The sequence below is a fragment of the Colwellia sp. 75C3 genome (genome assembly GCF_002836255.1).
Lineage (GTDB): Bacteria > Pseudomonadota > Gammaproteobacteria > Enterobacterales > Alteromonadaceae > Colwellia.
In genome coordinates this window covers 1-115343 of record NZ_PJAU01000032.1, presented here as the reverse complement: position 1 = coordinate 115343, position 115343 = coordinate 1, and the positions used below count along the sequence as shown (strand labels likewise).

Here is a 115343-nt window from a genome sequence, read left to right as displayed (position 1 = left end):
TCGCACTACCTATGGTGCTCAATTCATTTATCGCTGGCAGTCTACCCGAGGTTTTTTCGAACCATTCTATCAATTTAATATCTCCATTCAGGATGATACCTACGGTGTTGTCCAACGTGACAGTACAGTTATAGAGTCGCAATTTTTTGCCACTAAACGCCTGACGGATGCTTTTACATTAGTCGCCGGGATTAAATATTGGTCACAGGACTCGGACGGTACGGTCTTTGATTTATATAGAAATGAAGGCTTTGTTAATTTAGATTACCGGCACAATGCCAGATACTTATGGTATATGACTTATGGTTATCGCAAGGGCGAAATCTGGTCAACTTCACAAGCTGTATTCTGTAATGGCGCCATCGCAGATGACATTTTTCCGTTGATAAACTGGTCTTTAGAAATGGAAACAGACCACGCATTTAACAATGCTTTATGTGGTGATTGGATAGCGTACAAGTTAAAAGCTGATACACACACATTAACCCTTGGCCTAAATGTAGCTGTTGGCGAAAGTAGTGCTTTCGACTTTTCAGTTTTCCATATCGACTCTACTGCAGAGGCTAATATTAGTTATCAAAGTACGATTTTTCGTGCAAGTTATTTGGTGAGATTCTAATGGGAAATAAAACGTTAAAACTGTTTATATTAGCACTCTCTATTGCTTTAACCGCTTGTTTTGATAATAGCCGTGATGATACTGAAGTCATTGAACCTCCACCCATAAATGAGTCTGTAACGGTTAATCATTTTTTACGCTTCATCAATACTCAAGCCTCTTTAGCTGCAGGTGAATATGTCATTGTTGTCGCAACTAAAGGTAATGAAGTAACAGATGACTACCAGCTGACTATTGACTATGACGATGGCACATCAATCAACTTTTCAGGCAGTTGGATCAGCTCAGGTGGCATGGACCATAGTAGTGTCGATAACCCAACTCACCCAATCTCCCTCGCGGTTTCAGGAGGCCTCAAAGTCACCTTAACCTCAACGGCGGATAACTATCTTTATTTAACCCGTAACGGCCATATTATTGCTGAAGATGATGACAGTGCCGGGGGCAGCAATGCTCAAATGGCATTAGATAACTCAAAAATTAGTTCGGCCAGTTATGCCAATGCTTATTATCAAGCGGTCGATCCCAATGCGGAACGTACTACGTTAAGCAGCTGGAAAACATTGAATGGCTTTGATAATGGTGCAGACCAGCATCTTACCTTCAGAGATCGGGTTGACCTTGGCTATGGCCGGGATATGTATGCCAAAACTCGAACCGATGGCGGTATTGCAATCTATATCGAAAACTATGTCGTACAACTGGGGCCTGGCGATGCGTCGACTTATGGCCCTTTAAGTCTTAATGCCGCGTTAACGGCTAATCAAAATTATTTTATAGGCAACTCGGCGCTAGAATATTCACCGATAGATCCCAACGATGCCACGTCGGATAAAATCGTTAAAATGTTCTTTTTTAACATCGCCGATGAAAATGGGCAACGAAGTAGGGCACTGGAAGTAGATCCTGATGGCCGTGGTTTTAAAGCTATGCCCACTCCTTGCTTTGTGTGTCATGGCGGAAAACCATTGCCATTGAACCCTGACGGTTCATTTCCTGAGCAATCTTTACGTTCAGCGAAGATGAATATACTCGACACAGAACATTTCACTTTCTCCAAAACCTCAGGGCACACAGAACAAGCGTTACAGCCTGCGATAAAAGCAATTAACCAGTTGGTACATTCTGCTTATGCGGATATGCAAGGCTGGGATGATGCTATTCAAGGTAAATGGAACGCTGATTTTGCCATTGAATTGGATACGGGCGCTTATGCTGGCGATTTTTCTGCGGTTGAATATGACAAGGATTTTATTCCTATTGGTTGGCAGAAAAATGGCAACCGCCCTGATGGGATTGAACGACTCTACAAAGAAGTCATTAAACCCCATTGTGCCGCCTGTCATTCCCTACTTGGTACAAACTCAGGAGCCAACAGAACGACTCAAATCAATAATGAGTCAGTATCTCTCGCCAATGCTATTAATTTGAGTAATTATGAACAATTCATCAGCTACTCTGACCTTATTATTGAACTGGTATATCGCCGTGGTCAAATGCCACTGTCGTTGCTAAATTACACTACATTCTGGCGGTTTCCTGAAGCTGCGCCGACATTGCTCGCTTCTTTTTTACCTGGGTTTAATGCCTTCGATGGCAATGGCAATATAAGCCCACCCCAGGTACCTGTAGCTATACTAGGCGAAAACAGAACTTCAACGTCTCCAGTCTCACTCAATGCATCAGCAAGTATTCTTTCTGAAACATTCTCCTGGAAACTACTCTCATCACCTAGTGATGCAACAGGCGTATTATCAAATGCCACCGGAATAAGTACGGTATTAACGGCCGATAAGGATGGTGACTACACCATAGAATTGACTGCGAGTAATGAGGCTGGTTTTTCAGATGTTGAGCAAACAGTTATTACCATTAACAGCTTGATGTCGCCGACTCCACAGGAGTTGACCTTTAGTAATGATATCCAACCCATTATCAGTGCTTGCTCTGGCTGCCATAGAGAGTCAGAGAATTTCGCAGGTATCGCTGTCTATTTTAATTCATCGAATCTTAATATCTATCAAAGTGTGCTTGAACGTGTCGATCTCAATGATCCAGCATCGAGCTTACTACTCTTTAAAGCAACAACACTGAACCATGGCGGTGGTATTAGAATCAAAAGGGATACAGTGGAAGGCGAACAAAATTATCAAACATTACTTAACTGGATAACCCATGGAGCACCCTGTGGTGATGATCCTATAGTTTGTTCATGAGGTAAAATTCTCTCTGTATTAGTCAACGGATCTGTTGACTATTAACGGCTTCTATCAATTCAGTGTGGCTTGATTGAATGCGAACAATATTTTGTGCAAATAAATTATCGTTAAACAACGCGCTGAAATTATCTCATCCTTTATTCTACTATCCTTTATTTCCCCATCAGTTATTAAAAACACACATCACTTATTCAATAATCACACTTTGCCAGCCCACTATTACACATCAATAATCCTCATCAATTTGTAAACTTACATCATCGAAAATTAAGAGGCTTTACTCAACAGGGTAAGTTTTTATAAGAGGCAATGATGAATAGAGTTAACGAAAATAAAGAAGTTATCGGCTTATGTGTTTGGGGCGCAATTTTGTTGTTTATTATCTTTGAAAAAAATATGCCGCTTATTTTCTAAATAGACATTTTTCCTTAACAAAGAGGAAATTTAGAATTATCACACCATGCTATTTTTAGCATTAAAAAGGAAATAATCATTATGTTAACGTTTAAAAACATCCTCTATGTATATAGCGATGCTGCAGATAACACTATGGCACTTACAAAGGCGGTATTATTTGCGAAAGAAAATCAGGCCAATTTAACCGTGCTATTCACACTTACGGAAGACTCATTCCCCAGTAACATTGGTTTCTCTAAGGCTGAAATAATTAATAGGCTTGATTTTTTAGACGTTGAAAGAGACAAAATGTTAAGGCAGTTTTCAAACTTCACCTCAATTCAACAAGAATGTATTCATAATGATTCCTTCATTGAAGTCATTAAAAAAGTTAATAAATATGGATTCGACTTAGTCATCAAACCTTCAAAAGATGAAGGCTTAACAGGCAACGTTTTTGGCAGTAATGACATGGAATATTTTCGTCAATGCCCATGTCCTGTTTGGTTAGTTAACCCTGAATCAGAAGATAATCAACCGAGCCGTTGTGTCATTGCAGCGGTTGATGTTGATGATAGCTATCCTGCCGCAGAACGCGCCACTAGAGATCAACTCAACTTAGCGGTTGTTTCAGCAGCAGTAACACTCGCCATGGCTAAAGGTTTTATTTTAAAAGTGGTATCGATTTGGTCTATACCATCAGAAAGTAGATTAAGGCATTCGTCTTTTGTTAAACAGAGTGAAGAAGAAGTTAATACCTATGTTAAGGAAGTCGAAGACTCCCACAAAGAAAACTTAAATAACTTTATGTTAAATGCATTACAGAACATTGGTAAGGATGCATTTGAATTTCTTTCTCCTGAGAGTATTTCGATAAAGGGTCACCCTAGAGAAGCATTGCCTGCGTATGCGAAAAAAATCAATGCCAATTTAGTCGTAATGGGAACCGTTGCACGCGTTGGTATCGCTGGGCTTATTATCGGCAATACCGCTGAAAATATTTTATATCGATTAAACCAATCCGTTTTAGCAATAAAACCCGAGGGATTTAAAACGTTAGTCGCTTAGATAAATCCCATTATAAATAAATTAAATTAGGTAGATAAAATTATGAATATTATTCAAAAAATCACAAAACGCTTCTTAAATAAAGAATTTAAAATTGTTAACTATCGCAAAAAACACCAGTCTATTGTTTTACGTAATGAAAAAGTTATAAACCCTAATAAATCAACCGATGATTCAATTCAATTGGATGGTGAAAATGGTATTACCCACAAAGTGGTTTTAGCCATCAATGAAAAACTGTCTGTTTACGGAGTAGGGGAGATCTCTAGTTATGACTTTAATCGAAAAGGTGAACTCATTATGGACTTATCTTTGTACGACAATAAAATGCGAATAAATGAGTAAAACCCTATCCTTTATCACACAGGGTAATGCTGCCCCTACAAGCTCAAGTCACAGAAAAAAGATAAAGTTTTCTATGGCGCTGTGGGGGCAATCTATCGCCGCCCGAACAAATTATCCTATCTGTTTATATCAACTAACTTACGGTGTCACCATAATAACTTATACGTGTTTATTCAATCAAAGAGTCAACTAATATAGAGTCATTATTGCTTGTAGTTATTATGGGGGAGATAGTTAATCAATTACATTTAGGCAAAAAAATGAACGATACAAAAGCATAGTTCATTTAATTTGACGGTTAATCAACCCCTTTTTATTTTATAAAGGAGCTACACGATTATACTTCTTACGTAAGGAAAGCATTATCATTCCCAGACTAAACAAATAAATTGAGGCTGGTACAGGTACTGCTACAGTGAGGTTACCTTCACTCTCACCAAAAGTTCTGGAAGATGCTACGTTACCATTTCTAATCGCTGCTCGACTCGTAATACTTTTATCAATCAAAGCATCAGAAAATAATAGATTTGAAGTAAAAGGATTTTCACCGATATTCACACGTAATATGAAATCAGTCATATTTTTTCCGTTAATATCAGGGCCAAGTCCATTGAAATTAAAAGATAAATAACCGTTGGAAGACACACTGCCTAAATAATAAGAATCTATTGTAAATATACGTTCTTGACCATCATTCCATGTGACTTCACCAGAAGCAGAGTTCGAGCCTACTGATTCATTAACCTTTTGACCTGTTGCTACTTCAAAATTTAATGCGATAGATAGAACCGTTGATGAACTACCAAAATAAGGTACAAGAAGAGAGTCGTTGCCTACAGTTGAAGTGCCGTCAAAGTTGATAAGTGTTGCATGTGCGTTCAGGCTAAGGGAAGCCATTGAAAGAAGGGCTAATATTGTAATTAAAAACTTTGTCATTAATATTTATTCCATTAAGTATATTTGTAATTATCACGATGTAAGCAAAAATCATTCCCACAAACTTACTTTGTTTTAAATCAACAACTTGCGTTTACATGGTGACATCAGAAATTAATAGTGTAAAGAAATCAAACACTAACAGATATTATGTTGTATAAAAACACATCTATTAAAAGGTTAATTCGGGAGGAATACTGCCGAGTTTGTTCCTTACGACATAATATTAACCCCGTGAACTTGGCACTTTCGATATTAACTCAAATGCAAATGTACTATTTAAGATACATGGCTAATGACGCTTGTCTGGCATAAGTGAACCTTAGAAAATCATCATCTAATTATTGTGGTTTATGCCTTCTTCATGCGGAAAGGGTAAGTGAAAATAGGATAGGGTAGAATTTTAATTAAAAAATTTTTAATTACCTTGATCTTGTCACTATGATGAAATAGGTTATTTGTTTATAGCAAAAATAAGGATGATTTACAGTGCGTTTATTCCCCCACTTTTTATTTCTACTTGTATCGTTTTCTTCAATTGCAAATGATGATTTTGACAAAGGAAAAGAAGCGTATAAAAATAATAATTACCCCCAGGCTCTTACTCTGTTTAATAAAGCTGCTGGCCAAGGGAGTGCGAAGGCTCAAAGCTATCTTGGTTATATGTATACCAAAGGAAAAGGAGTCAAACAAGATTACAATAAAGCCGTGGACTGGTATCGAAAAGCAGCTGAACAAGGTAATGCTAAGGATCAATACAACCTAGCTATCATCTATGAAAAAGGGAGAGGAGTTGCTCAGAATTATAACCTAGCTATTGAGTGGCACACTAAGGCAGCCGAACAAGGTAATCCTAGATCTCAATTTCATCTTGCGCTTATATATTATAATGGCAAAGGAGTTCCACAAGATTATAAACAAGCGTTAAAATGGTACTCAAAAGCCGCTGAAGACGGTAATGCAGGGGTTCAGTATAGCCTTGGAGTAATGTATGAAAATGGGCAAGGAGTTGCTCAGGATTACAAACAAGCATTTGATTGGTACACAAAAGCCGCAGAGCAAGGTGATGCAAAGGCTCAGTATAACCTTGGACTTTTGTATGCAGATGGTAAAGGTATTACAGCAGATAAAGAAAAGGCCACTCACTGGTCTAAAAAAGCAGCAGAACAAGGCTATTCAAGCAAATCATGACCGTGAAGTTCAATCAACATTTCATGTTTGCAATAGGTACAATGTTAAATTAGCCTTAACGTGGATATTATTTTCAGCTATGGGAGCAAAAGTGCTCCTTTATCATTCAATTTCATCCGGTTGATATCAATGCCCTGCCTAGGGCATAGGTCTTAAAACAGGGCGTTATAGGCAATTGCCCCATGTATATTTTGTCTTAAAACAATAAACTCATCCCATAATTAATATCACGTCAATTATGGAGTCATCATGAGTGATCAATATGCTTACCCAACCTACGCAAAACTCATTCATTTAGGCATGGCCTTTTTTGGTGTTTTTGCATTCCTTACCTCAGAGTTTGCTGAAGACGGAATCACCTCAAATGGCTATTTATTGCATAGTTATTTAGGCTTGTCGTTAGCGGGCATAATGCTGATAAGAGTGGCAATGGGTTTTACCCATTCACCTGCATTGTCTTTTAAGGCATGGTCCCCGTTTTCAAAACAGCAAAGGCAATATGCCATTGAAGATTTTCGTAGCTTACTCACATTAAAAATCCCGAAGCGAGGCCGTCACGAGGGGCTTGCAGGCTTCACGCAAGCGTTTGGTTTGTTAATATTTATTTGGATGTCAGTTACCGGAACAGCGCTATTTATGCTAGGGTCAGAGAGTGGAAGTAACATTTTTGAGTATGTAGAAGAACTACATGAAATAGGTGAGTCATTAATCCCCCTCTTTTTAGCATTACATGTGGGCGCGGTAATTTTACATGCACTTTGTGGTAAACCTATTTGGCGAAAAATGTTCAATAATAAATCGCATTAAACTTTCCTACTTGAGAGGTATTCAGTGTCTTTAAGATTATACTTGCCAGCTATCGTGCTGGCATTTGCCATGGCGTTTTTTATTTTTGACATTGTCAGTGATGTGTTGAGTAATGAAGACGGCTTTCTCCATCTCAGTCTTGAGTTCATGGTTTTCATGGCCATTTCGGTGGTTTTATTTCGTGAACTGCAACATGTTAAATCCCTCAAAAAAGTCATCATCATAGAGAAATCGAAAACAGCAAGACTCGCCGGTGAATTACTGCAAGTGATGAAAGAACAATTCGCTAAATGGCAACTAACACCCTCTGAGTGTGAAGTTTCGTTACTGTTAATTAAAGGGCTTTCGATGAAAGAAATCGCGGAAGCACGACAAGTAAAAGAAAAAACAGTGAGAGGCCAAGCCACCGCGATATATGCCAAAGCTAACTGTGCAGGCAGACACGAACTTGCAGCATACTTTATAGAAGATTTAATGAGGGAGGTTTAACCATGGGTATTTTTGAACGTTACTTATCTGTTTGGATTGGTTTAAGCATACTGCTTGGCGTGACTTTAGGGTTATGGCAACCGGACATATTTCAACTGATTGCCGAGCTTGAAATTGCGCACGTTAACATTGTTGTCGCCGTTTTTATTTGGGTGATGATATACCCGATGATGGTTCAAATTGACTTCTCATCAATAAAAGATGTCGGTAAAAATCCCAAAGGACTTGTGCTAACCATCATCATTAATTGGTTTATTAAACCTTTTACTATGGCTGCGTTAGGTTGGCTGTTCTTTAACTATTTATTCGCAGACTTAGTTGACCCCGAATCGGCGCAAGAATACATCGCGGGTATGATTTTACTGGGCGTCGCACCTTGTACAGCAATGGTGTTTGTGTGGTCTCAGTTAACCAAAGGCGATCCTAATTACACCTTGGTTCAAGTCTCTGTTAATGATGTCATCATGATATTCGCTTTTGCGCCTATTTCGGCATTTTTACTGGGCGTTAGTGATATTCAAGTGCCTTGGGAAACGTTACTTATTTCGGTTTTACTGTATGTGTTATTACCTTTAATTGCGGGGGTAGTCACCAGAAGAATATTAAATAAGAACAGCAATAATATTGAGTCAAATACCGACAGTGCTAACAAGTCATTAGACAACTTATTAGCGACATTAAAACCTTGGTCGGTTATCGGTTTATTAGCGACGGTTGTTTTATTATTTGGTTTTCAAGCCAACACCATCATATCTGAGCCACAAACCATCGGCTTAATTGCTATTCCGCTGATGATCCAAACATACGGTATTTTCATTATTGCTTACCTAGCGGCAAAGTGGATGAAACTGCCGCATAACATCGCGGCTCCCGCTTGTTTGATAGGCACATCTAACTTCTTTGAATTAGCCGTTGCTGTGGCTATTTCGCTGTTTGGTTTACACTCAGGTGCGGCATTGGCGACCGTTGTTGGGGTACTGGTTGAAGTACCCGTTATGTTATCGTTAGTTTACTTTATTAATCATACCCAAAACTGGTTTGTTAAAAGTGAGTAGTTACCAACGGCTAATCATTAATGGCTTAATCCTCGGTATCTTTTGGCAAGTATTTATAGCCGTTAATCATGGCAGAAACTAACGCTGTTTTTTCTCTTCTTTCTGCAATGATAACTCCGAAAATATGCAAAGGAATAAGGAAGAGTAACCCGTAAAATGAATAAACATGCGCGGTTATAAACGGGGTTCGTATCGCACGCATTTCTTTATAGGCCGCTTCATCAACATTCACCTTTGAATAAGGCTGAATCACCTCAGTATTTTGTTTATCTATCGCAATACTTTCGGCGAAGTAGCCACCAAAAGGTGGGTAATAAATATCGGTACCCGCAATAACCAGACCTGAAATCATTTGAGTAAACAATAAGGTAAATAAAGCCAAAATCATTAACTTTCCTGCGGGGTTATGTCCCTTATACGCCGCTTTTTTATTATTTTTAAAGTCGACTAGCGCTTGGGTAAAACCTTTATTAAAAGGTAATACCTTACTCCATCGCTCATGTGCTTTACCGATAAAGCCAATAACCAGCCTGATGACTAAGTTGGTGGCAAAGACATAACCTACGACGACATGCATTGTTTTTAATAAAATCTTGCCATCCGTGCTAACACCAAACAACTTGCCATTTAAAATGACTAAACCGATACAAATGAGCAATGTAATCGCGATTACATTTATCCAATGAAATAACCGGATTTTACCACTCCACACAAAAACCCGTTCTCTGTTAATACTCATAGTAATCTCCCTTTTTGTCGTAAATAGTAAAATAAAAATCCACGGTGTTAATAGCTAAAAATTCGCTTGAAAGCTGATGCGCGATACAAGCTAAACCCTATTTCAATGACACGTAGAAATCACCGCTGCTTGTTAATTCACTCAATAAAAAGTAGCGTCAGGTAATTGTCTCTATGCTAATTATTACCTGAGTTTCATGACAAATCATCGGGCATACGCCAGTTACGGCTAATTTATGCGTGATTTTTAGTGATGGTACATATGCCCACTGTCTATGTATTATATTGATAAGGTTAGTTTTTATCGTTTGGTTTTTTTTATGTAATGTTGCTGGTTCTGGACTCTATTTAGGCTTCTCTATTATAAAGTTTGAACCTTGGTGACACTTAAGTGGGATAGCGTTAGCTTTTCTTATTGGCACACACTCCCACGTAACTGTTACAGGCAGCCATTAATTTTTAATAAGCTATGTCTTTGTAATCTAGATCTTTTAGGAGTACTTTAGTTGTATCAAACAAGATTGGTGCAATTTCGTACTCCAGTGAGCAACGCTAGCAAAAGCATTAACTAACACCGACGTGAAGCAAGCTACACCGAATACTATAATTTTTTAAAAATAATAGATGAATCATATATGTGCGATATCACGCTAACCATTGAAAATGAAGAAAAAGATTTGTTAATGACCCTGACTCCAATGGAGGGGAAGCCTAAAGCTGATCTAAAAAAAATGCAAAAGGCGTTTAAATCATCTCAGTACTCTACTTTTTTACTCATTGATGGCGCAATGGAATCACTTCTAGCAGAAGTGACAAACGCCGCTAAAGATGAAGAGCAAGAAGATAATGTTTGTATTTCTTCCATCATTGCCAATGCTGTTGATGCTTCGGTTACGCTCACTATAGCGCCAGAAAATATGTCTGCCACTATAGAGCTTAAAGCGGGCTATGGCGGTAAACATATTGAAAATTCAGATATTGTCGATGCGTTAAAAGAGCACAAAATAACTAAAGGCATTATTAAAGAAAACCTAATTAATATTGTCAATTCAGGACAGGTGCTTCAAGCAGGAAAAACGTTATCGACAGAAATAGCCAAAGGGGTGCTTAGCACCGCTGGTATAGATGGTTATATAAAATATTTGGTTGATGATCCGTCCGAGCGAATTTTAGCACCTAAAGAACTCGATAATGGCAATGTTGATATGCGTGAACTGGGCGATTTAGTTTTCGTCAAAGCAGAGACAAAATTAGCCATGTTAATTAAACCAACCGCCGGTATTAATGGTTTTAATATTGTTGGAAAAGTTATTGAAGCAGTACCCGGTAAAGTCTGTGTTATAGAAGAAGCCGAAGGATCATCTTTTTTAGATGAAAAAAATAATATTATTATCGCTGCCATTGATGGTATGCCAAAGCATTTAGATAATAGTGTTAGTGTGAGTAATCTACTAGAAATTGAAGATATAGATGTAGGCACAGGCAATATCCGTTTTGATGGTTCTATTTTTGTTAAAGGAAATGTTCGCGAAGGTATGGAATTGTATGCGAGTGAAGATATTGTTATAGGCGGAGTCGTTGAATCGGCGATGATTTCCTCTGGCGGAAATATATCTATTGCTCAGGGTGTTATTGGTCGTCAAATATCGATAGAAGATGAACTAGAGAACAGTGTTGTGCTTCATGCTAATGGTGATGTTATTGCCCAGTTTGTTCAATATGCCGATATTTTCGCTAAAAATGATATTAAGGTGGCACAATATATTTCGCATAGCCAAATTATAGTTGAAGGTAATTTGTGGGTAGGTAATATTGACAATGAAAAAGCGGATGGAAAAATATTTAGTACATTCGTGCACACCGGAGGCGTAGTTAATGTGGGTACACTTGGTTCTGCTGGCGGCGCTTTGACCCACATAAATTTTAATTATTGGGTCGACACAGTAGAAGAGTTACGGATTATTGCGGATGAACTAGCGAATAAACTAATCAGGCGACTGCCTAAAATATATAAATTACTAGCAAGCTGTAATACTCAAAACACTATCGACCCTTCGAAAATAGATCGTATTAATAAAGCATTAAAACAACACTTAGTGCTCTTAGGTAGTCTAAATAAAAACTGGTTAGAAAAAAGGGATAAAATAAGTGAACATTTAGTTGATTTGGAACTATCAGTAAACCAATCAATACTGTCAGGTGTAAATATTGAAATATCGACTAAAACCTGTGCTTTTAAACGTAATCATGAGGCAACTAAAATAAAATGGCTTGAGAATGAAATCAACGTAGAACCCGTCATTAATTAGTTTGAGAGAATTTTAGCCTGTCAAAGCGAGTTGACTGTCAATTAATGGCATTAGCTTTAAGGATGGGGGGTGCTGAACTTATCAGGCCACCCATAATAACTTATGCATATTTCAATCACTAAACTAAGCTTATTTACCTTTGTTAAGTTGGTGAATGAAATGCCTAAGCGCTATCATCGCGCCTCAGAAGCTGACAAAGTTATGGCTAATATTACTAAGCCACAACATCCTGACTTTTAGCACCATGATGCCTATAGGGGAAAAGCCAAGACCTCTTTATGAACTTTATATGGTGTTTTCTGTTTTGTTATAAACTGCTTTTGATGATTTTTCAATCCAGTTAGTTCTTAATAAACGACGACAAGGATTTTCAATCAGAGAAAACAACACGTTTCCTGAAAGAATAGAGATTGTGATATAGCCAGTATAGAAAAGTAATAGATATTCAATACTTGATTGTTCAATAAAATTAGTTCGTTTTAACACTTGGTTAAAAACGATCAGAACTGTGAAATGTGTTAAATAAATTGAGTATGAAATGCGGCCTAAGTAGATCATTATATTGCCAGATAAAACTCTAGCAACAAAGCCATTAGCTCGGCTGAGGTTCAAAATAAGTAGGCTAAAAAGAATGATGATAAGGCCGTCGAAGAAGGCAGGAAGCCCAATAATGCAAACGAAAATAATTATTCCTATAATGCTGACAGCAGCAGTGTCAGTACACAATATTTGGGGAACCTGAGTGAATATGTTAAATAAACAACAGCCTATAATAAATTCAGAGGCTACTCGAAGTAAAATCCATTGCGCTTGTGGCATATATTGGGAAGCATCGTTCATGGTGATTGCCGCTAAGTGCATGATGAAAAAAATAAGTACAATGAGAGTAATAAAAAATTTAGCTGATTTTATTTTATTAAAGGCCCAGGCGATTGGTGGGAACATTAAGTAAGCGAACCACTCCGAAGCAACAGACCAAGATGGAAAATTCCAGCCATTACTGTCAGGAATGCCCCAACCATTTGTAAGAGTGATACTGAACAATAAGCGCTTAAGGTCATAACTGGCATAAGTTCCTTGCGATAAACTGTAGATAGAAAAAACACTAGCCCCGACAACAATTGGAAGCAGTATGAGTGTTGCAGCAAGATGGGCAGGATAAATTCTGGCTAACCGAAGCTTCAAAAACTTAGTTATTAGAGAATAATTGAGTCTGTAAAAATCTTTCTGATGTACGTATGCTATTACAAAGCCACTCAATATAAAAAACAGATCAACACCGAGCCAGCCTTTATTGATCAAGTTGCTTGTCCATTCAGGTAGTAAAGTGGAAACGTTAGTATAATTAGCACCGTGAAGAACAACCACCCAAAGAGCTGCAATTCCACGGACTCCTGTCAAAGCATTAATTTGTTTTGAGCACATATCTTTCTCCTTTAAAGCTGTATTAAAGGCAATAGCAATTAACATACCTTATAAAATATTTTTTGATGAAAATTGTTAACTATCTGATTTTAATGTGTAATAACATGAGTGATAGTCAACATAATTAGAATCCTATATAACCACTCGCAAATTGCATCTTATTATGCCAACCAATTATCTATTTGGAGTTTTATAAATTGTGCAGAAAGTCATGTTGAAATGAAGAATATTTTATATTGAAACTTATCAGGCCACCCATAATAACTTGTGCATATTTCAATCACTAAACTAAGGTTAATTTACCTTTGTTAAGTTGGTGATTGAAATGCCTAAGCCTCGTTCACAACAAATAAGTTTATTAGATACCCCGTATTATCACATTTGCAGTCGTACGGTACGAAAGGCTTTTTTATGTGGAATAGATAAGGAAACGGGTGTCAGTTTTGAACATAGACGGACATGGATTGAAAAGAGACTATTTCAATTAGCACAAGTATTTGCTATCAATATTTGTGCCCATGCTGTGATGCATAATCATTTACATATCGTGCTACATGTTGATACTGACCAAGTAAAGAGTTGGTCTACTGATGAAGTACTTAGGCGTTGGCATCAGTTATTCAAAGGCACCTATCTCACGCGGCAATATCAACATAAACAACCGCTTGATAAATTTCAACTTGCGATGGTTGAAAGTACTGCCGAGATTTATAAAAAACGTTTAATCGATATCAGTTGGTTTATGCGCTCATTGAATGAGCCGATAGCCCGACAAGCTAATCGAGAAGACCAATGTACGGGACATTTTTGGGAAGGGCGCTTTAAATCACAAGCACTGCTTGATGAGGGCGCTTTACTGTCGTGCATGGCTTATGTTGACTTAAACCCAGTACGCGCAGGCATTGCGCCCACACCAGAGCAGTCAGACTTCACCAGTATTCAATTACGGATACAAGCAGCGATAAAAGGCGAACAACCTACAGGGTTATTACCTTTTACTGGTAACGAACACCAACATAAACTCACAGGTATTCGTTTTAGCTTACTAGATTACTTAACACTGGTTGATGAAACAGGCCGCATCTTGCGTGATGATAAACGTGGTGCTATCACCAGTAAAACAGCAAATATTCTAGCTAGGCTTCACATCAATGATGAAAGCTGGTTAAAACTCACTACAGATTTTGAAAGTATCTTCACAGGTGCTGTTGGCACGGCCGAACATTTATGTGAATTTAGCGAGCATGTTGGTTTGCAACGAGCACACGGGATAACTAATGCTCAGCTCTGCTTGAATAGCGCATAAGTACTTTTATTAATAAGACGTAAACTAATGCTATTTTAAAGTGGTCGATTTATCTCGGCTAAAATTCGATGTATTGAGAAAATAGTTGTGATAATACCTAAATAGAAGCGACTTACTTTATTAATCAATATTTTAATAAGCTAAAAAGGTAGCAACTGGCTTGTCATTATTACTTGTAGTTATCATGGGTGGCATAGTTAATAGCGAGCATGTTGGTTTGCAACGAGCACACGGGATAACTAATGCTCAGCTCTGCTTGAATAGCGCATAAGTACTTTTATTAATAAGACGTAAACTAATGCTATTTTAAAGTGGTCGATTTATCTCGGCTAAAATTCGATGTATTGAGAAAATAGTTGTGATAATACCTAAATAGAAGCGACTTACTTTATTAATCAATATTTTAATAAGCTAAAAAGGCAGCAACTGGCTTGTCATTATTACTTGTAGCTATCATGGGTGGCATAGTTAATAGTTAATAGTTAATATTAGTTATCATGGGTGGCATAGTTAATAACGTTGTTGGAACATATTTTCTAATGAGACAAGTTATAGTTACCTCATTGAACGAGGGCAGATTAACTAAGGCAAACTTTTCAATTTCATACCTTAATATCTGCCTTCTTAGCTTTTGAGCTTAATTAGTCATATTTTTGATAAGGATGTCTATAGTTAAAGAGTGAAACGTTTCAATGATCTTAATTAACTTTAACCATAAATTACACTAGGAAAGTCGTTTGATATTCAAAGGCTCACAAGATAAGAATCAACAAGATAATAATAGCGAACCTTTAGAACTTGTTATTAATGCAACAGGTGTGGGCATATGGGATTGGCAGGTTCAAACAGGAGAATTAACATTCAATGAGCGCTGGGCTGAGATTATTGGTTATAGCGTTAATGAATTACAACCCATTCAATTTGATACTTGGTCAACTAATCTGCACCCTGATGACTTAATAAAAGCCAAAAACTTACTAGCGCAGCATTTTAAAGAAGAGTTAGAACTTTATCAGGTTGAAGCTCGCATGATGCATAAATCTGGGCACTATGTTTGGGTACAGGCCTCAGGAAAAGTAGTCGAGCGAGATGATGTAGGTAATCCAATACGCATGATTGGAACGCACTTAGATATTACTGAACGAAAAAATAATGAAGAGCGGATGATTGTTGCCAGTCAATTGTTAAACGAATCACAACAAGTGGGTAAGTTAGGCGGGTGGAAGTTAGATCTTAAAACAGGTGATTTGTTTTGGACAGATGAAACCTACCGTATACATGATACTTCGCCAGAAGAATTTAATCCTACAGTAGATGCAGGTGTTGGTTATTTTTTACCTGAATCTAAAGATATAATTTCCACTGCACTGGATAAGGCCGTTAATAATGGCATAGGTTATGATCTTGAGTTAGAAACTTATACCACCAAGGGGAAAAAAATAGACATAAGAACCACTTGCACCGTTACCCTCGAAGCAGGAATTCCTATTCGCCTAGCCGGTATTTTTCAAGATATTAGTGAGCAGAAAGCGAACCAAAGGAAACTAGAAAAAAGTAACCTTGATTTGGCAGATGCAAACACAGCGTTAAAACTTTCAGCACACTACGATCAATTGACCGGATTGCCGAATAGAAATTTATTAGCAGACAGAATTGAACAGGCAGTAACAAAAAGTACACGTAATGAAAAGTTTGTGGCAATTGCGTTTATTGATTTAGATGGATTTAAAGAAGTTAATGACAGTCATGGACACGATGTTGGTGACGAATTATTGAAAAAAGTGGCTAACCAATTAAAACATGCGCTTAGAGAGGGAGATACTTTATCGCGTTTTGGCGGTGATGAATTTGTCGCCGTAATTGACGATCTGTCTGATCCTTCCGAATGTAATGAAGTTTTGTCACGTATGCTTGAATCAGTTTCTGTTACGCTTAGAGTTAACAAAAAGTTGTTGAAAATTACTGCCAGTATAGGTGTTACATTTTATCCGCTTGATAATGCTAGCCCAGACCAGTTATTAAGGCATGCAGATCAAGCTATGTATATAGCAAAGCAAAAAGGCAAAAATCGAAGTTATACTTTTGATATAGAAAAAGATGAGGCGGTTAAACACCGTAATGTGGAGCTAAAAAGAATAGCTCAAGCGTTAAAAGACGATGAGTTTTTACTTTATTATCAACCTAAAGTGGACCTTAGAACGAATGAATTAGTTGGTGTTGAGGCGTTAATTCGTTGGAATCATCCAGAGAGAGGAATACTTGCACCTGCACTGTTTTTACCCGCGGTTGAGCATGACTTATTAGATATTGAAATAGGAAGGTGGGTTATAAAAACAGCCTTGCAACAATCACATCATTGGCAGTTATTAGGGGCTAATATTCCAATCAGTGTAAATATCAGTCCGCTGCATCTACAGCATGCTGCATTCGTTAGTGATTTGAAGGAGATGATTGATCAGTATCCTGATTTTAAAGCTGAAAGTCTTGATTTTGAAATTTTAGAAAGTAGTGCACTCAAAGACATTGAATTAGTATCAAGTGTGATGAATGCTTGTAGTCAATTAGGAGTAAGCTTTTCAATTGATGATTTTGGTACAGGTTATTCATCATTAACGTATTTAAAGCGTTTACCCGCTAAATATTTAAAAATAGATCAATCGTTCATTAAAGACATGTTGATGGATACCGATGACAAAGCGATTATTCAAGGTATCATTGAATTAGCTAAGGTCTTTAATCTTAAAGTAATTGCCGAAGGGGTAGAAACACCCCAACATGGAGCGCTATTACTATCTTTGGGTAGTTACATCGCACAAGGGTATGGCATCGCTAAGCCCATGCCTGCAAGCGATATATTAATCTGGTTAGTTAAGTGGAAACAAAGCCCTTGTTTAGTTGATGGACGTATTTAATTATTTGTTTCGATTGAATTACCTACATCTTCTTTGTGCTTAATAACTGCCTTTAAAGTTAATAACCTTTAGTCGCTTTGATGTAATGTCTCTATGACCGCTGTGATGGCGAAGCGGTCTATTTATTGTGACAAATACGTATCTAAATTAGGTCAGCAATGTGGTATTAGTGAGCTTTAGATAGTTATTTTAATCGCCATCAAATCTTCAGCTGATAAGCTATTCTTATTGCCTTGAGTTCAAGTGGTGAATGCAACGCTATCTTTAAAGTAAAGGGCGTAGCCATGAAAAGAAGACCTCGTATATTTATACTGCTCAACAAAAAGTTCAAGGCTTTATTAATACGGCTGAATTTTTAGCTGTTATTACTAAAGCGGAAGCCATTAATTTAATGGATGATGCCCATTTTAGCGTTTTTGGTGTAACCAATGATCAACGCAAGGCACGTAAAGCTGCGTGTACTTCCCTGAAAGCCGCAGTAAACAATTACAGTGAGAATAGTTTTTTTGAGATACCCGCTATTGAAAGGGTGGTGAAAAGGTAATTATTGTTATCGGTTTTCATTGTTAATCTTGTATCCTTAACTTGGTATCAGTTGTAAAATAGCCTTTGTTATCGAACGCCACCTTCTAAGTGTCATCTCATCATGATTGAAATAAAAACAGCCGCTTATCACCGTGCTAGCTTTGCCTTAGCATTAGGCTCTTTCCTCGTATTTTGTAATCTGTACATGTTCCAACCTATTCTGCCATTAATGGCTGAAAAATTTAACGCCAGTGCGATTGAAGTGAATTGGTTGCTTGCGTCATCCACGTTAACGTTAGCACTGACATTGGTTCCGTGGGCGGTCTGTTCAGAAATTATTGGCCGTCGTAAAGTGATGATGATAAGTCTATTCTTATTGCCGTTTACGGGCATGGCAATGTTACTAACAGACTCCTTGATGATGTTAACGATAACGCGCGGGGTAATGGGTATTTCTCTTGCGGGATTTGCCGCCGTTGCTGTTGCATATATGGCTGAAGAGTTCACCCCAAAAGCGTTTATGATTGCCGTAGGTGGTTATATTAGTGCGAATTCATTAGGGGGGATTTCTGGGCGTTTATACGGCGGTTTTGTTACCGAATATTGGGGCTTGAATATAGCCGTTATTGGTATGGCTATTCTCAGTTTATTTGGCGCTATTTTAGTTAGTCGACTGTTACCCAAGCAACAACATTTTACCCCACAAAAAGGTCAATTTCGTAATCATAATAAAAGGGTGGTTGGTCACTTAAAACAGCGTGAGTTATGGTTAGCTATGCTTATTGGCGGTTTAAATTTTGCGTTGATCGTTAATCTGTATACCGTGATGGGATTTCGTCTTATCGCGCCACCTTATTCACTATCTATCAGCTTAACGTCGATGATTTTTTTGTGTTATCTCAGCGGTACCATTACGGCAAAACTCAGTGGTAAGTGGAGCCAATTGTATAGTCCAATTAAAGGCATGGTCTTAGGCACAACGGTAAGTGCAATGGGTATGTGGGTCGCTGCTTATGATTCATTATACGCGATGCTTATTGGTCTATTACTAATTGGCTCTGGCGCTTTTTTCACTCATTCACTTGCGTATGCATGGGTAAGTCAAAAGGCTAAAACAGCCAAAGCAACCGCTACGGCGTTATACCTTGTACACTATTATGTTGGCGGTAGTTTAGGTGGTTTTTACTTAATTGCCTGTTGGCAATATGGCGCATGGAACGGCGTGCTTGCTGGCGGCATGATATTGTATGGTTTAATTTATTTATTGTGCTGGCGCTTACAGGGCTATAATTCTTCGCCATTAAAGTAAAAGACAATGGATCTTCGACAAGATACTTCGAAGATGACGGACTTTAAGTGAATGGATCTGCGACAAGACACTTCGAAGATGACGGGCTTTAAGTGAATGGATCTGCGACAAGACACTTCGAAGATGACGGGCTTTAAGTGAATGGATCTTCGATAAGACACTTCGAAGATGACGGACTTTAGGGAATGGATCTTCGACAAGACACTTCGAAGATGACGGACTTAAAGGGAATGGATCTTCGACAAGACACTTCGAAGATGACGGGCTTAAAGGGAATGGATCTTCGATAAGACACTTCGAAGATGACGGACTTTAAGGGAATGAATCTGCGACAAGACATTTCGAAGATGACGGACTTTAAGGGAATGGATCTTCGACAAGATACTTCGAAGATGACGGACTTAATCCCAACCTGAATTTATCTTTACTATCGCGTGTTAATAATTATCCCTATATTTTGCATACGTATTCAAACGTAATCAATTGGTCGTATTTTGTAACTTTCCCGTGACAATTTATCGATATGAATAATCCTCTAAAACTTCGTGATTAATAGGCTGCAGGCTTATTTTTGAGCATTAACTTGTCACTTTATCTACATTTTATTAATAATCGTGTGCTTTTTGCCTATTTTTGAATACGTATGCAAAGCATATCTAAAGAAAAATTCGCCCTTTATATTGTGAAAATAAATATAAAACGAAGTCAGTTAGAAAACTGACAATAATAATATTTCATGGATGAATATGAGGGGAAAATTTATGCGTACATTTAAACCGAGTAAGCTTTCAATAGCCTTGCTTTCCTGTGGTTTTATGGTGTCTTCTGGGGGACTTTATGCTCAAGAAGCGTTGGAGTCTACACCAGAGTCTGCCGCGATAAAAAAGGAAGCAGAGAAAGAAAGTACAGCAATTGAAGTGATTGAAGTGACTGGTTTTAGACGTTCACTGATTAAGTCTATTAATCAGAAACGTTTTGCCGATACGGTATCAGAGCAAATAACCGCTGATGATCTCGGTGCACTACCTGACGTTTCAATGGCTGACGCTTTAACGCGCTTACCAGGTATATCTGCCGTAAGAACAGGTGGGCAAGCCGCTGAAATTAATATTCGTGGTATGTCTGGCGGTTTTGTATCCACTACATTAAATGGTCGCGAGCAAGTATCAACCAGCGGGCAGCGTAGTGTTGAATTTGACCAATACCCCTCAGAACTGATTTCACAAGCCTCAGTATTTAAATCACCAAAAGTATCACTTATTGAAGGTGGCGTAGCAGGTACGGTTGAATTAAAAACAGCCAGTCCGTTGAAAAATTCAGAACAGCATTCGTTCAATGTAAATGCCCGTGGCATGTATAACGATTTAGCCAGTGATGTGCCTGATGCTACTTCAACAGGCCATCGTTTTAGTGTTTCATACCAAGGTAAGTTTGCTGATGATACCTTTGGTGTTGCACTTGGATATGCGCGCTTATTTCAACCTACTGCGACTACACAGTTTGTTGGCCTTAACTACAGTAAATTAAGAGATGTAGACGGATTAACTGACGATACCAATGGACCAACCAAAGAAGAGGGTATTCACCTCGCTAAAGAATATGTTGGTGAAGGTTTTGAGCTACAACACAAAGGTGGTGAAGAAACCCGTGATGGTTTTGTTGCTACCCTTGAATGGCAACCCGTTGAAAATTTCACCCTCAAGTTTGATAGCTTTTATTCTAAGTTTGATTCAGAAGAATTCGCCCGTGGTTATCGAGTAAAATTTGATGGCAGCCAAGCGGCGATTGGTAATGCGACTATTATCGACAACTCGGTAGTAGGCGGTACGTTTAATCGAACTTCTAACAGTTCAACACGTGTTGAAGTTGTTAATGATGACAATAGTGATTCTGATGAAGTACAAAGTTTTGGCTTAAATGCTGATTGGCAAATCACTGACAACTTTAATATGGCGGTAGATTTATCGTATTCATCTGCGACAAGTGATTTTAGAAACGGTTTAATTTGGTCGTTAGTTGCTGATGACGCGAATGCGGCAATGCCAGAGTTTGATAATAATGTATCAATTAACTACTTATTAAATGGCTTAGATTTACCCGATGTTAGCTTAAATCAAGCAGATGCGTTAACTGATTTAAACCGTGTCATGGTAACAAAATACGGTATTTATCCTTATGTGAATTCGGATGAAGTTATTGCTGCTCGAGTTGATTTTGAGTACACCCTTGATACTGATTACATTTCATCGGTAGAGGTTGGTGCGCGTTATTCTGAAAGAGAATACAGCAACGACCGTTCAGTTTTTGAATTTGGTAGCGACAGTGGTTTTAATTCAAAAGAAATGCCGTTAAAAATCACTGACGATATGGCAACAGTCGTTGACTGGAAGGGTGATTTCTCTGCTTATCCAAGCTATTTATCGCTTGATCAAGACAAAGTGCTTAATGCGTGGTTTCCTGAAGGCGTACCTCAACCTGTTCAAACGTGGGGCAGTACTGCCAGTGGCGTTATCAATGGTGATCCACTAGGTAAGGATACTGCTTGGACCATGAAAGAAAGTGGGCAGGTATTTGAAGATATTTTCGCGGCTTATGTCATGGCAAATATTGACATGGAAATTGGCAATGTTCCGGTAACAGGTAACTTTGGTGTTCGCATTGTGAGAACCAAGCAAGCGTCAACTTCGTTACAAGATGTTGGTGAAACTGCGGTAAAAGATGCTTACGGACAAGATACTGTTGATGAAGATGGCAATGTTATTGTTCGAGCAAATTCCGAATTAGGCGCACAGTTTATTACTGATGACGCTGGGCTAGTTAATCAAAAGTATGCACCGGGTATTATCACTAATACTTACACTGATTACTTGCCTCAAATGAATTTAAACTTTCATATAACCCCAGATGACCAAATACGTTTTGCTGCGGCTAAAGTGATGAGTCGTCCTAATATTGACCGACTAGCTTCCAACAGTAGTGTGAATATTAATACGGTGACAACTGACAGTGGTACGTATGCTGAAATCAGTGGTAACGCTAAAAACAGTCCTAATTTAAAGCCGTTTTATGCTAATCAATATGACCTTTCTTATGAGCGATACTTTACCGAATCTGATGGTAACTTTGTTTTTGCGCTTTTCTATAAAGACATAGAATCGGCAGGTATTGTTACGCAAACCATCAGTGAATATGACTTTGAGGGTAATGGTTTAATCGTACCTGACGAATATATTGACCCATTAAGCGGTGTGCCATTAGAAATTCGTAACGGTAATTTTGAAACGGCGTTCAACGATGATAAAGGCGGTTATATAAAAGGGCTTGAAGTAAGTTACACCCAAGTTTTTTCATTCTTACCTGATTTCTGGTCTGGCTTAGGTCTTACGACAAGTTACTCACATACCAAAAGTGAAATTCAACAAATTTCACAATTAGGACAGCAAGATTTACCTATTTCATTGCCGGGCTTATCTGAAAATGTTTTACAAACCACGCTTTTTTGGGGCTATCAAGGTTTTGAAACACGTATCAGTGCGCGTTATAGAGATGAGTTTGTGTCAGAGCAAGTTGCTGTAGAAGCACAAACTGTTAATTACGATGACGAATTGGTGATTGATTACCAGGCTTCTTATCAAGTTACTGAGAATTTAGGCATGGTTTTTCAGGTGAACAACTTAACCGACGAACCGACTAAAAGTTACTTTGGCGTTCAAAGCCAAACAGGCACCATTCAGTACTTTGGTCGTCAATTCTTTTTAGGTATGACCTACGCGTTATAGCGCCAGTTAGAGTGAGTTATTAACCAGAAGTTATTAGCCAGAATTTACGAGTCAGGAGTTATTAAAAATGAATAAAATTAACTATTCACATAAAAAGAATCTAATAATTTCCGTTTTCATTGCGGAGTTCATTGCGGAGTTCTTTTCGGTATTCATTTCGGTGAAGGGTCCGGTAATAAATCGGGTACTAATTTCTGCATTAACTCGCCAATTATATATTTGGAGTAAAAGTTATGTTTAGTCAAAAATCGGTGTTAAGAATTGTCGTCTTAGCATCTGTATCAATAGTACTTGTCGCGTGTGGAGGCTCAGAGTCTACCGAGCCAGGTGAAGTACTCCTTAGTTGTGATGTGCCAATGGTTTCTGATGCTTTGGGCACAAGTTGTGTTGCGCCAGAGCCTATTGAATGTCCTGTGCCAACAGTGCCAGATGCATTAAATGAAAGCTGTGTTGTTGGTATCGACCCAGCGGCACCTCAACCAGTAATTTTTGCTGGCGAAAATCAGGCGTTGTTGTTTTATAACCGTGCAGACGGTGAATACAACGACTACAAAATGCATAATTGGAACAGTGCTGAATGTGACGCTTATGCTGACGATTCATTAGCGCCTTCTTGGGATAATGGCTTAGCACATACCGGTGTTGATCCAGTGTACGGCGCGTATTGGTTAGTAAACCTTAAAGAGGATCACAATGAATGTGGTCATATGATTATTCATAAAGGTACTGATGACGCAGGCAAAGAATTTGGTGGCGGTGACTTTAAAATGCCACTGTTACAAGATGATGAAACATACCAACGTATGAACTTTACCTTTTCAGGTGTCGCGTCTATTTTTGAATACCCGGTTGTTTCATTGGGTAAGCAACCGTTAGCGATAACTGGTTTTGCCGCGCACTGGATTGATAGCAATACCTTTGCCTGGAATGTAAATTTTGAGCAGGTAACCTCGGTAAAATTACACCATTCAGCAACTGCTGATATTGGTGCTAGTGAAGATAATGAAGACGTTATCACTGGAACCGTTGTTGAATTAACAGAAGTTGATTTAACCGACGAACAAAAATCGGCTGCGCCTTTAGTTGCTGACTGGCCTGCATTTACAGCCAGTTGGACTGTTGAAGAAGCAAAAGCCATCACTAAAAACCAATCGGTTCTAGTTGGCTATAACGCAGAAGGCGTAGCGGTTGCTGCGACTTATGTTCAAGCTGATTTAGTACTCGACGATCTTTATACCAACGGCGAAATGGATGCTGATGAAGCAACGTTAGGTGTTGTATACGACAACGGAGCCATTAACGTTTCGGTGTGGTCGCCAACTGCGCAAAACCTTACGCTGAATGTTTACAATACAGCCAAAGAAATGGTTTCAAGTCATGATATGACTGAAGACTCAATGACAGGTATTTGGAGTTATGCTGGTGATGCAAGTCTTGACCGTCAATTTTATCGTTTAGCGTTAACGATTTATCATCCACAAAATAAAGCTATTGAAGAAATTGAAAGCACAGACCCTTATTCGTTAAGTTTATCAACCAATGGTGAGTATTCTCAGTTTGTTAATTTATCTGATGAAGACTTACAGCCTGAAGGCTGGGATGGTCATGTAGTATCAACCATTGAAAACTATGAAGATGCGGTTATTTATGAAGGACATATTCGTGATTTTAGTGCGCTAGATGAAAGTACTTCCGTTGAAAACAGAGGTAAGTTCTTAGCGTTTACTGAAACTGAGTCTGCACCTATGCAGCATTTACAAAAGTTAGTGGCTAACGGTTTAACGCATTTTCATATGCTGCCAGCCAATGACATTGCCACGATTGAGGAAGATGCAGATAAACTTATTGATTTGGATAGTACGGTCTTAGCATTATGTAAATTAAACTTTAAGGCTCCGCCTTGTTATCAAGGAATTGATGATCAAACATTGCGCTCTGTTTTTGAAAGTTATATTCCTTTTTCAAACGAAGCAGCTTTACTCACTGAAGCGATGAATGATCACGATAGCTTTAACTGGGGCTACGATCCTAAACACTTTAATGTGCCTGACGGTAGTTATGCGTCAAACCCAGACGGTGTAAGCCGAATCAAAGAAATGCGCGCAATGATAAAATCGCTGCATGACATTGGTTTGCGAGTGGTGTTAGATGTTGTTTATAACCATACTAATTCTTCTGGTTTATGGGATAACTCGGTACTTGATAAGTTTGTACCAGGCTACTATCACAGCCGTGATGTTACTACTGGCGCCGTTCTAAATGGCACCTGTTGTAGTGATACTGCACTTGAACATCGCATGATGGACAAGTTGATGGTTGACTCGTTAAAGCAGTGGACACAGCAATACCAGTTCGACGGATTCCGTTTCGATATTATGAGCCAAGGCTCTAAAGCGCAGATGTTAGCTGCGCGTGATGCTATTCAAGCGATTGACGCTGACAATCATTTTTATGGTGAAGGCTGGTACAAAGACGCTCGTGGTTTTGAACGTGCAGACCAAGAAAATATGGCAGGTACTGAAATTGCTACTTATAACGATCGACTTCGTGACGGTATTCGTAATGCTACGTTATTTAACAACAAAAGTGATTCAGATTATCCGTTTGAGCAACAAGACATTGTTAAATTTGGTATGGCTGGTACGTTAACTGATTATGTATTGAAAACGTTTAAGGGGACTGACGTACTCGGTAGCGCATCGGGTATGTATGCTAAAGACCCTGCAGATATTATTAACTATGTTTCAAAACATGATAACGAAACTTTATGGGACAACTTACAATTTAACTTAAGCCCTGAAATGGATAACAGCGAACGTGTTCGCGCACAAAATATTTCTCAAGCAATCGTATTGTTATCGCAAGGTATTCCATTTTTACAAATGGGTGGTGATTTCCTTCGTTCTAAGTCGTTAGACAGAAATACTTATGATGCAGGTGATTGGTATAACCTAGTTGATTTCACTTTTGAGTTAAATAACTGGAATAAAGGTTTACCGCTAGATAAAGGTGGTCGAACTGAGGCTGAATTAGTTAATTTAGCCTCTAGTTCATCAAGCTCTGTTGCACTGACTGATATATTATTTGCATCAAATGTGTTCAATGAATTTTTATCAATTCGTTCAAACAGCCCATTATTTAGGTTAACCACGGCGACAGATATTATTAACCGTGTTGGTTTTCATAATGTTGGCAAAAATCAAACCCAAGGTTTGATTGTGATGAGCATTGATGATGGCACAAACCTGACAGATATTGACCCAAATTACGACGCCGTAGTGGTTGTGGTAAATGGTAGTGATAGTGAGCACACACATACTATCACGTCAGCAAGTGGCTTTACTTTACATCCTTTATTAGCTGCTTCAGTTGATGGCACTGTTGCTAGCGCAAGCTTTGAGCAAGGTACCGGTGAAGGTAGCTTTACGGTTCCAGCGTTAACTACCGCTGTTTTTGTTAAAGTTCAGGGCGAATCACAAGATGTTGGTCTTTCTGCTTATGCGACTGCCGGCGCGCCAGATGTAGTACCTTATGGCGATACTGTGGCTTATGTTCGTGGTGATATGAATGGTTGGAATCCGGATGATGCCTTTAGCTATATTGGCGACGGAATTTACCAAGCTAAAATTACCCTTGCTGCAGGATCTTATGGTTTTAAGGTGGCAGATTTTGATTGGTCATCAAGTATTAACTTAGGTGCTTCAGGCGCTAGTAATGAAGTATTAGAAGATCAAAACTTTAGCTTATTAGCTGGTGGCGACAACTTAAGTATTACTATTGCCCTTGACGGTGTTTACATCTTTACCCTTGATGCCTCTAATACCAGCGCACCTACTTTATTGGTAGAAAATGAAGAACCGTTTGTTGGCATACCGGTATTTATTCGTGGTGACATGAATAGTTGGGGTGAAGATAATCCATTAATTTACGTGGGTGACGGTAAGTATCAAGCCACCATTACTATTAGTGCTTCAACACCTAGCTTTAAAGTAGCCTCAGCTGATTGGACTACGGTAGATATGGGCGCCCCAGCTGATGATATGGAAATTACTGAAGGTGAAAATCAGTTATTGTTATCTGGTAGTGGTGATAACTTCAATATGACTTTTGCTGCAGATGGAGATTACACTTTTGTGTTTGATGCCTCTAATTTAGCTGAACCTACATTAAGTATTTATGCTGCTGAAATGTTTGGCGCTACACCAGTTTATATTCGTGGAAGCATGAATAGTTGGGGTGCTGTTGATACGCTTAGTTATGATGGTTTAAGTAGTTATTCCGTGGAAGTAAACTTAACCGCTGGTGATTATGAGTTTAAAATTGCTGATGGTGATTGGTCAACATTCAATCTAGGTGCGCCGGCGGATGTTGACGTGATTACCCTAGACTCTCCGTTAATTTTACTACAAGGAGGCGGTAATTTGAGTTTTACTATTGTTGATGACGGCGTGTATGTGGTTACCGTTGCAGGGCCTGATCCGACAGCACCAACAATAAACATCAGTAAAAAATTGTAATGGCTACTACCGTAATTAGTAGAAGTTAATCTAATTTACATAAAGCCTACCGTTAAGCGGCGTTAGACGACGTTTAACGAAATTAAAAAGCTCTCTACTTGGTAGAGAGCTTTTTTTATGGGTAAAAATTATTTATTGGCTTACTGACAGCAATGTAATTATTGATTTAGTGCAATGTTTTTATAATCAAACATAGCTGTGTTGTTGCCATGAATAGTTGCGGGCGGTAAAATAAGCGCACGCCCTCAGTGGCGGTAAATACCTGCTTTGTAAACCTAAGCAAGTGTCATTGTTTGTTGTTATTAAGATAGAAAAAGTGGAGTTAATGGGTAGTAATGGTAAGCAATCTAAGTGAACTCAACTGTAGTAAGTTGAATAGTGACCAGTTAAATAGTGGCAAGTTGAATGATGATTACCAGGAGCAAGGTTACTTTGTTATTAGAGACTATTTTACTGAAGCTGAAATTGCATCCCTTAGAGAAGTTGTCTTAAAGTTTCACCAGTTATGGAAAAAAGACAACGCTGAATTCTATAAAGAAGTGGCGTTCAACTCGTCTTTAATTACCGGCAGCGAATACTTAGAATCTGATGACAGGGTAAAGCTTTTTAACTTTATCAGCTCAAAAAAAGTGATGACTATTGTCGACGCCGTGATAAAAAATAACCCTGCGTTTATGAATACCCAATTATTTTTCAACCCTATAAACCCCGAGCTTAAAGATTTTTGGCACCGAGATTGTCAGTATGATCATGACATTGATGTGCAAAAAATAGTGATTCATGAGACACAAGTAGTGCACCTGCGCGTACCTTTATTTGACGAACTCGGTATGGAGTTAGTACCCGGTACACATAAGCGCTGGGACAGTGAAGAAGAATTTAATGTTCGCCAAGAAGAAAAGGGCAGACTCAGTAATGAAAGCCTCTCTACTGGTAAAAAAATTAAGTTAGCGGCGGGCGACTTGTTAGTTTTTTCTGCTGACATGATCCACCGTGGTTTATACGGCATGGACAGGTTAGCGTTAGACATTTTAGTGTTTGATTCAGCTGGCGATTTTGTCGATTATATCGATCCTGATTGTTTGCCAGATAATGCAATGTTAGCTCAAATTGACGAACCTAGATTATTTGCTAAAACCCTTGAGTTAATTTCACAGTCTGAAGGGTAAAATCTAAAAGTAAAAAATTACGTAGCTATTCACAGGACTCAGGTACGTAATTAAATATCTGTAAGTTAGTGTATTACTGGCACCATGCCAAGCATTTGCATAAATTGTGCGCTAATAATAAACACACCTAATACCGCCGCTGTAGATAATGCTACTTTTCCGCCCCTCACTTGATACATCTGAACGCCAGACTGGTGCACAGTATCGAGTGTTTTTCTTCGTTGCTTCCATACCATTAAAACGGGTAAGAATATCGCCAAAATTACCAGTGCGATAGCTGCATATCCCAACGCCATGATAAAACCTTGAGGGTAAAATAACGCGAAACCCAAAGGTGGTGTAAAAGTAACGAATGCGGTAATCAACCTGTCTTTGTTAGAGTCGCCTTTGTTGAGCACGTCACTGAAAAAGTCGAATAAACCTAAACTAACACCCAAAAAAGAAGTCGCCAGTGCTAAGTTAGCAAAAATGGTTAAGGTGTTAGCGATGGCAGAGCTTTGCAGTAAAGACGATAAACTGGCGATAAAACCATCGAGTCCTTGGCTGTCATAAAGGTTTTGCTGACTGATAACCCCTTGGCTAACAATTTGCCAAAATAAATAGATAACTAACGGCATAGACGCGCCAATAATCATCACTTTACGTAGTGATTGGATGTTAACACCCATATATTTCACAATAGAAGGAATAGAGCCATGGAAGCCAAAAGACGTTACTATCACCGGGATAGCTGAGATTATTAGCCCTTGTTGTATTGGCATGTTAAGTAAATATTCGCCTTGAATATGAGGCGTTAATATATAAAACACACTCGTTAATGCAATTATTTTTATAATAAACAAAACCCGGTTAATTTTATCAACGGTACCTGCGCCTAAGGTAATAATAGAGCCAAATAATAGTGCAAAAGCAACGGCGCCAGTTTGTGGCGGAATTTCTACCGTACTCCAGTTAGAAAGCATTAACTGTAATTGACCACCACCACCGGCGATATAGGCGGCGCAAAGAGAATAAAAAAGAAAAATCATAGAAAAATTAGCGATGACCTGACCTTTTTTACCGAGTATATTTTTTGCCAATGTGTTTAATGTGGCGTTAGGTGGTGCGTGCTGATGCAACTCTAACGTGAGCAAGGCGGTATAAGTCATTAAGCACCAAGCAAAGAATAATATGACCATGGCGGTTAAAAAACCTAAGCCAGAAGAGGCGATAGGTAATGCTAACATTCCTGCGCCAATAGTTGTGCCAGCAATGATTAGCATGCTACCGATTGTTTTATTTATTATCACGGTGATGTATCTCTGTACAAAAATTTATGCAGTTAACATAAAAGGAACGATAGGTAATTGGAATGATTTTTCGATAAAAAATTGAAAATACTTGTAGAGGTAAATTTACAGTTATTTATTTGAGTAGTTTTATCGGTAAATATTTATCGATAAAACTACTCAATACATTGTTGTTCTGTCAGTAATTAAGTCAGCGATTCAGTGACCAACTTATACGTGTTTACCGCGTGTCCACGTTGTGTTTTTTTCCAATAGTCGCTCGCCGGCGTCAACTGCACCTGTCTCCATCGTGGTGCCCATGGAATCATTCCAGCGGTTTAGGTAACCAAATAAAGAAATTACACCTAATATTTCAACTATCTCACCTTCATCCCAATATTCATGCAAATTTGCACTAATAATATCATCAACGGCATTAGGAATACTTGACGCGGCAAGCGCAAATTCAAAGGCAGCTTTTTCAGCTTCAGTGTATAAAGTACTTTCTCTAAACGTCCAAATGTTGTCTAAGCGCTCATCGGTGCCGCCATAACGTTCAGCCGCCAAAATGGTATGAGCTTCACAATACCTACAGCCAGTATGTGCACTAGTAATATAACCTATAAGGCGCTTTTGCTCTGCCGTTACGCTACCATCATTAGCCATCACTGCCATGTTTAAATTAATAAAGGCTTTGGCAATTGCTGGTCGGCGTTGCATGGTTAATACACTGTTGGGGCAAAAACCTAATGTTTCATTAAAAAACTTGGCGAGTTCTGCCACTTCTTCATTTTCATCTGTTGCTAACGGCTTTACTAAAGGCATAGGGTGATCCTGCTGGTTGATTATTATTCTATTTTCAATATATACAATAGATAATGCATATGCAACATCTATTGTTGTTTGAATTATGCACCAGTTTAATGCTCATAAGTTAATCAATAACAGAGCAACAACGTGATACTAATGAATCGTATAAACTCATTAGACAGGTATATACCCATCACACCTCAAGATGCAGCTTGAAGCGTAATGGGTATAAAATATTTATTGGGTAAGTGGTTTAAGCCTATAGCGAGGCTACAATATTTATGATTAAATAATCTTAAGTAAACAATAACTTTAGGAAATATTATTAGTCCCTCAGCACGTAATAAAGCTTTTAAGCTGTCTAATAAAATAACGCCACAGTTAGATTTAAATAATCACTTACCTTTTCGTATTGCGGTTGTCAGTAATTTATTAGCGTTGAACCGCGATTGGAAAATTCGAGAGCTTTGCGATTTAGAGCCACGAGAAATGCGAGTCTTATTAAATATTGGCTCATACATGCCAATTAAAGCAGCGGATATTGCTTATCAATCTCGCATTGACTCTTACAACGTCAGTCGAGCGGTAAAAGCACTGCAAAAGAAAAATTTAATTGATATACAGCCTGACGAACACAGCCGAAATATAAAATACTTAGTGCTAAACGAACAAGGCATTAAGTTATATCATCAAGTCACTCAAGCGATGAATGAAAGAGCAGACGAGCTTGAAAGTGTGCTTGATGATGAAGAGTGCACGCTTTTTTACCGTATGCTTGAAAAAATTGAAGAAAAAGCAGAAAAAATACTAGCAGAGCAAGCCATGAGTAAGGTAACTGATGGAGCAGAGCCCCCGGCAGATCAAAAAGAGCTGATCCGTTGGTATAAAAAAAGTACGGGTAAATAAAACAACGGTAATAAAATAACAGAGTAAGACCGTATTTAATAAGCGCCGTACTTTTTGACCGAAAATTCCAGAGAGAAATTTTACCGCACCACCACTGACATTTTTAGTTTACCAGGGCAGCGGTAAAGTCGAATTTGTCGCTTAAATTCGACATATAAGATTTGTTTTAATGGCGTTAACAATAAGTAACGTTATAATGCGCCAAAATTAATAATCTAAAAGGTAAATCAATGACAATTCGTACGGCTAATTCCGCATTATGGGCTTTAGTGATGGTCAATCTTATTTGGGGCGTCGGCTTTGTTGTGGTTGATGGCGCCATTGATATTATGCCTGTTAACACCTTCAACGCTTTTCGTTTTGGTATTGCGGCACTAGCATTATTACCTTTGTATTTTTTGCAAAAAAAGCCAGAAAAATCTGAAGTTGATTACACCGTAGCAGAACTACTTAAAGTCGGTTTTGGTTTAGGTTTGTTATTATTTTTAGGCTTTGCTCTTCAAACCCAAGGCATGATTTATACCAGCGTATCTAATACCGGCTTTATTACCGGTTTATGTGTTCCTTTAGTCCCTATTTTCGGCTTTATACTCTTTAAAACTAAAGTAGGTATAGAAGTTTGGGCGAGTGTTGTCGCAGCCACCATCGGGTTATATTTTTTAACCATGGGCGATAAAATGGAATTCAACCAAGGTGATGTACTCGTCGCTATCAGCGCAGTTTGTTATGCCGCTCACATTACGTTAATGGCAAGATATGGTGGACGATTTGCCGTTATTTCGTTAAGTATCATTCAATTATCAGCCGTTGCTTTATACAGTACTGTGGCTGCAAGTTATGAAGCATTGGCGAATATTAATGAAAGCTATCCGCCGTTTATTGAACAACTCTCAAATGCCGATGTTTGGGCCGCAATACTTTACTCAAGTATTTTAGCGAGCGCGTTTGCCTATTGGGCACAAACTTCCAGTCAACGTTTACTTGAACCACACAAAGTCGCCCTTGTTTTTGCATTAGAGCCTATCTTTGCTCATATCGCAGCATTCTTCATATTAGGCGAACATCTTGGTGTTAATGGCTGGTTTGGTGCAGGGTTAATCATTGCCGGTATGCTTTACTCTGAACTCGGCGGTAGAAGAAAAATTAAAATACAGCCATTAGATCAAATGGCTGCACCGTTAGATAAATAACGCTTTTAGCAGTTCTAGCATTTCTAGCAATTTTAGCAGCAATTATGCGACTATTACCAATGGGTGATAGTCGCTTTATTACTGCAATGGATATAACTACGGCAAACAGGCTCTAATGCAATCAGGCATTATTGTAAAAGAGTTACTTCCAAATCCCGTCTTCAGTTTTACCCTTCAATTCAGGAAAGTCAGCCGCAACAAAGTTTGGTTCAATACCTGCTTTACACTGCGATTTGTAATGCTTAATTACCTTGATAGCAATATTTGATAGCAGTAACAATGCGATTAAATTTACTAATGCCATCAGCCCCATAGAAGCATCAGCAAGTGCCCAAACGATATCTATTTTTGCGATAGCGCCAAACATTACCATAGCAACGACGCAACAACGAAACAGCGGTACAAAGGTGGTTTTGTTGTTCGAGAGAAACATAATGTTTGTTTCCGCATAACTGTAATTAGCAATAATTGAGGTAAAGCAGAATAGAATGATTGAACCAGCGATAAACGCGCCGCCCCAAGCACCAACGTGAAAATCTAGGGCAGCAATGGTAATAGCAATACCATCTCCAGCATTACCCGTATCACCGGCGAGCACAATTATTGCGGCAGTGGCAGTACAAATAACTAAGGTATCGACAAAAACACCAAACATTTGAATGAATCCCTGTGAAGCAGGATGATTAGGATTAGGGGTCGCACTTGCCGCTATATTGGCTGCGCTACCCATGCCCGCTTCGTTCGAGAATAAACCACGAGCGATACCAGCTTTCATTGCTTGTGCAATCGCAAAAGCGACACCACCACTAGCGGCTTCTTGCCAACCAAAAGCACTATTGATAATCAGGCTAAAGACACCGGGTAATCTTTCGATATTCATCAATACCACGACAGTGGCAACAGCCAAGTAAGCTAACGCCATAATAGGTACTAAAACCTCAGACACTTTAGCTACTTTTTTCAGTCCTCCCATTATCACCAAACCACTGGCTATCGAGATAACAATGCCAACTACAGTGGCATCAAAGTCAAATACTGCGCTCATGGCACCGGTAATGGTATTGGCTTGCACTGCATTAAATACCAGACCAAAGGCAATAATTAGTAGTACAGCGAATAAATAGCCCATCCACTTTTGGCCTAAGCCTTTATCCATGTAATAAGAGGGCCCACCACGAAATTGGCCTTCTTCATCTTTTACTTTAAATACTTGCGCAAGGGTAGATTCAACCATGGAAGTTGCCATGCCTAAAAAGGCAATAAGCCACATCCAAAAAATGGCGCCTGGGCCACCTGTGGTTAATGCCACGGCAACACCAGCCATATTACCTGCGCCTACACGGGCAGCCATACTGGTACAAAATACTTGAAATGAAGACAGGCCATCTTTAGCGCCATGACGACTAATTTTCATCAAGCCAATGGCGTGACCAAAGTGGGATATTTGAATAAAGCCCAAACGTAAAGTGAAAAAGATACCGGCGCCGACTAATCCATAGATAAGTACGGTCTCCCATAAAAGGGAATTAATTAAATTGATTGATGTTTCTAACATAAACTACTCGTATTGCAGGTGAATAATTGGCGTGAATTGTTAACAACTAAGGGCTTTTCCTGGTTATAGCTAATGAAGATTTTTTGCTAATGTCGCAGGTAATACCGCTGAGTAAGGGCCAAAATTTTGCGCAACTGTACGCTATTATGCCAATTTAGAGTAGTAACACTTTGTCGTTATTATTTTTAACGTGATTTACATCAGCTTTTATCTGAATTATGTAGATAAAAAGGTCTGAGTGTATTAATTTTAAACGTGTAGGGTGAGTTAATAGATAAAACAATATTCCTACGAAGTACACGCAGGATCTCATGGTAAACGTCATCTTCGACGGTGCTGGTTGAACATCTATTGCCAACGTCATCTTCGACGTTGCTGGTTGAACACCTATTGCCAACGTCATCTTCGACGTTGCTGGTTGAACATCTATTGCCAACGTCATCTTTGACGTTGCTGGTTGAACATCTATTGCCAACGTCATCTTCGAAGTTACTAATCGAAGATCCATTGTCTTTATGCTTTCTCGGCCGATGATCATAATTACTAAGGTGAAATAACTACGTTTGATATTGATTGTTGTTTACAATGATAAAAAAATCATCTGGTCAGGTTTTAATGTCATATCTTATTTCGATTACCTTATTGTGGGCTTTTTCATTTAGTTTAATTGGCGTGTATTTAGCGGGGCAGGTTGATGCTTGGTTCTCGGTATTAATGCGTATTGGTTTGGCGATGTTAGTCTTTTTACCCTTTTTACGATTAAATGAAATTAGCTGGCAAACCGCTATTAAATTAATGGGCATAGGTGCTATTCAATTAGGCTTAATGTACGTTTTTTATTATCAGTCATTTTTGTATTTGTCTGTGCCTGAAGTTTTATTATTTACCGTAATGACCCCTATTTATATCACCTTGTTAAATGATGCTTTTGAGCGAAAATTTCACCTCAATTTTATGTTAACCGCATTACTGGCAACCACAGGTGCTATTGCTATTCGTTTTAACGCCATAGATGCTAACTTTATTGTTGGTTTGGTTTTAGTGCAATCGGCTAATTTATGTTTTGCTAGCGGGCAGGTCTGCTATAAACGGTTAATGGCTAGCCATAAGCTAGAACCGCCTATCAATCAAAAAGCAGTATTTGCTTGGTTTTTTATCGGTGCTTTTTGTGTGGCTGCTATTTGTTATTTAATTTTTGGTGATGCCAATAAACTACCAACAACTGATCTGCAATGGGGCGTATTAGTCTATTTAGGTATTATCGCTTCAGGTGTTGGTTTTTTTGCTTGGAATAAAGGCGCTACGTTGGTTAATGTTGGTGCACTGGCCATTATGAATAACTTGCTGATCCCATCTGGTATAATCGTTAATTTAGTGGTTTGGAATCGTGATGCAGACATCCCTAGATTAGTCTTTGGTGGCTCACTCATTGTACTGTCGTTATTACTGAACCAATGGTTAGAGGAACGCAGAAAAGCGTATAAACCCAGTTTATAAATAGGTGAAGCCAGTTAAGTTACAAGGTTTTAACTTAACTTAACTTAAGTTGGCTTAGCTACGACTTAGCCCGTTGATGCGGGCGCTTCATTTCTTAACGTGAGTCAAATACTAATCTGTCATTAGTGTAGCGAGAATGTCTCGTTGCCAATTTTCATTTATGGTGGTGCAAATGATCTCTATGCGGCTTTCGGCACAGTCCTTTAAAAGTGTTTCGGTAAAACCATCGGCGGTGATGTTGAAACTGTAATGACCTTTTTCAGAAATAATGACTGCTTTAACTCTAATTGCGTCAATATGATGAAGTAATGTAAGTAACTTTTCTTTATTAAATACTTGCTTCGCTACGAAACGCCAGCCGACACTATAAAAGCCTTCGCCTTGATTTACCGCTTTTACAAAACCACAATCGGGTATTGTTACCGTGTTCACATTATTATTTTTTGTCGAATGATTTGCATGATGATGCGTGTTAGTTAAGTGTTTTGTAGACCCCTTAAGCCACTGCATTTGAATTTGTCCGTGTTCCATAAAGTAAAGTTGGCTTGTTTTACTGGTTGACCTTGATAAATAAGCCGCTAACTTTTCTTGGTCTTGCTGATGATACAAATCAAGTTTATTACCAACAACGACATCGGCAATAGCCAGTTGTTGGTTGAAGGTTTCGTGTTCTGTGTAGCGTTTGTCGGCTAAATTTCTTGCATCGACTAGGGTGATGATTTTTTGTAAATGCAATATATCTTTGTAGTACTGATTACTTAATACTTGTATTACCTCCGCTGGATGACCTAAGCCTGTTGGTTCTATAAGTAAACGATGCGGTTTCGAGCGCAGTAATAATTGATTCAAGGCAATTTGCATTGGCACACCCGAAGCACAGCACATGCATCCCCCAGGAACTTCTTGAATATAGACACCGTTTTCTTCGGTGTATTGACCTTCAAACAAACTGCCATCAACCCCTATTTCGCCAAACTCGTTAACTAATACTGCCCAACGCTCATTTATAGGTTTGTTCTTGAGTAAATGAAGAATAGCTGAGGTTTTTCCAACGCCAAGAAAGCCAGTAATAACATTGGTAGGTACGGCTAAAATTTTCTCATGCGCTTTCTTCATCTTATCGCTGTTCCATTAATTATTGTCATTAGTCAGTATTGGGTAAATTGTTACTCTGTTAGCGTACTCTAAACAAGCTATTAGTGTTGCTTGCTTAGCGCGTAGTATCAGTGATTATAAACTGATTGTCGTTAAAGTTAACTGTCATTTTTGCTGCTGGGGCAGGGGCATTGTTCTATTTTTCGACAGCGAGAGTAGTTTTGATAATGACTTATTGCAACAAGCATAGCGCCTAATACGGTGAATATTTTTTCACCTCGTTCGCCAAGGTGACTTTCACCGAACATAACCGCACCAATTAAGACCCCTAAACCAAGCAGCCCCGTCACAACCACAGAAAACGTTTTGTGTTTTTTACAACCTAACGTTAATGCGTAAATGCTAATAGGGATAACCGTGATTACCATCCAAAAATGAAATGACTCTTGGGCAAGTGGCATAACCGCTAAACTTGGTAGTAACATCACTAATAATGGAATTGCTAAGCAGTGTAAAACACATAAAAAAGACAAGCTGATAGCCATTTTGTCTGTGGAAATAGTTAATGTTTTCATTTTTTACCTTGTTAAGTAAACGGGATTTTTTAACGTAAGCAGGCATTGCACATGCAATTAAGCTCTATATGAGAAGATAATATCTGATAACCAAATTGCTTTGCTTTGTTATCTAAATCCGATGATTTGCTAGGCTCTAGCTTAACCTCATCTACCCGCTGGCATAGCTGGCAAAAAAATAATTGTGAGGTTTCATGCGGCTGTTCATTAAGTATGCCAGCACAAGCGACATACTTATTTGCTATGTTCAGTTTATGTACTAAATGACATTTTTCTAAAAAAGCTAAAATTCTATAAATAGACATAGGTGCAAGGGATTCTTTAAATTGTGTTTCTAGCAACTCAACTAATTCGTAGGCTGAAACCGCTTTTTTGACTTGCAACAATGCCGTTAAAATTAACTTTCTCTTTGTGGTGAGTATCAAACCTTGCAGGCGACATGTTTTTTCAGCTTGGTTAATACATGCTTGGATATCTACCATCGTTATTCCTCACTTAACCTAGGTAATTGTAGGAATAACGCGTCTCGAACATTGTTATGAATTGAATGACCTTGCCCGATAACATTGTTAGCGAAGCTGAACAGCGGGCTTATCGCTTTCATGCGTTTTGTCGACATTAACATGCCACTAACTCGCAAAATCTAAAGTAAGCAACAAGCGAGGTATATTTTGTGCTGTCGCAGGTGAACGATGAACTAAACCAGCTTGTTCATTATTATGCCAATGCTCACCTTTAAGTAAGGCGATGTCACCACAAGAAAGCTGCTCAACATGACTGTCAGGGTTGATTATTCCTGAACATTCATCGGCTAGGCCATTGCTGTTACGACCTAATTTACCTCTGTTAACGGCACTGTGAGGAAGCCATTGTGTCGCTGGGCCATGCAACGTTGTTACAAGTCGGCATGGCACGTTGTCGACATGAAACTTAGGGCACATAGGTTGGTTGAGTAGCTTTAGTCGCAAGCCAGCACATTCTAGTTCAAAGAGTGTACAAAACATGTCGACTAACAAACTTATATGTTCACAAAGTGAATGGTTGTGTTCAATGTCGTTGAGGCACTCTGCAATATGCTGATAAGCGTTGTTAGGCGTTAATATCATGACAGTACTAAATTTAGGCTTTTTCTTAATGAGGCTTTCAATGCAAGGTGTCATATTTTCATTCAAAGAATGCTGCCAAACGGCTAAATTAACATCGTCTCGGTATATATCAGTCAACGTGCTCGGGAATTTTGATTGGCTAGAAATACGGGACTTAACTTCGTTCGTGGCGATAGTACTTGAAATAGGTAAATTCAAAATATTAGGTATCCATACCATTATACTTCGCTTAGCTAACGTAGCAGTGAAGTAGTAATGTTTATAATAAAATAATACGGCTACTTTAGTGTTATATTATCACATTATCAAGCGGTAATTTTTCAGATGGCACTATTTATAGGTTATGGATAGTAATCAAATGAAAAATTGAGTTTACATAAAAGGTAACTGTTTATTTATATAACCTTGTATTTGCCTACCAAGTTACGATAGCGCTGTAAAAGGTATCGTGATTTGTTAATAATATAAAAATACCGAGGAAGTTATTTTTTTCAGAATAAGTTGCTATGTTTAAGGACACTTTTTGGAAGTATCACTTCGTCAAGTCGGTATGGATGAAGATAGTGAGGATATTGACTCCCCATTGTTTTGGCGTTATTACCTAAGAAAGTCTGGGAGTTAATCTACTCCCAGATTTTATAACGGGTACTCTGCAACGTACTAATTCTTCTTACTTTTACCTTGTACGGCTTTGAATCTAGGGTTCGAACTACAAATGACATAAATGCGACCGCGGCGTTTTACTATTTGACAATCAGGGTGGCGACTTTTAGCGCTCTTTAGTGAGCTTAATACTTTCATTATTTACTTCCTATGCTGCCAAAGCGATTCTGAAATTTAGAAATACGGCCATCTTTTTTCGCAACACGTTGTTCACCTGTATAAAATGGATGTGAAACGCTTGAGATATCAATAGTGACATAAGGATATTTTTTTCCTTCATATTCGATGATACGTTCGGTTTTAATTGTTGAACCCACCAAAAAATAGGTATCGGCTGCAGTATCATGGAAAACGACTTTTTGATAGTTAGGGTGAATGTTTGGTTTCAATGTTATTACCTTTTCTTGTGTTATGTTATAACATAAAGGTATCACTTTAATTAATGCGCTTCAATGTAAATGATATTTATTATCATTTACTGACTGACTGACTGACTGACTGACTGACTGACTGACTGACTGGCTGGTTTGATTTGGCTTTAGCGCAATCGACTAATTTACGTTTTGTAATCGTGATGCAGACATCCCTAGATTAGTCTTTGGGGCTTACTCATTGTTGTGTCATTATTCCTGAACAAATGCCAAAATTTAATGAATAATATGTGCTTTACATTGCATTAATTAAAGCCATAAAATTAGTCACTTAGTGTTCATTGAGGAATCAGTTAATGAATTTGAAATATAAAAGGAATTAACTTATGGCCTCCGCAGCAGAAAGAAATAAGTATGTTAAAGATCTCCTTGAAAAATCAGCAGCAAACACAACCTCTACAGTCAAACCATAGGACTCAGGAACATTATGTATTTCAAACCATTATTAATAGCTAGTGCTATATTTTTTCTAGTAACCGCGCAAGGGTGTGTAACAAATGCAGCCCCAGAACCCAAAGTAAGTATTCCTGTAAGTTGGAATACAGGCTTTACCTTACCCGAGCTTTTAGCATCTACTATCGAATTCAGTACTATTGAAGATCTTGAGCAATTAATTTCTGCGCCTTGGTATGCCGACATTACCATGACCCATACCAAAGCAGGAGACTCCGTTTTTAATACGTGTCAGAATTATTTTGAGCAAGGAATTGAAACAACACGTACCGCTAAAGAAAATGAAATGGGTCCCTACCTAGAGTTTAAGGTCATGTGTGAAGCAGCTAACCTATTATTATCAGCTAAAAACGCGACATCGAGTTTTTTACCTGAGCGAGTACTAAGTAATGATTTGCCTAAGCTGTTGCCAAAATCGGTAGCACTGCAAACATCACTAGAAGAGTCTAAACGAAATGCCAATAACGCCGCATTAAGCCATTGGGCAGATATAACGCCACTTACCAAATATGAATCACAATCGGCCACTAAATCTACCTATTATCATGACGGCGGATACCAAGAGTTAGAAATCATAGGTCGTGGCGACACAAACAATGATCTTATCGAAGATGTCATTGTTGTAGTACATGATTATTTAGATGGTGGTAATTACATGAATATCAGGCTGTTAGTATTATCGGTTGATAAACAAAATAATTGGCAACTAATAAAATCGTTGTAGTGTAAGTTTCTGCCGTTGTTGTAGGGTTATAGGCGAGTGTGCTAACTAATGTTATTTAAGTGATTCGGGTATCAAATCAACATTACCCGAATCACTTTTAAGTTTGGTTAAGTGAGTACTAAACCACCATCAATATGAATTGATTGTCCGGTAATATAACGGCTTTTATCACTTAATAATAAGTAAGTTAAACCTGTAACTTAAGCGGGTAGGCCTAACCGTTTTGCAAGAATACGGTCGGTGGTTTTTTCCATAGCTTCAGTTGAAAGCCGCTGATGATTTAGCACGTTATTTTTTATACAGCGCCTTATAAAGCGGACAAAGGATAAAATCTACCTCATCGCCACTGCGGTACTTTGCTAATATGCGTTCGGATTGACGGGCGATTTTTCGCCTTAGTTCACGTCTTGCGCCCTTAATTCGCGGAACAGATGTTGAATCATACGCACTGGTTTGATGCCGCATCCAGGCCATTACTGCCAAAGCGGCCTTATCATCCAAAGTCACCGATGAACTACGCGCTACTGTACCGCTACCCACGGGAACTGCGTGTTCTTTTACCAACACCGCTAATTGCTCAACCAAGGCTTGATACTTTTTGTCGAAGTTGAGAAATTTAATAATCTCTTGCTGAAAATCTGTGCTGAAGACGACTTCTTTTTCTTCGCGGCGAACTTTCGCCTGAGCCAATTTCTTTTGATGCTTAGGATCGGCTCGCTGCGCTTCGACCAGTGACTTTGCAGCCTCAATGTGTTCTTTTGCCGCCCAAACACCGTGTGAAAAAGACTTGCGCCCCTTCTTTTCTTGAACGGTCCAACTCGGTCCTAGAGATTTCAACTTACGCGTAATCGAGGCATCCCCAGCGGGTAATTTTTGCCAACCAGCAGGCACTGAATAAACCTTGCCTGTTTTATCTTTTAGGTGGGTATCTGATTTAGTGATTAAAAATGTTCGTGTTTCTGTAGGCATGTATTATTTCCATTGATTCTTTACTTTGTTTATAAACTGTTGCTTTGAGCAATATCTGACCTATTTTGCCGAACTCAGATGGTGAGTTATACAAATTATAATAAGTTTTTCTCCATACAGCGACAGTAAAATTTACAACTTTACTTTATTAAGCATGATCTTAGCTGTAAGGACTTTTTGTTATGAGATTAGCTCAGCTAATTACCTTTTAATAAACCAGGAGGCTACCATTATTATTAGTTTAGAGTAGCGATAATATTAGTAGAAACTATCCAACCGCTAATTTAGCCGTCTCATGCCACAAATATGCGTGCATGGGATGTTTAAGTTTCCATGTAATATTCATCATTTCCCTATAAAAAGTGTCCGTGCTGTTAGTCTCGGACGATATAAGTCCTTATAAAGGCTATTATTTTTAACAGTAATAGATATTGTACGATCGATGGATATTGTATGTTATAAATGGACATGTCCTAAAACTGATGATAAATATTAGATGAATAATTTACAAAAAATTGGCGGCTTTGCTGCACTTGCACAGGCGGTTATTTATGTACTGGCCTTTGTTTATTTTGGCGGTTTTTTTGACTTTCCTCGTGGTGGTGATACCGCACAAAAGTTGAGTTTTTTAGTGGATAATCAACTGATATTATCGGTTGTAAACTTGATTATGTATGTAGTGTTTGGTGTTTTTTTAGCGGTATTAGTGCTGGCGCTTTATCATCGTTTTAAAAACAGTGCGCTGGTATTATCGCAACTTGCCGCAGTGTTTGGCGTAATTTGGATTGGTTTGGTTATTGCCAGTGGCATGATTGCCAATATTGGCTTGGCGACGGTTATCAAACTATCGGTTAACGAACCAGAGCAAGCGATGACCCTGTGGTTAACCGTTAATATTATTGTTGAAGGTTTAGGGGGCGGTAACGAAGTGGTTGGCGGATTATGGCTGTTGTTATTAAGTTGCGCGGCGTTAAAATCTCAGCAGTTTTCTAAGATGCTTAGCTACTTTGGTTTGTTTATTGGACTTGCCGGTATTATGACTATTTATCCTGCGGAGGTACTCACCGAAATATTTGGTTTGGGTCAAATTGTCTGGTTTGTATGGCTTGGGGCAAGCATGCTGGTTAAAGCTGAGCATCGCTAATATTGTTAACATCGCTAAATCAGTCACTTTTGATGACAATAATAGTGATATTGCTATCTAATAATTCCAGATAAGGAATTATTAGATAGGTGCTTTTATTTTCAATAAACTAAAACCCCCCTCCAACTTAGCATCAATAAAAACGTAAACTTCTGACTTTACTCTCAATCCTACCTGTATTTCAAATCACACATCTTCTTACATTACTGATATTTAGTTGTTTTTTGTTACAAGTTTATTTGTATGATAAATAATACGTGTATTTGTATGATAAATGTTGTAATTAGTATTATTATGATTATAGTAAGGCAATCAGCTGATTAAAAAACATCCATGAAACATACAATAAAAAATGATGATGTTACCCGTAGGTAACATCTGAACAGGAGAGTTTAAAATGCAGAATAAAAAGCCAAAACTTAGTTATCTATCAATGCTTGTTATGCTTAATTTAGGCATAACAACGTTCGCTCATGCAGCTGAAGCAACAGAAGACGAAACTGAAGTGATTACCGTGACTGGTATTCATGCCAGTATGGTTAAGTCTATGGATATTAAAAAATCATCAGATGGTATTGTTGATGCAATCGTTGCTGAAGATATAGGTAAATTTCCTGATCAAAATGTTGCTGAATCATTGCAACGTATATCAGGTGTAGCCATTGACAGAGATGGCGGCGAAGGCCAGTTAGTCAGCGTTCGTGGTTTAGGCCCAGAATTCAACTCAGTTTTAGTTAATGGTCGTACTATGTCGACTGTTAGTGGTGGCAGAGCATTTAGCTTTGACACACTTGCCGCTGAATTAATTAGTGGCGCTGAAGTACATAAAACTCAGTCAGCAAAATTACAAGACGGCAGTATTGGCGCAACAATAAATATTACTACTCATCGACCATTAGCTATTGGCGAATTTAAAGCGGTTGGTAGTATAAAAAACACCTACGATGAACTATCAGATTCTAATAATCCTACCTTCTCAGGCTTAATTAGTAATACTTTTGATGATGGTAAGTTTGGTGTTTTAGCCTCGCTTGCTTATAGCGATAAAGACAGTAAAAGTGACATAGCCCAAACAGCGGGTTATCAGCGCGAAGATTTAAATTCATTAGAAAGTGGCGAAACCCTTAATGATGTTTTTATGCCGCAAAACTATGATCAAATCGTTAGAACTGAAAATCGTGAACGTACCAGCGGTAGCTTAGTTTTACAGTACCAACCAAGCGATGAACTTTTATTCACTGCCGATGCGTTGTATTCAAAATATGATGTGAGTTATAGAGAAGATATTCTTGCTCATTGGTTTGAGCCGGGCAATATCGTTGACGCTACGCTTGATGACAATCGCACAATAGTTAAATTAGCCACTGGGAATAATAGTGCGACTGATTACTTAAACCGTTTATCTTACCGTCCAACAACGACTACTGCTTTTGGTATGAATATGGATTGGCAATTAAATGATGCAATCAATATTGTTGGTGATGTTTCCTATTCTAATGCGGAATCAAACGGCGGCAATGGCACTACCGATACCGTGGCAGGATTTTTTAATAGTTACACTTTTGATAATACTCAAGGTGGCGCTGTTCCTGTTTTAGGCTTCTCAGAAAACTTGAGTAAAGATATTTTAGGTGCTAACTGGGCAAGTATCTTTGGTGATGACATTGAAGATGAAATTTTTGAAGCCCGTCTAGATATTGAATGGGTTTTAGATGCGGGTGCTTTATCAAAAGTTAATTTTGGTACTTCACACTCAAACCGTACTTTGTCAACGATGCCGACCAATACTGATAGAACAGTACGTAACGGTTGGGGCGGCTATAACATACAGCTTCCTTCAAGCTTATTCAGTGATTTTGATGCTGATGGGTTTTTGTCAGCAGTTGGCGGTAATCCTGTTAGTAATTGGTTAAGTTTTGATTCATACGAATACATGGCCTTTTTAGAAAGTGAAGAAGGTTACACTCAGTTAGATCCTACTGATGCAGCAAGAATGAAGCAAGCCATGGATAGTAATGGTGGTCATACCGCGCAGAATGTATTGTCAGATTCATATGAAGTGACAGAAGAGCTAACAGCTGTGTACATGGATGCTTATTTTGATGGTGAAATAAGTGATATGCCTTGGCAAGTTGTTGCTGGCGTTCGTTATGTGCAAACAGATACTACTTCAGCAGGTTACGGCAATGCGCTTATCGATATTACCGGCCCGGATGGTCTTGGTAACTATGTTCCTATTACATCTGATGAATTAACGGCTATCAGTATTGATGGTAACTATAGCAATGTACTACCAAGCATTAACGCGAATATCGAGATTGTTGAAGATGTTATTGTGCGTACTGCCTTCTCAAAAAGTATTACTCGCCCAACGTTAACTGAGCTATCTCCTGCTCTGTCATATAGCGAAGGTAAAATTGATAATTTATCTGCTTCGGGCGGTAACCCTCACCTTGAACCTTATGAGTCTACCAACATTGATTTAAGTCTTGAATGGTATTTTGATGAATCAAGTTATCTCGCTGTAGCCTATTACACCAAAGACGTTGATAACTTTATTGATGAAGGTCAATCTCAAGAATCAGTGACTGTTCCTAACGGAGAGTTTGATTTACAAGTAAGCCGTCCAGTGAATGTTAACTCAACAAAAATTGACGGTATCGAGCTTGCCTTTCAACACAGATTTACTTATTTACCTGCGCCATTTGATGGCTTAGGCATGATGGCAAATATGACGTTTGTTGATAGTAAATCAAGTACTGATTCTGCTGAAAAACCATTACCTTTACCGGGATTGGGAGACTCTCAAAATGCGGTTTTATTTTACGAGAAAGACGCTATTCAATTTCGTGTTGCCTATAACAACCGTGATGAGTTTATGCAAACAACCTCTAACTGGGCTGGTGGTGATCCAATCTATGTTGAAGATTATTACCAAGTTGATGTGAGCGGTAGTTATGACATCAACAAATCGTTTACGTTGTTTTTTGAAGGTATAAACGTGACTAATGAAGTCACTAAAAAGCGTGGTTTATATAGTAACCATGCGTTATATACCATTGAAACAGGTCCTCGTTACTCTATTGGTATTCGCGGTTCATTCTAATCTTTTAAAAGGCAAAGGGATTTGCTGAATCTCATGGACGTTAATTTTGCTATGGCGGATTAACGTTTCTTTTTAACTTATACCAATCGGGTCAATACATTAATACATCAACACATTAATCCGTTTGATATTAATAACTGAAAATATATATTATGAATAAGGCACACATTTGGCTTAGAGCAGAAACAAAGCCCCATGAACAACGTACCGCATTGTCACCTAAAGGTGCAAAAGCATTGATTGAAGCTGGATTTAAGGTAACGGTAGAATGTTCATCTCAAAATATTTTCTCTCAAGAACTATACCGACAAGTCGATGTTGAATTAGTTGCTGAAGGTAGTTGGGTTGATGCGCCTAAAGAGGCCATTATATTAGGCTTAAAAGAACTACCTGAAGATAATTTTCCGCTTATTCATCAACACATTTATTTTGCTCACGCTTATAAAGAACAAGCGGGATGGCAAGCCTTATTATCGCGCTTTACCCGCGGCGGCGGCGAGTTGTTTGATTTAGAATATTTAGTAGACGCACAACAACGAAGAATTGCAGCTTTTGGTTATTGGGCTGGTTTTGCTGGCGCGGCATTGTCGGTACTAGCATGGGTAAATCAACAGTTAAGTATTGATCCACCACTCGCTGATATTTCATCTTATAAAGACAAACAGCAATTACTTGTAGACCTTGAGCAAGCGCTAAATAAGGTTGAAGGTCAGCCTACCTTATTAGTGATTGGTGCTAAAGGACGTAGTGGTAAAGGGGCGGCAGATTTAGCTAAAGCGCTGTCACTTGATGTGCTTGAATGGGACATGGCAGAAACTAAAAAGGGCGGTCCTTTTGTTGAAATTAACCAAGCCGACATATTTATTAATTGTGTTTTAATCAATCAAGATTTACCGCCATTTATCACCAGTGAATTACTGAGTAAGCCAGATAGAAAACTCTCTGTCATTGTTGATGTTAGTTGCGACCCTTATGGTAGCTACAACCCATTACCTATTTATCAGCAATGCACCACATTCAAAACGCCATGTTTACGTATTGATCACACTAAGGTGCTTGACCTTATTGCTATTGATCATCTGCCTTCTCTTTTACCTAAAGAGAGTAGTGAAGATTATGGCGAACAATTATTAACGCATTTATTAACGCTTGATGATAAATCTCAAGGCGTTTGGCCTACAGCACTCGCTCTATTTAATAGCAAAACTAATACCATTTGAATTAATTAATGTTACAGAATTCAATGAGAATAAATGTTCAAGAACAAGGCGCTTGATTGACCAATAGCGGGCTATTGGGATTGAAAGCAACGAAGTTATTGGATATTTAGGCCATTTGAAAATGATCACTTAATTAGTTCAATTGGTATATTAATCTATAAAGGAAGAACATGACAAATACTATACATTGGCTAGGCGCCGGACTATCGGCAGTACCTGGTATTATCGAATTAGCAAAAAAAGAAACCCCCCTTATTGTTTGGAACCGTAGCTTACCTAAAGCAGAGCAAGCACTTAAAAATGATGCTGTTGACGTTGATGTTCGTCAGTTAGATTGGGATGCGTTAGCCGATACGGTTAAAAAAGGCGATGTACTTGTTTCAATGCTGCCAGCAACGTTGCATTTAACTGTAGCTAAGTTTTGTTTAGCGCATGAAGCTCACTTTGTTTCTAGTAGTTATATAGCACCAGATATGGCTGAACTAGATTCACAAGCAAAAGACTTAAACCTATGTTTCGTTAATGAAGTGGGTTTAGATCCAGGTATTGATCATTTATTAGCGCACTTATTGGTTGATAGTTACCAAAACAGTGAGCAATTTTCTCCTGATAACCAACATTATTTTCGCTCATATTGTGGCGGTTTTCCTAAAGTTGCCAATGATTTTAGATACAAGTTCAGTTGGTCACCATTAGGCGTGTTGAAAGCATTACGTTCGAAAGCTAAATGGCAAGAAAATGGCGTTGCTAAAACGTCTAATGCGCCATGGGAAGCATTAAGCGAGTATCAAGCGCAGTTAGCTGATCATAGCGAAACGTTTCAAGCTTACCCGAACAGAGATTCACTACCATTCATCAAGCAGTATAACTTTCAAGATGATTGGGATGTGCAGGAATTCGTTCGTGGTACGTTACGTTTAAATGGTTGGTCAACAGCGTGGCAGCCATTGTTTGATGAAATTGCAACGTTAGAAGGCGCTAGTGGCGATGCACGTTTACTTGAAATTAGTAAAGATCTTGAGCAGAAATATCTTTATGGCGAAAACGAACCTGACCGTGTTGTTATGTGCGTAGAGTTAGAAGCACGTAAAGAAGGTAAGGTTGTTTGGCATCAAAGTTATCACCTAGACAGCAAAGGAAACGCACAAGGACAAGCAATGGCGCGTTTAGTGTCGTTGACAGTGAGTTTAGCTATTGAGTCAGTACTTAATAATGAAATCGCACCAGGTGTTAGTGCTGCTCCGGATAAGCCGGAACAAATTGATAAATGGTTATCGGCACTAACGGGTCATGGTGAGTCAATTGGTCATCATAATCATGTAACTAAATAGAGTAAAACATCCGGCGATTAAATTTATTTAATCGCCGTTTTTGTTTGTAGTACTTGAGTTAACTACAAAGACATGTAGTTAAAATGATGGATCAGGACAATATGCGTCCTGCATTGTCTAATAAGTAGCATCCATGCGACGTTTCGATCAGAGACTTCGAAGGTGACGTTACAGCAGCGACTATGCAGAGGACTCTCAGATATTACTCTCGTGGTGTATTAATCGGGGGCCAGTTTGTAAAAAGTTAATGGATCTTCGATCAGAGACTTCGAAGATGACGTTATAGCAGCGACTATGCATCGTACTCTCAGACGTCATCCCCGTGGTGTATTAATCGGGGATCCAGTTTGTAATAAGTTAATGGATCAGGACAATATGCGTCTTGTATTGTCTAGTAAGTAGTATCCATGCGACGTTACGATCAGAGACTTCGAAGATAAGGTTACAGAACACTCTTGAGTTAACCACATAGGCATGAAAATAAAAGGCGAGATGAATATGATAAAAGAAAAACAAAAACCAACATTATTTGATGCTTTATTTCCCATTGTTATTTTACTTTTTTTACTCTTTCTCGCGGTTTATTTTTTTGGCGATGATTCGTCATCAGGACCTAACCAAATAGCATTGATGTTATGCGCGGGTATTGCTTGCATCATTGGTTTAAAAAATGGCTATCAACGGCATGAGATTGAAGAGGGCATTGTTAAAGGTATTAGCTTAACTTTGGGTGCTATTTTAATTTTATTAGCGGTAGGCTCGCTAATAGGCACTTGGTTGCTGGCAGGCACAGTACCTACGATGATCTATTTTGGTCTGCAAATTCTAAATCCCCAGTACTTTTATATTTGTTGCTGCATTATTTGTGCATTAGTCGCCTTATGCATTGGCAGTAGTTGGACGGTAGCTGCCACTATTGGTGTAGCGTTAATGGGCGTTTCTTCTGGCATTGGCGCTTCAGGTCCCATGACCGCTGGAGCAATTATCAGCGGCGCTTATTTTGGTGACAAACTCTCACCGTTATCTGATACCACCAATCTTGCGCCAGCTATTGCTGGTACTGAATTATTTGTTCACATTAAACATATGATGTGGAGTACGGTACCCAGTTTTGTCATTACTTTGATACTATTTTTCTTTCTCGGCTTAAATAACACCGGGCAAGTATCGAATACTGAAATTGAACAACTGCTAGTAAGTTTAGAAAGTGAATTTTTTATCGCTTGGTATTTACTACTTCCTTTGGCTATCACGCTACTGTTAGCGGTTAACAAAATGCCGGCGTTTCCTGCTATCGGTATTGGTGCTATTGCTGGCGCAGTATGGGCAGTATTATTTCAACAAGACCTTATTATGTCTTATGCCAATGACGGTCTATCGGCAGTCGAAGCCAATATTATGGTGGTGTGGCAAGTTATGTTCGCAGGTGTATCACTCGATACTGGAAATAAAGTCGTTGATAACTTATTAAGTGGCGGTGGCATGGGCTCAATGCTTAATACCATTTGGTTAATCATATCAGCGATGACTTTTGGCTCAATAATGGAAAAAGTCGGTTTATTAAAGCGTGTTGTTGAAAGCTTAATGGGCGTGACCAATAGTGTTGGCTCATTGATTTCAACTACGATAGTGACGGCTTTTGGTACTAACTGTATTGCCGCTGATCAATATATCGCAATTGTTATGCCCGGACGTATGTTTAAAGAAGAATATAAACGACATTCGTTAGCGCCAGAAAACTTATCACGGGCGCTAGAAGACGGTGGCACAGTAACGTCACCATTGATTCCTTGGAATACCTGTGGTGCTTATATGCAATCGGTATTACTGATAAACCCCTTGGACTACGCGGTATTTTGTTTCTTTAATTGGCTATCGCCGATTATCGGAATTATCTGTGCATTTGCGGGCTTTAAAGTGAAGTCTTTGATAATTAAATCACCTGATAGCACAGCAGTGAATAGTTCTTCAGCGTTAAGCTCTGCAGAGTTAAGTCCATCAGTAAACAAAGCAACTTAATTAACTATTAAAAAATATGCATTAAAAAAGAAGAGAATATTATGTCTAAATCATTAAAACATGTTGTTATTGTTGGTGGTGGCAGTGCCGGGTGGATCACCGCAGGTCGCATTGCTGCAATGCATAATAGTAAGTCAGCGCAAGGAGTAAAAGTTACCCTAATAGAGTCACCCGATGTCAATATCATTGGCGTAGGTGAGGGTACTTGGCCGACCATGCGAGGTACCTTACAAAAAATGGGCGTGTCTGAAACTGACTTCATGCGTGAATGTGATGTTAGCTTTAAACAAGGCGCTAAGTTTGCCAAATGGGTGACGGGTGATGAAGATGATTTTTATTATCACCCTTTAGTACTTCCTCAGGGCTATTTTGATATTGATTTATTTAAATATTGGCAACAAAATAATCAACAGCCAAGCAACTCTCAAAATAGCGAACAAAGCAGCCAACCAAAATCATTTTCAGCAGCAGTGTGTTTTCAAGAGCAGTTGTGCGAAAACGGCTTAGCGCCAAAATTAATAACCTCACCTGAATACGCCGCAATCGCTAACTATGCTTATCATTTGGATGCAGGAAAGTTTGCAGCATTTTTAAAATCGCATTGTATAAACAAACTTGGTGTTGAGTATGTTAGCGATCATGTTGGCACCATCAACAGTACAGATTCTGGCGATATTGCGAGTGTTAACACTAATAATCATGGCGATATCTCAGGTGACTTATTTGTTGATTGCACGGGATTTTCCTCCTTACTTATTGGCAAACATTTTCAAGTACCGCTTATTAGCAAAAAAGATGTGCTATTTATTGATACGGCACTGGCAGTACAAATACCTTATGAAAAGGGCGATGATGCTATTGCTTCTCACACCATATCAACGGCTCAAGACGCCGGTTGGATCTGGGATATAGGTTTGCCGTCACGCCGAGGTGTCGGTCATGTTTATTCAAGTAAACATACTTCTCAAGGTGATGCTGAAAATGCACTGCGTAAATATTTAAAATCTTCTATTGGCGAAAAGAGCGAAGATCTAACGTTTAGAAAAATAGATATTAATCCCGGTATTAGAGAAAAGTTTTGGGTTAATAATTGTGTTGCTGTTGGAATGTCTGCCGGATTTTTAGAGCCACTAGAGGCCTCTGCATTGGTAATGATTGAACTTGCCGCTACGACTATCAGTGAGCAGTTACCCGCCAATAGAGAATGTATGGACATTGTTGCCAAGCATTACAACGAACGATTCAGTTATAACTGGGATCGCATAATTGATTTTCTGAAGCTGCATTACATTGCCAGTAAACGTGAAGATACGGCTTTTTGGCGTGATAACAAAGACCCAGAAACCATTCCTGAAAGCTTGCAAGAATTGATGACCTTATGGAAGCATCGTTCGCCATCGGAGTATGACTTTAGCCAGAAACGTGAAGTTTTCTCGGCAGCAAGTTACCAATATGTGCTGTACGGTATGGATTATGAATTCACGCAATCAAATAGTGAAAAAGATGAAAAAGAGCAAAATCTGGCGCAACGTATGTTTGCGGAAAATGAAAAAATCACCGTAAAATACTCCGCTGCATTGCCGAGTAATCGAGAGTTAATCGAAAAAATAGCGCAGTTTGGTTTTAGCAAAGTATAACTTCTATCATGAAGTTACAGTTTGATTTCAGGGAAGCAGAATAATAAAAATAGTGGGGTCGATAATGGGTAAATTAGAGAAAGTTAGCAGTGAAAAACATAAACACAGCAAGGTATTAGTTGATGGTGTATTGGCAAATAATGCCAATGTTCATATGAGCCATATCGTTTTGCAAGAGTTTGCTGAGGTTGCCCAGTATTATCCGATATTTCTCTGTAAAGACAGTGACACCGGACAATTTCAACCCATGGCGTTATTTGGCTTAACGGTTGATGAAAACATTTATCAAAGCAGTGGTTTATGGCGTAAATGTTATTTACCGTTAAAAATACAAAGCCAACCGTTTTATTTGATAAATGATGTCGACCCAAGTGGGAATAATCAGCAGGACAAACCGAGTTTAGCACTGGACGTTGATGATAATAGGGTACAACAGCAGCAAGGTAATAGCTTATTTAGCCAGGATAAAGCAACGGCCTATTTGCAGCAACAAACCAAAATATTGGCAGACTTAACGCAGGGCTTTGTGTTAAATCGTGCCTTTATAACGTTGTTATCTGAGTATGACTTGATTGAATCGGTAACGTTAGATATCAAGTACAACAATAGCCAAGAGTGTAAGCTTGAAGGTCTCTACAGCATTAATCAAACTATGTTGGAAAAAGTGCCAACAGATATTCAAAAGCAATTTGAACAACAAGGTTATGTTCCGTTAATGTCTGCAATGCTCTCATCCATTAATCATGTCAGTACCTTGATTGATATTAAAAATGCGTTACTTTGTTCTACAGAAATAGCGTAAAGGGCAGGGATATTTCAGAGGGAATAACGAAGACTCCAGCAGTGAAGTCTTCGTTTCAGTTAAACCGTTTTTACTGTGACAGCTCTGTTAAACCTAAACGAAGTACTTCAATAAATTTATCCGCATCAGCTTGGGTAAATGCCAATGGTGGTTTAATTTTTAATATGTTGTAAAAGGCGCCTTCGGTGCTAAGCAATATATGGTGTTGTTTGAAAAACTCCACTAACCAGGATGTTTTATCGGTAGCGGGTTGTTTGGTTATTCTGTCTTCAACTAATTCAACACCAATAAACAAACCTAAACCACGTACATCACCAATAAGGTTAAATTGCTGTTGGAGTTCGATTAGCTTTTCTTGGCAGTATTTTCCGGTGACTAACGCATGGTTTTGTAACTGTTCTTCTTCGATAACATCAAGTACCGCCGCGCCGATAGCACAAGATACGGGGTTACCGCCAAAGGTATTAAAGTATTCCATGCCCGTAACAAAAGCATCAGCAATTGCCTGGGTAGTAATAACCGCAGCCATTGGGTGGCCATTACCAATAGGTTTGCCTAAGGTCACAATGTCAGGCACTACGTCTTGGGTTTCAAACGCCCACATATGCGATCCAACGCGACCAAAACCTACTTGTACTTCATCAGCAATACAGACGCCGCCAGCAGTACGAACTTGTTGATAAACGTTAGTTAAATAACCATCAGGCATAATGATTTGCCCAGCAACACCTTGCAGTGATTCACAAATAAAGGCACTAGGTTTTTTACCTGCTCGCTCTATCTGTGCCAGAGACTCTTTAACACTATTGGCATAAGCATTAGCAGATTCGGGTGTATTTCCTAAGAACTCGCCTCGGTAAGGATCAGGCAAGGTTACCTTATGCACGTAAGGTTGTGCGCCATCACCACCGGGGCCATCAAATTTATATGGGCTAGCTTCAATACAGGCATTAGTATTGCCGTGATAAGCACCATCAACAACCAATAATTCTGTGCCTTTGGTGTAACAGCACGCTAAGCGGAAGGCTAATTCATTGGCTTCACTGCCTGAATTTACCAACATACAGACTGATAATTCGTCTGGCATCGTTGCTAAGAGTTTATCGGCGTAATTAATGATGTTGTCATGTAAATAACGGGTGTTGGTATTGAGCTTGGCCATTTGCGCTTGCGCGGCAGATACAACTTTAGGGTGACAATGGCCCACATGACAAACATTGTTCACCATATCTAAATACGGCACACCTTGTTCGTTAAATAAGTAAGCTCCTTGGCCACGCACCATTTTTAATGGCTCTTCGTAGCTCAAACTTAATGTTTTACCTAAATGTTTTTTACGATAGTTAATAATATCTGCAGGTAACTGTCCGCTATCTACCGGCAGTTTACAGGCCTGGCGTAACTGGCATAAAACCGAGTAAGGATTTAACACGCTGAGTTGTTCGAGTAGCTGCCAAGCAGGTTTTATAGAGACTAATAAATAATCGTTTTCAGGATCTTCTATTATCGCTAATGCTGAATTACAAACGCTAGTACACAAACGTAAAGTAACTAAAGAGTAAAGTACTTCTAACTCAACATCTTGCAATGGTCTAACCTGATGGTAACCCGCAACAATGGCTTTAAATGCGCTAAGTACATTTTGTTGGCCACTTTTTTCACCCATCAAGGCATAAGCACACGCAATAGCTAATTCGTTAACGATATGGCTATGTACGATATCGCCAAAATCAATAAGTCCGGTTATTTTTTTCGGGTCATTGATATCATCAACCAACAAATTATAGTCATTGGCGTCGTTGTGAATAATGCCTTGTGGTAACTGAGACAGTAGCGGCATTGTTTGTGTTTGATAAATAGATAAGAATTTTTCAACCAAACCGGTTTGTTGAGTGTTGAGTAAATGTTTTTTACTCATACAAACGCGATAACCTTGGGCTAAATCCCAGTCATGATAACGATAGGCTCCTGGATGCTGAAAATCAGCAAGGGCCAGATCAATATTGCCTATAAATTTACCTAAGTCAGACCAAAGGGCAGGGTTATGGCTAAGGCTATTTGCATCGGCATAAAACTGTCCAGAGATGAAGGTTAATACACGTAAGCAAAAAGGTTTTTGTTGTCCATCGGTAATCGTGGTGATGGTCTCATCATGTTGATTGACTATGACATGAGGCACCGCACATTGCTTTTCAGTTAAATGTGTCATGGCAGCATTTTGCATTGCTAACTCAATTTCTGGTTCGTCAGAGTTAGCAATTTTGACAATATATTGCTCATTATCTTCAGTGGTCAGTAATAAATTTTGATCGCAATAACCTGGCAGGCTTTTTAATTGCCCCGACAGTTGATACTGCTGAGTTAATAATTGAATAATCTCAATGTCAGAAAACTTAGGTACTTTAGCTGTAGTCATTATTGCCTCTCAAAATTAATACCATGTGGTGCCACAGGTTATTATTATTATTATTATTTTTAGTATTAGTCGTCTTTATTTTACGCTGCGTGCCAGTTCCGCAACATTTACTGTTGCTTTGCTAGCAGGCTCGGCACTAAAAGGGACCAAGGTAAAACCGTACTGATAACTTTTTGCTGGGATAGTGTATTGGGCATGCACTAGGCGTCCCCAAGATGTATCGCCACCAACACCCATTTGTTTGTGATCAATATTTACCGTCACTAAATTTCTCATCGGCACTTCTGCACCACGTTTAGTGGTTACTGGTACTAAGCCTGACGCTGATTCTTCGCCATCTTTTCCGGCGATAAAATCAATGTCACTTTGCTTGTATGGCCAAGCGCTAGCGTTAAGTAATTGATCACCAACTGCTAATAATCCAGAGCCCTCGTTATTTTTTAATGCAAGCCAGCGCACATCCGTTTTGTTGGCATTTTCTTGTGGACGAACATAATGATGAATTTGATCTTTCACTAAGCTTTTATACAAGGATACTTGTGCAGATGTTTTTCTATCCGCATAGTTTTCATGTGGACCGCGACCAAACCAAGACAATTGTTGGAACTCACCCGGCATGGTTAATTGCATACCTAAACGTGGCAAGTTAGGCAATGTTTGCCCCGAAACTATGGTTAAATTATTTTGAACATGTATTTGTCCATCATGCTTAACAATATATTCGACTTGATAATCACCTTTGAAATCCGCTGCTGTATGGTGCGTTATCACTTTAATGCCGTTGGAAATTTTTGTCGATTCAAATGACGTTAAGGTAAGGTTGTCACTGGCAGTCTGCCAAATGGCAGCCCACTTTTGCATGCCATTACCTAAGTCATTATCTGTTGGTGCTCGCCAAAAGTTAGCCTTTAAAGGCGCTTTAAGTAAGGAGGTATTGTTATGGCTATATTGCGTTAACCAACCAGTATTTTTGTTGAAGGTTACTTGGGTATTATCACTTTTAAGCACCAAAGCGCTGTTGTTGTCTTGCTCAATAGTCATTTTAGACATGTTCGCCGTGCGTGGCGATACTTTGGCTTGGGCAAGTTTTACCGGTAGTTTGAACTGCTCAAAGGCTAATTCGTGTCCAGTTGATAACAACCCTTGAGGTGTTCGTAATACCGCAGATAAGGTAATGAAATACTCTTTATTATCACTGCTTGGTAATGTTGGCAGTGATACATCAATGGCTGCTTTTTTTCCTGGTTTTACTGACGGCATTGATTGATGGCCTTGAGCGAATAACTCACCATCAGCTTCAACTTTCCAGTGTAAATCGTACTGGGCTAAATCGATAAAATCATAGCGGTTTTCAATACTGTAATTGCCTTTATTAATATCTAGCGCAGCAAAGCGAATGGCTTGATACACTTTTTTCACTTCAAAAGCATGAGGGTTTGGTTTGCGATCAGGGCTCATTAAACCGTTATTTAAAAAGTTACCATCGCTCGCTAAATCAGGATGGAAGTCTTTGCCATAAGCCCAATACTTAACGCCGTTTTCATTGGTGTATTCTAGTGATTGGTCAACCCAATCCCAAATAAAGCCGCCTTGAAGCACATCGTATTTTTCAATGACTTGCCAATAATCTTTTAAATTACCAACGGAGTTACCCATGGCGTGGGCGTATTCAATCATTATGCCTGGGCGACTTGGATCAGACTCAGCATATTTGATTAAACGTTCAATTGACGGATACATAGGGGCAAAAACATCAGTGTAGTGTGCTTCTCCTGCTGGCTCATATTGTACTAGTCGGCTGGTATCATTATCTTTTAACCATTTGTAGGTAGCTTCAAATATCTTGCCTTTACCTGCTTCATTACCTAATGACCAGATAATAATAGACGGATGATTTTTATCACGCTCAAACATGCGTTGGGTGCGATCTAAGTGAGCGCCTAACCAGCTCATTTCATTGCCTAACTGCGTTTTTTCATCAATGGCTAATGGGTGAGATTCAATATTTGCTTCATCGATAACATATAAACCGTATTTATCAGTTAACTCATACCAGTAAGGATTGTTAGGGTAATGGCTAGAACGAACCGCATTGATATTAAATTGTTTCATCAATTGGATATCTTTTTCCATCGAGGCTTTAGTCACTACATGACCGTGCTGTGGATCGGTTTCGTGACGATCGACACCGCGAATAGTAATAGCTTTACCGTTAATAGTCAGTTGAGAATTAACCACCTCTAAATGCCTGAAACCAATATCATCACGGACAGATTCAATGGTATTACCTTTAGAATCTTTTAAATTAACTAGCAAGGTATAAAGGTTAGGGGTTTCAGCTGACCATAACGCTGGTTGCTTGATGTTACCGGCAAGGGATACTTCAATAGACCCTTTGGCTGATAACTTCACTTTACTTTTTTTACTCAGCAGTACCTTCATATTACTACGAGGGTCTAGTAGTTGTACTTCAACGTGCTGGTTAGCCTTTTTGTTATCATAGTTTTTTAAAGTAACATCAACAGTTAAGGTACCTTGGGTAAAGTTTTTATTTAATGTTGGCTTAGCATGCACATCAAAAACATGCTGCTTAGGTGTAGCGTAAAGATAAACATCACGCTCTATACCTGAGATACGCAACATATCTTGGCTTTCTAAATAACTGGCATCAGTCCATCGGCGAATTTGAAAGGCGAGTAAGTTTTTATCAGCTTGGAGGTACTTACTAATATCGAATTCTGCTGGCGTTTTAGAGCCTTGACTAAAACCGACTTTTTCGCCATTTAGCCAAACATCTAATGATGACTTAGCGGCTCCGACATGAAGGAAAACTTGTTTTCCTTGCCATGATTTTGGCAAGCTGAAAGGTTTACGGTAAGAGCCTATCGGATTGTAGTCTTTAGGCGCATCAGGCCATGTGGTGGTAAAGGGGAAACGCTCATCTAAATAAATAGGGTAACCAAAACCTTCTGTTTCCCAGTTACCTGGAACGGGGATTTGTGACCATTTTTCATCATTGAAATTGGCTGTTTGAAAGCCATCAGGCTTATTTTTTGGAGAACGTTGCCAGTCAAATTTCCACAATCCATTAAGTAACATAAAGTTATCATTTTGCTCTTTAACATTAATAAGTGCTGCATCACGCGATAGAAAGGGGAAAATTGTTGCGTGTGGCGCTTCTTTGTTAATGGCAAATACTTGATTGTTTTCCCAAGGTTCACGCTTTTGTGTTTTGGCATCGACATAAGGAGATAACAGAAAAGCTGTGGTAGCCATCAGTGGTAGTAATAACTTTATCATAGTGCGTATATTTAAATCATGGATACAATACTATTTATAATACAATTAAGGTGGGCGGAAGCAAGTTATTTTTTGTTAAAATTGTAAGTTTAGATTTTAGGGTATATACACTAAAATAATTGCACGATTATCCAGTTACTAAAATGCTTGGCTGTAAGCTCAGGGTACTAAAAGGACACTTACGATACTTATCTCAAATACTATGAATAATCAGATAGTTGATTGCTATGATTTGTCATACAAATGTAAATGATTTATAATCGACGATTAGCGTTAAAAATAGGGTAAAACAGTCACATGGAACCATCACACCGTAATTTGGCCCATCAGGTAGTACATGAGTTGGGTAAAAAAATCATGGAAGGAACTTATAAAGTTGGTGATAGCCTGCCTTCTGAGGCTGACTTGTGCACTCAGTTTAATATAAGCCGAACTGCAACGAGAGAAGCGGTTAAAATGTTAACGGCTAAAGGTTTAATTAGCTCTAGACCAAGACAAGGCATTAAAGTCGTTGATTCAAAGTATTGGAATTTATTTGATGTTGATGTGCTTAACTGGATTCTTTTAGGCAAACCTGACTTATATCTATTAAGACACTTTTTGCAACTTCGTTTAGCTATCGAGCCAGAAGCGGCATCGTTAGCAGCACAATTTGCTCAAGAGAGTGATATAGAAAACATTGAGCATGCATTAGTTAGAATGAAAAATGCGACTAATGGTCAAGACGATACCCATGAAGCGGATATTGATTTTCATAAGAGTGTGCTTTGCGCGAGTAATAATCCTTTCTTTATTCAGTTAAATAATTTTATTGAGACGGCACTTAAAATAAACATTCGTTTTACTAATCGACTGGTTGCGGTAACGGTTGAAGAGTATCAAGCCCATGTTGATATTTTTGAACTCATTAAAAATAAAAAACCACAAGAAGCTTTTGATGCCGCCTTGGTAACTCAAAAAGCAACCTTGGCTATAGTGAACAAACAAATCGAGGTTTTAGAGGCTGAAACAGCGTAAATTTATCATTAAAGTTAATTAGTAACAGATAATGAGTAATATTATTACTCATTATCTAGTCCATATTAGGAATTACCTATAAGTCATTACTAATTAGATGGTTTCTGCTTCAAGACGTTTTTTATTCGCTTCTACTTTAGCTAACCAAATAAGTGGTGCAATGATAAGCACGGTGCCTAGCAACATAGCTAAGTCAGGTACTTCATCAAACCATACAATGCCCACAGCAACAGCACATAACAAACCGCTATATTCAGCGCTGGCAATTTTACTGACTTGACCAGAGCGATAAGCAATTATACAAATTCCCGCATAAATTAAAATAAAGCTGCTTGAACCTGCTGCTGTTAGCATAGGGGCAAAGTCCCACGCTTTTCCTTCCCATATAGCCAATGAAAATGCCACCGGTATGCCAACTATATTTGTCATCAATAATGTTTGAAATACATTCTGCTTTTTAGGCAACTTTCTAATTAATAAATTATTAACGGCCATTGTTATCGCCACGATGAATGCCGCTATTGCCGCCCAATCAATATAAGTGGGTCTTATTACCACTAAGACACCAATAAATCCTAAAACAGCGACAATCACTGCTTGATTTGAAAGTTGCTCTTTGAATATCATCATCGCCAATGGCAGCATTAATAAAGGTGCAGCATAAAAAATGGCGTTTGCAGTGGCTAATGGCATGGCACTGATAGCAAATACCATAAAAATAGCGCCAAATAACCAGATGTGACCACGCAGAATATGCCACTTTAAACCCGCTAATAATGGTGCTTTATTGGTAAAAAAATATAACGGTAATAAAATAGCGACCGCACTAATTTGACGAAATAAGACAAATTGATAAACGGCCACATCTTCCGATAAGGTTTTGATCAACGCATCAGAAAAGACAGCAATTAAGTTACCTATAACAAGTAAAATCATTGCGCTTCCGACAGATATTTTTGGCATAGTCCTGCTCCTTTTCAAATATTACGATTAGTGATTAGTGATTAACGAACGAGATCATATTGCAAAACCATGTATTATGTATTATGTATAATGATTAAAATACGTTTACTATTAGCTGAGTTAATAATGAAATTACCACCATTGCGTGCTTTACAATGTTTTGAAGCAGTTGCTCGACTTAACAGCTTTTCAAAAGCGGCGGATCAACTTAATGTCACGCAAAGTGCCGTAAGCCATCAAGTTAAGTTATTAGAAGAGTATTTAGGTGAGTCGATGTTTAGTCGTCATGGTCGCTCGTTTGCTTTGACTGAAGTGGGGGAACGCTATTTTGAAGAGATCAGTAACTCATTAAGTAATGTCGCTAATGCGAGCCAACTTATTAGGGAAGGGCAGTCGGGTAAAATACGTCTGGCTTTGTATAGCTCAGTTGCGGTTAAGTGGCTTATTCCCCGTTTAGAAGATTTACGTCAACAGTATCCAGAGATTGAATTATCACTGAATATGATGGCAGATGAGCCTAAATGCAGCGATCAAGTAGCAGATTGCTTTATTACCGTTAATCCACCCAAAAATAATTTTGTAGTGGAATTTTTATATGAGGAACGTTTGTATCCTGTTTGCGGTAATAAAATATGGCAACAAATAAAAGATAAACCTTTGCCAGAGGCATTGTGGCAGCATCCTTTATTGTCGGTTCAAAACTTATTTCCGGGCGATGAACTTGGTGAAGATTGGCGTCAATGGTGCAAACTTGGCGGCTATGAATTACCCAAAGAGACCAAGGTGAATCATTTTAGTCATATGTTGCTAGCAGCAGAGGCCGCGCGTTATGACCAAGGCATTACCTTAATGAACCATTATTTAATGTCTGATCAAGACCGACAACAAAACTTTGTCCGTATTCCCTTACATGAATTGAGTACTGGCGATAATTTCTATTTTGTTTATAAAAAATCACGCGCCAAACAAACGGATATTGTTAAGTTGTGTCGTTGGTTAAAGCAACAATGTTTAGACTAGTAAACAGCTAAAAACTTTATATGTCTATGCAGTTAATTCAGAATATTGCAGTAAACGTCATCTTCGAAGTCTCTGATCGAAGATCCATCACTTTTTACAAACTGGAGTCAGGACAATAAGTGTCATCCATGGCACGTCCGAATAATACACCACGGGGATGACGTCCCTGAGCCATGTGTATAGTCATTAAGTCATTAAGTCATTAAGTCATAGCCCATTGGCGTAACAAATTTGCATGTGTTTTGGTAATACGATCAAAGGCATCGGTTTTACCATAATGCTCGATGATATCTTTACGGGCACAATCTAAATCAAATAAAATTTCACGTTGCGAAGCCTGCGGAATGTGGCTTTCAATCCAAGTGAGGGCAACCTTTCTTGAGCCAGAGGTCACTGGGTTTACTCGGTGTAATGTGGTGCTCGGATAAATAATGGCATCACCTGCGTTTAGCTTAAACGCCATTTCCATGCCTGATAAATTCATCACAAGTTCACCCCCTTCATACTCTTGTGGTGATGTTAAAAATACAGTGCATGAAATATCGGTACGAAGCACAGTTTCATTTGCCATGAGTGCATCATCAATATGATTGCCGTAACCACCGCCTAAGGCGGATTCGCTAATAATAAACGGCATCATAGACTTGGCGTATGATGCGCCAGAAAACTGTGGATGCTGTGTTAATGCGCCTTGCATGCCTTGTTGTATTTGTTCATTTAATTCAGATCCTCCTTGCCATTGCTGATTGTTTTTTACTTCTTTTGCATGCCAGCCAGCAGTGTCTATTCCACTAATAAAATCGCCGTGCTCAATCAATTGAAGGATAGAAGAGACTTGCTGCGCTGAAAGAACTTGGGGTAATTTTGTGATCATGATTTTGTGAACACTCCCTTAAACAGACCTATGTTATCAGGGAGAGTGTTTACCTATTTTTATTTAAAATGATAATGAGCAGTGCTAACGAGAACTACTCGTTAGCACTGACAGTTAGAAGTGTTCGTTAAAATTGCTCGTTAAAAGTGATAGTTTAATGATACGTTTACAGTTCTTGGTGTATTCGGTTGTACCGTAACCCAGTTAGCACCGGCTTCTACTCTGTTTTTATCAAAAACATTGTTGATAACTAATCCAGCATCCCAATTGTCGGTTTTGTAATAAGCACCCATATCGGCTTCAATATAAGCTTCCATTTCATAATCATTGTCATTTCGTACAGACTCATAACGTAATCCTAAAGAAAAGCTGATGTTTTCATCAAATATATAGTTGTTCCACAGAGATAATGCATGCTTTGGTGTGTTGTTTGCTTGAATACCTTTATCTTCACCTATGGTGTCATGTGCTTCAGTAAAAGCGTAACTTACACTGCTATTAAATTTTGGCGTAAAGTACATTGCCGCGTCTATTTCAACACCTTTCGACTCAAAGCTTTTACCGGAAAGTTGCGTTAATATCCAGCCATCTTCGCCTCTTTCCCATTTGGTACTGTTGGTTCGGTCTAACGCAAATAATGTTAATGCAGCGGTTAAATTATTGTTGAGTAAATCACCTTTAATACCTAGTTCGTAGTTATTGCCTTCAATCGGTTTGTAGTCTGTTTTTCCATGACCGTATTCAACAATATAACGACCTTTAATGGGTTCATAGGCGCGGCTATAAGTAGCAAATACATTAATATCGTCATTAATTTTTTGAACTAGGCCTAAATCCCAAAGCGATTCGTCAAAGCTTGTAGCAATTGTTTCACCATTACTTAAATCTTCTTGGTCTTGTTTAACATAAGCAAGACCAACAGCGACGGTAGTATTACCCAAACTAATACGGTCTTTTAGGTAAATATTGGTATCCGTTTGCGTACGAGGTTTGTAAGGGCTATCGACCAAACCATCAGGAATAGGGCCCGTCACTTGATTGTCTGGGTTTGATGCTGAAATCGGATTTTTGCCAACAGCATCTTCGCTACTTTGAAAAGCACGAGCAAAGTTAATATCCATCTCGCGATAGTTATAACCAGCAAGTAGGTGATGTTCAATGCTACCGGTTGTCACTCTGCCTTCAGCGGTGATATCAAATAAGTTATAGCTATCATCACCCGCCGAGTAAACCCATTTACGGTTGACCACATCTTTACCTATTTCATTTTCTAATGCCGAAGAATCAGAAATATATAAATCTAGTGCGTTAGAAGTCGTTTCGTTATGACGAACGTTTGCTGCAAGCTTCCAATCATCAGTTAACTGATGTTTAATAAGTAAGCTAGCGCTGGTTGATTCATTTTCGCCTATATCAATTGGGCTACCGTAATACTTGCCACGATTAATAGGTTTACCATAAGTGGTAACTTCACCCGTCTCAAAGTTAGACTCAAATACACCATCAGCATAACCACTACCGCCAGTGCGTTTACGGTCGCTTTTTTCAAAACGCGGTAATATTGTCGTGTTTTCACCAATGTCGAAGCTTAAAGCTGCATCGAATAACAGCTCTTCAATTTCACGGCCGTCTTGAAAGTGATCCCCTGAAGGTGTGTATTGCGCTAGCACTCGATATAAAATGCTTTCATCTGTTATTGGCCCCGTACTGTCTAAGTTAAAGCTGGTATTGTTTCGTTTAAAATTACCTGTATCACTTGAAACGTAACTACGGTTATTAAGTCCAATGGTTGTTTTAGCCGTTGTTTGCGGTTTTTTACTGGTAATATTAATTAAACCACCAGCAACACCTGCACCGTAAAGAATCGCTTCTGGGCCACGAAGGAATGTTGTATTTTCGGCATTGAATGTACTGGGTAATTTAGAGCCAGTGCCACCTTCACCACCTTGTAAAGAACGTAAACCATCAACCATTACATTGTCTATGCTGGTTGAGAAACCACGTGCAATGTAAGTACGATCCGCAGGACCATTCGCTCTAAAACCGGCCACATAATTAAACGCTTCTCTGACATCTTGTATTGCACGCATTTTCAATGCATCGGCATCAAGTTCCATCATAGAACGACCGGTATCTTTGATCGATACATCCATTTTTGTTGCTGTAGTGGCAGGTTTATCAATGTCACTCATTGGTCTACCTGACACTTCAATATGTTCTATGGTGTCTGAATCATAAGCATTATCAGAATTTACGCCTTGCGCTGAAACTGGATTAACGAGGGAAGAGATAAGTACTGTGCTTAAAGACACTTTAGTGATGTTTAATATTTTATTTTTAGTCATGTTTTCATTCGTCATGTTAAAAGATGTAATCAAATTAAGGTGAGGATACTAATGGTAATGATTATCATTTGCAAGTAGTTGTTGTTTGATTTGTTTGTAAATAAGAATTTAGCGAGGAGGAGTTATGTTTTTATTACTGTGGGTAATACTAAGGTGAACGTTGTAACCGAAGTTTATTTATAGTGAGTGGTTACTAATGGAGATAGCTTTAGTTTATTGATTAATATAAGTATTTAATCATATTAAATAAAAAGGCCGATACATAACGTATCGGCCTTTTTGTGATTTTAATTTGCTGTTTTTTGTACTGTTCGTTGTAAGTTATTTAATTATTTCTAAATAACTAAATAACTAAATAACTAAATAACTAAAATTTACTTTTTTTGATTGAACAGGTTAAAAGCACTGGAGAAATCTTTAGCACCATTACCGTTTGCAGCATGCATGGCATATAAACTACGCGCTAATGCACCCATAGGTGTTGATGAGTGACTTTTCACTGCGGTATCCATGGCTAAGCCTAAATCTTTAGCCATCAAATCAACCATAAAACCACCTTGATAATCATTAGATGAAGGTACATTTCCCATCACACCAGGGCAGGGGTTGTATACGTCAAGAGTCCAATTACTACCTGAACTCTTACTCATAATATTTGATAATACTGACGCATCTAAGCCATTACTGATACCTAATTGTAATGCTTCAGAAGTGGCTAACATTAATACTGATAACAACATGTTATTACAGGCTTTAGCGACTTGTCCTGCACCATGGTCACCCGCATGAAAGACATTTTTTCCCATATTATCTAAAACGGGTTTAGCTTGATTAAAGTCCGCTTCACTACCGCCAACCATAAAGCTTAAAGTACCCGCTACTGCACCACCAACACCACCCGATACCGGAGCATCAATAAAGTTAATGCCTTGAGCTAGTAATGCCGCACCAACGCTAATTGACGTTGGTGAATCGATGGTCGATGAGTCAATAACTAACGCGCCTTTGGCGATATGATTGATCAAACCATTTTCAGATAAATACACGGCTTCTACATGCTTACCAGCAGGCAGCATTGAAATGATAAATTCAGCATCTTTAACACAATCACTGGCTTGTGCTTGCGTTGTTGCGCCTTGTTCTACCACATGGGCAACAGCTTCTTTTGATAAATCAAAAACACAAACCTGATGTCCGGCTTTAACTAGATTGATGGCCATTGGGCCACCCATGTTACCTAAACCTATAAAAGCAATATTCGCCATGATGTTGATCCTTTTTTGTACTTAACTATTTCATATAAAAAATAGCCTCGACAATAATTTATTATAGAGGCTATAAAAGAAAACTTATTTCATACTAATCGTTGTATGAACATTCTGGCCATCTTGATGATCAGGTTCAAACCAACGCGTTGTTACAGAGCGGGTATGTGTCCAAAAGCTCACGGTTTGTTTACCATTTGGTCCTAAGTCGCCCAGTTTAGAAGCTCTTGAACCGGTAAAGCTAAAGAAAGCAACTGGAACCGGAATAGGAACATTGATACCTACTTGGCCAACATCGACTTCGTTTTCAAATAATCTAGCATTCCAACCTGAAGAGGTGAACAAAGAGGTACCATTGCCATTAGGATTAGCATTGATGATGGCGATAGCTTCTTCGAGTGTTTCAGCTTCTAACACACATAACGCTGGGCCAAAGATTTCTTGAGTATAAATATCCATGTCGGTAGTCACATTAGTAAATAATGTTGGTCCAACAAAGTTACCGTTCGGATAACCTTCAACCTGACAATCTCTACCATCAACTAGCATAGTCGCGCCTTGTGCAACGCCACTATCAAGTAAGCTGATAATACGTTTTTTCGCTTGCGGTGATACGACTGGACCTAAGTCAGCATCACGCTGAGAGCCAGGACCCACTTTCATTAACTTTGCACGTTCAACTATTTCTGGTAACCAGTTACGCGCTTCGCCGACTAAAATAGTCACCGGGTTAGCCATACAACGTTGACCCGCTGCACCAAAAGCTGAACCGAGTAAATCATTAATGGCTCTGTCTTTATTGGCATCAGGCATGATAACCATGTGGTTTTTAGCGCCCATCATCGATTGTGCGCGTTTTCCGTGTTTGCTCGCATGATTGTAGATATGCGTACCAACATGAGTAGAGCCAATAAACGATACTGCTTTTACGTGTTCATGTTCAATTAAGGCATTAACTTCATCAGGGCCGCCGTGAACAACATTGATAACGCCAGCAGGTAAACCTGCTTCCATCGCTAATTCAACAAAGCGTACTGTTGATGAAGGAGCTTGCTCTGAAGGTTTAAGTACAAAGGTATTACCGCATGCAATGGCAGGTGGAAACATAAAGGCAGCAAGCATTAAGGGGAAGTTAAACGCGGTAATGCCTAAACCTACGCCAAGTGGTTTATGCAAAGTATAAGTGTCTACGCCAGTAGCAACATTATTACCCATATCGCCTAGTTGTAAACGTGTTACTGAACAAGCATTTTCAATAGCTTCTAACGCTCTACCTACTTCGCCTTCAGCATCAGGTAAGGTTTTACCATGCTCCAATGTGACTAGTTCGGCTAATTCTTGCGTGTTTTCACGCACTAAGTGAGCAAAGTTCACCATAATGCGCATGCGATTAGTTAATGAGGTTTTAGACCATGTTTTGAATGCTGTTTGTGCACTTTGCACGGCTAATTCAACTTCTTCTGGGGTTGCAATAGGTACACGAGCAACAACTTCTTGCGTTGCTGGGTTTAAAACATCCAACCACTCTTTAGTTTGTGAACGGATTTTTTTACCATTAATGATTAGTGGAACTTCAGTAATACTCATAGCAACCTCGATTAATTAAAAGTTTGGGAAATGTTGAAAAATTAAAATTATTTAAATCTATATAAGCAAGATAGGCTTTTCTTTATATTCTCACAATAAACATAAATGCAATGCGCTTTGCTTTTTTGCAATAGCGAGGTGTAAGCAGTACACTTATACCCGTTCCACTTGAAGATGCATGATTCAGCTGGAATTAGAAACGGCTTTAGGCAAGGCATTGATTGAAGAGAATAGTTATTCTATTGTCGAAATCAATAACGCAGCATAAAGCGTTTCTAAACCAGCCCTTTGGGGAAGGCTGAGCAAATCATACTCGTCGTTACATTTGTTTTTAAGGGAATGACCCGTAATAAAAAAATGTGCCTTGATTATGAATCGCTCAGATTTCCTGAAACGAGCATCTACAAGTGGAATGGGTATATACCCAAGTCACTAAGTTTTTAAGCACACCAGCATGGATATTTTAACCAGTACAAGTGGACAATCATTTAATGGAATGGGTATTACTAGATGAATTGGGATGATATAAAAATATTTCTTGAAGTTGCTCGGGCTGAGCGATTATCAACAGCGGCTAAGCGCTTAACTATGGATGCATCAACTGTGTCTAGGCGTTTGCATAAGCTAGAAGAGAGCATAGGTACGAAGCTTTTTGACCGAACGCAAGAGGGACACGTATTAACCGCGGATGGAGAAATGTTACTTACCTCAGCCTGTAAAATGGAACAAGATGCACAACATGCGTTGTCTAACATTCATAACAACAATGAAGATAATTGTGGTCTAGTGCGCATTGGTGTTACCGAGGCATTGGGTAACTTTTTTGTTTCACCGAACTTATTGTCATTACAACAGCAGTATCCCAATATTGACGTGCATTTATTACTGTTTTCACGTTATGTCAAAATTAGTAGAAATGAAGCGGATATAGCGATTGCGGTAGAGCGTCCTAAAAGTACTTCTATGATAGTGTCAAAGCTGTGTGATTATAAATTACAGCTTTACGTGCATCAGGACTACCTAGACAAGAGCTTTGATAAGAACCTAGATCGTAACGTAGAACTGCATACTCAGGGCATAACCCTTGATAATTTAGCAGAGCAGAAATGGGTTACTTACGTGGATAATTTATTATTTACCGACCAGTTATCTTATACAAAAGAGCTGAATCGTTACTTAGATGGCGAGTTAAAAGCAAATTTTAGTAGCACCAGTATTATCAGCCAATACTTTGCTATTAAAAGTGGTTTAGGCATTGGTATTTTACCCTGCTTTTTGGCCGATCAAGATAAGAGTCTCATTAAACTTCATAGCCAAGAAATTAGTATTAGCCGAAGTTTTTGGTTGGTTACTCATCCCGAGAGTAAACGTCTTTCACATGTAAATACCGTGTGGCAATACTTAAAACAGCTGGTACAAGAACATGAAGAACTGTTAAACCCAAGTGATTAACCATTGAGGTGATAAAAATTATCAGCCAAAGGGGATTGGACAGAAAGACTAAAGTCTCGCTAGCAGCTTTATAAAGACTTTGTTATTGTGTTAGTAATATTAAAAGTTTTCACTTAATAAGAAATTAGTCATTATTTAATAAAATAATAGATTAATCGATGAGTAATACTATGTTTAATAACATGAAAATAATACTGGCAGATGATCATCCTCTATTTCGCCAAGCGCTAACTATTACCTTAAAAGCTCATTTTGACGGGGCAATAATTATTGACGCGCAAAATATTCCAGAACTTGAGCAGCATTTACAAAGCAAAGAAAAAGCTGATTTATTACTGCTTGATCTTGATATACCGGGAGCGAATGGTTTTAACAGCCTAATTACCATTAGACGTTCATATCCTGATTTAGGGATTGTTATTATTTCTGGTTTTGAAGATAAAGAAACCATTCATAAAGCGATGAGTTATGGTGCTGCGGGTTTTATTCCTAAATCGACGCCAGTGCCTAAAATGGTGGTAGCGATAAAAGAAGTGTTAAATGGCACATTATGGACACCTGAAGGTGAATTTAATCCAAGTGAGCAGGCGGCTCAGACGGATGATAAAATCGCATCATTAACCCCAAAGCAGCATGAAATATTATTAATGTTTGCAGGCGGTTTACTAAATAAGCAGATAGCTTATGAACTAGGTACCTCTGAGTCGACCATTAAGAGTCATGCGAGCATTATTTTTTTGAAGTTAGGTGTACGTAATCGAACTCAAGCCGTTATCGCCTTAAATGAATTACAGTTGCATCAAAATACATTTGGTCAATCAACGAAGTAATAGCACAAATAAACAGTGCTACGTAACTCGAGTAATCATTGAGTATGATTACTCTTGCCACAAAACGGTCGCATCCTAAACGAACCGATATCATGAATGATTAGAGGCTAAATCGGACGTGATATCTTGCTTATCTACCGGCAGCTTCTACGACATAGCCCTCCAAGCAGTTGGTCATAAATCAACTGATTTTTATAACTATTTTTCTTTCAACTGTTTATCTTTAATGCCCATAATCAATAACCATAAGCAAATCCCGATTTCACCCAAGGAGCCAGGTCTGCCAACAAAACTTGGGATATCAATACTTGGATAAAGTATGGCTCCAAAGAACTTAATCAAATAACCAAAGCAGCCAAGCATTAGCAAAATACCAAATAACTTAGGAACATAGCCTGACTTAAATGCTAAATAGCCAAAAGGAAATAACCAAAGCCCCCAAAAGATTTGAATGATCATAATTCCATTATTATATGATTTTAATAATAACATTACTTTTGCATTTAGTTGGTCAATAGTGAATACATCAAGATATTGCGCGTCACTTAATATTGTTAACACATTGAATTTATCAATCATATTGAAAAGAGAGAGAGGAACACTGACCGCAGCAAAGACTACCATGAGTACAGCGTATTTCTTATTAACTGTCTTGAACAGATCAAACAAAATGAAAGGTAATATTAAGAAAAAAATATAACAAAGTACGCCTGCCGCAATACCTGAGCGGAATAGAAATTCATTAGACTTAATATTATTAACCGTAGTTGCCGCATCTGCCCAAACAATAAGTTGAGATGGCACATAGAGCAGGTTAAATATCCCTGTTACCACAACAAGTAAATATACAAATCCAGCTAATCTAGCTGTATTATTTTTAGTCATTCTTTTTACCCTCTTTATTATGTTTGATGGATTTAGCCTCCTATTTTTTAGGGGCTTAATATTGCGTTAAGTAAATAAATATTATTGACTTAAGTTTAGCAAACGCCATGCCACAACTTAATTCATTGATTTTATTGTGGTAATTGTTTGTTGGAGTGGAGGATGTAATCTAATCCCATAATTGGGAATGATAAATTTCAATAATGGGATGGTTTGAATTTATGCATGATAGATAACAACCACGGGGGGAAATTTACTTTGACTAAAACGTTGAGCTGAGTGAACGTGGGGCATCCAAGAGCCTCGCCTGCTTATTCCTATTTTTTTAGATTGAAAAGTACAACAAATATTGCGTTATACACCTCAATCTTATTTAAGGTTATGTGAGTAGTTTTTCGCTAATTCTTTAGTCAGTAATGAGCTCATTAATGCACGTAACGCCAGTGGTTTAATAATTTTTCGTAAGTAGCCAATATTGTGCTGCTTAGCTAAAGTCATCAGGGTTTCATCGGTGGTTGCGGTAATAAGTACGGCGGGTAACGCATAATGACTCATCGCTCTTAGTTGTTTAATGAGTGTTATGCCATTTACAACATCAAGTGGGCATGAGTTGCTATTGTTGTTATTACTTAACATATCAGTAACTATGGTCATGTTGTCGTCTTGACATCCATTTAATTGGAAGTCCACCAATAAAATATCTATTTCATCTTCATGTTTTGCGTAAATTTCTCTGGCCTGCTGCGCGTTAACAGCAGTAAAAACCTGACATTGCCATGCGCCTAATAATTTAGACATCCCCTCAAGTATGCTTGGCTCATTATCTATACATAAAACACCAACACCTTGTAAGCTCATGTTAGCAGGTGGCAATGTCTTTCTCTTGGCTAGGGGCTCTTGAGTCACAGGAACATTAATACTAAAAAGACAGCCATGACCCTGTTGTGATTTTAGATTAAGTGGGTGATTAAGAATTTTTGCCAAACTTTGTGCAATATTGAGGCCTAGACCAAGCCCTTTATGACCAATAGCATTGCTATTACTTAATTGCGTAAACTGCTCGAACACTTGTTGATGCTTGTCTTGTGGAATACCGGGGCCATTATCAAATACTTGTATTGATAGCTCATTACCTTGTCTTCTACAGCCCAATAATACTTTACTTTGGCTTTTGTTTTTATTGTTGTCGTTTTCACTGTTATGGGCATAACGAAAGGCATTACTCAGAAAGTTTTGGATGATCCGAGCCAGTAGTGTGATGTCACTAGCGATATAAAGCTTGCTCATTTTACAGTGAAAATCTACTTGGTATTCATCAGTTAAAACATCAAACTCACTGGCTAATAGCGTGAAAAGTTTTTTGATTTCAATGGCCTCAATAGTTGGCGTGATATTACCACTTTCAATACGGGCAATTTCATTGAGATCAAGTAATAAACTGTTGGCTATTTCTAATGAATTATCGATTTGTTTTATTTGTTGACGTTCGTCATGGGTAACTCTAGAGCTTAAAGATATAGCGGATGAGAACAATCGTGCTGCCGATAATGGTTGCAATAAATCATGACTACAAGCTTTTAAGTATTGGCTTTTTTTTATGTGCGCCTGCTCTGCTTTAGCCCGTTCTTTAACAAGCTCTAAGTTGGTAAGTGCTAACTCTTTATTAGCCTGTTCAAGCTCAGCGGTACGAAATTTAACCCTTGATTCTAGATCGGTATTTTCTTCTTTAAGCACTTTTTCTGTTTGACGATATTTGGTGATATCAGAAAATATCATCACAAAACCTCCACCTGGAATGGGATTACCTTCAATGTGAATGGTTTTTCCATTGTTCAGCTTGTACTCTGAATTATGACGACTGCCAGCTTTGATAAATTGAATCCGTTTTTCTACTTGCTGAGCAATATCGCGAATAAAATAGCTTTGTTGGCTCAAGTTGAAATGAATTAACTGGCTGGCAGGGCAGCCAATATAAATAAAATCATCAGGGTAATTAAAAATATCTAAGTAGCGTTTATTCCACGCAACCAATTTTAGATCGCTATCTATAACCGAAATGCCTTCTCTGACATTTTCAATTGCACCTTGTAATACTGTGCGGCTAAACTCTAATTGCTGAGTGGAATTATCTTCCACCAATTTAGCGACTTGATCAAAGGCCATGCCTCGGCCACTGATGGCAAAAGAGGTGACCAACTTTGCTGAGGCCGAGCCTAATACACGAGCTAGGGTATTTTCGGCATGAAATAATATTGCCTCATTATATTCTTTGTTGTTCTTACTCTGATGCGCAGTATGAAATTGCTGAAAACAGTCACTGGCTTTATCTTTACCAATGAATCTAGCGACTAAAAATTCTAATTCAACAACGTCTACTTTGGGTTGAGAGGGTAAGCGCCACTTAATTTTTTTCCTGTCTTTGTAAAAAAATTCACTTTGCATTTGTTCACGAATACTTTGTCTAGTGACTAAAGAAACAAGCCAAAGCGCGATAACATTAACAAGTAAACCAATAAGCGTGATGACGGTGGTTTTAGGTAAATCCGTGTTTTCAAAGGGATGAGCATATAGGCCTAACTGAGGTAATAAATTAAAGACTGCCCAAATGATAAAGCCACTACTTATACCGGCAAGTACACCGGCGAGTGTTGCTTTACGCCAATAAAAGGCTGCAAATAAAGCTGGCCCAATTTGCGCGAGAGCACCAAAAGCGACTTCGCCTAATGAAGATAATGTATCGGGTGGCGATAATAACAATAAACCATAACTCAAGAAGATGACCAGCATCACTAAGGTTTTACGAATGAATAATAACTGCAATTGAAAGTGATTAAAGTCTTGGTTCTTCTGGCGAGAAAAGTTAAACATTAATGGAAAGATAATTTCATTACTGAGCATGGTGCTTAACGCGATAGTCGAAACAATCACCATAGAACTTGCAGCTGACACCGCGCCTAAAAAGGCAAATAAAGACAGCCACACATGACCGTTATACGCAGGTAAAAAAAGTACATAAGCGTCAGCAGATAACGAATTACCATAATTTAAATTACCGGCTAAGCCGAGAAAACAAGCAAAAAAACCAAAGATAAGTAAATAAACCGGTAACACCCATCGTGCCATAGCACTTGATTTTTTATCTTTTATTTCAACAAACATCACTTGAAATTGTCGTGGCAAACACAAAAAAGCAGACATGACGATAATCAGCATACCGAATAAACCAAATAGGCTACTAAATTCAAACTGTTTACTAATATCTAACTGATCTTTAGATAATTCCCAAATATCCATTGGCGAGTCATAAATGATAAAACAAACAAATAGACCCACTAACAGAAACGCAATTAACTTCACCATAGATTCAAAGGCAATCGCTATCATTACCCCAGGATGACGCTCGGTTATGTCGATAGTACGAATGCCAAAAATAATGGTAAAAACAGCGAGGATAATGCTAACAATTAGGCCGAGTTGCCATATGGGTAAATCTTGAGTTTGTTGTAAAATTTGATAGGAATTAACAATCGCCTTTAGCTGCAACGCTATATAGGGCATGGTTCCTATTAAGGCTACTATGGTAATAATAACAGCGAGAATTTGAGACTTACCAAAACGTGCGGATAATAAATCTGCAATGGAAGTGATTTTCAATTGTAAGCTGGTTTTGATAATGCGTTGGATAAACGGCCAAGCAAAAACAAACAATAAAATAGGCGCTAAATAGACAGAAATAAAAGTAAATGAATGGTTGGCTGCTTGTGCTGTGGTGCCTAAAAACCCCCACGAGGTACAGTACACACCTAAAGATAATGCATAGATAATCGTTTGCTGTTTTGCCTTTAGCTTATTGCGATATTTCCCCCCCAGATGAGCAATAAGAAATAACAGACCTATATAGCCAATACTGACGCTAACTAACAACCAATTTGAAAACATACCATTCTCTTAAACACTTTCCTACTGCTGAATTTAACATATTTTTTTAGATAAAAATCGTTATATCCCTACGACTTAAGTACTAGTCCTTGCGTGGTTTTTACCTACGACTAAGGGACTAGTCGCTTGGTGCTAGGCGCTAAGTGCTAAGCCTTATTACCGATTGTTACATTTTTGTACTGCCTTACTATGATTGAGCAAACCTTAGTTAGATGGTTATAAAAATAGTTATAAAACATGAAATATACAGAATAAATAAAAAACTAATAAAACAAGGGAAATAGCAATGTTTACCAATAAATTCAAAAAATTATTACTGTCTTCATCTTTACTTGTCGCCGCAAGTGCAGCTAATGCGGGCTACGACATTAAATTAACCGATGAAGATAAAATCTCTTTTGGTGGTTATATCAAAGTAGACGCGCGTTATGTAGATGGCGATGTCGCTTATAAGCCCTTTTGGATAGGGTCAGGTACTGCGTTAGATGAAAGTAAATCTAATTTTGGCCTATTTGCCAATGAGACACGCTTCAATATGAAGTATACCCATGACGACGTTATGGGCTTTATTGAGATGGATTTTTGGGGCGGTGGTGGTAATGAAATTATCTCTAACTCAGCTAATCCACGTATTCGTCATGCTTTTATTAAATATAAAGATGTTGTCGCAGGTCAAACCTGGTCAACCTTTATGAATACCAGCGCCATTCCTGAATCTGCAGATTTCGCTGGCGCTACCACGGGCTTAGTTTTTATCCGTCAAGGTCAAGTTAGATACACCATGGGTAATTTTCAAGTATCTATTGAAAATCCAGAAACTTGGGGCGGGGAAACAGGCAATGACACTGTGCCAGATGTTGTTGGCCGTTATAACTTAAAAGGCGATTGGGGTAGTGTTTCTTTCTCTGCTTTAGGCCGTCAACTACACACTGAATTAGGTAATACAGAAACTGCCATTGGTGGTTCAATTGCGGGTCGTATTAAAACGGTTGGTAAAGATGATTTCCGTTTTCAGCTTCATCAAGGTGAGTTAGGACGCTATGTGGGTGTTGCTTTTACTAAGGATGTAGTTGGTGAAGAAGTTGAAGAAACTACCGCTTATCTTGCGGCATATCGTCATTACTGGACTGAGACCTTGAGAACAACGGTACTTTATGGTCGCGCTGAAGCGGATGTTTCAGGTGCAGATACCAGTCAATGGAGTGTTAACTTATTTCAAAACTTAACGAAACAACTTTCAGTGGGCGCAGAAATAGGACAGTTCATTATGGATGATAAAGACGCTGATTCGATGTATGCACAATTATCACTGAAGTACGTACTTTAGGCATGACTTTTCATACGTAACATTCCCCATTTTTGTTACGTTTTTGGAGGGGGGATTTCCCCCTCCTTTTTTATTACAGACATTATTTTATCAATTGAGGAGTGTGAGTATGATTGAGTCAATACTCAAAGTAGAGCATGTTTCATTAGCGTTTGGTGGCGTAAAAGCACTAACTGACGTTAGCTTTGAAGTTCCCCGTGGCTCTGTATTTTCCATTATCGGCCCTAATGGCGCTGGTAAAACCTCTATGCTTAATTGTATTTCAGGTCGCTATCGCCCTAATTCAGGCAATATCATTTTCAATGACCAAGATGTCACGTCATTGCGCCCAAACGATAGAGCTGATCTTGGCATGGGTCGAACCTTTCAAAACTTAGCCCTGTTTGGTCACATGTCGGTTTTAGACAATATTATGGTTGGCCGCCATCACTTATTGAAAAACAACTGGTTAACGGGGCCTTTATATTGGGCATCTAATGCGCAAAAAGAAGAACTTGCTCACCGTCGTTATGTTGAAGAAATTATCGATTTTTTAGAAATTTCCCATATCAGAAAATCTGTCGCAGGCACTTTATCTTATGGTCTACGTAAGCGTGTTGAGCTGGCGCGCGCGATGGCATTAAAACCTAAGTTAATTCTTCTAGATGAGCCGATGGCAGGTATGAATTTAGAAGAAAAAGAAGATATGGCGCGTTATATCCTCGACTTAAATGAAGAGTTTGGCATCACAGTAGTGATGATTGAGCACGACATGGGCGTAGTAATGGATATATCTCATCAAGTGATGGTACTTGATTTTGGTAAAAAGCTAATGTCAGGTTTACCTGATGAAGTGATGGCAGATCCACATGTGAAACGTGCTTATTTAGGCATAGAAGATGATGACGAAATTGAATCCGCTAATGCCTATGAAGAAAAGGAGGCGAGCTAATGTCTACGCAATTACCAACAAATAAACAAGATTTCGAAATGGGAGAGTTAGATACTTTTCCTAAAATATTAAGACACAACGCTAAAAATTGGCCAAATGAAACAGCCATGCGTGAAAAAGAGTTTGGCATTTGGAACGAATTTAGTTGGCAAGATTATAACAATCGCGTCAAGTGGTTATCACTAGCGTTAATAAAGTTAGGGGTTAACCCTAAAGAGGCGATTGCTTTATTAGGTGATAACAGACCGGAATGGGTTTGGGGTGAAGTTTCTGCTCATGCTATGGGTTGTTACTCTATCGGAATTTTTCAAGATTCCTTACATGAAGAAGTTGTTTATTTATTGAATAAAAGTAATGCCACTGTCGTTATTGCCGAAGATGAAGAGCAGTGTGACAAGTTACTTGAGTTAGGCGATGAAATTACCGATGTGAAAATTATTGTTTATTGCGACCCGCGTGGTATGCGCAAATATGACGATAAGCGATTGATCTCTATTGAAGAGATATACAAGCAGGGACAAGAGATAGATAAAATGTCCCCTGACTTATACGACTCCTATGTTGATGCAACGGATGCTAATGAAACCGCTATTTACTGTACAACTTCAGGCACAACGTCTAAGCCTAAAATTGCCTTTTTAGGCGGTGGTAACTTTGTTAAGCACTGTAGTTCATATTTACGTGCTGACCCTCGCCAGCCAGGCGATAACTATGTGTCTGTATTACCTCTGCCATGGATCATGGAACAAGTTTATGCCGTTGGCCAAGCGTTAATTTCGCGTCAAATAGTTAATTTTGTTGAAGGACAAGAAACACTGATGGCCGATTTACGTGAAATTGGCCCTAGCTTTGTGTTACTTGCACCCCGTGTTTGGGAAGGTATTTTAGCCGATGTTAAATCCCGGATGATGGATTCAACACCACTTAAACAAAAGTTGTTTGATTTTGCCTTTGCTCGGTCTGAAAAAGCACAACTTGCCGGTAAACGTTCATGGTTTGCCGACTTTTTACTGATGAATGCCTTAAAAGATAGATTAGGTTTTACCTATTTAAAATCCGCTGCAACAGGTGGCGCGGCTATGGGGCCTGATACCTTTAGGTTTTTCCAAACCATTGGTGTACCGCTACGTCAGCTTTATGGTCAAACTGAGTTATGTGGTGCTTACACAGTACACAAAGAAAATGATGTTGATTACGACAGTGTTGGTGTTGCCTTTGATACCGCCGAAGTAAAAGTTATTAATACCGATAAAGCCGGTGTTGGTGAAGTTATCGCTAGAACGGTTGGTATGTTTACTGGTTATCTAGATAACCAAAAAGCCTATGACGAAGATGTGATTGATGGTTGGATGCATACCGGTGATGCCGGTTATTTCAAACCGTCAGGTCACTTAGTTATTATTGATCGCATTAAAGATTTAGCTAAAACCAGTAATGGCGTGCAGTACTCGCCACAATATATTGAAAACAAACTGAAGTTCTCATCATTTATTGGTGAAGCCGTTATTTTAGGTAAAGACAAACCTTACTTAAGCGCCATTATTTGTATTCGCTTTTCCATTGTTTCTAAGTGGGCAGAGCAACAAGGTTACGGTTTTACTAACTACACCAGCCTTTCAGCGTTACCTGAAGTTTATCAAAAGCTTACTGAAGAAGTTGAAAAGGTTAACGCGACCTTACCTGATGCACAAAAAATCAATAAGTTTATTTTGCTTTATAAAGAGCTCGATGCGGATGACGGTGAATTAACGCGTACACGTAAAGTACGACGCACGGTTATTGCTGATAAATATGGCGACATTATTGAGTCGATTTATGACAACAAAGATAGGGTTGATATCGATACGGTGATCACTTTTCAAGATGGTGGTAGCTCACGCATTCAAACGCAACTTAAGGTCGCTACAGTCATAAAAAGAGAAGGTGAAAGTGATAGTCAACATGATGGTAGTGCTGTTTCATCCATAAGTAGTCAAAACCAGAGGAAAGCATCATGAATTTTGAACTCTTAACTCAATTAATTATCAACGGCCTTATTGTTGGCTTGTTATACGGTGTTATTGGTATGTGTTTTGTGTTGGTTTATAAATCAACGCAAATTGTTAACTTCGCCCAAGGCGAGTTTTTATTGATTGGCGCCTGGGTCTGTTGGGCATCATTGATTTACTTAGAGTTACCTTTCTTTGTTGGCTTCCTATTATCGCTCGTCTTCATGGCTGGTTTTGGTGTGTTGCTACAAATGATAGTGCTACGCCCTATGATTGGTGAGCCGATTATTTCGGTGATCATGGTCACTATCGGACTGTCTATTTTCTTCCAAGCGTTAATGAAGTGGATATTTGGTGTTTCACCACAAAGTTACCCGCAAGTATTTGATACACAGTCAATTAACATCATGGGATTAAATGTAGAAATGGCGTACTTGATGAGTACGGTGATTGCGTTAATTATCATGGTCGCGTTCTATTTATTCTTCAAACACTCTAAACATGGCTTAGCGATGAGAGCGACCGCTTTTGATCAACAAGCGTCGCAAAGTTTAGGCGTATCAGTAAAACATGTATTTGCCATGAGTTGGGGCATTGCGGCAACTGTTTCCGCTACGGCAGGCATCGTGATAGGTATGGTTAATGGCGTGTCAGATTCACTGTCTATTATGGGTATCAAAGTATTCCCAGCCGTGATCTTAGGGGGATTAGACTCCATTGTTGGCGCTATTGTTGGCGGTATTATTATCGGTGTCTTGGAAAATGTAGCTGAGTTTTTTGATAGTCAATATTTACACATAGGCAATATGTACGACATCGCACCATTTTATGTGTTGTTAATTATTCTTTGGTTCAAACCTTATGGCTTATTTGGCACCCAAGACATTGAAAGAATATAGATCAATTAAATTAACAGACAATAAAAAGTTAACAATACAATATTTAGGAGTGATTCATGTCGAGTTTAACGATGCGCCCGTGCGGAGATTTCCGCACTAGCTACAAACAAGATAATACAATTTTTGAAACGAAAACCATCCGTTGGGTGACTATTTTTACCATCATCGCATTGTGCTTTGCACCGTTAGTGGTTGATGGATACTTTATTACCTTATTAATTCAAATATCCTATTTGGGCATTGCCGCTTTAGGTTTGAATATTTTAGTGGGCTACACCGGGCAAATATCGTTAGGCCATGGTGCATTCTTTGGTTTTGGTGCCTTTGCCTCGGCTTGGCTAAACACCAGTTTTCATATTCCAGTGTTTTTATGTATTCCTTTAGCGGGTTTCTTAACCATGGGCGTTGGCATGATGTTTGGTGCGCCAGCAGCTCGAATTAAAGGTTTGTATTTAGCAATAGCGACCCTTGCCTCGCAGTTCATTATCGAAGATTTCTTTGCCCGTGCAGATTGGTTTTCTGGTGGTTCATCGGGTTCAATGGCCGAGCCAGTCAGTTTATTTGGTTTTACTTTTGATACTGACCAAAGCTTTTATTATATCGCGTTGTTTTCATTAGTCTTCATGTTTATTTGGGGCTGTAACTTAATGCGAAGTCGTGATGGACGCGCTTTTGTTGCCGTTCGTGATCATTACTTATCGGCTGAAATTATGGGAGTAAAGTTAAATAAATATCGTCTACTTTCTTTTGGGATCTCTTCTTTTTATGCCGGTATTGGCGGTGCGTTATATGCCCATTACTTGGGTTATGTATCAGCAGAAGGTTTCACCATCATGATGTCGATTCAATTCTTAGCCATGATCATTATTGGCGGCTTAGGTTCAATAAAAGGCACCTTGATGGGGGTCATCTTTATGGTGTTTTTACCTGAAGTATTAGAAAGCGGCGTTGGGTTAATGAAAATGACTGATTGGGGCAATATTCCAATGGTTGTTGATGGCTTAGCGTATATCAAAGAAATGGCTATTGGCTTAGTGATTATTGGCTTCTTGATTTTTGAACCTGAAGGTTTGGCGCATCGATGGGCACAAATAAAAAATTATTGGAAATTCTATCCATTTGCTTATTAGGTTTTAAGACATTAAAAAGTGAATGGTGAATAAAGCGCAGTTACCTAGGGGAAACTCAAGTAACTGCGAAGAGCACGAACAAATATAAAAATAATACTGCTACCTATTGATATAAACGTTACTTATAAAAATAGGATCTAAATAAAAAGTTGAGGAATGTTCAGATGAATAATATTAAACATAAAAAATTATTACTAAGTTCAATTACTACGTGTATCGCTTTAAGTTTTACTAGCCAAGTGCAAGCAGAAGATTCTGTTTTTGTTGGTCATTTAGCCGACATGTCAGGCCCTACCGCTTTTGTTGGTAAAAATTATGCTAATGGTGTTCGTGATTCACTGGCTTATATCAATGCCCATGGTGGTATTAACGGCACTAAGTTAGAGTCTGAAACTATTGATTATGCCTATAAAGTACCACAAGCCATTGCCGCTTATAAAAAGTGGAAATCACGTAAGAGTATGGTTGCTATGCAAGGGTGGGGCACGGCAGATACTGAAGCATTAATCTCGTTTGTTGCTCGTGATAAAACACCGGTTTTCTCTGCCTCTTATTCTGGCCATTTAACCGATCCAACGGGTAAAAATCCTCACACTAAAAAACCTGCGCCTTATAACTTCTTTTATGGTGCATCGTATTCAGATGCTTGTCGTGGTTTAGTGCAATGGGCCGCTGATGACTGGAAAACCAAAGGCGAGAAAGGACAACCAAAGTTCACGCATATTGGTGCGAACCATCCTTTCCCGAACGCGCCTAAAGCCGCTTGTGCGGAATATGCAGAAGAGCTTGGCTTTAACGTTTTACCACCTGTCGTTATTTCAATGAAACCCGGTGATTTTAAAGCGCAATGTTTGAGCATTAAGAGCTCGGGTTCAAACTACGGTTATATCGGTAACTTAGGTGGCTCAGTACTGTCGTTAGTGAAATCGTGTAATACCGTCGGTGTTGATATTCAGTTTATGTCAAATATCTGGGGCGGCGATAAAAACGTATTTAAAGCGGCAGGTGAGGGCATCAAGAATTACATCTTCCCAACCATGACACCGTTCTGGAATGACGATGTACCTGGTATGAAACTGGTGCATGAAATTTCAAAAATGTCGGATAAATCAGGAAAAGAAGAGCGCGTTCATCACTACATGCGTGGCGTATGTTCAACCTACTTCATGAAAGAAGCAATGGAATGGGCTAAAGATAACGGTGGCATCACCGGTGAAAATGTTAAAAAAGGCATGTACGTTAATAAAAACTGGGTACCTGAAGGTTTAGACGGTGTCTGTTTAGCGGCTAATTGGACCAATGAAGATCACCGTGGCATCAACCAAGTAAATATCTATAAAGGTAACTACAACGGTGGTGATATTCAAATTGAAAAGGTATCTGAAGTTACCTTAAAACGTCGTGATGACTGGTTAGGTTTTTAATCCTCGTCATATTTGGCACTGTAGTTTTATTGTCTTCGTTGCTCGCCACAATCACTTAGTGTACTAAGTTCAGGTGGCTCGCAACTTGACGGCTTCACTACAGCACCAAATATTTAGAGGATCATGCCTAATTTATTTGAGTAAACATAAGTTAGGCAAGTATGTTTTTATTAACGAATAACTATTCAGCTTACAATCAGATGGGTAGTTATCTTTTCTACGGAGTATTTATTTATGTCACAGGCGGCGGTAAAAATTCAAACGGCTTCACCAATGTTATCGGTTAACAACATTGAAGTGGTTTATGACGAAGTTATTCAAGTACTTCGCGGCGTAACATTAGACGTGCCAGAAGGAGAGGTTGTCACCTTGCTTGGGCCTAATGGCGCAGGGAAATCAACCACACTAAAAGCTATTTCAGGCTTACTGCGCAGTGAATATGGTGAAGTGACTAAAGGTGACATTACCTTTATGGGCGAACGCATTGATAAGAAAAATGGTGAAGATGTTGTCCGTAGCGGTCTGATCCAAGTTATGGAAGGTCGTCGTATTATTGAAGACATGACCTCAATCGAAAACCTAAAACTAGGGGCTTATACGCGTAATGATGCTTATATCAATCAAGACCTCGAAATGGTATTTAATTATTTTCCACGTTTAAAAGAACGTACTGGTTTAGCAGGTTATTTATCTGGTGGTGAGCAGCAAATGTTGGCCATAGGCAGAGCATTAATGGCTCGTCCGAAAATGATTTGTTTAGATGAGCCGTCAATGGGCTTATCACCTTTATTAGTTAAAGAAGTCTTCGGTATTATTAAAAAAATTAATCAAGACCAAGGTATTACCATGTTGTTAGTTGAGCAAAATGCTAACTATGCCATTAAAGCGGCAGACTACGGTTATATTATGGAATCGGGCAAGATTGTACTTGATGGTACGCAAGAGCAATTGCTTAGCAACGAAGATGTAAAAGAGTTTTATTTAGGTGGCGGTAACGAAGAGCGTAAAAGCTTTAAAAACTTAAAATCGTATAAGCGACGTAAGCGTTGGCTATAAGTCCCCTACGTTCCAGACTATTGCCATTTCACTCGATTTTGTTGTCGAAAGTGCTCACTTACATCCGTAAGCTCCGCGCTATCTCCTAAAAATCGAACGAACTGACTGCTTTCTGAAAAGTACGTGAATGAGTAAAAGCAAAACGATATAAAAAAGCAAATGAAAAGTTAACGTTTTCATATTTATAAATTATCATATTTCTAAATAATCGAGTCATCATGAAACAATATTTTTACGAAAAAGAGAGTCAAAATTCGACGTTACGTGAGCAGTCGCTATTAGCGCGTTTACCTGCTTTTATTAGCTACGCGAAGCAAGAATGTCAGCATTATAGTAAGACGTTCGAGCATATTGATGCTGATAAAATTACGAGTCGTGAAATGTTAGCGCAACTTCCGATTACCCGTAAATCTGACTTTAAAAATATACAAAGCAGCAACGCTCCGTTAGGTGGTTTAAATGCAAAATCAGCTAACATAGGCAGAATTTTTCAATCACCAGGACCTATTAATGATCCCGAAAATACCAGTGATGATTGGTGGCGTATGGGGCAAGCATTTTATGCGGCTGGTTTTAGAACGGGTGATGTCGTGCAAAACTGTTTGTCTTATCATTTAACTCCTGGCGGATTTATTCTAGATTCAGGGGCTAGAGCTTGTGGTTGTGTGGTTATTCCTGCAGGGCCAGGACAAACTGAGCAGCAGCTTGATGTTATTGAGAATTTAAATCCTCAGGGCTATTGTGGTACACCTTCATTTTTGAAAATATTACTTGATAAAGCGAGTGAGAATCACCGTAACATTTCAAGTATAACTAAAGCGCTAGTAACAGGAGAAGCATTACCTGAAGCGTTGAGGGCTGAATTTAACGCAGCTGGTATCGATACCCTTCAAGCCTATGCGAGTGCAGATGTTGGTCTTATAGGTTTTGAATCTACTGCAGGTAAAGGTCTTATTATTGCGGAAGATTTACTGGTAGAGATTGTTCGTCCAGGCACATTAGAGCCTGTTAACGATGGAGAAATAGGTGAGGTTGTTGTAACAAGTTTTAATGAAGATTACCCCCTTATTCGCTTTGCTACGGGAGATTTGTCAGCGGTGAAACCAGGGATAAGTGCCTGTGGTCGAACTAATATGTGTATAAAGGGTTGGATGGGACGTGCTGATCAAACCACCAAAGTTAAAGGTATGTTTGTGCATGCAGAGCAAATAGAACAAGTACGAAAAGACTATCCTCACATCACTAAAATGCGTTTATCAGTGACTCAAGTTAATTATAATGACCAAATGAATTTGCAATGTGAGTTAGATACCGTCGCGTATTCTGATGCAGATACTAGAGGTTTAATTGATAGTGTTAACATAAGCTTGAAAAAAATAACCAAGCTCAATGGTACCATTGAATTAGTTGCAGTCGGCTCTTTAGCTGATGATGGTAAAGTGATTGATGACTTACGAGCAATTGGCTAAGCTAGCGTAATCAATCAATCAGTTAATCAATTGCTTTATAAATTTGAAGTTATCATAAAGTCAGTAGTATAAATAAGGTTTTTTATGAAAAAGCATGCTTTTCAAGACTGTTACCCTGAAGAACTAAGCCATTGTTATGGTTGTGGTAAAAACAATAATGACGGTCACCAATTAAAAAGTTACTGGCAGCATATTGATGAAAATGATTTGTTAGCCAGCACAACTGTTGCACATTTTACCCCTGCTGATATTTTCACTGCTATTCCGGGTTTTGTTTATGGTGGTATGACCGCTTCATTGATTGATTGCCATGGCACGGGCAGTGCTTCAGCTATGGCTTATCTTGCACAAAAACGCGAAATGGGTAGTTTGCCAGCATTACGGTTTGTCACTGGTGCTTTGAATATCAGTTACTTAGCGCCGACACCACAGGGCGTTGAATTGGAGTTAATTGGCCGTTTCAGTCAAGTGAAAGATCGTAAGATTATTGTTGATATTACCTTATCTGCGAATAATGTTATTTGCTCAAAAGGGCAAGTTATCGCCGTATTGATGCCAGAGAGCATGTCGCCTACAAAATAGAAGGTCACTGGTTAGCGCTTTTAAGGAGATATTGTATGTTAAAAAAAGAAAATACTGGCCTGATTGTCGTTGATATACAAGGGCAACTAGCACGTTTAGTGCATGATAGTGACACCTTAATAGCAAATTGTGAAAAGCTTATTAAAGGGGCACAATCACTGGGTTTACCGATAATATGGCTTGAACAAAATCCAGAGAAGATAGGTCCCACGGTTGATGAAATTAATACCTTGCTTAGTTCACCGTTAAGCCATCATGAGCCTATTATAAAATATACGTTTAATGCCTGTGAAGATGCACTGTTTATGGACAGGGTGCGTGAAGAAAATGTAGACACCTGGCTTATTTGCGGTATTGAGGCACATATTTGTGTTTATCAAACGGCGTTAAGTCTAAAAGAACAGGGCCTTAAGGTCGAATTGGTTTCTGACTGTGTCTCGTCACGTAAGCTGGAAAATAAAGAGTTAGCTATACAAAAACTGCTTAACAATGGCATTGAGTTAACAGGATTAGAAATGTGTTTATTTGAACTAGTTAAAGACTGTCGAGCAACAGAATTTAAAGAAATACTTGGCTTAATTAAGTAGTGATCTGAATGGTGAAATGGACTTGATTAAGTTTCGTCTTAATATAAACAAAAAGGCCGATGCATTGCGTATCGGCTTTTTGTTTATTGTCGTAAATGGAGTAGAACTAGCTCATCGGTGAAAGCAGCGAGCCTAAAATATCATCGGTTAAACTCAGTTTGTTATCACTCACTTCTTCAGATAATAGCGCTTTTGCTAGCTCGGCTTTATTCTGCTGTATTTTTTGAATTTTCTCTTCAATTGAATTTTCAATAATCAACTTGTAAACAAAAACAGGTTTGTCTTGGCCAATACGATACGCTCTATCCGTCGCTTGGTTTTCTACCGCTGGGTTCCACCAAGGATCAAAGTGAATTACAGTGTCGGCGGCAGTTAAGTTCAAACCTACGCCACCTGCTCGTAAGCTAATTAAAAATACCGGGACTTCACCGCTTTGAAACTTATCAACAACTTCTTGTCTTTTAGTGGTTGAGCCCGTTAATTTAACATAGCCAATACCGGCTTCAATCAGCTCTGCTTCTATCAACGAAAGCATACTGGTGAACTGTGAAAAGATTAATATTTTACGACCTTCATCAATTTGCTCTGGCAAAGTTTCCATTAAATAATCTAGCTTAGCCGATTGATTTACTCTTTTAGCGCCTTCAAGTTTTAATAACTTAGGGTGATTACATACCTGTCTTAGTTTTAATAACGCATCCAAAACTTCTATCTGGCTACGCTTTAAACCTTTATCAGCGATAATATCTTTTAAACGACTATCCATGGCTAAACGTACTGATTCATAAAGCTCAGCTTGTTTACCTTCAATACGCAATTTTTGAATTATTTCCGTTTTAGGCGGTAGCTCAGTGGCAATTTTATCTTTGGTTCGGCGTAAAATAAACGGCTTAATACGCTGGTTTAATAACTGTTTACGCTCTAGTTCACCATGTTTTTCTATTGGCGTTCTAAATAGTTTGGTAAATTGTCTTTGACCACCTAAAAATCCAGGCAGTAAAAAGTTAAATTGCGCCCAGAATTCGCCTAAATGGTTTTCCATTGGCGTACCCGTTAAGCACAATTTATGCTGCGCTTTAAGTGACAAAAACGCTTGGTATAATTTAGTTTTAGTATTCTTTATATAATGGGCTTCATCAAGGATAAGGTAATAATATTTTTGCTCAGTATAATGCTCTAAATCTTTAGTAATTAAGGCATAACTGGTAATGATGATATCAACTTTAGTTTCAAGTTCTTCAGGGTTCTCAAGACAAGCGAAGTGATCTTTACGTTTGCTACCGTGCAATACTTGATAAGAAAGTTGCGGGGTAAATTTATCAATTTCATTAGCCCAGTTAAAAATAACACTGGTAGGCGCAACAATTAATACCGGTTTAGTTAGTCGGCCTTGCTGTTTTTCAATGAGTAAATGCGCCAAGGTTTGAATGGTTTTACCTAAGCCCATATCATCAGCCAAAATGCCGTTTAATTGGTACTCTCGTAAAAACTGTAACCAATTTAGCCCTTGATGCTGATAAGTTCTTAACGTCGCGTTTAAACCCTCTGGTACAGGTACAGTGGTAACTTCCTGAAAGTCTTTCAGTTTATCAGCCAGCTCTCTTAATTTAGTTGTACCTTTTGCTATCATTCCTTGATCATCTAACATGGATATCGTTTGATGACTTTGAAAACGAGAAAGCTCCATAGTGCCATCTTTACTTAAGGCATTAGGCATAAAGAGTTCAATAAACTGTTTCAATATTGGCTGTACACTTTGGTAACGCAAGGCAACAAAATCGCCATTGTCTAGATCAACATATATAGGTGAGTCAGGCGAAATAAGTTGTTCTTTTTCTCGGTCAATCAATGCCGATCTAGGTAGTTGTTCAATAGCACTAAGTAAAATAGGAAATGCCGGCATTTTTCTTCCATCAATGGTTAAGTTTAACCCTAATGAGAAAAAATCGTGGTCATCGGTTTCAATGACCTCGGCATCAAATACGCTATCGGTGGCGAGCGCTTTATAATAAAAATCATCGGCATAGCTGATATTCCAGCCTAGATCTTTAAGTAATTGTACTTCTTGATGTAAAAAACGTTGCCAAAAGAAACTACCTTGCATCAACATTGAAAACTCAGGCGCATCTTTATTCAAATCGTCCTGCGTAGTATAAGTGTAACGCTTAGGTTTAGGCTGAGCGATAAACTTTAACGTGGTAAGTTTATCAATAACCGTTTGTTCAAAGGCTAAATCGCGATAAAGTTTTACTTCGATTGAGTTATCACTCACCGGTAAGTTTGCTGGCGTAACCGTAACACTCTCATTGTGAGGATTAACTAAATTACCTTGATAAGAGAAATTAACCTGCACATAACCTGTCTGTCTATTAGATGCTACCGGCGTTGAAAAGTGTAGGTGCACGTCGGGTTTTGATAACTCTTGTGAAAATCTTGTTTTAGGTTTAGGTAAACGCTGCACCGCATCACCTAACGACATAGACAGTTTATTCATTACCCAAGGTAAAGAATCTTCTTCGAAAATAGGAGAGTTGAGTAAACCTGCTTCAAAATCAGATTTAGTATTGGTATTAATTTTACCAAAACAATTTTTTTCTTCATCATAGAAACATAGAGGTTGGGCTTTTATAATAAGAATACTTGCTGAGGGCTCTGTTAAAATAAGCTGCAAAGTATGTAAGTTATTACCCAATGCTAACCACTGCCATTGGGCTTCTAATGGCTCACTTAAGGTAATAGGGATGTTCAAGTCGTAGTTTTTATGCCAAAAACAGCGATTAGTTTTTATAATTCGCTCAAATAAATCAAAATACTTAACGGTATCGCCAAATTGGTTAGTACGCATCAGCTCGGTGAGCACAGCAACATCATCATTATTGGCATAAGCACTATTAATTAAGGTATTCGCAGAAAATTCACTGCCAAGTGAATTACTCCAACCACCACTATTGGTTGGTTTCGCTGATTTAATCTCTAAATTAAAATAATCGTCATCGTTATAATTGTTGGGCTTTAAAAAGTACAGTAACGATTTTTGTTGAGTATTAGGCGGGTATCGACTGGGTTGAGCTTGAAAATTACTAAGCCATTTATTAACCGTTTTTTCAGCGGTAGCAATACTGCTTCGGTCAAAGTGTTCATGAATATAACACTGTGCCAATGCCGCGCCATGCTTACAGTCACGACCGACATAACAATCACAATAACTGGCAATATCACTAAATTTACCATCAAAGACTATACGCGTTAAGTAAGTCGACTGGTTAGAGCGCTCACTAAAAACGACACCACGAATTGTTTCACCATCAAGGGCACAGCTTTTAATACCACTAGCCTGAAAAAGTCTCGCTCCTTTTTTCCATTCATTTTTGGTGAAATGCTGTTCAAGTAATTCGGGTGTAAAAATGTTTTTTGCCATAAGTTTTTAATTATTAATAATACATATAAGTTAAGACGTTGATCGGTTGATAGATAGCTAAGCTGATAAGTTAGGTCGTTATCTCTTCTCAATAGAATGAAATAGACCATCAGGCTTTACTGCCATCATTCTTTATAGCTGGATAGTACCATAAATGCTGCTTTTTCATAAGTGCGACAGTGTATTTAAATCGAACATGATCAATGACTTTCACTTTAGTGCGCACACTGCATTATTTATCTTTGATGATATGACTGGTCACAGTAGTCACAGCTCTGTTCTATCTCAAATAAATAATTTTATTCAGGTAAATTAACAATAGATGATCTAGTTAATTTTTGGAATTAAAAGTAAAATTAGAAAAATATATCAAAAGTATAGTTTTTATTTTCGCGTTTAAAATAAATAAAACAGTTAATTAATATCCCACAAGATGGGCTAAGCAAGGAACAGTGTGTGATTTCAAAGAAAGTAAGAGAGCTATTTGTCTCATTAATGGAAGCATCAGATGATTCTCCTGTTAGCTATGATGTTGAAACGGATCAATACAGTGGTTTTTTCAATAACGCCGTCGTTGATAAGTACATTGATTTAGGTGCGTTAGAACTTGTTGAGGGAGGGGAGGGTTCAATAACCATTCTGCTTAACAACAGAGATGACTTTTTAAGCTCTTTTGCTGCGGGCGCGAGAGAGGCCAATAATGGCAGCGATCAGTCGTATGCCGACTACAATGCTAATCCGTTTGCATTTTCAGTTGGCTATGAACACTTTCATCAAATAGCGAAGAAAAAGCGGCCGGTAAGTGGCTACATATGCCATGGTTTTGAAAATACAGATACTGGTTTAATGCACCATCAGTAATGCCATGTATTGCGGTTATGGTTTATGATTTTGTGCGTAGACGTTAGTAACGTTGAAATTAATCAATTTTTTGGAAAAAAATATGTGGCGTATTACTTTATTTATTGGCTTGCTCTGTTCAGTAGCACTTAATGTATATTTATTTCTGCAATTAAATGTCCGCACAATTGAAAATAAATTTCAGCAAGAAGTTAGGCTGCAGAGTGAAGCTAAAACAACAAAAAATAAATTTAATACCCTAGATAAAGATAATTATAGTGTCGGGAAAAAAAGCGCTTTTAAAATAGCTAATACGATTAAAAATGCCATTAATGATAAAGACTATTTTAATGCCCGCTTTTTAATTAATAGCTTAGCTAATGACCATGAAACTGAAGTACCCGAAGTAAGACTTTTTTGGTTACAGGCAACAAAGGCATTAATTCAGCAAAAATTATTTACCCATGCTGAAGACTCGATCAGCGCATATTTAGCATTTGAGCCGGATGATGGCGGCTTTCTGTATCTACAAGTTGACTTGTATTGGCAGCAGCAGTTGGCTTTACTTGCGATTAAACACGCCTATGAAGTGCAATACCATGTATTTAATGAAGTTAACAATCGTAATGCTATTAACTTTGCAAGAACGCTGGTTCAACAACACGCTGATGGGTTAATAAAAAATAATCACTGGGTAGAACTGAGAGACTTAGTTGCAGAGGTTATTATATTTGATCCTCAAAATCTTAACTTACAGTGGTTTTTTGTTCGTGCACAATTTGAGCTAGGTGAATTTGAGTATGCACGCGATGCTATTGAACCTTTGTTAACTGAGCCTAATTATAAAATAAAGGCGTTAGCATTATTAGCCGAAATTGAAACTGCGTTAAGAAAGCCACAAAGCATTCCATTAAGTCGTCAAGGTGAACATTTTATTGTTCAGGCGCTCATGAATGATACGTTTAAGGTATCGTTAATGTTAGATACCGGAGCGAGTATTTCCTTGTTATCTGAACCCGCATTTGAAGCATTGAACCAGTATTCAGAAGTCTTTTATATTGAAGACGTAAACCTAAATACGGCAGGAGGCACAGTAACCGCCAGCATTTACCAAGTAGCCGAGTTTTCTATCCAAGGTTATATCGTTAACGACTTTGTTTTTGCGGTAAGTCCTTTTGTTAGTGAGGGCAATGATGGTTTATTAGGTATGAATTTTTTAAAGCATTTTGATTTTCACATTGATCAAAATAATGGTCTATTAGTTTTAAAAAATAAGTAGGCTTCTAACTAACTAACTAACTAACTCTATCTTACTATTGTTAATTCAGTAAAAACTGAGGGTTTAAGGGCTGGTGATATTTGCCAGCGTTATTGCTGCTATATAAATACTCCTTTCTTTATCACTTCTTTATCACTTCTTTAGCGGACTTAACTTTCACTGCAATGTCTGCTTTGATCAGAGGAACCAGCGCTGCAATATTATTCTGTGGAATAATCAGCAATTTGTCTTTCTTATTATCGTAGATGAACAAGTTTCGGGACGTTGAGGTGATTATTTGTACTTCTGCTAAGAGATTGGTTTGATTTTTTTGAATGGGATCATTTAACGAAAGGGAGTAACTTTGTGTACTTTTCTCCTTGATTTTTTCGCTATACGCGTTAGCCGTCAAGTATGGATAAGCACATAAAGGTATTAAAAGCATCGCGGCCAGAGCATAAGTTGGCTTTACCAAATAGAGAGGATAACCAATACCGTAATAAATTTTCTTTAAAAGCGTAGGCTTTTTAGGATCCGGTATTCGACTAAGTTCAAAACGAGAGGCAATAACAGTAAAAAGGATAACCACAGTATACCCAAGAACAATTGCTGGGTTTGATATCAAAGCAAATAAAAAATCGTTAAGCTCAATATGTTGAAAGACATCGACTGAAAAATTATTGAGTAAAGTCGCTAAATAAATAACACCAGAAAAATTACCTATCAGGTAAAGTATTGTAATAAATACGCCTAGGTTGTTTTTTATATAATGTTTAATGGCGAGTATATCGCTGAGCAATTCAACGTAGTACTTGTTAGCAGCTTCTAATATCATTTTTATTCCCTTTTAAAAACGCTGAGACCATAGCTCAAGCCAACACGATAGTAAAGATAGTGTGTTGGAAAGGGAGGGGTTTGTGATTATTGAGTATGTGGTAAATCGATTCATTTATTATAAATAGCTATTCGACTTATGCTATCGCCGCTTGTGCTACAGCGAGATCATTTTCAATAGTTGATCCTGAGACACCAACAGCAGCAATTACTTCACCGTTAGCATTGTTAATTGGCAAGCCACCAGCAAAGGTAATTAAGCCGTTATTGGATTGCTCTATTTGATAAAGGGCACCACCTGGTTGTGATTTTTCCCCAAGTAAATGGCAAGGTTTAGCAAATAAAGCAGCCGTTTTAGCTTTTTTCAACGCAATATCTATTGCGCCTAATAATGCGCCATCCATACGTTGAAAGTTAATTAAATAGCCAGCACTATCAACAATAGCGATGTTAACCCTAATGTTAAGCTGCTCAGCCTTGTGTATTGCCTTAATAATAATTTGTTTGGTTTGTTCTAATGTCAAAGTATTCATGTCTGCGTCAGTGATTTAAAAATAGTATGGTATATTGTATCCCGTTGGGTGGGATGTTTATAGACGAGCCATATTAATAGGCATCTTTTAGCCGCAATGAGTAATGTCTTTACCAAGATGTTGAATAAGTAATGCCGATAATAAGGAATACACATGATAGTTCACCAATCAGTAAGGTTAATCGTTAGGCAATTCGAATTGACTGATACTAGCTTTATTATCGACCTACTCAACGATGAGGCATTTATAAAAAATATTGTCGATAAGCAAGTAAGAACGGAAGATGATGCAAGGGACTATCTGATAAATGGACCTATGATGAGCTATGAGAATTTTGGCTTTGGTTTATATATACTTGAGTTGAAAGATTGTAATACCCCCATTGGCATGTGCGGCTTACTGAAACGGGATAATTTAGAGTATGCCGATTTAGGTTTTTCTTTATTACCACAGTTTTATCGACAAGGTTATGCTAAAGAAGCTTCGTTGGCAGTGTTAAATGAAGCGAGAGATAACTACAGGCTTGCTAAGGTTTCTGCGGTGACAGCGTTAGGTAATATCGGATCTAATTACTTATTAAAAAGCTTAGGCTTTAGCTTTAAAAAACGGATTGAATTTTATCAGAAAGAAGCTAATTATTACGAGATATCATTAGCTTAGATAGACTCATTATTGGCGAGAAGTAGCATTACAGCAGCTTTGATCGATTTCACTAACTGACAAGGTCATAAATACGCTAAAATAGTGGTAATTATTTATGCTTTGAGCTTTTACCTTAATGACCACAGTTACAACCCCAGCCAACTCTACCGTTTCCTTTGCCGAGTTAGGTCTTATTACACCTTTGCTAGCTCGATTATCTGAGCTGGAATATCTACAGCCAACGCCTATTCAAGCGCAAGCTATCCCAAGTGTATTAGCGGGACGTGACTTAATTGCAGGGGCAAATACCGGCTCGGGTAAAACCGCTACTTTTGCATTACCACTATTGCAGAAGTTACGCGCTGACATATCTTCGGGCAGTAAAAACACTAAAGGTAACTTTGTTAGTGGTCTGATTTTAGTGCCTACTCGAGAACTTGCTAAACAAGTTGCAGACAGCATTAAATCTTATGCAGTGCACTTTAACGGCGAAATTAAAACAGTTGCCGTTTTTGGTGGTGTATCAATCAATACTCAAATGCTTGCATTACGTGGCGGCACTGATATTTTGGTGGCAACACCGGGTCGATTACTCGATTTAATTTCAAGTAATGCGATTAAGCTCGATAAGGTTAAAACCTTAGTGCTTGATGAAGCTGACCGTATGTTGAGCCTAGGTTTTACTGAAGAGATAACGGCGTTATTGGCGTTAATGCCAACGAAAAAACAAATCTTATTATTTTCAGCGACCTTTCCTGAACAAGTAAAAACGTTAACGCAAGAATTGCTCAACAATCCTATTGAAATACAATTACAAAGTAGTGATGCCAGTACCTTAGTACAGCGCGTTTTTACCGTTAATAAAGGTGAAAAAACAGCGTTGTTAGAGCATTTAATAAAGTTACATCAATGGCGACAAGTGCTTATTTTTGTTAATGCTAAACACCATTGTGAACACTTAGCTGAAAAGCTTTCTAAACGTGGTATTACTGCCGAAGTGTTCCATGGCGATAAAGGTCAAAGTGAACGTAGTCGAGTGCTTGATGGTTTTAAAGCAGGGGATATTGACGTGTTAATTGCTACTGATATTGCTGCCCGTGGTTTAGATATCGAAAAACTGCCAGTGGTAATCAATTTTAACTTACCAAGAAGCCCATCAGACTACATGCATCGTATTGGTCGAAGTGGCCGTGCTGGCGAAGTAGGTTTAGCATTATCACTTATCGATCATGAAGATTATCATCATTTCAAAGTGATTGAAAAGAAGAATAAAATTCGTCTTGATCGTGAACAAGTCGAAGGTTTTGAAGTGCAAGATATTGCCGAAGATTCAATTTTAGCTGCAGAGCTAGCAGAAAATAAACCGATGGCAAAACCTGAAGGTACAGGTAAGAAAAAACGCAAAAAGAAAGCGGCAGTCAATGCCGATATCTGGTCAGGGTATTCTAAGCCAGAATAAGTCTATCTAAATTAACGAAGCATTCAATAGGTATTAGTCATTGTTTGCTTCGGAACAAGGTGAGGAAAGGCGATAACTATCCATATTTCCTTTGCATTTCCTTGATGAAATCATTGAGTTCTTCACCGTCTACTACAGGAAAAAATCGTGGCGTGAGGCTAATCAATATTATCCTGTCGATGCGAAAATTTCTAAAGTCATTTCTAAGTTCACACCAGGTTAATAGTGTCCAACAGCCTCGCCATAAATGGATTGCGAGCGGACGTACTTCTCGACTGGTTTGTGCTTGTTTGGCATCTTCATAATCCATTTGAAGGTATTGTCTATCGGTGGCTGCTTTACGTAAAAGATCAAGATGTTGAAATTCATTTGATTTGGCATGAAACTTAGGTGCAAACATTAATGAGTTAAATGTTTGCAGTCTTTCAGGTAATACCGCAGATATTTTGATCATTGCTTGTTTGGCTGCACTGGCGAGTTCGCTGCCTCCCCAAGCTTCTACCATTCTCATACCTACTTGAATCGCTTCAAGTTCTGACTCGTTAAACATGAGCGGTGGCACGTCTACTTCACGACGTAATAAATACCCGACACCAGCTTCACCTTCTACAGGAATACCATTGGCAATGAGATCTTGAATATCTCGATAAATAGTTCTTGTAGATACCTCGAGTACTTCTGCTAATAAACTCGCGGTAGTTAAACGGCGATTCTTTAACAACTGAATGATTTGAAATAGTCTGTCTGCACGGCGCATTATTATCTCATTGCTTCAATTGGTATAAAACATAAACCCAGCACTGTGCTGAGTTTATGTATTATTTTTATATACTATTAATAGTGTGTTTTTAGTTACATTTGAGTGGCAAAATAAGCCATTATCTCATCGGTAGTCATTTCTTTTGTTTCATTTGAAAAACAGTAATAACTCGGTCGCATGTCACTAAAATATTGCATGTCCATTGTTAAGCCTTGCAAATCTGGAAACAAACCGACAGGCATATTGTATTCACCTGTCGCGTCTAATTTATAAAATAGATGCGTTCCACATTCGGTGCAAAAACCACGAGATGCCCAAGAGGATGACTTGAATAGGTTAATTTTATCATCACCTTCAATTTTTACTTTTGTACCACATTTAACTGCGAAAAATGGCGCGCCACCCCATGTTCTACATGTTTGGCAATGACACACTGTAAATTTAGGATTAATGTTCTCTACCGTGATTTTTACAGCACCACAAAGGCAATTTGTTGTTGAGTTAGCCATGTTGATAAGCCCTTAATATAGATAAATATATCATTACAGACTTTGAGACCACAACCCAACTTTATTTCCTTCGCAATCTACAAAAAGAGCAATGTAGCCACATTCGCCATCTTTAATAGGCATTGGCGGTAATAAAATTTCAACACCCCCGGCTTTAATCTCATTCACTTTGTCATTTAATGTCAAGCTAAGATGTAAATACACTGTGCTACCATCTCGGCTTGGCACCATCATCTCGTGTTTTAACAGAGCAAAACTTGGGTCGCCTATGTTGGCCGTTTCAGCAATAGACATTTCCATGTCATTCATTACTTCGTGCTTAAACGTTAAATCAAAATGTGTTTGATAAAATGAAACTGCTCGATTCATATCAGTCACAGATATTTCGGCCCACACCAATGGTGAATGTTCTAACATAATTTATTCCTTTAATTAATAAACTCGCAATCGGTTTGATTGCGATAAAAGAACAATATCACTGTGCTACTGACAGCATGGTGTCAGTAGTGATTAGATTTTATTGAAAAAGTGTATTGAAAGAACTCGTTTGTGGAAGTCTGAGCAAATGTAAATGTAAATGCGTTGGCATGAGTAAGCTAAGCAGTACTGCTATCTGCTCATTTGATCTATTCATGCACTGTGTTCGTACTTTTTATTTGTGACATAAAGGTTGCGAACTATGAGGTCTTTTCAGTTTGGCACTGCCAACAAGAATCAAAAGAAGCATCATTTTGTTCTTGGCACTGCTGACAAAACCAATCGTGTTCTCCTTGCTGCTTTAACGCCTGCGCTAGTGTTGCTTCTGCTTTATCTTCATCATGATCATTAATAATCCATAATTCTACCCAGGTATCTATAGGCGCTAATAAACCGGCAGCGCCAGAGGCAAACTCATTTTTTAAGGTAACTTCTATATTATGATTTTCAAGAATATTTTTAGCGTTATTCACTAAAAATGTATTTTCATTACTGTAAATTAATTTCATAGGCGGTGCTCTTTGTTAATGAAAGTAAAGGTTATATTAATAATAGAACCTTTAGCTGGAAAAATAATTTCTTTTCTTTCTTAAGTGCTTTACTCAAGAAGACATTAATCACGTCATTTTCGATCAGGAATTAATTAATAACGACATCTACACTCAGGTGTTCACTAATAGCGGAATCTTACTCAGGAGTTGGTTTATCGTGATCTTCGAAGTATCTAGTCGAAGATCCATTATATTTTACAATTGAGCTGTTACATTTAGGTAAAAAATATCATGTCGACAAACATTATTTGATTCCTATGTGATGTTGTTTGCAGAAATCTCTGGCGATATGAATCCCGTTCACCTGAATGAAATAGCAGCAAAAATAGTGCCTTTGATTAACGCGTTGTTCACAGTGTTTGTCTTAAAGCTATATATCTGCGGTAAGAAAGTCAATTGATAGCGTCTGTGTCTATCAGTGATACTGCTTAAACAATAGAATTTATAATATGTCTGAAATGATAAACGCTACCTTAAGTAGCGTTTGTGAGAGAACAAGTATTTTTTGGCGTTTATTCCATTAACCACATTCTGGCTTTACGCCCTGGCAAGTAAAATTTATGCCATTGGCTATTAATGTTTTGTACATCAACACCTTCAACTACATCACGGTAATTTTTATTCCACCATAAATTGTGCTCTGCAGTATTTACCCAAACATCTTGGCCGTTATCACATTTGTTAATACCCACCACACCAATATGATCACGTTTGAATAAAATAACACAGTCGTTAAAGCTCATCACTTGCATACCATGGCCTTGTGCGGTGTTGTGAAACTTCACCATGCCCGCAACGTCTGAGCGTTTGTATAAATCTAACCAACGATTGTTGTCGTTACTTTCGTTATGATCTGAGTAGATCATCGGCGTACCGCCGTCACGACCCATAATGTAGGCATTAGCTAACACTTCATCGGTAGCATTAAGTATTTGATACCTAAAACCAGCATTGGTTGGAATATCATGGGTTATTGAAAATGTTACGGCTTTCTCAGGTGTTAATGCTTGCCCATAAGCTGCTGGGTCAACAAGTTGATTCATTGAACCGCCAAAACCAAGTGCACCGCGCAGTGAGGCAAATAATGGGAAGTCATAAGCACCGTGTCCGGTGTCATTTAAATAAGGTGCTAGGAAACTGTCGTAGCTATTGTCGCCAGAGCCGCCAGAGGTAATTATTTCACCAAAAACATGTACGCCATTTTTGATGTCGTTATTAAATACCGCATTAATGTGATAGTTGCTCATATGTTTTGCGGCATCAACACGAAAACCAGTAACACCAATAGCTTTTAACGCTTGTAAGTAAGCTTGCTGTTGGGATACTACCTTGTTATTAGGGTCTAAATCAGGCAAGCCAGCATCACCATTACCACCACAAAGTCGCCAATATTGTACATGACCTGGGTTGCCCCAATCAGTAATACATCCAGCGGGATGAAAATCACTTGCGACCAAGTTATTCTCTTGTAGATCACCGAATAACTTAATTGAATTGTAATAAGTACTATCAGCAGCATAGTTAGCAAGGACTGTAGAGCCTGGGTAGTTCAAATCTGAGCGTTGGTATGATTCGTTCGCCATATGGTTGAATACGATATCGGCGTAGGTTTCTACTCCTTTGGCTTTTAAGGCGTTAACCATATCTTTAAAATCATTGGTATCGCCTAAAGGGCTATGAATAACTCTTAAGTCTTGTGGTTGATATCGAGCCCACCACTGATTACCTGAAGATTTGTATGACGGCGAAACAAGTACTTTTTTGTAACCTAAATCAGCAATTTCTTGTGCTTTGGTTGCGACGTCATCATAGGTCCAGTTAAAGGCGTGCAGTATGGTATCCGCATGTGACAATTGACTGAATAATAATGAACTAGCTATGATTGAAGCTTGGGTGATTTTTTTCAATATAGGAGTAGATTTCATGCTTTCCTCGCTTATGTTATTTTTATTATTGTAAACGTGTTGTTGCTGAGACTTACTTCGAATTAGCAATTGAATTGAGCGTAAATTAAGCAGGGGTAGTAATCAATCCCTTTGCATACGTATTCATAAGGGAGCCTGATGCATTTATCCTTAATAGGGGGGATGTCATTGGTTAACAAATATTTAACTAGTGTGTGGCAGGAGGAGTTAAGGTCTATGGAAGGGGATGACTCTTCAGTGGTAAAAGTGACGATTAAAGAAAATGTCTCAAACGTCGTAATTTTTTAGCACTAATAAATATTGGTGCTAATGTTCCCTTGGTGTGCTTTGCTGACGTTAGCTTCAAAATATTTGCGATATATTTTCTAATGAATTGACTGTGTCATATTACTGGGAAGTCTTAGTAATAAATTAAAATCAACATTTCTAAACCCTAACTAATTGATATTATTTGAAATAGCCTTTAATTCTATGTTGGATATTACTGAGACTTCTCAGTAATATCCAAGACCTAACAAAATAAAATATTTTTAGTTTATAAGGTACTGAAAATATGGGATATTAATACGAATTAAATTAAAGTTATGGGATGGACATTACTGAGAAGTCTCCATAATAAGCTGTTATGTTGCAAAAAGGATTTAGATGAAACCTAAAGGATTGTCGGTATTATTCACTTTTATTACCTTAGCTTTAACAGCTCTTTTCTCTAGTTGGTTAATCCTTGAAATTATCATTTTGGTTCTTGTCTTGTCATTTTCAGGGTGCGGTGTAATTTGGCCTAAAAGTAAAAGTACAGAAAACTATTTATAGTTTGGCTTATTTTGGGGGGTAACTATTGGTATATTAAGTTACCCTATCTGGCAACAAACAGGTTTAATTCAAGTTTTGCCAAAGTTATTAGGTCAGGTGTAGTAGCAACATAACAAGAATTTCAAGCAGGACAAAATACAATTGGCTTTTTATTCACTACTTTCACTTATTTTAGCCAACGGTGTCTGTAATCAACTATGCATTTAAAATTCGGACTAAATAAATATTTACCTATCTGGATGTTTTTTTCTTCAGCCATACTACTTCTAGTTGTAGATGGTTTTTTTTATAAATCCCAGGTTGAAGTAGATATAGTAGAAGCTAAGACTATCTATCATTCTAAAGGTACCTCTTGTGAGTTAACTATTTCACTTCAAGGTAAACTCTATACTAGAACAACTCTAAATAATGTTTGTCACTCTATTCACATTCAAACTAAAGCGATCCTCGATAAGACTGAACTTTTAGATCGGTGGGTAAGTTTGAAATCTGATCTGTTTAAAGATATTACAGAGCCTTTTGATACTGTCCATATTCTAGATTGGATATGTTTTTTACTTATTATTATTTTACCTTTAGCATCTCGTTTTGAGCTTAAAAAAGACTTAATGTATGCCTATTACTTTGGAATTACAACGCTACTTTATTATTCCTTTACAATGTGGTTTACAGTATTAAAAACATAAGCCAATTAATCAGGACAAATAACAGTTGGTTTTTGCTCCAGTGTCGCTTATTTTAACCAACTGATATTTGCCCATTATTGGGGCGTTATGAGTTTCGAGGGTTTCATGGCAATTAGTGAGTTTGAGGTATTTAAAGTAGAGAAAGCTGCAAAACAATTCTGTCTTAATAAAAATAATCCTTTTCCACCTGAACAACTCTATATTGATTATAGAATGGAAGACCAAACATTATACTTTTTGGAAGTTCGTCCAAAGTGGGATGACCCGACCTTAAAAACAGAGTTTCCAGTTGCTAAATTTATCTATATTAAAAAAGATAAAGTATGGAAATTATATTGGCCTCGTCAAAATTCGAAGTGGCAACAATATGCACCTGATGGTATTAATCAACATTTAGAACCACTGTTCAAAATTGTTAGCGAAGATTTAAAAGGTTGTTTTTGGGGCTAAAACTCATAACAAGCCACTCAATAGGGAAAATTTATAGTTGGCTGTTTTCATTTTAGCCAACTATAAATTCCCATTAGTGGGGCGTTATGTGTTTTTAATAAGTATGGTGAAATGTGTCGAATATATTAGATATGATCAACAGTAAAAAATGGCAGTTTATTTTTAAAAGAAATGCTCTAACTGAGATCGCAAAACAAATAGACTTTACATATGAAGAAGCTATTAAACCAAGAGAAGTAGAGATCGAAAAAAAAATAGCTGAACTAACAAATGATGAACAAAAGTTATTAGCTGATTTTAGTGATTTAGAGCCGGTTGAAGGTGATCATATGTATCCTACAAATGATCAATTGGGTATTTATCATGACCAAGCGGATATACAGCACACTATATCTATCCTTGATGGGCAAATGATTTCAATGAAGGAAATGCAAATAGTATATTTATATAAAAACATCGAGATTCTTTTAAAAGAAATTATTCGAACTGCATTTCCTGGTGAAGATAAAAGAGATTTGTTTGCTTGGGATAATATGAAATATTTTTTTAAACTTAAAAAAATTGAGTTCACATCAATAAAAGAATTTGAATATGTAAATCAGTTAAGAATAGTGAATAATAATATAAAACATTCTTCTGAAATTGGCACCGAGATTCAAAAAAAAGGAATAAATGAGTTTAAAGGGTTATGTGAATTTAATTTTAATTCTTTAACTGAGTTTTATAATCGAGTTAAAACCCATATTGAGCCATTTTTAGATAATGTGGTAGTAAATGTTAATTTGCATTTATTTGAATTCTGTGATGAACGCATAGACAATATTGTTAAAGATTATGCGCAACATATGGATGAGGAAACATTACTTCGATTATCCAAAGCTCTGGAAGCAGAAACACATAACAAGGTATTTAAACGGAACTAAAACAGTGGGTTACGATTTAAGGAAAGTCTGTGGAAGTATCACTTCGTCCAGTAACAAAAGAAAATTATGAAAAAGTTTGTGAACTCGATATCACAAAAGAACAGGAAGGTTATGTAGCTTGTAATATGTGGTCAATAGTTGAATCTAAGTACAATGAAGGGTATGAAATCAGAGCTATTTATATGAAAGAAGAGCCCGTAGGTTTTTTTATGTGGGTACAAGAATCTAAAGTTAAAATTTCAATTTGGCGCTTTATGGTTGATAAAGAACATCAACAAAAATCAATAGGACGTGTTGCACTTAACCTAGCCTTGTTTGAAATAAAAAAAGTTTCGGGCTTACAAGAGATCGAAATTTGTTATAATCCAAAGAACTCTGTTGCTAAAGGGTTTTATTCTAGCTTTGGTTTTTCCGAAGTCGGTATGGATGAAGACGATGAGGATATGCTGGCTGTTATTAAGCTTTAAAACATAACAAGAAAATAAACTAGGACACGTAACGGTTGGCTGCGTTCCACTTCGTTTCACATTTTAGCCAACAATTACTTAGCCTGTTATTTGGGCGTTAGGTACCTTATCAATCTATGTGCAAATTTCTAGAATCAATTCCATGGCTAACTTCCATTCAAACCCTTGCTGCAACTTTTACTGCATATGTAGCATTTACAGCTTTAAAAACATGGAAGCATCAAGCTAAGGCGCAAAGGAAAACTGACTTTCTAGATCAATTAACAGATTCAGTTCATGATTACATTCAAAGTCTTTCTTTACCTATTGAACAATTAAAATTTATCTATATTGGCTTTGAAAGTCATAAAAATTTACAGCCTAATTCAGATCAACAGAATTCTCATATAATTGAGTATATAAATTCTCGCGGAGCTAATGATGGCAAACAATTATTAGAAGCCCTTGCTAAATCGAGTGACAAGGTTGCTAAAATAGAATCTTTGGTGGCTAGAGGTCAAGTATATGGTTTTAAAAATTATAATATTTGCCAAAAATCAGTAATGAAGCTCAATTTACAGCAGCAAAGCTTACAATTTTTTGCCTCTGTAATTGGAACACCATCTTTGAATTGGGAACATCCAAAAGCTATAGCAGCGCTAGAAAATATACTTACAATTAATGCATCAACTATTAGTGAAAGTTTAAAGGTAAACAATGTCAATTTTATTGACTTTGTAAAAGAAAATTATGAAATAGTTTACTCAGGTACCTAAGCAATTTAATAGGACTAAAAACAGCGGGCTGTTCGCTTCGCTTCCATTTTAGCCCGCTATTTTTAGCCTTTAATTGGGCGTTATCGATACAAAAACTAATCCGAAGTGCTGTTCGGCACTAGTAACCTAATGACCGCTTTGTGGCAAATGAAGACCAGCACTTTTACTTAATTATTCAGTTTAAATAAGTAGCGTAAATATTTACAGTGCTTGGCAGTGTCACCACAAATAGCCGCTAATAAAGCGTGGAAAGAATGGCTATCGCCAAATTGATTTTACGATAGCCAAGCAGGGGAGAGATAATGATGATTTTTTACTGTGCGGTGAACGCTATTATCTCGCTCTGAACTCCAATACCGTCGCATTAATACAAAACCTTGGCTGTCCATTTGGACCATCTGGAAATACGTGACCCAAATGAATACCTGACGTTTTAGAGCGAATCTCTGTTCGTACCATACCGTAACGATTATCGGGCTTTTCAATCACTGAACCCTCGACCGCTTTCGTAAACGATAACCAACCAGATTTTGAGTTAAATCGGTCATTAGTATCGAACAGTGGCGCACCACTTAGTTTATCAATAAAAACACCATCGGGTGTGTTCTTGAATATTTCATACTCTTTACAAAAGCGGCCATCCGTACCTTCATCGAAAGCAACATTAAACGCTTCACTTTTTCCTAATTTAAAAGCACCTAAAGCTTTATAAAAATACTCAGGCTCCATGTACCCTTGTTTTCCAAAGACCTCTTCACCGTCTTGAATAAATAAAATAGTAGGCGTGGCCCACGTTTCAGTCTTTATCGTTAAGCCTTTAAGCTGGCTTGCTAGGCGAAATTTTATAGCAATAGTGCCTTTATAATCATTAGCGACATTCTTTTTAAATTTTTCACAATAAGGACAATAATTTTCTGATTCAATGACAACAATATGTTTGCCCTTTAATAATGCGCTATTATCAATTTCGCTATTCGCTAATTTCGTTCCTGCGGTCTCAGCAGTAAACTTAACGCCAGTAGAGTGATCTGGACAATAACCCCTTGGGTTTTTGGCTAAATAATCTTGGTGGTATTGCTCTGCTTCAAAAAACTCAGTTAATGAACGTATTTTGGTTTCAATCTTTCCGTAACCTGCGTCATTTAATAATGTTTGATACTGTGCTGTTATTTTTAAGGCAATGGCATTTTGCTCTTTATTACTCGTTAGTATCGTTGAACGATATTGAGTGCCGACATCATTACCTTGGCGATTAAGTTGAGTTGGGTTATGTCCTTCATAGTAACTATGTAAAATAGTTTCCAAGCTGACCTTTGAACTATTAAAAATAACTTTAACGACTTCTGCATGGTTATTTACATTGTTTTTGTGCTTTCTTTTAGTAATTTCTCGATAAGTAGCGCTGACATTCTTACCATCGGCATAACCTGATATTGCATCAACAACACCAGGGATGGCCTGATACCGTTTTTCAGCACCCCAAAAACAACCCGCACCTAATACAATACTGTCTAAATGTGCTGTGGCAGGCATTTTTTCAGTTGATTGTGATTTAGGCATCATTTCTTCGATATCACTTTCAATAGTATTTTGAGTATTAATTTGAGTTGAGTCTGTAGCTGAATACTCAGTAGATTGTGGCGCGACAGCATAAAATGTTAATACTGAAACGAATGCGATAGCGGTGATGAATGATATATTGTTCATAATTTTATCCTGAGCCAACCGTGAGATAGATTGATTTGTTAAACCTGACCTAAATTATAAAGGACTGATATCTCTATTTAGTCACCGAGTTATCACAATTTCATCACAAGGGTGCAATAACGTCACAAACCACTGAAATACCGACAATACCTAGGACTAGAAGTGGCTTGATAATCAATTGGTCAGGCGTTGTGAAACATGCACGGCTAATAGTGCTAAAGGTGGTAGGCTAAGTTACAATACAGCTATTAGTAAAAGCCTCATAACATCAAAATAATATAAGATTAGAAACCAGATAAATGACTATACAGTTTTCCTCTATACCGCTTGTGCTATTTACCTCACTTAAGCTATTCATTCTTTGTGCTTTATTATCTACCAGCACCTCAGTTCAAGCTAAGTCCGCTAAATCTACTACATCAAGTAAATGGCATGAGGCAGACTTTGTTGATGCGCATTGTAAGGGGGAAATAGAACATGTTTTACCCGATAGAACGCGGGTTGATTGTTTAACTGATACCCATGCCATTGAATATGATTGGGGAAAGAAATGGGCTGAGTCTTTAGGGCAGGCGTTATTTTATTCAGCCATGACAGGTAAAAAAGCGGGCATTGTATTAATTGTTAATCCGAGAACCAAAGACCGATTTTTAAAGCGATTAAATAAGGCTATTAGTGACAATAACCTTGATGTCGATGTTTGGACAATTACCAACAGAAAGACCTAGTACTGTCATCGTTCTCGCTACGACTGACATTGTTTACTAAAGTGAGATAACCATACTATTGGCGAAAAAATCATGTCGAGTTCTGCCTTTATTAATTGGTGATCATGTTTACTCGAAAACCATAAGACGATATTTTCATGTTCTCCTACTTCAACTACTTTAATTGCTGTTAACTTCCCCCATTTTGCATGGATAATTTCTTCATCACCAGCCACTTCAAATTAATAACGTTCAATCTTACTACTTGCTTGGCGAGAGAGGGGAAATCGAGTTTTTCCCTGTAACAAATTCAGTCTAATCTGTGCTCCTAAGGTATCTAGGTCATATAACGGTTGATTTTCATTTTCATTTTCGCTTTGCTGTTGGTAATGAGACACTTCAGTATTGAGGGTCACCGTTGAGGAAAGGCCATTATCAGAAAGTTCAGCGGTCATTTCTCTGGATTTAATTCCGGTTAGCTTTTGTGAAAATCTTGACGTTAGAAAATGATGGTATTGAGGTGAATATTGCATTGAACTCTGTTGCTGATAGGTTAAGTCAAGCCACAAAAAGGTGACTTCACCGTATGATGTTACCGTTCCTTTGGTTACTTTTTCGCTATTATCCCAGTTAATTGTTCTGTGTAAATAACCAACATTTTTTCCCATGACATACACATTATATTCAAAAATTTTATCACCTTGATGGAGGTCACTAAACTCTTCTGCGGTAAAGGTGTTAAGTACTTTGGCTTGTAATGGATCTGTGCAGGCAATAAATAAAAAGCTTAAGAGCGTTAATACTTTTAAGGAGAATAAGCGCTTTATCGTTAATTTGTTGGATTTAGTCCGATTGGTCAATTTAGTCATCTGTGTTGGCTAACAGCATTTTGAAATATACGCGATATGGGTGCTTATATTAACTCGATTAATGTGCTGCGTTATTGTTGCTTAGCGTATCTAAAGTGTTAGCTAAAATTTTACAAAGGGCATGATAACACATCAATTAATCGAGTATTTTATAGAGTTCATTTTCTAAGACTTTCATTCTAAATGGTTTAACAAGCCTACCTTTGAATCCATAGTTGGTATGATTGGACATAATCTTTCCGGTGGAATATCCACTTGAAACAATTGCTTTTACCTGTGGGTTAATATCAAGTAACTCCGTTATTACCTCTTCACCACCTTTCCCTCCAGGAATAGTTAAATCCATAATTACCACATCAAAAGGTCTACCACACTTCTGTGCATCAATATATTTCTCTACTGCTTTTTTTCCATCAATAGCTGTCACAACTGAATAGCCTAACGCTTCAAGCATCTCAGATGATATATCTAAAATCATTTCTTCATCATCCATCAATAAGACATTGCCTGAACTTTCTATAACATTTCTTTTATCATTTAAAAGCGCTTTATCACTTATCTTCGCATCAGATTTTGCCGGAAGGTAGATACTAAATGTTGTGCCTTTACCAAGCTCAGATTCAACACTGATATAGCCATTATGCTTTGCAATAATACTATGCGCGGTAGCTAAACCGAGTCCACTACCCGATTGCTTAGTGGTAAAGTAAGGATCAAATATATGTTTTTGCTGCTCATCCGAGATACCAATGCCTTGATCGCTAATTTTAAGGCCGACAAATTCGCCTGAAATATGGGGGATAATATTATGAGTGAATTTTTTAATATTAATAGCTTCTATGGTCAGCGTTCCACCTCTGGGCATAGCATGAACGGCGTTAATTAAAAGGTTGGTGAGAACTTGCGATAGTTGTCCTCTATCGGCATTAAGCATCCACAAGTCTTTGGGTAGAGTCAGAATCGTTTTAACGCCACTGCCACTGAGTGATAACTCTATAGAATCTCTAATAATCTGTTTAACATCTATTATCTCAAATAAAGGGTCGCCACCTTTTGCAAAGGTCAGTAGTTGGTTTGTCAGATTGGTGGCTCTATCCATCGCTTGATTAGCCGTTTTAATATGTTGATACGCGGCATGCTCAGGTGGTAGTTTTAACTTCGCTAATTCAAGATGACCAAATAGGCCAGCAAGAATATTATTGAAGTCATGCGCAATTCCTCCTGCTAATAGCCCAACGGATTTAAGTTTTCTTGATTTGAATAGCTCTTCCTCAACTTGTTTTTGCAACGTAATATCGACAATACTGACTGCTACACTTTTGAATCCTTCTTTTGAAGCAGGTATATGATAAGAAAGAATAGAATCTATATTATTACCCACTTGCGAGATAAAAGTAGCTTCAGAACGAAAAACCTTTTCACCGTCCCATATAGCACATAATTCCTTTATAAATACTTCGTCTGCTGCAGGGGTAAAAGAGGCTGAAATTTGCTCAAGAAAATTTTCTTCTGACGTTAGGTTAAACATTTTAAGCGTAGCATTATTAACATCTATGACTTTAATCATTCCGGTAAATTCAAATATTTTCTGAGGATGATCTCTGAGGTATTGATATAAATCTGTCACACCAGTTTGACGGAGTTGATCTAAAGCACTTTTAAGCTCGGACATATCTTCATTTAAAATCGATACATCTGCATTATCAAATATACTACGGAATTTAATTTCACTCTCTCGTGATTTTCTCTCTTGTTTTCTCTGTTCAGTAACGTTTTCTGTTAATCCCATTATTTTTTCTACCACGCCATTTTCGTTAAAAACGGGCGCAAAACAGGAACTAAATGTTAGCTTTGAGTCTTCAGGGCTAAACTCAAAAGCATGATATTGACCTTGATATGCTTGCTCTAAGAAGGTATTTATTTCAAATTTTTGTTTTTCACAGACAAAATCCATGTAATTAATGCCACAGACCTCCTCTTCTCTTTGCATATTCATCATATTAAGGCCAGTGCCATTCATTGAGGTGATCTGGCCTTTTAAGTTAATTTCATGGATACAGATAGGTGCCGCTTGAATAAGCGTTGTCAATCGGTGTTCATTTTCTTGAGCTGCTTTGAGTTCAGCTCGAAGTGACTTAATTAACTCATCTTTAGCATCGAGATCTGCTTGCATTTTCATTCCTTTAGAGCGCAATGCTCTGACTCCAATAATCTCTGTGAGAAAGTATTGGTTGTGATTTTATTAATAGGTATTCCTTTTCACTAAATCACATTTTATTCGTTAGAACGGTAACCTTAACCAGCTTAGTTGATACCTACGGAACTTTCCATGGGAAATAGTTTGAATGTCCTAAACTTTCATAAGAAGTTCTTAATCTTTTCATGTGATTATCGAATGTATGCGTAGGAATAAAACGCATTCATGCTAGCGGCTATTTCTTATTTTAAATACGCATGTCAATTATCTATTATCTGTATATCTGTTTTAAATCCTCATATTGATGGAAGCATTTATTCTATAGTCTAAAATCTTAATGTAGATAAAAGTTATGGTTATATTAATCACTGAGCAGGCAACTTAACGTATTTTAAATTACAGGATAATTGAGTCGATTTTCTTTTTACAATCGACGATTGATGGGCTTATTAGGAACAACGTTATGAGTGATAATAATAAAATAAAAGCATCTGATTTATTTGTACAAGCATTGGAGGCTGAAGGGGTAGACCACATTTTTGCGGTACCAGGCGAAGAAAACTTGGATATGGTTGAGTCCTTACGCAAGTCCACCATTAAATTAGTGTTAACTCGCCATGAGCAAGGCGCTGGTTTTATGGCCGCTACTTATGGTCGTCTTACTGGTAAAGCAGGTGTTTGTATGGCAACACTGGGCCCAGGCGCCACCAATTTGGCAACGCCTGCTGCATACGCTCATTTAGGAGGTATGCCTTTACTTATGCTCACTGGGCAAAAACCAATTAAAAAGTCTAAGCAAGGTCAGTTCCAAATAATTGATATTGTTGGTTTGTTTGCGCCTATTTGTAAAATGTCTAAACAAATTGTGCACGGTGATACTATTCCCTCATTAGTACGAGAAGCTTTTCGTCTTTGTGAAGAAGAGCGACCCGGCGCTGTACTGTTAGAATTACCAGAAGATATTGCTGCAGAAGAGTGTACAGAAAAGGTGATGACACCACATAAACGTCATTATGCTCACCCTAATGATATCGCACTAGAAGAGGCGGTAGCATTAATAAAGACCGCCAAAATGCCGTTAATATTAATTGGCGCAGGGGCGAATCGGCAAAATGTTAGAGAGGCAATGTGTAACTTTGTTCATTCAACGCGCATTCCATTTTTTGTTACGCAAATGGGGAAAGGCGTCGTTGATGAACGCTCTAGTCTATTTTTGGGTACCGCGGCATTATCGGCGGGTGATTATTTGCATTGTGCTATTGAGCGTGCAGATTTAATTATTAATATTGGCCATGATGTTATTGAAAAACCGCCATTTTTTATGGAAGAAGGGGGGAAGAAGGTTATTCATGTTAATTATAAGTCGGCCCAAGTTGACCAAGTCTATTTTCCACAACTAGAAATTATTGGTGATCTGGCTGCTTCGGTTGATGCATTAAAAGAGAAGTTAGGTGGTGAAGTTAAGTTTGACCGTAGCTATTTTGAAAAAGTAAAACTCGCCATTGATGAACATATTGAAGAAGGGGCAAATGATGATCGTTTTCCTATTATTCCACAACGCTTTGTTGCCGATATTCGAAAGGTGATGGCTGATAAAGATATTATTGCGTTGGATAATGGTATTTATAAACTTTGGTTTGCGCGTAATTATAAAGCTTATCAACCCAATACGGTATTACTTGATAATGCCCTTGCCACCATGGGCGCAGGTTTACCTTCGGGTATGATGGCTGCAATGTTAAATCCTAATAAACGGGTTATGGCCATATGTGGTGATGGTGGTTTTATGATGAATTCACAAGAATTAGAAACAGCTATTCGTCTAGGACTAAACTTAGTTGTCACCGTGTTAAATGATAATTCTTATGGAATGATTCGCTGGAAACAAGCCAGTGCTGGTTTTGCTGATTGGGGATTAGAATTTGGTAATCCTGACTTTGTTAAATACGCAGAAAGTTATGGCGCAACAGGGCATAGAGTAATGTCTGCTGAAGACTTGATACCTACCTATGAAAAAGCATTTTCAGCAGGGGGCGTTCACCTTGTTGAATTACCTGTTGATTACTCAGAAAATCAAAAGGTATTAATTGATGAATTGGCTGAAAAGGTTTGTTTAATATAACGCTATAATTTCGATATTTATTGTTACGAGACGACTTAACTTATTAAAGAGCACATTATGGACGATATAGAAAAAAAGCATGTCGCTGCAAAAAGCAAGGCATCTAAAAAACTCAACGTTGTTAATCCTTATGATCAAAGCCACATAGGATCAGTTCCGACTGTAACATGGAATCAAATTGATAAATATTTAGCAACGTCTCACCAACTGTTTAAAGATTGTCATCAGTGGCTTCCCGCTTTTGAGCGAGTCAGTATTCTTAAAAAAGCAGCGGTATTAATTTCACAAAGAGCAGATGAACTCGCGTTTTTGATCGCCAATGAAGGCGGTAAACCATTAATGGATGCGCGAGTTGAAGTGACTAGGGCTATTGATGGCGTAGAGCTTTGCGCAAAAGAAATTTCTAACTTAACTGGTAGCCAAATCCCAATGGATTTAACCCAAGCCGGCGCGGGTAGAATAGCCTTTACTACCAAGGAGCCTATTGGTGTTGTCGTTGCTGTTTCAGCGTTTAATCACCCGTTAAACTTAATTGTACATCAAGTTGCACCAGCCATTGCGGCGGGTTGTCCAGTGTTAGTTAAACCTGCACGAGATACGCCATTATCATGTAAAGCATTTGTTGATATTTTGCATGAAGCTGGCTTGCCGCCACAATGGTGCCGTTTTATTGCCTGTGATATTCCGACCTCTGAAAAAATGATCACCGATGCTCGTGTTGGCTTTTTCAGTTTTATTGGTTCGGCAAAAGTGGGGTGGATGTTACGTTCTAAATTAGCACCAGGTACACGTTGCGCATTAGAACATGGTGGAGTTGCTCCTGTTATTGTTGAAGATAGTGCCGACATTGAAGCGATGATCCCAAGTTTACTTAAAGGCAGTTTTTATCATTCGGGGCAAGTGTGTGTGTCTGTACAGCGTATTTTTGCGCCGAGAAGTAAAGCCAAAGCTATTGCACAACTATTGGCTGATGGCGCGGCGAGACTTATTGTTGGTAACGCTATTGATGAGTTTACTGAATGTGGACCGCTTATTCGTCCCAAAGAAGTTGATCGCGTTGCAGATTGGGTTGATGAAGCGGTGGCAGCAGGCGCAAGCCTACTTACCGGAGGTAAACGATTGGGTGATAGCACCTATGCACCGACAGTACTGCTTGACCCGCCAGTTGATGCAAAAGTATCTACCATGGAAATTTTTGGTCCGGTAGTTTGTGTCTATGGTTATGATGATATTGACCAAGCTATTGCTCAAGCCAATTCGTTGGAATATGCTTTTCAAGCGTCGGTGTTTACAAAAAATCTTGATGTCGCAATGAAGGCAATACGTGAATTAGAGGCGACGGCGGTAATGGTGAATGATCACACCGCTTTTCGCGTTGATTGGATGCCTTTCGCTGGACGAAAACAGTCGGGTTATAATACCGGCGGTATTGCTTATACCATGCATGATATGTCTCAAGATAAAATGGCAGTTATTAAGATGTAATCATTTCTTACTGCCCATAACGAATGTTTTTAAATAAGTCATTCGTCTTAAACAATATCAATAAGAAGAATTTATTATTATATTTAAGTGGGGTAAATACATTGTATCAAGAATAACAAAGCCCTAATTTTAGGGCTTTGTTATTCTTGATTATTTATCACTTCAACGGATACGTAAAAAGAAGCATAAAAACTGAAATTATAGCGTTAAAATATTTATGACTCAGATGTTAGCTATAGCTATGATTTGTCGAAGAAATAGACTTAGACTTGCAGTCTATTTTATAGACAAAGCCCCTCTGATGAGCTACCATAAATCACTGGCTTAAATGCGGTTTTATTGTGAATAAAATGTGTTTTTTGTAGTTAAAATGTTTTATTTGTAATGAAAAGTCACTTGGATTAACGATAATCGAATAAAGGGTAGATCATGAGCGATAATATTAATAAAGATAAAGACCAATTAAATAAACAAGAAAGTAATCCTGTTCTGGTCAAGAAACTAGAAAATGTTATTAATGAGTCTGTCAATGTTGATGCAAAAGAGTTAGCCGAAATTGAAGCTATTCAAGCTGCAATTGAAGCAAATGATGATCCTATAGATGATATTGAAACCGCCGCTGGCGAAGCAAGTGATGGTGGTCGTTCTGTTGTTGTAGATGTCTCGCGTGATGCAACTGAAATAATAGCATCCTCTACTTTTAAAACTGAATCATTCGCTTTTGATGCTGTAGCTACAGAGTTAACAGATACCAATATTAACGATTTATTAGTTAATCCAATACCTGATGTAAATGATGCTGCGACCATAACTCTTGAGTCGACAACAAATACCTTTTTAGAAGATACCACTGTGGTAAATGATCAAGTGGTAAGCTTCAGTACCAATGATGAAGACGGCAATGCGGTGACTGTCACGTTATCCGATACAGTCAATTATGCCCTTGTTGGCAACACAGTTGTCTTAACCCAAGCGGGTGCAGACCTGGTAAATAGTGGCGCTGATTTACCTGAATTCACTTTGTCAGCGACGGATGGTGTACAGACAACCCCAACAACTGTTGATGTTAATCCCGGTAATACTGTCGATGTTAATGATGCCGCGACAATCACACTTGAATCGACGACGCCTAATTTTACTGAAGAAAACGCTGTAGCAACTGATGTTGTTGCGAGCTTTAGTACGAATGATGAAGACGGTGATACGGTAACAGTTACCTTATCCGATACAGTCAACTATGCACTGGTTGGTAACACGGTTGTATTAACCCAAGCGGGTGCAGATCTTGTAAACAGCGGCGCTGATTTACCTGATTTCACTTTGTCAGCGACAGACGGTGTACAGACAACCCCTACAACTGTTGATGTTAATCCTGGCAATACCGTTGATGTTAATGATGCAGCGACAATTACAGTAGAAACAACCACAGTTAGCTTTACTGAAGAAGATGCTGTGGCCACTGATGTTGTTGCGAGCTTTAGTACGAATGATGAAGACGGTGATACGGTCACGGTTACATTATCTGATACAGTCAACTATGCACTGGTTGGTAACACGGTTGTATTAACCCAAGCGGGTGCAGACCTAGTGAATAGCGGCGCGGACTTACCTGACTTTATCTTGTCAGCAACGGATGGCAAACAAACTAGCCCAGCTACGGTTGATGTTAATCCGGGTAATACCATTGATGTTAATGATGCCGCGACGATCACGCTTGAATCAACGACCCCTAATTTCACTGAAGAAAATGCGGTAGCAACGGATGTTGTTGCTAGCTTTAGTACGAATGATGAAGACGGTGATACGGTCACGGTTACATTATCTGATACAGTCAACTATGCACTGGTTGGTAACACGGTTGTATTAACCCAAGCGGGTGCAGATCTTGTAAACAGCGGCGCTGATTTACCTGATTTTACTTTGTCCGCGACAGACGGTGTACAGACTACCCCTACAACTGTTGATGTTAATCCTGGTAATACCGTTGATGTTAACGATGCAGCGACAATTACAGTAGAAACAACCACAGAGAGCTTTACTGAAGAAGATGCTGTA

Annotated in this window: 91 protein-coding genes (1 of these 91 running past the window's edge); 55 read left to right on the top strand and 36 right to left on the bottom strand. The window is 38.3% G+C overall.

Translation table 11 applies throughout. The features are described from left to right. The 4 genes from CXF85_RS02415 to CXF85_RS02400 form a co-directional block, all read left to right on the top strand. Positions 1-619: the 3' portion of a hypothetical protein gene (locus tag CXF85_RS02415; RefSeq protein WP_157829014.1), read on the top strand. The gene continues 356 nt to the left of window position 1, outside the view; the window shows 619 of its 975 coding nt (coding positions 357-975); its start codon lies off the left edge, out of view; it ends in the stop codon at positions 617-619. After that, positions 619-2835 carry a hypothetical protein gene (locus tag CXF85_RS02410; RefSeq protein ID WP_101226936.1) on the top strand — a complete coding sequence of 739 codons (2217 nt, stop codon included), beginning with the start codon at positions 619-621 and terminating at the stop codon, positions 2833-2835. The genes CXF85_RS02415 and CXF85_RS02410 overlap by 1 nt, the downstream gene beginning before the upstream one ends. A 498-nt stretch (positions 2836-3333) precedes the next feature. Next, the gene (locus CXF85_RS02405) at positions 3334-4302 is read left to right on the top strand and encodes a universal stress protein (protein ID WP_101226935.1); all 969 of its coding nucleotides are present in this window, start codon (positions 3334-3336) and stop codon (positions 4300-4302) included. Positions 4303-4344: 42 nt separating this feature from the next. After that, entirely contained in the window at positions 4345-4647 is a 303-nt protein-coding gene (locus CXF85_RS02400) for a hypothetical protein (RefSeq protein WP_101226934.1), read from the top strand. A gap of 318 nt (positions 4648-4965) precedes the next feature. Here the strand turns inward: CXF85_RS02400 and CXF85_RS02395 are convergent, their stop codons facing one another. Further along, complete coding sequence (locus CXF85_RS02395; RefSeq protein ID WP_101226933.1) at positions 4966-5583, bottom strand: PEP-CTERM sorting domain-containing protein; 618 nt, start codon at positions 5581-5583, stop codon at positions 4966-4968. A gap of 489 nt (positions 5584-6072) precedes the next feature. On the opposite strand from CXF85_RS02395, the gene CXF85_RS02390 reads away from it, so the two are divergent. The 4 genes from CXF85_RS02390 (at position 6073) to arsB (ending at position 9125) form a co-directional block, all read left to right on the top strand. Continuing rightward, positions 6073-6774 (top strand): tetratricopeptide repeat protein, encoded by a 702-nt coding sequence (locus CXF85_RS02390; protein WP_101226932.1) that lies wholly within the window; start codon positions 6073-6075, stop codon positions 6772-6774. 249 nt (positions 6775-7023) lie between these two features. Beyond that, entirely contained in the window at positions 7024-7581 is a 558-nt protein-coding gene (locus tag CXF85_RS02385; protein WP_101226931.1) for a cytochrome b/b6 domain-containing protein, read from the top strand. Between the two features lie 24 nt (positions 7582-7605). After that, complete coding sequence (locus tag CXF85_RS02380; protein WP_232771047.1) at positions 7606-8070, top strand: helix-turn-helix transcriptional regulator; 465 nt, start codon at positions 7606-7608, stop codon at positions 8068-8070. Positions 8071-8072: 2 nt separating this feature from the next. Next, entirely contained in the window at positions 8073-9125 is a 1053-nt protein-coding gene (arsB, locus tag CXF85_RS02375) for an ACR3 family arsenite efflux transporter (protein ID WP_101226930.1), read from the top strand. Between the two features lie 25 nt (positions 9126-9150). Here the strand turns inward: arsB and CXF85_RS02370 are convergent, their stop codons facing one another. Beyond that, positions 9151-9864, bottom strand: coding sequence for a cytochrome b/b6 domain-containing protein (locus CXF85_RS02370; RefSeq protein ID WP_101226929.1), 714 nt, complete (start codon positions 9862-9864; stop codon positions 9151-9153). Between the two features lie 634 nt (positions 9865-10498). Here CXF85_RS02370 and CXF85_RS02365 point away from each other — a divergent pair. Both CXF85_RS02365 and CXF85_RS22725 read left to right on the top strand, forming a co-directional pair. Continuing rightward, positions 10499-12172, top strand: coding sequence for a DUF342 domain-containing protein (locus CXF85_RS02365; protein ID WP_101226928.1), 1674 nt, complete (start codon positions 10499-10501; stop codon positions 12170-12172). Between the two features lie 102 nt (positions 12173-12274). Beyond that, on the top strand, positions 12275-12412 hold the full coding sequence (locus CXF85_RS22725; protein WP_157829013.1) for a hypothetical protein: 138 nt from the start codon (positions 12275-12277) through the stop codon (positions 12410-12412). A gap of 45 nt (positions 12413-12457) precedes the next feature. Here the strand turns inward: CXF85_RS22725 and CXF85_RS02360 are convergent, their stop codons facing one another. Beyond that, positions 12458-13597: an acyltransferase family protein gene (locus tag CXF85_RS02360; RefSeq protein WP_157829012.1), complete on the bottom strand. Its 1140-nt coding sequence runs from the start codon at positions 13595-13597 to the stop codon at positions 12458-12460. 325 nt (positions 13598-13922) lie between these two features. On the opposite strand from CXF85_RS02360, the gene CXF85_RS02355 reads away from it, so the two are divergent. The 6 genes from CXF85_RS02355 to CXF85_RS02330 all read left to right on the top strand — a co-directional run bounded on the left by CXF85_RS02355 (position 13923) and on the right by CXF85_RS02330 (position 29114). After that, positions 13923-14903 carry a transposase gene (locus tag CXF85_RS02355; RefSeq protein WP_101226926.1) on the top strand — a complete coding sequence of 327 codons (981 nt, stop codon included), beginning with the start codon at positions 13923-13925 and terminating at the stop codon, positions 14901-14903. A 737-nt stretch (positions 14904-15640) separates the two neighbouring features. Beyond that, on the top strand, positions 15641-17815 hold the full coding sequence (locus CXF85_RS02350; RefSeq protein ID WP_101226925.1) for a sensor domain-containing protein: 2175 nt from the start codon (positions 15641-15643) through the stop codon (positions 17813-17815). Between the two features lie 646 nt (positions 17816-18461). Then, a complete protein-coding gene (locus tag CXF85_RS02345) occupies positions 18462-19649 on the top strand; it encodes an MFS transporter (RefSeq protein WP_101226924.1) in 1188 nt (395 codons plus the stop codon). Positions 19650-20410: 761 nt separating this feature from the next. Next, a complete protein-coding gene (locus CXF85_RS02340; RefSeq protein ID WP_101226923.1) occupies positions 20411-23428 on the top strand; it encodes a TonB-dependent receptor in 3018 nt (1005 codons plus the stop codon). A 233-nt stretch (positions 23429-23661) separates the two neighbouring features. Further along, positions 23662-27945 carry an alpha-1,6-glucosidase domain-containing protein gene (locus tag CXF85_RS02335; RefSeq protein ID WP_101226922.1) on the top strand — a complete coding sequence of 1428 codons (4284 nt, stop codon included), beginning with the start codon at positions 23662-23664 and terminating at the stop codon, positions 27943-27945. 335 nt (positions 27946-28280) lie between these two features. Then, positions 28281-29114 (top strand): phytanoyl-CoA dioxygenase family protein, encoded by an 834-nt coding sequence (locus CXF85_RS02330; protein WP_101226921.1) that lies wholly within the window; start codon positions 28281-28283, stop codon positions 29112-29114. 65 nt (positions 29115-29179) lie between these two features. Here the strand turns inward: CXF85_RS02330 and CXF85_RS02325 are convergent, their stop codons facing one another. Both CXF85_RS02325 and CXF85_RS02320 read right to left on the bottom strand, forming a co-directional pair. Beyond that, the gene (locus CXF85_RS02325; RefSeq protein ID WP_101226920.1) at positions 29180-30403 is read right to left on the bottom strand and encodes an aromatic amino acid transport family protein; all 1224 of its coding nucleotides are present in this window, start codon (positions 30401-30403) and stop codon (positions 29180-29182) included. 210 nt (positions 30404-30613) lie between these two features. Then, positions 30614-31207, bottom strand: coding sequence for a carboxymuconolactone decarboxylase family protein (locus tag CXF85_RS02320; protein WP_101226919.1), 594 nt, complete (start codon positions 31205-31207; stop codon positions 30614-30616). Between the two features lie 423 nt (positions 31208-31630). Between CXF85_RS02320 and CXF85_RS02315 the strand changes: the two genes are divergently transcribed. Next, entirely contained in the window at positions 31631-32098 is a 468-nt protein-coding gene (locus tag CXF85_RS02315) for a MarR family winged helix-turn-helix transcriptional regulator (RefSeq protein WP_269801146.1), read from the top strand. Between the two features lie 230 nt (positions 32099-32328). Next, positions 32329-33288: a DMT family transporter gene (locus CXF85_RS02310; RefSeq protein ID WP_101226917.1), complete on the top strand. Its 960-nt coding sequence runs from the start codon at positions 32329-32331 to the stop codon at positions 33286-33288. Positions 33289-33430: 142 nt separating this feature from the next. On the opposite strand, the gene CXF85_RS02305 is transcribed toward CXF85_RS02310, so the two are convergent. Both CXF85_RS02305 and CXF85_RS02300 read right to left on the bottom strand, forming a co-directional pair. Further along, positions 33431-34843, bottom strand: a complete 1413-nt coding sequence (locus CXF85_RS02305) for an alanine/glycine:cation symporter family protein (RefSeq protein ID WP_101226916.1) — start codon at positions 34841-34843, stop codon at positions 33431-33433. Between the two features lie 154 nt (positions 34844-34997). Then, positions 34998-35351 (bottom strand): hypothetical protein, encoded by a 354-nt coding sequence (locus CXF85_RS02300; protein WP_101226915.1) that lies wholly within the window; start codon positions 35349-35351, stop codon positions 34998-35000. A gap of 107 nt (positions 35352-35458) precedes the next feature. Here CXF85_RS02300 and CXF85_RS02295 point away from each other — a divergent pair, with 107 nt between their 5' ends. Next, entirely contained in the window at positions 35459-36340 is an 882-nt protein-coding gene (locus CXF85_RS02295; protein ID WP_101227314.1) for a DMT family transporter, read from the top strand. Between the two features lie 111 nt (positions 36341-36451). On the opposite strand, the gene CXF85_RS02290 is transcribed toward CXF85_RS02295, so the two are convergent. The 7 genes from CXF85_RS02290 to CXF85_RS02265 all read right to left on the bottom strand — a co-directional run bounded on the left by CXF85_RS02290 (position 36452) and on the right by CXF85_RS02265 (position 40168). Next, positions 36452-37456 (bottom strand): CobW family GTP-binding protein, encoded by a 1005-nt coding sequence (locus tag CXF85_RS02290; RefSeq protein WP_101226914.1) that lies wholly within the window; start codon positions 37454-37456, stop codon positions 36452-36454. Positions 37457-37593: 137 nt separating this feature from the next. Next, the gene (locus CXF85_RS02285; RefSeq protein ID WP_101226913.1) at positions 37594-38010 is read right to left on the bottom strand and encodes a MerC domain-containing protein; all 417 of its coding nucleotides are present in this window, start codon (positions 38008-38010) and stop codon (positions 37594-37596) included. A gap of 29 nt (positions 38011-38039) precedes the next feature. Further along, positions 38040-38492, bottom strand: coding sequence for a Fur family transcriptional regulator (locus tag CXF85_RS02280; protein ID WP_101226912.1), 453 nt, complete (start codon positions 38490-38492; stop codon positions 38040-38042). A 2-nt stretch (positions 38493-38494) separates the two neighbouring features. Next, on the bottom strand, positions 38495-38629 hold the full coding sequence (locus CXF85_RS23270) for a hypothetical protein (RefSeq protein WP_269801145.1): 135 nt from the start codon (positions 38627-38629) through the stop codon (positions 38495-38497). Positions 38630-38639: 10 nt separating this feature from the next. After that, a complete protein-coding gene (locus CXF85_RS02275; protein WP_198555460.1) occupies positions 38640-39335 on the bottom strand; it encodes a DUF1826 domain-containing protein in 696 nt (231 codons plus the stop codon). A gap of 441 nt (positions 39336-39776) precedes the next feature. After that, on the bottom strand, positions 39777-39917 hold the full coding sequence (gene ykgO / locus CXF85_RS02270) for a type B 50S ribosomal protein L36 (protein WP_101226911.1): 141 nt from the start codon (positions 39915-39917) through the stop codon (positions 39777-39779). Continuing rightward, a complete protein-coding gene (locus CXF85_RS02265) occupies positions 39917-40168 on the bottom strand; it encodes a type B 50S ribosomal protein L31 (RefSeq protein WP_101226910.1) in 252 nt (83 codons plus the stop codon). Before CXF85_RS02265 ends, ykgO begins: the two co-directional genes overlap by 1 nt. A 469-nt stretch (positions 40169-40637) precedes the next feature. On the opposite strand from CXF85_RS02265, the gene CXF85_RS02260 reads away from it, so the two are divergent. Then, positions 40638-41387, top strand: a complete 750-nt coding sequence (locus CXF85_RS02260) for a hypothetical protein (RefSeq protein ID WP_101226909.1) — start codon at positions 40638-40640, stop codon at positions 41385-41387. Between the two features lie 288 nt (positions 41388-41675). Here the strand turns inward: CXF85_RS02260 and CXF85_RS02255 are convergent, their stop codons facing one another. Next, positions 41676-42356 carry a DUF2293 domain-containing protein gene (locus tag CXF85_RS02255; protein WP_101226908.1) on the bottom strand — a complete coding sequence of 227 codons (681 nt, stop codon included), beginning with the start codon at positions 42354-42356 and terminating at the stop codon, positions 41676-41678. 496 nt (positions 42357-42852) lie between these two features. Here CXF85_RS02255 and CXF85_RS02250 point away from each other — a divergent pair, with 496 nt between their 5' ends. The 7 genes from CXF85_RS02250 to CXF85_RS02220 all read left to right on the top strand — a co-directional run bounded on the left by CXF85_RS02250 (position 42853) and on the right by CXF85_RS02220 (position 53615). Next, on the top strand, positions 42853-43500 hold the full coding sequence (locus CXF85_RS02250; RefSeq protein WP_101226907.1) for a DUF4386 family protein: 648 nt from the start codon (positions 42853-42855) through the stop codon (positions 43498-43500). Between the two features lie 397 nt (positions 43501-43897). After that, complete coding sequence (locus CXF85_RS02245; RefSeq protein WP_101226906.1) at positions 43898-46606, top strand: TonB-dependent receptor; 2709 nt, start codon at positions 43898-43900, stop codon at positions 46604-46606. A 152-nt stretch (positions 46607-46758) separates the two neighbouring features. Then, a complete protein-coding gene (locus CXF85_RS02240) occupies positions 46759-47826 on the top strand; it encodes a saccharopine dehydrogenase (protein WP_101226905.1) in 1068 nt (355 codons plus the stop codon). 170 nt (positions 47827-47996) lie between these two features. Further along, positions 47997-49157 (top strand): saccharopine dehydrogenase family protein, encoded by a 1161-nt coding sequence (locus CXF85_RS02235; RefSeq protein WP_101226904.1) that lies wholly within the window; start codon positions 47997-47999, stop codon positions 49155-49157. Between the two features lie 498 nt (positions 49158-49655). Then, entirely contained in the window at positions 49656-51176 is a 1521-nt protein-coding gene (gene nhaC, locus CXF85_RS02230; RefSeq protein ID WP_101226903.1) for a Na+/H+ antiporter NhaC, read from the top strand. 41 nt (positions 51177-51217) lie between these two features. Continuing rightward, entirely contained in the window at positions 51218-52813 is a 1596-nt protein-coding gene (locus CXF85_RS02225) for a tryptophan halogenase family protein (RefSeq protein ID WP_101226902.1), read from the top strand. Between the two features lie 64 nt (positions 52814-52877). Further along, positions 52878-53615, top strand: coding sequence for a SapC family protein (locus tag CXF85_RS02220; protein WP_101226901.1), 738 nt, complete (start codon positions 52878-52880; stop codon positions 53613-53615). Between the two features lie 70 nt (positions 53616-53685). On the opposite strand, the gene CXF85_RS02215 is transcribed toward CXF85_RS02220, so the two are convergent. Further along, positions 53686-56031: an aminotransferase class III-fold pyridoxal phosphate-dependent enzyme gene (locus CXF85_RS02215; RefSeq protein WP_101226900.1), complete on the bottom strand. Its 2346-nt coding sequence runs from the start codon at positions 56029-56031 to the stop codon at positions 53686-53688. 75 nt (positions 56032-56106) lie between these two features. After that, a complete protein-coding gene (locus CXF85_RS02210; RefSeq protein WP_101226899.1) occupies positions 56107-59331 on the bottom strand; it encodes a glycoside hydrolase family 2 TIM barrel-domain containing protein in 3225 nt (1074 codons plus the stop codon). A 297-nt stretch (positions 59332-59628) separates the two neighbouring features. On the opposite strand from CXF85_RS02210, the gene CXF85_RS02205 reads away from it, so the two are divergent. Then, positions 59629-60348: a FadR/GntR family transcriptional regulator gene (locus tag CXF85_RS02205; RefSeq protein WP_101226898.1), complete on the top strand. Its 720-nt coding sequence runs from the start codon at positions 59629-59631 to the stop codon at positions 60346-60348. Between the two features lie 93 nt (positions 60349-60441). Here CXF85_RS02205 and CXF85_RS02200 read toward each other — a convergent pair whose 3' ends face one another. Continuing rightward, positions 60442-61311 (bottom strand): DMT family transporter, encoded by an 870-nt coding sequence (locus tag CXF85_RS02200; RefSeq protein ID WP_101226897.1) that lies wholly within the window; start codon positions 61309-61311, stop codon positions 60442-60444. A gap of 126 nt (positions 61312-61437) precedes the next feature. Here CXF85_RS02200 and CXF85_RS02195 point away from each other — a divergent pair, with 126 nt between their 5' ends. Then, positions 61438-62331, top strand: a complete 894-nt coding sequence (locus CXF85_RS02195) for a LysR substrate-binding domain-containing protein (protein ID WP_101227312.1) — start codon at positions 61438-61440, stop codon at positions 62329-62331. Positions 62332-62533: 202 nt separating this feature from the next. Here CXF85_RS02195 and CXF85_RS02190 read toward each other — a convergent pair whose 3' ends face one another. The 4 genes from CXF85_RS02190 to CXF85_RS02175 all read right to left on the bottom strand — a co-directional run bounded on the left by CXF85_RS02190 (position 62534) and on the right by CXF85_RS02175 (position 68402). Then, a complete protein-coding gene (locus CXF85_RS02190) occupies positions 62534-63205 on the bottom strand; it encodes a Fe2+-dependent dioxygenase (protein ID WP_101226896.1) in 672 nt (223 codons plus the stop codon). Positions 63206-63345: 140 nt separating this feature from the next. Continuing rightward, positions 63346-65550 (bottom strand): TonB-dependent siderophore receptor, encoded by a 2205-nt coding sequence (locus CXF85_RS02185; RefSeq protein WP_157829011.1) that lies wholly within the window; start codon positions 65548-65550, stop codon positions 63346-63348. A 374-nt stretch (positions 65551-65924) separates the two neighbouring features. Beyond that, on the bottom strand, positions 65925-66815 hold the full coding sequence (gene mmsB / locus CXF85_RS02180; protein WP_101226894.1) for a 3-hydroxyisobutyrate dehydrogenase: 891 nt from the start codon (positions 66813-66815) through the stop codon (positions 65925-65927). Between the two features lie 84 nt (positions 66816-66899). After that, positions 66900-68402 carry a CoA-acylating methylmalonate-semialdehyde dehydrogenase gene (locus CXF85_RS02175; protein WP_101226893.1) on the bottom strand — a complete coding sequence of 501 codons (1503 nt, stop codon included), beginning with the start codon at positions 68400-68402 and terminating at the stop codon, positions 66900-66902. A 510-nt stretch (positions 68403-68912) separates the two neighbouring features. Here CXF85_RS02175 and CXF85_RS02165 point away from each other — a divergent pair. Beyond that, positions 68913-69854, top strand: a complete 942-nt coding sequence (locus CXF85_RS02165; protein WP_101226892.1) for a LysR family transcriptional regulator — start codon at positions 68913-68915, stop codon at positions 69852-69854. 170 nt (positions 69855-70024) lie between these two features. Next, positions 70025-70684, top strand: coding sequence for a response regulator transcription factor (locus tag CXF85_RS02160; protein ID WP_101227310.1), 660 nt, complete (start codon positions 70025-70027; stop codon positions 70682-70684). 198 nt (positions 70685-70882) lie between these two features. Here the strand turns inward: CXF85_RS02160 and CXF85_RS02155 are convergent, their stop codons facing one another. Then, a complete protein-coding gene (locus CXF85_RS02155; RefSeq protein WP_101226891.1) occupies positions 70883-71569 on the bottom strand; it encodes a DUF4386 domain-containing protein in 687 nt (228 codons plus the stop codon). A gap of 369 nt (positions 71570-71938) precedes the next feature. Continuing rightward, positions 71939-75508, bottom strand: coding sequence for a hybrid sensor histidine kinase/response regulator (locus CXF85_RS02150; protein ID WP_101226890.1), 3570 nt, complete (start codon positions 75506-75508; stop codon positions 71939-71941). 286 nt (positions 75509-75794) lie between these two features. Between CXF85_RS02150 and CXF85_RS02145 the strand changes: the two genes are divergently transcribed. From CXF85_RS02145 to CXF85_RS02100, 10 genes are all read left to right on the top strand, one after another. Next, entirely contained in the window at positions 75795-76835 is a 1041-nt protein-coding gene (locus tag CXF85_RS02145) for a DcaP family trimeric outer membrane transporter (protein ID WP_101226889.1), read from the top strand. A gap of 109 nt (positions 76836-76944) precedes the next feature. Next, positions 76945-77766, top strand: coding sequence for an ABC transporter ATP-binding protein (locus CXF85_RS02140; RefSeq protein WP_101226888.1), 822 nt, complete (start codon positions 76945-76947; stop codon positions 77764-77766). Next, entirely contained in the window at positions 77766-79763 is a 1998-nt protein-coding gene (locus CXF85_RS02135; RefSeq protein WP_101226887.1) for a long-chain fatty acid--CoA ligase, read from the top strand. The genes CXF85_RS02140 and CXF85_RS02135 overlap by 1 nt, the downstream gene beginning before the upstream one ends. Further along, positions 79760-80653 carry a branched-chain amino acid ABC transporter permease gene (locus CXF85_RS02130; protein WP_101226886.1) on the top strand — a complete coding sequence of 298 codons (894 nt, stop codon included), beginning with the start codon at positions 79760-79762 and terminating at the stop codon, positions 80651-80653. Before CXF85_RS02135 ends, CXF85_RS02130 begins: the two co-directional genes overlap by 4 nt. 56 nt (positions 80654-80709) lie before the next feature. Continuing rightward, entirely contained in the window at positions 80710-81783 is a 1074-nt protein-coding gene (locus tag CXF85_RS02125) for a branched-chain amino acid ABC transporter permease (protein WP_101226885.1), read from the top strand. Between the two features lie 164 nt (positions 81784-81947). After that, on the top strand, positions 81948-83207 hold the full coding sequence (locus tag CXF85_RS02120; RefSeq protein WP_101226884.1) for an ABC transporter substrate-binding protein: 1260 nt from the start codon (positions 81948-81950) through the stop codon (positions 83205-83207). Between the two features lie 234 nt (positions 83208-83441). Beyond that, the gene (locus CXF85_RS02115; RefSeq protein ID WP_101226883.1) at positions 83442-84263 is read left to right on the top strand and encodes an ABC transporter ATP-binding protein; all 822 of its coding nucleotides are present in this window, start codon (positions 83442-83444) and stop codon (positions 84261-84263) included. A gap of 218 nt (positions 84264-84481) precedes the next feature. After that, the gene (locus tag CXF85_RS02110; RefSeq protein ID WP_101226882.1) at positions 84482-85732 is read left to right on the top strand and encodes a phenylacetate--CoA ligase family protein; all 1251 of its coding nucleotides are present in this window, start codon (positions 84482-84484) and stop codon (positions 85730-85732) included. Positions 85733-85816: 84 nt separating this feature from the next. Further along, on the top strand, positions 85817-86314 hold the full coding sequence (locus CXF85_RS02105; RefSeq protein ID WP_101226881.1) for a PaaI family thioesterase: 498 nt from the start codon (positions 85817-85819) through the stop codon (positions 86312-86314). A gap of 35 nt (positions 86315-86349) precedes the next feature. Next, positions 86350-86901, top strand: coding sequence for a hydrolase (locus tag CXF85_RS02100; RefSeq protein ID WP_101226880.1), 552 nt, complete (start codon positions 86350-86352; stop codon positions 86899-86901). 106 nt (positions 86902-87007) lie between these two features. Here CXF85_RS02100 and CXF85_RS02095 read toward each other — a convergent pair whose 3' ends face one another. Next, positions 87008-90319, bottom strand: a complete 3312-nt coding sequence (locus CXF85_RS02095) for a DEAD/DEAH box helicase (protein WP_101226879.1) — start codon at positions 90317-90319, stop codon at positions 87008-87010. Positions 90320-90775: 456 nt separating this feature from the next. On the opposite strand from CXF85_RS02095, the gene CXF85_RS02090 reads away from it, so the two are divergent. Continuing rightward, entirely contained in the window at positions 90776-91180 is a 405-nt protein-coding gene (locus CXF85_RS02090) for a hypothetical protein (RefSeq protein ID WP_101226878.1), read from the top strand. Between the two features lie 82 nt (positions 91181-91262). Further along, positions 91263-92438 carry a retropepsin-like aspartic protease gene (locus CXF85_RS02085; protein WP_101226877.1) on the top strand — a complete coding sequence of 392 codons (1176 nt, stop codon included), beginning with the start codon at positions 91263-91265 and terminating at the stop codon, positions 92436-92438. Between the two features lie 121 nt (positions 92439-92559). Here CXF85_RS02085 and CXF85_RS02080 read toward each other — a convergent pair whose 3' ends face one another. Both CXF85_RS02080 and CXF85_RS02075 read right to left on the bottom strand, forming a co-directional pair. Continuing rightward, positions 92560-93252, bottom strand: coding sequence for a hypothetical protein (locus CXF85_RS02080; RefSeq protein ID WP_101226876.1), 693 nt, complete (start codon positions 93250-93252; stop codon positions 92560-92562). Between the two features lie 136 nt (positions 93253-93388). Beyond that, positions 93389-93784, bottom strand: coding sequence for a GlcG/HbpS family heme-binding protein (locus tag CXF85_RS02075; protein ID WP_101226875.1), 396 nt, complete (start codon positions 93782-93784; stop codon positions 93389-93391). A gap of 153 nt (positions 93785-93937) precedes the next feature. Here CXF85_RS02075 and CXF85_RS02070 point away from each other — a divergent pair, with 153 nt between their 5' ends. Then, a complete protein-coding gene (locus CXF85_RS02070) occupies positions 93938-94444 on the top strand; it encodes a GNAT family N-acetyltransferase (protein WP_101226874.1) in 507 nt (168 codons plus the stop codon). A 118-nt stretch (positions 94445-94562) separates the two neighbouring features. Then, complete coding sequence (locus tag CXF85_RS02065; protein ID WP_101226873.1) at positions 94563-95885, top strand: DEAD/DEAH box helicase; 1323 nt, start codon at positions 94563-94565, stop codon at positions 95883-95885. A gap of 76 nt (positions 95886-95961) precedes the next feature. Here the strand turns inward: CXF85_RS02065 and CXF85_RS02060 are convergent, their stop codons facing one another. From CXF85_RS02060 to CXF85_RS02035, 5 genes are all read right to left on the bottom strand, one after another. Further along, a complete protein-coding gene (locus CXF85_RS02060; RefSeq protein ID WP_101226872.1) occupies positions 95962-96642 on the bottom strand; it encodes a helix-turn-helix transcriptional regulator in 681 nt (226 codons plus the stop codon). A gap of 95 nt (positions 96643-96737) precedes the next feature. Continuing rightward, complete coding sequence (locus tag CXF85_RS02055) at positions 96738-97154, bottom strand: GFA family protein (RefSeq protein ID WP_101226871.1); 417 nt, start codon at positions 97152-97154, stop codon at positions 96738-96740. A gap of 33 nt (positions 97155-97187) precedes the next feature. Continuing rightward, positions 97188-97571, bottom strand: a complete 384-nt coding sequence (locus tag CXF85_RS02050) for a VOC family protein (RefSeq protein ID WP_101226870.1) — start codon at positions 97569-97571, stop codon at positions 97188-97190. A 260-nt stretch (positions 97572-97831) separates the two neighbouring features. Continuing rightward, positions 97832-98140, bottom strand: coding sequence for a putative signal transducing protein (locus tag CXF85_RS02045; RefSeq protein ID WP_101226869.1), 309 nt, complete (start codon positions 98138-98140; stop codon positions 97832-97834). 554 nt (positions 98141-98694) lie between these two features. Beyond that, positions 98695-100107 carry an alpha-amylase family protein gene (locus CXF85_RS02035; RefSeq protein WP_101226867.1) on the bottom strand — a complete coding sequence of 471 codons (1413 nt, stop codon included), beginning with the start codon at positions 100105-100107 and terminating at the stop codon, positions 98695-98697. A 645-nt stretch (positions 100108-100752) separates the two neighbouring features. On the opposite strand from CXF85_RS02035, the gene CXF85_RS22720 reads away from it, so the two are divergent. The 6 genes from CXF85_RS22720 to CXF85_RS02010 all read left to right on the top strand — a co-directional run bounded on the left by CXF85_RS22720 (position 100753) and on the right by CXF85_RS02010 (position 104201). After that, the gene (locus CXF85_RS22720; RefSeq protein ID WP_157829010.1) at positions 100753-100920 is read left to right on the top strand and encodes a hypothetical protein; all 168 of its coding nucleotides are present in this window, start codon (positions 100753-100755) and stop codon (positions 100918-100920) included. 197 nt (positions 100921-101117) lie between these two features. Next, on the top strand, positions 101118-101606 hold the full coding sequence (locus CXF85_RS02030) for a hypothetical protein (protein WP_101226866.1): 489 nt from the start codon (positions 101118-101120) through the stop codon (positions 101604-101606). A 105-nt stretch (positions 101607-101711) separates the two neighbouring features. Beyond that, positions 101712-102056, top strand: a complete 345-nt coding sequence (locus CXF85_RS02025) for a DUF3024 domain-containing protein (RefSeq protein WP_157829009.1) — start codon at positions 101712-101714, stop codon at positions 102054-102056. A 113-nt stretch (positions 102057-102169) separates the two neighbouring features. Then, a complete protein-coding gene (locus CXF85_RS02020; RefSeq protein WP_157829008.1) occupies positions 102170-102979 on the top strand; it encodes a hypothetical protein in 810 nt (269 codons plus the stop codon). 29 nt (positions 102980-103008) lie between these two features. After that, positions 103009-103446 carry a GNAT family N-acetyltransferase gene (locus tag CXF85_RS02015; RefSeq protein ID WP_101226863.1) on the top strand — a complete coding sequence of 146 codons (438 nt, stop codon included), beginning with the start codon at positions 103009-103011 and terminating at the stop codon, positions 103444-103446. 116 nt (positions 103447-103562) lie between these two features. Beyond that, positions 103563-104201, top strand: a complete 639-nt coding sequence (locus CXF85_RS02010; RefSeq protein ID WP_101226862.1) for a hypothetical protein — start codon at positions 103563-103565, stop codon at positions 104199-104201. 333 nt (positions 104202-104534) lie between these two features. Here CXF85_RS02010 and msrA read toward each other — a convergent pair whose 3' ends face one another. Continuing rightward, the gene (msrA, locus tag CXF85_RS02005; protein ID WP_232771067.1) at positions 104535-105764 is read right to left on the bottom strand and encodes a peptide-methionine (S)-S-oxide reductase MsrA; all 1230 of its coding nucleotides are present in this window, start codon (positions 105762-105764) and stop codon (positions 104535-104537) included. A 443-nt stretch (positions 105765-106207) separates the two neighbouring features. On the opposite strand from msrA, the gene CXF85_RS02000 reads away from it, so the two are divergent. After that, entirely contained in the window at positions 106208-106636 is a 429-nt protein-coding gene (locus CXF85_RS02000) for a hypothetical protein (RefSeq protein ID WP_101226860.1), read from the top strand. A gap of 17 nt (positions 106637-106653) precedes the next feature. On the opposite strand, the gene CXF85_RS23040 is transcribed toward CXF85_RS02000, so the two are convergent. The 3 genes from CXF85_RS23040 to CXF85_RS01990 form a co-directional block, all read right to left on the bottom strand. Then, positions 106654-106851: a hypothetical protein gene (locus CXF85_RS23040; protein ID WP_232771045.1), complete on the bottom strand. Its 198-nt coding sequence runs from the start codon at positions 106849-106851 to the stop codon at positions 106654-106656. 6 nt (positions 106852-106857) lie between these two features. Next, positions 106858-107484: a DUF3108 domain-containing protein gene (locus CXF85_RS01995; protein ID WP_232771044.1), complete on the bottom strand. Its 627-nt coding sequence runs from the start codon at positions 107482-107484 to the stop codon at positions 106858-106860. A gap of 136 nt (positions 107485-107620) precedes the next feature. Beyond that, entirely contained in the window at positions 107621-109657 is a 2037-nt protein-coding gene (locus tag CXF85_RS01990; protein ID WP_198555458.1) for a PAS domain-containing hybrid sensor histidine kinase/response regulator, read from the bottom strand. Between the two features lie 505 nt (positions 109658-110162). On the opposite strand from CXF85_RS01990, the gene CXF85_RS01985 reads away from it, so the two are divergent. From CXF85_RS01985 to CXF85_RS01975, 3 genes are all read left to right on the top strand, one after another. Beyond that, a complete protein-coding gene (locus CXF85_RS01985) occupies positions 110163-111803 on the top strand; it encodes an acetolactate synthase large subunit (RefSeq protein WP_232771066.1) in 1641 nt (546 codons plus the stop codon). A gap of 57 nt (positions 111804-111860) precedes the next feature. Further along, entirely contained in the window at positions 111861-113288 is a 1428-nt protein-coding gene (locus CXF85_RS01980; protein WP_101226857.1) for an aldehyde dehydrogenase family protein, read from the top strand. A gap of 429 nt (positions 113289-113717) precedes the next feature. Further along, a partial coding sequence (locus CXF85_RS01975; RefSeq protein ID WP_198555456.1) for a hypothetical protein occupies positions 113718-115343 on the top strand: 1626 nt, incomplete at its 3' end.

Coding starts and splice junctions, on each gene's coding strand:
- CXF85_RS02410 (WP_101226936.1), top strand. CDS start 619: ATGGGAAATAAAACGTTAAAACTGTTTATATTAGCACTCTCTATTGCT.
- CXF85_RS02405 (WP_101226935.1), top strand. CDS start 3,334: ATGTTAACGTTTAAAAACATCCTCTATGTATATAGCGATGCTGCAGAT.
- CXF85_RS02400 (WP_101226934.1), top strand. CDS start 4,345: ATGAATATTATTCAAAAAATCACAAAACGCTTCTTAAATAAAGAATTT.
- CXF85_RS02395 (WP_101226933.1), bottom strand. CDS start 5,583: ATGACAAAGTTTTTAATTACAATATTAGCCCTTCTTTCAATGGCTTCC.
- CXF85_RS02385 (WP_101226931.1), top strand. CDS start 7,024: ATGAGTGATCAATATGCTTACCCAACCTACGCAAAACTCATTCATTTA.
- arsB (WP_101226930.1), top strand. CDS start 8,073: ATGGGTATTTTTGAACGTTACTTATCTGTTTGGATTGGTTTAAGCATA.
- CXF85_RS02370 (WP_101226929.1), bottom strand. CDS start 9,864: ATGAGTATTAACAGAGAACGGGTTTTTGTGTGGAGTGGTAAAATCCGG.
- CXF85_RS02365 (WP_101226928.1), top strand. CDS start 10,499: ATGTGCGATATCACGCTAACCATTGAAAATGAAGAAAAAGATTTGTTA.
- CXF85_RS22725 (WP_157829013.1), top strand. CDS start 12,275: ATGCATATTTCAATCACTAAACTAAGCTTATTTACCTTTGTTAAGTTG.
- CXF85_RS02360 (WP_157829012.1), bottom strand. CDS start 13,597: ATGTGCTCAAAACAAATTAATGCTTTGACAGGAGTCCGTGGAATTGCA.
- CXF85_RS02355 (WP_101226926.1), top strand. CDS start 13,923: ATGCCTAAGCCTCGTTCACAACAAATAAGTTTATTAGATACCCCGTAT.
- CXF85_RS02345 (WP_101226924.1), top strand. CDS start 18,462: ATGATTGAAATAAAAACAGCCGCTTATCACCGTGCTAGCTTTGCCTTA.
- CXF85_RS02340 (WP_101226923.1), top strand. CDS start 20,411: ATGCGTACATTTAAACCGAGTAAGCTTTCAATAGCCTTGCTTTCCTGT.
- CXF85_RS02335 (WP_101226922.1), top strand. CDS start 23,662: ATGTTTAGTCAAAAATCGGTGTTAAGAATTGTCGTCTTAGCATCTGTA.
- CXF85_RS02330 (WP_101226921.1), top strand. CDS start 28,281: ATGGTAAGCAATCTAAGTGAACTCAACTGTAGTAAGTTGAATAGTGAC.
- CXF85_RS02320 (WP_101226919.1), bottom strand. CDS start 31,207: ATGCCTTTAGTAAAGCCGTTAGCAACAGATGAAAATGAAGAAGTGGCA.
- CXF85_RS02310 (WP_101226917.1), top strand. CDS start 32,329: ATGACAATTCGTACGGCTAATTCCGCATTATGGGCTTTAGTGATGGTC.
- CXF85_RS02305 (WP_101226916.1), bottom strand. CDS start 34,843: ATGTTAGAAACATCAATCAATTTAATTAATTCCCTTTTATGGGAGACC.
- CXF85_RS02300 (WP_101226915.1), bottom strand. CDS start 35,351: ATGGATCTTCGATTAGTAACTTCGAAGATGACGTTGGCAATAGATGTT.
- CXF85_RS02295 (WP_101227314.1), top strand. CDS start 35,459: ATGTCATATCTTATTTCGATTACCTTATTGTGGGCTTTTTCATTTAGT.
- CXF85_RS02290 (WP_101226914.1), bottom strand. CDS start 37,456: ATGAAGAAAGCGCATGAGAAAATTTTAGCCGTACCTACCAATGTTATT.
- CXF85_RS02285 (WP_101226913.1), bottom strand. CDS start 38,010: ATGAAAACATTAACTATTTCCACAGACAAAATGGCTATCAGCTTGTCT.
- CXF85_RS02280 (WP_101226912.1), bottom strand. CDS start 38,492: ATGGTAGATATCCAAGCATGTATTAACCAAGCTGAAAAAACATGTCGC.
- CXF85_RS23270 (WP_269801145.1), bottom strand. CDS start 38,629: ATGTCGACAAAACGCATGAAAGCGATAAGCCCGCTGTTCAGCTTCGCT.
- CXF85_RS02275 (WP_198555460.1), bottom strand. CDS start 39,335: ATGGTATGGATACCTAATATTTTGAATTTACCTATTTCAAGTACTATC.
- ykgO (WP_101226911.1), bottom strand. CDS start 39,917: ATGAAAGTATTAAGCTCACTAAAGAGCGCTAAAAGTCGCCACCCTGAT.
- CXF85_RS02260 (WP_101226909.1), top strand. CDS start 40,638: ATGTATTTCAAACCATTATTAATAGCTAGTGCTATATTTTTTCTAGTA.
- CXF85_RS02255 (WP_101226908.1), bottom strand. CDS start 42,356: ATGCCTACAGAAACACGAACATTTTTAATCACTAAATCAGATACCCAC.
- CXF85_RS02250 (WP_101226907.1), top strand. CDS start 42,853: ATGAATAATTTACAAAAAATTGGCGGCTTTGCTGCACTTGCACAGGCG.
- CXF85_RS02245 (WP_101226906.1), top strand. CDS start 43,898: ATGCAGAATAAAAAGCCAAAACTTAGTTATCTATCAATGCTTGTTATG.
- CXF85_RS02240 (WP_101226905.1), top strand. CDS start 46,759: ATGAATAAGGCACACATTTGGCTTAGAGCAGAAACAAAGCCCCATGAA.
- CXF85_RS02235 (WP_101226904.1), top strand. CDS start 47,997: ATGACAAATACTATACATTGGCTAGGCGCCGGACTATCGGCAGTACCT.
- nhaC (WP_101226903.1), top strand. CDS start 49,656: ATGATAAAAGAAAAACAAAAACCAACATTATTTGATGCTTTATTTCCC.
- CXF85_RS02225 (WP_101226902.1), top strand. CDS start 51,218: ATGTCTAAATCATTAAAACATGTTGTTATTGTTGGTGGTGGCAGTGCC.
- CXF85_RS02220 (WP_101226901.1), top strand. CDS start 52,878: ATGGGTAAATTAGAGAAAGTTAGCAGTGAAAAACATAAACACAGCAAG.
- CXF85_RS02215 (WP_101226900.1), bottom strand. CDS start 56,031: ATGACTACAGCTAAAGTACCTAAGTTTTCTGACATTGAGATTATTCAA.
- CXF85_RS02210 (WP_101226899.1), bottom strand. CDS start 59,331: ATGATAAAGTTATTACTACCACTGATGGCTACCACAGCTTTTCTGTTA.
- CXF85_RS02205 (WP_101226898.1), top strand. CDS start 59,629: ATGGAACCATCACACCGTAATTTGGCCCATCAGGTAGTACATGAGTTG.
- CXF85_RS02200 (WP_101226897.1), bottom strand. CDS start 61,311: ATGCCAAAAATATCTGTCGGAAGCGCAATGATTTTACTTGTTATAGGT.
- CXF85_RS02195 (WP_101227312.1), top strand. CDS start 61,438: ATGAAATTACCACCATTGCGTGCTTTACAATGTTTTGAAGCAGTTGCT.
- CXF85_RS02190 (WP_101226896.1), bottom strand. CDS start 63,205: ATGATCACAAAATTACCCCAAGTTCTTTCAGCGCAGCAAGTCTCTTCT.
- CXF85_RS02185 (WP_157829011.1), bottom strand. CDS start 65,550: ATGACTAAAAATAAAATATTAAACATCACTAAAGTGTCTTTAAGCACA.
- mmsB (WP_101226894.1), bottom strand. CDS start 66,815: ATGGCGAATATTGCTTTTATAGGTTTAGGTAACATGGGTGGCCCAATG.
- CXF85_RS02175 (WP_101226893.1), bottom strand. CDS start 68,402: ATGAGTATTACTGAAGTTCCACTAATCATTAATGGTAAAAAAATCCGT.
- CXF85_RS02165 (WP_101226892.1), top strand. CDS start 68,913: ATGAATTGGGATGATATAAAAATATTTCTTGAAGTTGCTCGGGCTGAG.
- CXF85_RS02160 (WP_101227310.1), top strand. CDS start 70,025: ATGTTTAATAACATGAAAATAATACTGGCAGATGATCATCCTCTATTT.
- CXF85_RS02155 (WP_101226891.1), bottom strand. CDS start 71,569: ATGACTAAAAATAATACAGCTAGATTAGCTGGATTTGTATATTTACTT.
- CXF85_RS02150 (WP_101226890.1), bottom strand. CDS start 75,508: ATGTTTTCAAATTGGTTGTTAGTTAGCGTCAGTATTGGCTATATAGGT.
- CXF85_RS02145 (WP_101226889.1), top strand. CDS start 75,795: ATGTTTACCAATAAATTCAAAAAATTATTACTGTCTTCATCTTTACTT.
- CXF85_RS02140 (WP_101226888.1), top strand. CDS start 76,945: ATGATTGAGTCAATACTCAAAGTAGAGCATGTTTCATTAGCGTTTGGT.
- CXF85_RS02135 (WP_101226887.1), top strand. CDS start 77,766: ATGTCTACGCAATTACCAACAAATAAACAAGATTTCGAAATGGGAGAG.
- CXF85_RS02130 (WP_101226886.1), top strand. CDS start 79,760: ATGAATTTTGAACTCTTAACTCAATTAATTATCAACGGCCTTATTGTT.
- CXF85_RS02125 (WP_101226885.1), top strand. CDS start 80,710: ATGTCGAGTTTAACGATGCGCCCGTGCGGAGATTTCCGCACTAGCTAC.
- CXF85_RS02120 (WP_101226884.1), top strand. CDS start 81,948: ATGAATAATATTAAACATAAAAAATTATTACTAAGTTCAATTACTACG.
- CXF85_RS02115 (WP_101226883.1), top strand. CDS start 83,442: ATGTCACAGGCGGCGGTAAAAATTCAAACGGCTTCACCAATGTTATCG.
- CXF85_RS02110 (WP_101226882.1), top strand. CDS start 84,482: ATGAAACAATATTTTTACGAAAAAGAGAGTCAAAATTCGACGTTACGT.
- CXF85_RS02105 (WP_101226881.1), top strand. CDS start 85,817: ATGAAAAAGCATGCTTTTCAAGACTGTTACCCTGAAGAACTAAGCCAT.
- CXF85_RS02100 (WP_101226880.1), top strand. CDS start 86,350: ATGTTAAAAAAAGAAAATACTGGCCTGATTGTCGTTGATATACAAGGG.
- CXF85_RS02095 (WP_101226879.1), bottom strand. CDS start 90,319: ATGGCAAAAAACATTTTTACACCCGAATTACTTGAACAGCATTTCACC.
- CXF85_RS02085 (WP_101226877.1), top strand. CDS start 91,263: ATGTGGCGTATTACTTTATTTATTGGCTTGCTCTGTTCAGTAGCACTT.
- CXF85_RS02080 (WP_101226876.1), bottom strand. CDS start 93,252: ATGATATTAGAAGCTGCTAACAAGTACTACGTTGAATTGCTCAGCGAT.
- CXF85_RS02075 (WP_101226875.1), bottom strand. CDS start 93,784: ATGAATACTTTGACATTAGAACAAACCAAACAAATTATTATTAAGGCA.
- CXF85_RS02070 (WP_101226874.1), top strand. CDS start 93,938: ATGATAGTTCACCAATCAGTAAGGTTAATCGTTAGGCAATTCGAATTG.
- CXF85_RS02065 (WP_101226873.1), top strand. CDS start 94,563: ATGACCACAGTTACAACCCCAGCCAACTCTACCGTTTCCTTTGCCGAG.
- CXF85_RS02060 (WP_101226872.1), bottom strand. CDS start 96,642: ATGCGCCGTGCAGACAGACTATTTCAAATCATTCAGTTGTTAAAGAAT.
- CXF85_RS02055 (WP_101226871.1), bottom strand. CDS start 97,154: ATGGCTAACTCAACAACAAATTGCCTTTGTGGTGCTGTAAAAATCACG.
- CXF85_RS02050 (WP_101226870.1), bottom strand. CDS start 97,571: ATGTTAGAACATTCACCATTGGTGTGGGCCGAAATATCTGTGACTGAT.
- CXF85_RS02045 (WP_101226869.1), bottom strand. CDS start 98,140: ATGAAATTAATTTACAGTAATGAAAATACATTTTTAGTGAATAACGCT.
- CXF85_RS02035 (WP_101226867.1), bottom strand. CDS start 100,107: ATGAAATCTACTCCTATATTGAAAAAAATCACCCAAGCTTCAATCATA.
- CXF85_RS22720 (WP_157829010.1), top strand. CDS start 100,753: ATGAAACCTAAAGGATTGTCGGTATTATTCACTTTTATTACCTTAGCT.
- CXF85_RS02030 (WP_101226866.1), top strand. CDS start 101,118: ATGCATTTAAAATTCGGACTAAATAAATATTTACCTATCTGGATGTTT.
- CXF85_RS02025 (WP_157829009.1), top strand. CDS start 101,712: ATGGCAATTAGTGAGTTTGAGGTATTTAAAGTAGAGAAAGCTGCAAAA.
- CXF85_RS02010 (WP_101226862.1), top strand. CDS start 103,563: ATGTGCAAATTTCTAGAATCAATTCCATGGCTAACTTCCATTCAAACC.
- msrA (WP_232771067.1), bottom strand. CDS start 105,764: ATGATGCCTAAATCACAATCAACTGAAAAAATGCCTGCCACAGCACAT.
- CXF85_RS02000 (WP_101226860.1), top strand. CDS start 106,208: ATGACTATACAGTTTTCCTCTATACCGCTTGTGCTATTTACCTCACTT.
- CXF85_RS01995 (WP_232771044.1), bottom strand. CDS start 107,484: ATGACTAAATTGACCAATCGGACTAAATCCAACAAATTAACGATAAAG.
- CXF85_RS01990 (WP_198555458.1), bottom strand. CDS start 109,657: ATGCAAGCAGATCTCGATGCTAAAGATGAGTTAATTAAGTCACTTCGA.
- CXF85_RS01980 (WP_101226857.1), top strand. CDS start 111,861: ATGGACGATATAGAAAAAAAGCATGTCGCTGCAAAAAGCAAGGCATCT.